Consider the following 115343-nt stretch of genomic DNA (forward strand, 5'->3'; position numbering starts at 1 on the left):
CGTTCCCCCGAGTGCGTTCTTTTCCTCGTAAATCCTGCCGAGCGAGTCATAGACGTACTCCGTGACGTTGCCCTCTTCGTCGGTCACGGACGCAATACGCCCCCCGGAATCGTAGGCGTAGGACTTCTCCTGAGAATTTCCGGCGTCCAGATGGGCGATCTCGCGCACGACGCGCTGCATGGCGTCGTACTCGCGCGATACCGAATAGGTGGGGTAGGTTACTTCCGTATAGTTGTCGCTGGTGGCGGCGACTTCGGGGCGCTCGTCGTAGTAATAACCGGTAACGTTCTCGGCGGGATCGGCGGAGAAAAGAAGCCGCCCCTCGGAGTCGAAAGAAGTCGTGCTGATGCGCCCAAGAGGGTCAATGGTTTTCACCGGACGCCCGGCGGTGTCATACTGGATGGTTGTGACCGCCCCGGCGGGACTGGTTATGGAGAGAAGTTTTCCAAGCGAATTGTAGGTGTAGGAGGTGCGGCGCTCTACAAGGCCGGAGCCCTCAACGTTTTCCGAACGCACCTCCGCCGTCATGTTGCCCTGCGGGTCGTACTCGTAACGGGTGACGTGCAGCGGCACGGGGGTTGCGAACGGGTCGGCGGCCGGATCCGCGTAAGGATCGGCGAAGCTGGTCTTTCTCCCCGCGGCGTCGAAGGTGTAGCGGCGCACGTTTCCCCTCGGGCAAATTGTCGTCCGCGCGTTGCCCATGACGTCAAAATCCTGGTATTGCCAGATTTTGCCATCAGCGTCGGTGCGGCTGGTCATGTTTCCCGTCGCATCGTATTCCTCTCTGGAGATTACCGCCGCAGTCTCGTACCCCTTTCCCTGCAGCCTCTCGGTCTTTGAAAGGATTACGCCGTTGGTCCCGAACTGGTATTCATGGGTGATTATCCGCTCGTCAGCGGTGGCGGGAGCCTCGGTCTTTTTGAGCATGTAGCCGCTGTCGTCGTATTCGTAGACTACCTTGTCGACCCCGTTGATTTTTTCGCGGGTTAAGATATCCATGTCGGGGAGGTACTCCCACTCACGGATTGTTCCGTCAAGGTACGTCTTTTTGATAAGCCTTCCCCACTCGTCGAACTCTTCGGTGCTCTCGTTGCCTTTTTCGTCGGCTATTACCGACGTTCTTCCGCTTCTCGCGATGGTTTTGACTCTTTTGCCGTTGACGTCCTGGCTGAGCATACGGCCGGCTAAATCCAGATAGGATATTTTTTTCGCCCCTGAAGCCGTTTGATGCTCCACCCTCATTTTTCCGTTTTCCGCCTTGTAAAGCGTGGAATCCGTTTGCCCGCCCGCATGAGAAACGGAAACGTAATTGGGGGATTGCTTCACCGTCACCGAATAATCTCCGGGGCCTGTCGTTCTTATTGTGCCGGGCTCATTCTCCGGGTATTCGTAACGGGTGACGTTGCCGAGAACGTCGGTCACGGTCTCAAGGCGATCCGGTTTGCCTAAACCATTGAGGGTATAGGTATACAGAACCTCTCTGCCCGTGTAATCCGCCGCTCTCACGATGTAATTGTTGTCATCGTCGTAGTAGAATATATCTATAAGGACATTATCGTTAGCATCCTTTATACGAACGGGCCTTTTCTTTGAATAGAAGTCTGGATGAATGTATTCGATGTTGCCCAGCACCACATAGTTATAACCGAACGACTTCATCCAACCGTCCGGATAATACATTACCCAATTTCCCTTTTTATCTTCCCAGCGATAACCTCTGGACTCGCTAAGACGATATATAACCCCATTCTCGCCGGTTGCTATTGTATTTGCGCTGTTATATCTATATTTTTCTCCCCGCAAATTAATATCGCAATTCACTTCCATGTTAATGTTGGTCGATGACGAGGAACTACCTACTGCACCAACACTACTGGAGGCCCTTGCTGAAGGGTATAAAAACCCCTGATATCCACCGCCCGTTGAGCCACATGTCCAACTGAAATCCATGATTTTATTTGAGAGGATGTCAAAACCCGAAGCACGACGAGTAAACTCAACGAAACCACCGGGAACTTTAACCTTGAGATCGGTGGTCCTGTCGTAATACTTGCGCGAGCCCATGTCAATGCCCGAGCCTGTCGTTATACAGCGCCCTGCCGTATCATTTCCGTCGGAGCGGGGATTGCAGGGAGAACCTCGGTCTCCAGATCCTGGGCTTCCTGCCCTGTCACAAGAATCGCTCTGAGGTGGTGGCAATTCACACAATTCCTCGCTTATCGCCCCTGCCGAAGGGCTTGACGATGTTGATCCCCCTTTACTGGAATCGTCCCCCCAAAGCATTCCGCCACCGCCGCCGCCACCGCCGCCCCAACCAGGGCTGTCGCCGCAGGAACCTATGTTGCCTGAGCCTACCCCCACCGAGGAGCTGCCGCTTGAGGTGCCGCCGTTGGCGCACTCGTAATCGTAGTCCAGATCGCCGCTCGATCTGGGCGCGCCTGAGCATCCGCCGCCTCCTCCTCCGCCGGTCGATACGAAATCAATCAGAGCGACGACTTTAAACGGAACATGTATCGTGGTTTTGGCGGCGATGACTGACGGGATGCCGGTTAAAAGCTCGAAACTGTAATAAGCCTTTCCGTCCGGCTTCGTGAAAACCGCATTCTTGGCGTTTATCAGCCCCTGATTGGTAATCTCCAGTTCCCCTTGGTACACGTCGCCCTTTTTCATCTCGGGCAAACCGATATAGGTGGGGTTGAAGGTTACAACCGCAGCCGGGACGTTTGTCTGAAAGGTGGTATGGAGGACTATTTCGTACTCGTCTTCAATGAGGGTTGGGACAACCGACCATTCAACCGTGATGAGGTTGTTTTTCAGGAATACCTTTTCGTTGGCGGTAACTCCGGGTTTTACCCAGATGCGACCGACAACCTCTTCGTGGTCGGGTGCGGACGCGCGGTATTTGTACTGACCGGCAGGGATGGCGGTAAACAAAGCTTCGCCCGTGGCATCGGTGTTGACGGTGAACGTTTGCAGATAAGCCAACTCATTCTGGAGGTAAATTTTAGCGCCTCCGACCCCCTGAACGACGTTGTTAGACTCATCGGTCGTGCCCGTGTAGATATCCTCGACCTTGAAGAGCGCATTCCCGTTGCCTGACTGAGTGACGGTGATGAAAAGGTTGATATCCACTTGGGGGGCGTTTGAACTGGAAACCCTGAGCTTGTATGAATAAACCCCCTCGAAAAGGCTCGATGGAGGGGCAAAGGTTATCGGAACTTCGATTTTTTCTCCTACCGCCAGTTCGACCGGATTTTTTTGCGCGTTGAGTAACATCCATCCCGGCGCGACATTGCCCTCGGCATCGACAAGCGACAAAGATACGTTGACGAAACTTGCGTATCCCTTGTTCTCCAGCGTTACCGTTTCGGTTATAACTTCTCCCTGACGGACTCCTGTGTCAACATAGTTAGGCATAAATGACAAAACTGGTGCAGCGGCAGTCAGATGGTAGTTAATGGTTACCTTTCCCCATACCTCTTCATCGCTAACTACTTTCAGGACCGCAACTCCCGAGGCTGCGGCTGTGTTGTCGCCCCAGAATTTAAACTCCAGAACGGATTTCTGGTTCGGGAGAAGCGAGGCCAGGGAATTGACGGGCTCAATGGAAACACCCGCAGGGAGGGTTCCGCCGGTTTGATCGGCAGCATCGTAAACAATGCGAAGGTTGGACGCAGTAGTACCCTCACCGGCAATGACTGTAATTGGTATTTTTTGTTCAAAATTTCTGGGGGTTTTTAACGTTATCGTTGCAGGGTTTATCGAAAGGTTTCCTATGGTGAAGCTGGCCTGTGATGGCCTGTCAAACAAGTCGGGATGCACAGCACAGACGCTGTAGACTCCCGACTCATCCGGCAGCGGCTTAAAAATCTGCGAAAAATCTCCGTTTTCGTCTGAATATACGCCGTACTTCCGCTCAAACCCCTTGACCGTCACGATTACCGTCAGCGGAACATTCGCCAGCGGCTGGTTATCGGAGCGCGCAAAAGCCTTGCCGGTAATTGTTATGTCCTGACCGCCGTTGGAAGACTGAGGCGTCACCTGGGTGACCGTTCCGTAGTAGGAGGTGTCCACAAGGGTTATCTGCCGGGTCGTTGTCACTCCATCTATTTGGACGTGGTCGAAACCGCCTGAATGGTAATGAAGATTTTCAACCCTGAGCCTCAAAGTCAGCGAATCGGGAGCGCCTGTGGGCACCGGGAGATCGAGTGGCGCAGAGATAAATGATCCCCCTCCGGGGATACGGGCCACCGTGCCGGAAGCGATAGATATGACGTTGGCCCCCAGCTTCTGGATATAAGGCTTCGCCGAAAGAACGTTGCCATCGGCGTCAAGAAGTTCAACCCATATTTCGCTCGTTGTCCCTGAAGCAGTAACGATCTCAAACTCTTCCTTGCCCGGATTTTCAATCGTGAAGCTGACGCTGACAGCTCCGCCGCGAACCGGTTCATCATTTGTCAGGGTGATAACGGGTTTGCCGTTGCCTACCGCGATCTGCTCATTACGGACGATTTCTGTCTTCTCGCCTGTCTCGGGGATGATCTCCACCGTTGTGGTCAAATCTGCCAAATCAGGCAAATCCTCATATCCGCCAACTACAACCGGAACAACCGCCGTCTGTCCTGCGCCAATTTCGACAGGTGAGGAGACATGGCTAACCGCGCCCAACAGAATTTTTACCCTCAAACCCGAGAGGTCAGTGACGCCGTTGTTCGTGATTTCATAGTCGAGTCTGTTCATGACCCCGCGCTTAATCGTGGAGTCCATACTTCGGTTTATGACAAGCTCGGGCAGGGTAACGCCGCGTCCAAGGCTTTCTTCAAACCCGTCATCGGCTTTTACTATGTAGATTCGTTCGTTGCCCGCATATCCGGTGTCTTCATAATAGGCTTGTGTCAAAGGAGCGCCGTTGACGGGATTTGAGAGATTCGGCTCAACGTAAACATCGTAGTTAAGCCCATTCGTCGTATGGCTCCACGAGAGCACGGGCAGCGCATTGTCGACTTGGCGAACCGCCAACGCAGCAACGGGGAGGAGTTGGAAATTTATTCGTACGCCTGGCGAAAAGGCCGACTCGTTACCCGCTGTGTCAACCGCAGTGACTGCGTACATATGCTGGGCCGGAGAAGGCGCAGTGTCTATCGCTGAGGGAGTTTTGACGGCTGACAGGATTGGAGTCAAAAACTGCCCCTGGTCCTCGGTTCTGTATACATTGTAGCTTACCGGTTCCTCGGCTACGGCCTCCCAGGAAGCGCTTACGCCTGCGCCCACAAGCACAAGCAAGAGGTTTTGCGGTGCCGCGGGGGGAGTGGCGTCTGAATATACCGAAACGGCCTGACTTTGCCCGCTTATCGATTCCTGCCCGTTGGCGTTTCGGAGACTGGACACTGTATAGAAATACTGACCTTCACTCGACGGATGGTCGTTATGCACTAGCTCGCCTGAAGTTCTTGCGATTTCAATGAATCCACCAGCGCTATCCGGTCCTTTTCTATAAACGACATAATCCGCCGCGCCAGAAACCGAATTCCAGGTAATGTGCGCAACACCGCCCGGCAAGGATTTGCCTGCAAGGCCTGAAGGGGCGTCCAGAGGAGGCAGTTCGCCCTGATAAATCTGAAAGGAGTTTTGGGACCCGATTTTATCTCCGGCATTCCCAAGATCATCTGTCGCCGAGAAGCTGAAGGTCAGGGATTCCGGTCCGGCGATTCCCGCGTTTGCAGGAAGGATGAAGCTGCCTTCCCATTCTCTTTTATTCAGCGCAGCGGTTTCGTCGAGGCCGATCTGCGTTTGTGCTTGCGGATTGCCGGAAAGGGAATACTTCATAACCGGACTTCCGGCTGCGGCGGGTTCGTCTAGAACCATGGTTACATGCACCGAAGCCGGATTGGATTCTTCGTTCTTTATCGGACTTTGAGGCGAAAGGCCAAGGGCCGTGACTGCCGGGCCGGACGTATCAATGGTTATTGTCGCGCCGCCGGTTAAATTGGTTCCACGGTTTCCGGCTGCATCTCTTGCCGAAAACACCGCCGTCGCAACGCCTGAAGGAGTTGTTCCGGATATGTTGAAATAACCCTCGTAAACCAATTCTCCTGTCTTTCTCAGTTCTATTGAAATAGGCAATCCGCCGGAAGGAGTAATGGAGAGAAAAGGTGTTGTTAAAAGTTCCTCGGAAGCCGCAACCTTCACATTTACAGGTCCGACAGTCGTCCTCCCTGATGCAACGTCATGTTTACCCGGCTGAAAAAAATATTCGATAGCGGCGCTCGGCATGATTGAATCGGCCACAGCATATGCTTCGTTTGAGAGTTCGCTTTCGTTCAAGGCATTATCGACGGTTGCAACACGGAAGTACCAACGTCCGTCGTTGCGCAAGGCGTTGTATGTTTTCGACGTTACAAGTGAGGTATTTATAAGCGTTGCTTGCGAAACTGAACTGAAAGCGGCGTTTGAGGCATAAATCCGATAGCCCTTGATGGCTGTTTCCGATGGTTCAGACCACGCAAGCCTTATCGTGCCGCCTTCTTTTGCTTCGGCGGTGAGATTGGAGGGCGGATACGGCAAAGAGGTATCCAGCAAAACGTTAATGCCGTTGCTCATCGAGCTCTCGCCGGCGCGGTTAGACGCACTTGCGCTGATCTGGTTTGCGCCTTCCGTGAGGTCTGCGTTCGCTGAAAAGCCGCCGGAAGAAGCAACCGCAACACCGGTTACCTTTTGCTGCCCTCCGATGTAAATTGAGACCGTTGAATACTTGTCGGCGGTGCCCGTAATTGAAATTGTCTTGTGGTTTGTCGGGGTCGCGGCGGCATTCAACGTCGGCGGCGGCGGGACAGAAAGGGCCACGTTGAGAGCATAAGTCGCGGAAGGAGTCGAATTGCCAAGGGTGTCGTGTACGATGAACTGAACGTTGTGATTGCCGTCGGTTTCGTTGACGACGTTCCAGGGAAAAGAATACGGCGAACCGGTGTCTGTGGCGCGCACCTGTCCGTCAACCACAAACTCCACCCTGCTGACGCCTGACGGATCCGTGGCGGCAACGGTGAAGGTGCCAGGGGCGGATACCGTTTCACCGCCGGTGAGGTTGTTTCCGTTGAGCTTTACCGACGTTATTGAAGGACCCGCGGTGTCCGGAACGGGCGTTACCGAAGTTTTGGGGAAAGTATCGCGGCGCTCGCCGTTGGAATCATTAACAACCGTCACGGCGATATAATATGTTCTGTTGTTTGTAAGCCCCGTTATTTTCGCGTTCGTGGCCGTAGTGCCGAGGCGAGGCGTAAGGCCTGAAAGGGTCGTAATGTCGGCATCGCTTAAATAGACATTATACTTTTTAACCAGACTCGCCGGAGAAACCGCGCTCCACGTCACATTTGCGTAGCCGCTGAAGGGCTCGGCGGAGACCGTCATTGGATTTTGCAGAAGGGTTACGCCTTGAAGGGAACGTCCCGAGCTGTGGTTGCCGTCATTGTCGACGGTGGAGATATTGAAATCATAGGCCTTGGCCTGTTCGAGACCGACGGGGGCAAATTCCGTATCCAATGCTCCGATATCGGTAGTGGTTCCGTTGAAAACCACTCTGTAGCCGGCAAGGTCGCCGTCAGCGTTCGCCGAAGAGGACCACCGGTAAAGCAGGGCTCCGTCAAGGCTGGTGACGGCAAGATTCGTCACGTCTTCCGCCGGTTTTACGTCCGACAATGAGACCTGCACCGGGATAACCGCGGGATTTAAATTGAGAGACTGATCCACGGCGACTACCGCGAAGAAATACGTCCCCCCTCTCGAAAGCCCGCTCACCGTCGCTTGTTTTGTACCGGCGGCAACGGACTTGACCGGCGATTGACCTTCTATCGACGTAAACGATTGAGTTTGCGAATAGATGTCGTACCTTAAAATGTCGCCGTGCAGTTGCTCGTCGTAAGCACTCCAGCTGAGGACCGCCTCGGTTCCCGATCCGGCGCCGTTGGCTGAGAACTCAACCTGCGGAGGCGCCGTGTTGTCGAATAGAATGGTCACGGTCACGCTTTCGCTCACGTTTCCGGCCGCGTCCATGGCTTCGACGATGAAAGCGTTCACTCCCGTGGCAAGCACATAGCTAACATTCCACGTGGCCGAGCTGTTCAAAGCCACCTTTTGTACGCCGTTTATCCAGATCGACGACTGAGGGTCTTTCGATCCTGAGAGTGTAAGATTTATGTTATTGGTAATTGCGGGAGTAGCGGCGAGCGCCGGAACGGAGGGAGGAAGGGTGTCTACGATGAATTGCAGATAAGCCGCCTTTTGGTTCCCGGCGTTGTCGAACGAAGTCAGGGAAACTCCGTAACCGCCGTCCATAAGCGGTGAAGCCGGCGTGAAGGCCACTTGTCCTTCGCCCGTAGAACTCCAGTCCCCCGGCACGGCCGTTCCGGCAGGCGTCGCTACAACGGCAGCCGATGCAATTGTACCACTCTCATCGATTCCCGACCCGGAATCGGAGAAAACCAGAGATACGGCAGAAACTGCATCGCCGAGGAGAGCCCCGCTTGCGGGAGCGGAACTGACTAAGCCAGGCGCCGCCGAATCAAGGACAACCGTCGCACTCAAAGGCGCGGAAGTATTCCCATCGAAATCGGCGGAGGTCAGAACCAGCTGATTCTGGCCCGGTGAAAGAGTTTTCACAAAGGACCAGGTGGTTTCGGCGTCCAGGGGGACGACGACAACGCCGTTGGCTAAAATCGACGAACCGGCGTCTTTGGAGCCTGAAATTGTAATGGACGGCTGATTCGTGTATTGCGGCAAAGCTGCAGCAACAGGCGTCGAAGGCGGCGTCAAATCGGTTCGGGGATGGTCGCTCACTTCATTTGAATAGACGCTCTCCATACCCTGAGAGTTTTGGGCGGTGACTACATAATAATATGTGGTCCCGTTGACTACGTCGGTATCAGCGAAGTTCTGCTCAACTAAAAGATTGCCGACTTTTACGTAATCGCCGCCTGAGGTCAGACTGCGGTAGACGTTGTGGCCCTCCACGCCGGTATCCGGGTTAGCAGACCAGGCAAGGGTCAATATACCGTCCCCGGGAGTCAGCGAAACGCCGGATGGCTTTAGCGGCGCGATTGAAGTTCCGCCCAGCCAGGGGTTGTAAAGAACCTCATTTGTGACTTTGCATCCGGTTCCAGAAATATTTGTCGTCGCATGATAAGGGCCGCTTGAGTCACCCCACCAGTTGTTGGTCGCGTCGATCGGTTTTGCAGGGGTTGTATTGTTGACGCCGTAACCGCTGCAAAAGACGATGTCGCTGTAGTTTATCGAAAGGTCGGAATTAGAGGTTTTTATGCCGTCTACGGCGTATTTAATCTGAGCGTTTCGTATTGTCGAATTCGCCCCCGAAGGGTCCCTGTTGAAAGCGAGTCCGGACCAGGTTCCGGCGGAAGGCGCGGGATTGCTCGACGTGAAGACTATGGGTTTAGTTGCCTCTCCCTCCGCCTTAAGCGCTCCATAATAGGAAGAGGAAGATAAGCCAACCGTAATTCCGGTGTTGACCTCAAAACGCATTTCAAGACCGGGCTCAAGCGTCAGAACCGGAGGAACGGCCCCGGAACTGCCGTAAACCGCCACGGGAACCGTGACTTTGTAGGGAATGCCGGGGTTGGCCCAGTATTCGTTTTGGCTGATATGTTCGCCGGTTACTGCGTAGAGCCGTACGAAGTCTCCCGGAGCGGTAAAGGTATTGTTTGAAAAAGCTGAACCGGTTCCAAGCTTGCCTGCCGCCATGCTTATCGCGCTTGCGCCGTTGCCGGAAAATTCACAACCGGTTACGACGGCTCCCGCCTGCATATCGAGCCCGGCCCCGCCGTTATTTAAAAAGCGGCTACCGGAAACCGTGAGGGTGCTTGGCGTAATAACCTCGATGCCATCCGCGGCGTTTTGGCTGAACGTGCAGTTGGTTACCGTAGCCTTTCCGCCATCGTGGATGCTCATGCCGTCGGCTATGGCGTTTTCGACCGTGACGTTTTCCAGATTCAACAGGGCATTATTTTGAACGTTGATGCTGCCCCAGTAACCGGACTGATTCCCATAGCTGATGCCGGCGTTTTTAATAGATGAGCCGTGCAGCGGATTTGACTGATACAGGTTGTTGAAGGTAATCGGCCCCCACTCCCCCGGCGCCGGATTAATCGAAGCGGAGGTAAAAATTATCGGTTCTTCAGGGGTGCCGTCGGCTATGAGACGGCCGTAGTACGATGCTGAAGTCGATCCGAAGGTCAGCCCCGTCCCCGAGACGAACCTCACCTCTACCCCCGGCTCTATCGTCAGCGTCACAAGACTTCCGGATTTGTACACGGAAACGTTCCCTTTGACTATGTAGGGGCTGTTGGCCTTGGTCCAGGTCGCGTTTGAAGATATAACGCCCGAGACGTCGGTGGCGTTGCACTTGTATGGCGACAACAGGAAAGCAACCGCCAGAGCTAGAGTCAAAATGAAATTCTTGATCGAACTCATGATACCCTGCCTCATTGGAACCCCCGGGATTCACACCCCATAGAAACTATCTTCAGTTGAATTTTATTTTTATGTCTTTCTCGCTGCACCAGAACCGATGCTCACCCTTCAGGGGTGAGTTTTCGTTGCCGAAAGGCGCGAGTGAAAACGCGATAAAATCGGATGAGCGGCCATTGAATATTTTCTTCTGCGGGTCCACCGTCACCCAGCCGCCATCGAGGTAGACTTCCGCCCAGTTATGAAAATTTTCGGGTTCGACTATAGAGTCTTCTGCGTATACGTAACCCGAAACCACACGCGCCGGAATTTTCAGGGCGCGGCATAACGCAACGAAAAGCGTCGCATATTCGGTGCAATCACCCTTCCTGTTCCGAAGCGCGTATAACGCACCCCTGTCCTTTTCGGCATACCCGGAGTAGGCGATGGAGGCTGAAACCCATTTGCTCAAAGCCTTTGCGGTTTCAGGCTCGCTTTTAGCGCTTAGTTCCAAAGCGGCTTTTATGATTTCCGGGTTGCCGCTCTCGATCATCGGCTCCGACGTCAAAAAAAGATCTTTTTTCGGCAGTTCGGCCGCCCAAGGGGTTTCGTTCAAGGCCATTTCCGCGCGAATCTGAATTATTTTTGTGCCGAAAGGCGGAATGGAGGGGAAATTGAAATGCAAAACCTGATCGCCAAATTCATCGGCTATAAGGTCGGCAGGCTCGGAGGAGACGACCGTGAGGCACTTTTGCGAGGGGGTTTTTCGCACCGGGGCATGGACCCAAAAATCAACGCCCGTAGCGGTTTCGGAGCTTAAGTTCTCAAGGGTAAGCGAATAATGAAGATTTCTTCTCATAGGGTAATCGGTGGATATTTTTTCGGGCTCGAAGAGATGATCACGGCACTGCGCCGAAGCGGCCAGCATGCTCACACAAGCAGCGATCAGGCAAAGCATTCTCACTGGCATGAGCCGCATCCGCTTCTAATGAATGGAGAACCGGAATTTTGTGACGAGATAATGCTTATTTGCTGTGATTCACCGCCTCCCACGCTCCTTAAGGCATTGTAACTTTTTATTGCCTTGAGCCCTCCTTCGACAGCAAAGACGGAAGCCCTGACTCCACTTTTTTTTACCGCGTTTACGACAACCGAAAGTTTTTCCGCATTGTAGGCGCCGTCGCTGTCGAAGACCGTGATTACTACAAATCCATTGTCGGCACGGGCCGATATCGCATCCGGCAAAGCATCGGGATTTCCGTGGTCGGCAACTATGGAATCGGGTAATGGACACTTGGCCTCGTTGGCATCCACGCCAACTCCCACGGCAAGCCATCCTTTTTGTGTCTCATTCAAAAAGTAATCTTTTGAGGAAATAAAAAAACCATTGCCTCCACCCTTGGGTTTTCCTTTCTCCTCGACCACTTTGCCATACCAGGCGGCGGCGCCTCCCTCAAGGACTCCGGCACCCGGGTACCCTAGGTCCCTAAGTTCTGAACATAAATCCATAAGTTGCGCAAAATCATAACCTTCTCCGATAAGGGCAAATTTCTTGCCCTTAAGGAAGGTCTTGGTCTTTACCGAGTAAAGGGGGATGTTCAGGGCATCTGCGATATGCCCTTCCGAGAAATCTCCGGAAGAACGTATATCGATAAGTAGCGTGTCGCGCGAAAGCGACTCGGGAAGAATCCGGCAATCAGAGGGAAAAGCGAAAGAAGGTGCGGGCAAATGCACGATAATGCATACGCCAATCAAAAATAAAACTCTGGTGACGGCATTTAAAAAGGTTGCAACAAGGGAAAGCGCACCCTTTCGAGGACCGCTAAAATCGACCTTGAATATCATTTTACCCTGCCGAATAAAAATTATTCCAAATGCAACTATTTATACAGCATATGGCCCTTTATTTTGGCTTAACCCTTGTTGCCGATAAGGGTGCCGAATCTCTTTCCATGGTCTGTCTGGATGCGGGCTGAAAACGTTGGCCCACCACCCAAATTACACAGCCAAAATCCACGTTGGCGAAAATGTGAAATAATTCATCACCACGAAAGAGAGACAATTATTTTTCATGCTATGATACCGCTCAAAATGGCGCAAGTTGCAAATATAAAAAACATGCTTTCAGACTGCCCCTGTAACCCTCCCGCAAAATAGTACCGGTCAAGTCAAGTTGTTCCACTCGGTTCTTGGCGTCCTCAAGGGTTGTATCGAAAAATGGAGGGAAAACGTAAGAGGGCGACCTGGATTGTAGAGTTCATTGCCGCGCCCCTCAGCCTCTTCGGGCTTCATGATGGTGACAACCGGCTCGCCTTTGTCTCAGGGGCCGCAGACTGCTTTTAGCTCGACTCCGGAGCTTTCGCCCCCAGACAAATTGGTCGAAACCGGCGAGGCGAGCGTATCGAGGAACAGGGAGTTACCGCATCCCAGTGGAAAGCAAATCCGGATTGACGGACATGACGTGGTACATGCCGTTCAGGTTCGCTATCATGTCGCGAAAGAATTCGCGCATCGCCTCTTCCGAGTAATTGTCGTTGCGCAAATCCTGCGTTTCGCGGCGGAGGGCCAGATCGAGGGATTCATGGGGGGACTTGTAGACGCAGATGCCGCCGAAGACGTTCCAGTGGCGGCTTTTGTCCGCTCCGTCCTCCTTGTTGCCGGGCAACAGGAAATTGTCGAGGGCGAGCGAGGCAGGCAGCGACTCTTTAGGGATGGATTTTACCCAGGCGAAGGGGATGCGTATCGCCTCGTCGAGAAGCCCTACCGCCTTCTTCTTATCACCTCCCTCGATGCGAAGCGCTTCCCTGAAGAGCAGGACCATCGGCAGGTTGTGGTTTTCGACCTTCGGGTCCATGTGCCTTTTGCTCGTCCTGGAAACGGCTCTCAGGTAGCGGGGATCATGCTGGGCGTAGTTTATGAGCGCCCTGAAATCGTCCTCGCTCGCGGTGCTTTTGTAATACTGCCATTCCGCGCGCTGAAGGTAGTTTTCCAGATTGGCCAGGTCCCTCGGCGGGGGGAGGCCGTTGAAGTCGTAGCCAAGTCCGAGGTCCGAGGCGAGATAGCCGGAGACCGCCTTCAGAACATCTTCCCAACCGTTCTTCCCCTCCTTGAAACCCGCATACGTCCGCGAGCCGAGAATCTCCCGAAGATGGTCTCGAAAAGCCAGGAGTTTCACCGAAAACCCGGGCTGTCCTCGCACGGTGAGGGTCTCGGCGTCTTCCGACAGCTCCATCAACGTCAAAAGAAGCTCGAATTTTTCTCCCGCCTCGAAGAGTGCTTTAGCTTTCGCGATCTTTCCCGCCGCGTATTCCTTCTCGATGGGCAAAAGGCCCGGTCTGCGCTTTAGCCAGCCCTGTTCAAACCTTGCGGCCTCGCTGTAAATCGCGGCGTCGAGCGTCCCGGCGTAAGAGCCTGAGCCGGTCTTGGGCGCGGTCCCCGAAAGCCAAACGAGGGAGGGGTCGCGGTCGAAAGCATAAGGCAGGGCGAAAAGCGGCCTGATCCGGTATTCATCCGTCGAGACATAGCGGTAGAGTTCTCTCGGGCGGGGAAAGGGCTCCCTCCTTGAAAGGGCGCTTTCCTCGGCCGCATAGGGGTCTCCGCCGGAGTTTACCAGCGCGCGTATGATCGTCGAATCTTCGACATCGACGAGACCGTTCTGGTTCATGTCGATGAGACAAGCCGTCTTGTCCGGCGCAAGGGCGAAATTGCTTGAAAATTGATCGAGCAACACCGCGTCTTCGGAGCCCCATCGCCCGTCACCGTTCAAGTCGCCCAGCATGACAAGCTCGGAATTTATCCGGACACGGTGTGTGGGTATTGCGTACTTCCAGTAGCCGTATCCGAGAACGCCCAAAGCGCATAACGCCAACAAGAGCCAGACAACCTTACCCCTTGAAATCATCCCTGCCCCTCCCCTTGAGGATATGCTTTTTGGCGGTCCTCCGGTCTATCCCCGCTCTCCTGGCCACCTCTTCGTATGAGCCGAACCTTTCGTAGAGCATTGCGGTGTAGAGTTCCACCACCTCGTCGGCGGTCAATTTCCCTCCCCTCAACTTCGCTTCAATCGAACCGGGATAACCTCCTTCGTCTTCCGCGGAAGGCTGGGGCTGGTAGCGGCCGGTGAGGATGATGCGTTTTACGGCCTGTTCCAGTTCGCGCACGTTGCCCGGCCACCCGTAACTTTCTCCCGCGTCCCGCAGAATGGCGCTCTTTACAAAATCCCTCACCTCCGGCGCGATCTCCCCGGACAGCCTCTTGAGTATGCTCTCCAGCAGGAGGTCGAGTTCCCCCGGCTCCTCGCGCAGCCTCTCCCGGAGGGGCGGCAGCGCTATTACGTCGGAGGAGATGCGGTAGTAGAGGTCTTCCCGGAATTTGCCTTCACGCCTGAGCTTTTGAAGCGGACGGTTGGTCGCGGCGACGACCCTTCCCCGGAAGCTCTTCGGAGAGTGGCTCCCTACGGGGAAAAAGACCCTGTCCTGCAAAACCTGGAGGAGCTTTATCTGGATTGAAACGCCGATATCGCCGATTTCGTCGATGAAGATCGTGCCGTGGGGGGCGCACCGGGAGAAAAGGCCCTCGTGGTCGCCGATCGCCCCGGTGAAAGAACCCTTCTTGTGGCCGAAAAGCTCCGACTCGATCAGCCCTTCGGAGTACTGCGAGAGGTTTATCGAGACGAAATTGCTCGCGAAACTCTCGGTGAAGGAGTTTTTCGACGGATTGTAGGGGATGAACCCCGATTTCCCTATCGCCGCCGCCGCAGCCCCCTTGCCGGTTCCCGTTTCGCCCACGAGGAGGATAGTGAACTCCTCCATCCTCTCCCAGAAGCGCTCCTCAAACCATCTTATATCGCAGGTGAACACAACGTTCCAAAGATGCATCCTAAGGTCCGCCATGGCGGGAGAGCTTCCCACGAGGCCGTTCCTGATGAAGTAGAACCCCCTTCTCAGTTGATAGAAGAAGGCGAAGACCTTGAGCGCCACGGGAGGCGTGAAACCGAAATTTTCTATCTCTTTCAACGCCCTTTCGGCGAAAGGCGCGGGGACCAAAACACTCCCCTTTTTTTCCTGCTCTCTTATGAGGCTGTCAAACTCGGCTATGTACTTGTGGAATAGGTGGAATAGCACTACGTCGCGCAGAATCTCTCCCCGCCTGCCCTCGTAGCGCCCCGGCTGTGTGCCCCCCTTTGCGCCGAAACCCGCCGCTTTCTCTTCGATTTTCGCCAGGGCCGCCCCAAGGATGGCGCCGGAGGGTATTTCCGGCGAAGCGCCCCCGATGCGGAGGTCGAGGTCGCCCCTCGCCCTCCCGAAGGGGTTGGCGAAGGCCGCCCTGGAGACATCCTCGAAAAACCCCCAGTCCTCCGAAGTGATTTTGACGTTTTTCATGCGTATAATGTATTACGTGTATGCATATTTTGTCAATTTATTGGCGCCATGACACGCGATATTCCGGAGCTTTCATTAAAACCCCTTTAAATCCCACGCTATTTGAAATCCCTTCCCCCGGCACGCTCCCTGCAAACACAGTTAACAGCGACACAGGACAACTATCGGAGGAGACTTCATCGATGCCAGGGAATAAGAAGCTGATCGATATCCACTGCCACACCGGCGGAACCGGCGCGGGCGAAAGCGGATGCTTCATCTCGCACCGGCTGCGAAAGAGCTATAAATTCCGCGCCTATCTCAGAGCTCTTGGTGCAACCGGACCCGACCTGGAGCGCGAGGGCGACGATTTCTCGGTGAAGCGGCTGTCCGAAACGCTCTCCCGCTCCGAGAGGGTGGGAAAAGCGGTGCTCCTCGCTCTTGACGGCGTCATGGACGGAGCGGGCAACCTCGACGGAGCAAGGACCGAAGCCTACGTGCCCAACGAATTCGTCGCCAGATGCGTCCGGGAGAACGAGGGGTTTTTCTTCGGAGCCAGCATAAACCCCCTCCGCCGCGACGCCCTCTGCCGCCTCCACAAGGCGTCGGAGGAAGGAGCGGTGCTGATAAAATGGCTCCCGAACATCCAGAGGATCGACCCCTCCGACGAGCGCCACATTCCCTTTTACCTCGCCATGAAGCGGGTTGGTCTTCCCCTGCTGTCTCACACCGGGACCGAGCGCTCTTTCACCGTCCACGCCGACGAGTTCGGCGACCCGGAGCGCCTGAGGCTCCCTCTCACCATCGGCCTCACCGTCATCGCGGCGCACTGCGGCGGAAACGGAAAATACCGTGCAGAAAAAAGCCTAAACCGCTTCATTTCCCTCTGCCGGGAGTTCCCGAACCTTTACGGAGACATATCGGCTTCTACGCAGATCAACGCCCTCGGCAATTTCGGGCGGATCACAAAGGCTGGCGCGCTAAGGGGCCGGCTCCTCTACGGGACCGACATGCCTCTCGCGAACACCGCCGCCGTAACCCCCTTCGCCTTTCCCTTCCGCCTCTCTCCTCCCCTGATGGTCCGCCTCTCCAGGATTGAAAACCCCTGGGACCGGGATCTCGCCATAAAGGAGGGGCTCGGCCTCGATCTCTCCACCCTGGCCGACCCTTCCCGCATGCTGCGGCTCCCGAAGGAGGGCAAGGGGCAAAGGGAGGGAAAAGGCTCTTCCAAAGCCGTTTAATCCGGCGCAGAATAAATTTCCGCCGATTGGACGAAGACTCATTTCACGGCGGTTTTCGTGAGGAAAGGGAGGCGTGCAATGCGCAACTCTAAAAGGATTTTATCGATAAGCGTATCCGCGGGCGCGGGCCACGTCAGGGCGGCGCAAGCTCTTTGCGCGGCGGGAGAAAAATACTTCGAGGGGGTAGAGACCATACACCTCGACCTCCTCGACCTGGTCCCCTCCCTCTTCAAAAAAAGTTATGGAGAGGGGTACCTGAAGCTGGTAGAGCGCCACCCCGCCCTCTGGGGTTACTTCTATGAAAAGACCAACCACACGCGGAGCGATTCAAAGCTACGCCGCCTCCAGTACGCCGTCGAGAGGCTGAACACTAAAAAGCTCGAAAAGCTCATCGAACAACTGAAGCCCGACGCGATCATAGCCACCCATTTCATGCCTGCGCAGCTCCTTTCAAGGCTCCTCGGGCGCGAAGAACTGAATCTGCCGGTGTGGGTGGCGGTAACCGACTTCGACGTCCACTCCCTCTGGATACAAAAACACATGAGGGGTTACTTCGCCGCCAACGGCGAGGTCGCCTTCAGGATGGCGGCTATGGGGATCGACCCCTCGGCGGTCAGGGTCACCGGCATTCCTTTAATGCCCGTCTTCTCGGAGACCCTTTCAAAGGACGAGTGCCGAAAAGAGCTCGGCCTCTCGCCCGGAAAGACCACCTTTCTGATGATGTCGGGCGGGGCGGGCATAGGGGGGATAGACGGCCTCGCGAAGAGGGTGCTCGACGTCGAGGGAGATTTTCAGGTCGTCGCGATAGCCGGGAGAAACGAGGTGCTGCACTCCGGCCTCCGGGAACTGGCGAAAAGGTATCCCGGCAAGCTCTTTCCTATGGGTTTCACGACCACCATCGAGCGAGTGATGGCGGCCAGCGACATCGCCATAACGAAACCCGGCGGTCTTACCTCCTCGGAGTGCCTGGCCATGGGGCTGGGGATGATCGTCGTATCGCCGATACCGGGCCAGGAGGAGCGGAACGCCGAATACCTGATGGAAAACGGCGCGGCTCTGAAGGCGCATGACGTAGCGGGCCTTGAGTACAGGGTGCGGCTCCTCCTCGGTGATCGTGAGCGGATAACGGCATTGCGGCGAAACGCGCTTGCGCTCGGAAGGCCGGAGGCAGCAAGGAGCGCCCTGGAGGCGGTCCTTTGAAACCCACCAGGAGGAGGGAGGCCGTGCTGCGCGGCCTCCTTCACCTCTTCTGGGTGCTGACCCTCGCCTTTTTCTTCGCCAAGGCGGAGATTCAGATAGAGGGGGCGAACGGCTGGGCGTCGAACCTCCCCACCTGGCGGGTCGAGGGCCACGTGCTTCTGGGGCTCTTCTGGGGCGGGCGGACCCTCACCGGCTACCATGCGTGGATATTCTCCTTCATGGCGCTGGTCTTCCACACGCCGCTCATTCTTTCCGGAAAATTCGCGCGAAAGCTCTGGTCGCGCTCGCTCGGGAGTCTGATGCTCTTCTGGATCGCCGAGGATTTCATCTGGTTCGCCCTGAACCCCGCCTACGGAATCGCGAAGCTGGCCCCGCAGTTCGTGCCCTGGCACAAAAACTGGCTTCTCGGCTGGCCCTCGGACTACCTGACTTTTTCCACGCTCGGCGCGCTCCTCATCCTCTATTCCCTGTGGCCCGCGAAACGGCAGGACGGCGAAAATGCGCGACAACTTGAAGCTGTAAAAAATTACCAAAATAAGTAGAATCCAATGAAATTCAAGCTTGTCCGACAGGATGACCGAAAATGAAAATCCCTATCCGCAAACTTATCTGCGCCCTAGCCCTTTTGCTTTTCGCAAAAGCTTCCTTTGCCTTAAAGCCGGACGAGACCGCCCTCTTTTACCCCACCGACGCGGCGCTGGTGAACGGCGTGTGGGAGGTTCCGGTTCACGGCTGGATCTTCGAGCCGGAGGAGGATTCGGTAAAGCGCGGATTCCTTCTCGACCTCGCCAAAAAGATGTTCGACAAAGAGCTGAGGCCGGAAGAAGAGACTCTCTTCAAACAGAGAGCGATAAGGTTTCTGGCGGACTCCGAGGAGGGCAAGAAGGTCAGCCTCTCGCTTTGTAAGAAGGAGTCAAAGGCCGCCGTCTCCTCCGAGGGCGGGCAGGTGAACCTTATTCTCACAATCCCCGAAGTGGAGCTTTGCGAAACTCAAAAAGGCTGGACCGAGGCGAGGACGGAGCCGGACGGGGGAGACGGCAGAGTCTTCACCGCCCCTGTCCAACTGGTCGAGCCGCGGGGAGTCTCCGTCGTCTCCGACATCGACGATACGATAAAGATTTCAAACGTCTTGAACCGCGAGGCGCTTTTTGAAAATACTTTTTTGCGCCCCTTCGTCCCCGTCGGCGGAATGCCGGCGGCATACCGCAAGTGGGAGAGCGAGGGTGCGAGATTTCACTACCTTTCGGCGAGTCCATGGCAGCTTTACGAGCCGCTTTTTGCCTTCCTCGAAGCGGAGGGTTTTCCCCGGGGAAGCTTATATCTGAAGTCCTTCCGCCTTACCCCTTCCGGGATCATCGAGATTACGAACCACTCCCTGGACTACAAGCTCTCCCGGCTCACCGCCCTCTTTGAACGCTATCCCGAGCGAAAATTCATCCTCGTCGGCGACAGCGGTGAGCAGGACCCCGAAATCTACGGACAGATCGCCAGGAAGGTCACTGAAAAGGTGCTGGCGATTTTCATTCGCGACGTGACCGGCGATGCCCCCGGCTCGGACCGCTACAGAAAAGCCTTCTCCGATATCCCGGAAGATAAAATCAGGATTTTCAAAGACCCCTCCGAACTGAAAGACTTCAGCCTTGCGAGATGAAAAGATGCTAAAGCGCCTCTTCCTTTTTGCGGTTCTCTGCCTCGTCGGTTCGCTCTCCTTCGCCGCCGTTCCCGCAAGAGACAAGATCGCGGACGACCTCGCGACGGTCGAGAATCTCCGAAACGGCCTTATCTCCGTGGTCGAATACGTCAGGAAGACCCCGGAGATTTTTCACCCGAAAAATCCAAAGGCCCTTCCTCCCCGAGACGACAAGGTTGCCGCGCTCCAGGTCTGGAGGCGCTTTTTGGATTACCGGATAGCGCTCGACACGATCGAAGAGGAGTACTCCGAGTACTTCTTTTCCATGGACGGCGCGACCTCCGGGGACGAAAACGCGGCCTTCGAGGTCCATTACGCAGCCTTTCTGGCCCAATACCGGTGGTCGCTGGAGTTTCTGAAGGAATTGGAAAGCTATCCCTACGCCGACACCGCCTTTAACGAGACGCTTCCAGACCTCGGCCTCCCCGCAGGCTCTTACGCCGATTTCAAGCTGCGCTTCCTGAACGTCGGCACCGCCTCCCGCTTCGCGGCGCTTAACGCCATCGACCTTCCCAACCGGAAGGGGCAGGATTTGACGGAGCGAAGTTGGATCAAGGACGACCGGGATAGAATATGGAGTCTGGGCAAGGGCAAGGGGCTTGAGCTTACCGCCAAAAACGCTCTGGAAGTCGTGAAGGGCGTAGGGCAGGTCATCTGGCTCCCCGTCCAGACCGATATCAGCAAGTCCATGGGCCGTATGAAGGTCGCCCGCCGCGGCCAAAACCTGATTACCGCCGAACAGGCGCAGGAGCTTGGCGAGAGGCTTGAGCCGGGCGACATCTTCCTCGAACGGCGCGAATGGTACATGTCGAACGCAGGCATCCCCGGCTTCTGGACCCACGCGGCCCTCTACATCGGCACGGCAGACGATCGAAGAAAATTCTTTGGTTCGGACGAAGTTAAGGAGTGGGTGAAGGAACAAGGCGTTTCCGGCGGCGACTTTGAAGAGCTGATAAAGACCAGATTCCCCTCCGCATACACACTCTCCCTCAAGAAAGACGAGTCCGGCTATCTGATCGGCGTACTCGAAGCGATTGAAAAGGGCGTTACCTTAACTTCCCTCGTCCACTCCGCCACGGCGGACAGCGTGGCTGTCCTGCGTCCCCGTCTCCCGAAAAAAGAGAAGGCCCTTGCCGTCTTGCGCGCCTTCTCCTACGAGGGACGCCCTTACGACTATAATTTCGATTTCCTTACCGATTCCGCCCTCGTCTGCTCCGAGTTGGTCTACAAGTCCTACGAACCCGCGAAGGATTTTCACGGTGTCGTTTTTCCGCAATCTACCGTAATGGGGCGGATCATCACCTCTCCGAACGAGTTCGCGCGGCAGTTCGACGAAGAGAAGGCGGCGGGGAAACCCCAGACCGACCTCGTGGCCTTTCTGGACGGCTACGAGGACGCGAAGAAAGCGGTCGACGCTGACGAAAAGACCTTCCGTGAAAGCTGGAGACGCCCGAAGTGGCACATCCTTGTCCAGGAAAAGCGACCGGAAAAGTAAACCAGACCATCGTGGAGCGCGTTAACGCGCGGTAAGGATGAGGTATGAAGGTTCTTAAGGCTTTTGCGATAGCGGTTTTAATAGCCTTTTTTTCCGCGCAGGCATACTGCGCCTCGCCGAAGGTCTCTATTTACAGTGAGCCCGGCGAGCCGGGGTACTTTTACCTCGAACTGCCGGAGCCGCTCGTCATTCCGCCCGATTTCAGAGTCCTGGAATGTACGTCCAGCACCAAAAACGTCTACCTGCTTACTCCGAAGACCGAGACCGCAAAAGAGCCGGGCGATCTTCCCGCCTATAAAAAAGTCCTTAAGGGCATCTACGGAAGGTTCAGCCGGGAAGGCGAAGCCGGAATAAAGGTCGCGGGCTGCGCCTGGAACGATGAAAACAAGCGGACGAAGATAGGTGACTATTCGTTTGCGATCGGCAAAGGCGCGGAAGGAAGCGAAGACCTGAAAAAGGAATGGGGATCGGCCTGGAAAAGGGAATTCGAGTGGGCGGGGTTCAGCGCCGATTCGAGCTTCGCTTCTTATTTCAAAAAATTCGCGCCTCCCCGTTACGGCCTCGATGTCTTGCCCGCCGAGCTTCAACCCTGGGCCCTCCCTCTGGAAACCCCCGACCTTTACAGCGTCTTTTCCTCGGGGGCCGCCATTCACGAAAGCCTCCAGCTGGGAGGACTGGTCGACAGGGTCGGTCGCAACCGCCGTCCTCTGCCCCAGAACGAAAGATCCGTTCCAATCGAAGAGCTGAAAGGACCCGAGGTAAAATCCCACCCCTTCGCCGAGATGCTGGGAAGTAAGAATCCCGCCGAATCGCCCCTGGCCGGGTTCGTGCCCCAGGACCAGTACTACGTTCTCTTCAGAAATTACGACAAGCAGATTGAGCTTTCAGATCTTTTGCGCGATAGCGGCGGGAACCTCCTCTCCATGACCGGAGGAGGGGGAGGTCGCGAATACGACGTGCGCAAAAAACTTGAAGGAAAGCTCTGCCTCGAGCAGACTTATCTCTCCCGTCTCTTCGGCTCAAGCGTCATCGGCGAGGTGGCTCTCACCGGCAGCGACCCCTTTTTCCGGGAAGGGACCTCGCTGACGGTGATTTTCGGCCTCAAAAACCCCGACGTTTTCAAAAGGCATATGGAGTCGAAATACGAGGAAGCTGCGGCGGCGAAAAAAGCGGTCAGAAGTTCCCGGAGTATAGAAGGCCATGAGGTTTTTTCCATCCTAACGCCGGACGGGGAGGTATCCTCCTTTTACGCCCAGCTTGGAAACGCCGCCATCGTCTCCACCAGCCTTAATTCCCTGACCCGCTCGCTGCTTTGCGCAAAGAAGAAGATTCCCAGCCTCGGAGAAGCCCTCGACCTGAAATACATAAGGACTATTTTCGCCAGGGGAGCGGAAGAGGAGGACATCTTCATCTATCTCTCCGACGCCCACATAAGAAATCTCGTGGGGCCGAGGTGGAAGATAGAGGAGACGAGGCGGCTTCGCTGCGGGGGCAATCTCGAACTTCTCTCGAACGCGGCGCTTTGGAGAAAGATCGAAAAATCCTCCTTCGGGAGGGTGGAGCAGTTGGCCTCGGAAAAGTATCTCGGCGAAACCTCTCCCGTCTGCCCGGACGGAGGGAGCTATTCGATAGACGCACAAACCGGCGCGCCCGTCTGCTCGATACACAACAGGCTCGGTTCGATGACCGCCATAGGGGAGATCGACATTAAGGAGGCCACCGCCGAGGAAACGCTTCTCTACGGCGACTTCGTGACGAGTTACTCCCGCTTCTGGCGGCAGTATTTCGATCCCATCGCGATACGCGCGAAGATCGGCGGCGATCTCAGGATCGAAACGCTGATCCTCCCGCTGATAGAGAACTCCTGGTACGACGGGATCGTCTCTTTCACGGGCAAAAAGGACGGCGACCTCCCGCTGGCGGATTTGACGGAAAATACGGTTGTGAGCCTGCGCTCGCGCATCGCCGTCGAGGAGATAAAGAAATCCCTCGAAAACAGCGAATTGCGCTCCTTGTCTCTTTTCGGCAACTGGCTCGGCGACGAATTTTCGTTAAACGTATGCGACGGTCGGCCCTTCGTCGAACTCGGCGGTTCCATGTCCGCGCAGATGATGCGCGGAGGCGGTTCGGCCATTGAGAGGCTGACTCTCGGCTACCTGGTCACGGCGCTCAACCTCCCGGTCTACCTCTCCGCCGAAGTCACCGACCCCGTAGCCGCCGGAAAAGCCCTGCCCGATCTATTCCTGTACTCCTTTAACCCGAGACATTTTTCTAATCAGCGGGTCGCGGAGACCTACCGGCTCGACGATTACGGCGATACGGCGGTCTATTCCAACGTCTTCGATTTCGGCTTCGTCCGCTTCAGGCTCTTTACGTCAATAATCGGCGACCGCCTCATCGTGGCCACCCGCTACGAAATACTCAAAGACCTGATCGACAAAAAGACCTTCTCCCCGGATCCGGCCGACCGTAACGGAAATATCGGCCTGACCGTCTACAAGGAAAATTTCGACGAGCTGGGAGAGACGACGGCGCGAGGCCACGCTGAGGACAGCCTCAAGGCGTGCCGGGGCAACCTTCTTCTGACCGGCCTTTTGATGGAGCAGGCGGGCGTTGAACCCGAAAAGGCGGCGGAAATCATAAACGCCTCCAAGGGGTACTCCCCCCAGTGCCCCTCCGGAGGGCGCTACCTCCCCGACGGCGAAGGGCTCGGGGCCAGATGCTCGGTGCACGGGACTCTCGGCAGGGCGATTTCATCCAGAACAATGGACGAAACCGCGCCGGTGACGAAGCTGCTGGATTCGATAGAGCGCGCTGGCTTCACCCTGAAATTCTCCGAAGAGGGGCTGAGGGCGGTGATCAACATCGCGAGGGATTGAACGGGGCGGTCAATCCCCTGGTAGCGGCCCCCCTGTGGTTGGTGATCATCACCATGTCGATGGCGAAGACGCTGAGGAGGGAGAGCACCGCCTTTTTGCGTGCTGAAAGCATTGGCGACGGGTTGCTCATCCCGTGCCGGGCCTAATTTTTGCCGGGTTCGGCAAAATCCTGTGGAAGAAGGTAAGCGCGGGTGAACTTACCCGCGCGGATGCCGAAACCATCACTGCCGTCACACAGCCCGACACAACGTAACGGCCCAAAAATTTCAACTGGATTTTCTTTAGCGGAGGAATATATTGGTCAGCCAAAGAGTTTTTTAGTCACTGGCGAAGTTTATACCTTCTACAGGCTTAAAAATAAGCTGAGTCAATTTTTGCCGTAAGGGGCTGCGATGTTCTCATGGCGCTTGTTCAACCGAATTGCCCTTTCCCTCCTTTTCGCAGCCTGCCTCCTTGCTGTTCCGGCGGCGGCACAACCCGGCAGCCAGTTCACCATTACCGGGATCGAGGTCAAGGAGTGCTGCGAAGCCGGAAGAACGGTTTCGATCACTTTCTCCGACAAGATTACTGCCAACGACGCTTATAGCCGGCTACACTTTGTTCCGCCCGTTCCCTCGGCCAACGAAAAATTGTCAAGCGACGACAAGGTCCTTATTGTCCACGGGCAGTTCCGCACAGGCACAACTTACTCGGTCCGCTTTTCAGGGGGTTTCGTCTCCGCCTCGGGGAAACCTTACGTGGCGTCCAGGCAGAGTTTCGAGGTTCCCCACCTGCCTCCCGCTCTGCGCTTTTCCGGACTCGGCTCTGTCGTCGAGCGAAACAGCCGCCAACTCGTCCACTTCGATGTCCTGAACGTCGATTCCACCCTTCTGGAAACCGTTACGGTGCCGCCTCTCACCGCACTGGCGCTTGGATTTTACGGCGGAAAAAAAACGTGGGATATCGAAAGCGCCGCCAGCGTCAGCGATCTTTTTAAAAAAGAGCTGCCGGGCGACAGCCCGCTTCGCGCCGGCGTCTACGAAATCTCTCAGAGAAAGGATGTGTTCGACACCAAGGGGAAAGAGGACTTTGAGCAGTCCTTTTCAATTCCCCTGTCGGAACGTCCGGATAAGGCTAAGGGGCAAATAGTCCTTGCCCGCGTGCTCGACAACGCCAAAGGCAAAAACACCGTCTCCGAGCCGTCGATTTTCAACATTACCGATCTTGGAGCGACCCTTGTCTCCAGCAACAGGGAAACTCTTGTCTGGGTGACTTCGCTTACGACGGGTTTGCCGGTCAAGAACGTGAAGATTTTCGCGGTTTGCCAGGACGGCTGGATATTCGAGGCGGGAAATACGGATGCCGACGGTGTGCTGAATATCCAGGGGGGCGACAAAAACGGCGTGAGGGTAGCCCGGACACAATCCTTCCTCAGGAAAGGGTTGGCCGAGTCCCTGGAATCAGGGACTTTCCCGTGCCTTCCCGATAAAATAGAAGCCATTCTCGCAGTAACGGGCGACGACGTGGCTATCGCCGCCACTCCCGCCAATCCCGCGTGGCGCATCTCCTTTCCCGGCATAAGGCAGACCTCGTCGCCCTCCGAGCAGCCGCGTCCGGCGAACGCGCAGATTTTTACCGAGCGCGGTGTCTACCGCCCGGGCGACAAGGTGTTTTTCAAGGGGACGGTCCGCCGCTACCGCGAAGGCGCCATCGAGCCTCCGGCGGGAGATGCCTGCAATCTTGAGATAACCGATTCCAGGGGACGGAAGATACACGAGTCGGAGACGCCCCTCTCGGCTTTCGGCACCGCCTCGGGTGAATTTATCGTCCCTCCCTCCTCGCCGCTGGGTGAGTACCGCATCGAGATGCGGCTCAAGGAGGGCGGACAGTCCGCCGTGACCACTTTCCGGGTGGAGGAGTTCCAGCCACCCCGCCATTTCGCGCGGGTGGGGTTCGCACAGGAGAAACGCAAAGACGACTCCTACGTGAACCGGACGGTCGAGATGACCTTTCTAAAAGTGACCGTCGAAGGCGGTTACTACGCCGGTGGACCGGTGAAGAACGGCCGAGTGCGCTGGCAGCTTACCTACGGCCCCTCGGCTCATCAGGTAGCTGATTACGAAGACTACATCTTCGGCCACGAGGGGGACCGGGACACGGGTGAAAGGGCAGAGCCCCTGGAGTCGGGCGAAAGTTTTCTCGACGCCTCGGGTAAGCTCTCCCTTGAATTCCCGGTTTCGCGCGAGGTCCTTTCCGGCGAGCGCAACCTGGTTGTTTCCGCCACGGTACTCGATTTCGACGGGAAGGCCGCCAGTACAACGCAGAGCTGGCAGGCGCCCATCCCCTACCAGATCGGCATAATGAGCCACCCCGGTTCTATCTCCGCCGAGCAGGAGCAGCAGCTTAGGGCGATCGTCATCGAAAAGGACGGTGAAAGGATTGCCAAGGGGACGCTATCGGTGGAAGTCCTTCGCCAGAGCTGGAATTATTTCAGGAAGCGCAACCTCTCCGGCAACGAGTACTGGGTAAGCGAACAGGTATGGAAGCGCAGCAGCCTCACCGAAGTGGATATCTCGGATTCCGTTGCTAAGTACTCCGTCGCCTTCGACTGGGGCGGGGAATACCTTGTGCGCTTCTCCTACCGCGCCGAGGACGGCGGCGTCTACTCTTCCGCGACCCGCTACAACGTTAACTGGGGTTCCTGGGAGGACAGCTACTCTTCGAGGGATGAGCAGCGCTACACGAAGGTTTCCCTCGCGCCCGACAGAAACCAGTACAAGCCGGGACAGACGGCGCGGCTGCGCATAGGGGCTCGCCGCAAGGCGACTGCTTACCTCTACACCCTTGAGAGGCAGGGGATACTGGAATACAAGGTGTACACTCCAAAAGACGGGATGCAGGAGCTTGAGGTAAAGATAAAGAAGGACCACCTGCCGAACGTCTTCGCCTCGCTCGTGGGAACGATTCCGCGCGGATCCTTCCCCGTCTACTCGGGAAAGATCGACGATGGCTTCCCTACCTTCATGCACGGCGTCACCAATCTTCAGGTCGTGACGAAATCGACCGGCATCACCGTGGAAATAGCGCCGGAGAAGAAGATTCTGGAGGCGGAGCCGGGGCAGGAGGTAACGCTAACCCTGGCCGCGACCGCCGAAGGCAGCGCAGGGGTTCAGGCGGAACTGGCAGTCGCCGTTGTCGATGAATCCGTCCTCGCGCTTACCGGCTACCGTACTCCCGACCTCAAAGGGTTGACCAGGTTCGACATTCCTCTCGGCGTTTTTCTAACCGACCTTCGCCTCTTCATGCTGCCCCAGACCCCCTACCGCACGGTGCGCAACGAAGCGCTCACCGGAGGCAGCGAAGGCGACGGAGCGCCGCTCGAAACGAGAAAACGCTTCGAGCCGGTCGCCTACTGGAACCCGGCGCTTCTCACCGGCGAGAACGGCAAGGCCACCATCCGCTTCACCCTTCCCGACCAGATGAGTTCTTTTAGGGTGTTCGTGGTCGCCTGCGACAAGGGTAGCGCTTTCGGAAACGCCGAAAGGCAGCTTCGCGTCTCCAAACCCTTTTACCTCGAACCCGGCCTCCCTCGTTTCTTCACTAAAGGAGACACCTTCCGTTTCAAGGTCGCCGCTTTCAACCAGACCTCCGAAAGCGGAGCGCTGGAGTTCTCGCTCTCACAAAAAGGCGGCCTCGCCGTGTCGACGGAGCAGAAAAGCTACCCGGTGAAGGCGATGGACCGCGTGGACGTTGCTGTTTCCGGACGAGCAGAGAAACCCGGCGACTCGGTCCTTCTCTTTTCGGGTGCTTTCGGCAGCCGCCGAGACGCCGTGGAAATGACTCTGCCGGTTAGGACTCCCCACGTCTCCGGGCAGGAGACGTGGTACGGAACCCTGAAGGGCAAGGCCAACCTGGCTCCCGCGCTCTCGGAAACGCAGAAGGGACTGGCGGCGGACCCGGAGCTCCTCGCGGAGACCAGGGCCGTGCTCACGCTTTCCTCCTCTCCCTTCCTGAGGATGACCGAGGGGCTTCGCTACCTTCTCCAGTACCCTTACGGCTGCGTTGAGCAGACTTCTTCGGGAGTCATGCCTCTCGCCGTAATGAAAGGGCTTCTCGCCAAGGGCGCGGTTCCCGGCATAAGGGCCGATGAAGCAGACCCCTTCCTCGAAAAGGGTGTCCAGCGACTCTTGGGCATGCAGACCTCCTCGGGCGGCTTCGGCTACTGGCCGGGAGACAGGGAGGCGAGCCCCTGGGGGACTTTCTACGCGCTTACGGCGCTCGCTGAGGCGAGGGACGCGGGGATGTCAATCCCGACGCCGGTAATTGAGCGCGCCGTCGAATACCTGAGGACGACCCGCATCACAAAGGAACCGGAGGAGGCGGGTGGCCCAGTGGCTCTCTACCTCCTTGCGAGACTCGGCGCGGCCAATTCCTCCGACTTCGCCCTCTTTAAGGACAAAATCGGCTCCATGGATTGGGAGCCGCGCATCCTCACCCTGCTCGCGGCTTCCTACGGGAATTTCATGGCGACCGGGGAACTTGCGGAAAGCGCCAAAAAGGCGGTCTCTTCGCCACGGAAGGATTCCTACTACGCGCATGATTTTCATGCTCAGTACCGCTCTGACGCCCTCTCGCTTCTTCTGCTCGACCGCGCCGCGCCGGAGAGCGGGGAGGCGGCCAAGGCGGCAGTAAAACTGCTGGAATCTCGGAGCAAAGAGGGGAACTGGTACCGCACCAGCGATACCGGCTGGGCTCTTTCCGCCCTTGCCCGCCACTTCATGGCGGAAAGCCCCTCCAGCGGGCAGGTGAGCGTCACCGTGCTTCTGCCGGGCGAAGGGGAAAAAACTGTCTCCCTTCCCTCTCAGGGCTACACGGAGATCTCCGTACCAGTCGCCTCTCTTCTTGCAAACCCGAGCCTCTCCATGTCTTCCGACCCCGCCAGGGAGATACTCTACTCCCTCAGACTCGTTTTCCCGCGCGCGGATTACGCCAAAGGCGGCCACGAGGGCGGGTTTCAGATTTCCAAGCGTTATGAAACGGTCGAAGGTTCGCAGAAGATCAAGGTCGGAGATCTCGTCAAGGTGACGGTCGAGTTTTCCGGCCCGGAAAGGGATTCCCGGTTTGTGGTTCTCGACGACCCTCTGCCCGCGGGTCTTGTCGCGATAAACACCGCCTTCAAGACGGAGGAGGCTCTGCCCTCCGACAACGACGCCCAAAACTCCGGCGGTCAAAACAACGAGGGTTACTGGTACTCCTTCTGGAATCCCGAGGGATTTTACCGCTTCGTCCCCGACCACCTGGAGCTTCGCAACGACAGGGTGACGGCCTTCCGCGCCTCTATATGGACCTGGCGTGAGAACCCCTACCGTTTCACCTACTACGCCCGGGCGGTGTGCGAAGGGGTATTCGTTATCCCTCCGACGAAGGTCGAGCGCATGTACGAGCCTGAGATAAACGGCTACACGCCGGCTTCGGCGCTCACCATCGAAGGCCGTCCGTAGCAACCGAGGCTCAAGATGCTATCAGACGGGGCCGGGACTTCAAAAGAAACTGGTGCGCCGGGAAAGCTTGGCCGGAAACGGTTTTGGCTTTGGTCCCGGGCGCTACTTTTCGCCCTTATGCTTTTCGGTGGTTATGCTGCATGGCTGCGTCTTGAGCCGCTGACTCGTCCCTCTCTGCCCGAGCTTGAGATAGCTCCGACGCTATTTTTAACTGACTGCAACGGAAGGCCCCTTCGCTCGGTAACCGACGAGAAATGGCGCCGCCATCTCCCCCTCGTCCAGAAAGATATCCCCGATATAGTGCGCAAAGCCTTCATCGCGGCCGAAGACTCGCGCTTTTATTACCATCCCGGTTTCGACCCCATCGCCATCGCGCGCGCGTCCTTTTACAATTTCCGCTCCGGGAGAGTCGTCTCCGGCGCTTCGACCATAACCCAGCAGCTCGTCAAATCCACGCATCCGGGGGAAGCCCGCACTTTCGAGCGAAAATTTCTGGAGATTATCGAGAGCGTCAGGGTTGAATGGCTGCTTTCCAAGGAAGAGATACTGACCCGGTATCTAAACCGGGTCGATCTTGCAAATAACCTCATCGGCGTTGAGGCGGCTTCGCGCTCTTATTTCGGCAAAAAAGCCGCAGAACTGAGCCCCGTCGAGGCAGCCACCCTTGCAGCCCTGCCCAAGGCTCCCACGCGCTTCGACCCGTGGGGGCCGCACCCAGAACGACTGATCGCTCGCCGGGACCTGGTTCTTGGCCAAATGGCAGATAACGGAGTAATTACAGAGGAAGAGGCAGAAAAGGCGAAGGAACAACCGCTGGATGTTCTTTCCGCGGGCCCGCCAGAAGGTGCTCCCCACCTTACTGATTATCTCCTTGGGTTCGGCCGCCTTTCGGGACGCACCGGCGAAACGGCGCTGACCATTGACCTTGACATCCAGAAGATCCTGATTGACGCACTCGCCTCCAACCGCCACCGCCTCAAGGCTTCCGGGGCTTCCCAAGCGGCGGGTTTAATAATCGACAACCGCACTATGGGAGTAAGGGCTCTGGTTGGCTCCTTTGAATACTCGCCGCGCGATCAGGGGTTCGTCAACGGGGCTCTGGCCCGGAGGTCTGCTGGCTCCACCCTCAAACCCTTTCTCTACGCCGCCGCGATGGAGCAGGGCTATACTCCCGCCTCGGTGCTCGACGACTTTGAACAGGCCTTCCGGAGCGACGAGGGTGAGTACCTCCCTCTGAACTACGACCGGAAGTCAAACGGCCCGGTCAACCTGCGTATGGCCCTGGGAAAATCCCTTAACCTGCCCGCCGTGCATCTCCTTAACGAACTAGGGCAGGAACGCGTTTACAAGATTTTGGGACTCCTCAACCTTCTTCCCTACGAGGCCCCGCCGCCCGATTACTACGGTCTCGGCCTCGCGGTAGGCAATCCTGAGGTGCGCCTGATCGACCTGGCGGCGGCTTACGCCGTGCTTGCGAACGCAGGAGACTACCGACCGGTATCATTTCTAAAGGAGGGAGCTGAGGCAATTCCGCGAAGAATTTTCTCAACCGAGGCTACTGCTCTGGTAACCAACGTCCTCAGCGATACCCTTGTGCGCTCTTCGGCGTTCGCCAATTTTCCACCTCCCGCGCCGCTTGCCTTGAAGACCGGGACCTCTACCCATTACCGCGACGGCTGGACGGTCGGCTACACCCCCGAATACACCGTGGCGATATGGGTGGGCAATTTCGACGGGAGGGAAACGGCAACGCTTTTCGGAGGGCATGGCGCAGGACCGGTTTTTACCGACGTGATGAGAGGGCTTTACCCCGGCGCTCCTCCGCCTACCTTCCGCCTTCCAGACACAGTAGTGCTCCGTGAGGTTTGCGCCCAGTCGGGTGTTAACCCGACGCCGCTCTGCCTGGAGAGAAAGACTGAACTCTTCATAGTGGGGAACGAGCCGGAAGGGCTATGCGCCTACCACGAACAGGGCGACGGGCACGATCTGCCCATGAAATTCGCGGGGTGGCTCGACAAGCGTCACTCAGAGGGAAGGGAGAGCAGGTACAGGCTAGCCGGCCTTCCCTCGAATCTCGACAAACTTTTCATACCTCCTCTCCCGGATAAGCCGGCGCGCTACTCGGGTCCGGTGAGGATAGGAGCCCCTGACGAAGTTCCCCGCATGACGCCTGAAACTTACCTTAGCATAGTCTATCCCCTGGACGGAGACCGCTACATTCTCACCCCCGGCGAGGAATCTGTGGAGCTTCGGTTTGAGGCATCTCTTCGCGATCCGGCTGAGAAAATCGACTGGTATGTGGACGGGAAGGAAGCTGGCAGCGCCGGTCCGCCCTATACGCTCTACTGGAATGCGGGAAGGGGCCGCCACCGCATCATGGCCGTCGACGGAAACGGCTTCGGCCAGACGATCGAAGTAAGCGTGGAATAAATACCCCGGAGACAGAGTGGATCAGTCCTCCGCCGGTGAGCCCCGAATATGGCAGACAAACCGCGTTAAAACCCGTGTTTTTGCGTGAAGGCGGCGGGCCGGGGTTTGCTCAGGTCAGTGCGGCCAGCTCCCGGAAGCGTAGCGCTTCGCCCGGCCCCTTCGCCTCTTCTTCGTGCTTGAAGAAGACGAAGCATTTCTCCAGATTCCTTGCGCGGATTCGCTTTGCCCATTCCGCGAGGTCCCCTTCTGTGTAATTCGAGCGGCGAAGACGAAGGTAGCCCCAGTTCGCTAAGCCGGATATATCGTTCAACGGCGCTTCGTCGGTGTCGGCGGTACAGAGGCAGTGGCCGCCGCTTTCGAGGAGCCCGGTTACGCCTCCTTCGAGCCAGTCCGGGTTCCGAAACTCGAAGGCGCAGCGGAAATTTCCGGGGATGAGGCGCAGAAAATCCTCAAGCCGGGGAAGATTCGCCCGGAAGTTGGCGGGAAACTGGAAGAGGACCGCCCCTAGCTTGTCCCTGAGGGCCGGGATGGTCCGAAAGAAGTAATCCGTTTCCTGCTCCACCTCCTTCAGCCGCTTTCTGTGCGTTATTACCTGCGGCGTCTTGAGGGCGAAGACGAAATCCGAAGGCACCTGCTTCACCCAGGAGGCGAGAACCTCCCTGGTGGGCATGTGATAGAAGGTGTAGTTAATCTCGACCGCGCCCAGCCGCTCGCCGTAGAAGCGCAGCATCTCCTTCGGGTCGATATCCCCGGGGTAGAAGAGTCCCCGCCATTCCTTGTGCGCGTAGCCGCTGGTGCCGACGTGAATTTTCATCCCTCTACCTCGCGGATTGCTTCGCTTGCGGGTTTGTCGTCGCGCATCCTCAAAAAGACAGGGTGCCTGAGGAGTCCCTCTTCGGTCCATTCCGTGAAGGCCACCTCGCAGACAAGTTCCGGCCGCACCCAGGTGGCCGGGGCGTTGGTCTCCGGCGCGGCCTTGAAGGGGCAATCCTGCTGAATCAGGGGCTCCAAACGCTCGTAGATCCTTTTCAGGTCTTCCTCGCCGAACCCTCCTCCCGAATGGCCGATGGAAACAAGCTCGCCCCCTTCGTAAACCCCGAGAATCAGCGAGCCGAAATAGCGCCTCCCCCCTCGCGGCGAGGTGAACCCTCCGATCACCGCGTCCTGCGTCCGCTGTCTCTTGAGCTTCAGCCAGTGGCGGCTTCGCACCCCCGCCCGGTAAGCGCTCAGGCCGTGCTTGGCGACGATGCCTTCGAGCCCCTTTGCCAGCGCGACCCTGAAGAACAGCAGCCCGTCCTTCCTGACGTGATCGCTAAAGCGGATGCGCTGGGAATGGGGGAGAATCTTTTTCAGAAGCTCCTTCCTTTTGACCAGCGGAACTCCGGTAAGGTCGCGCCCCTCAAGATAGAGGAGGTCGAAGACGTAGTAGAGGAGATACCCCTTTCCGGCTTTGGAGTAGTTTTGCAGCAGCTGAAAATCGGGCTGCCCCTTTTCGTCCACGGCTACGATCTCGCCGTCGAGCACCGCCTCGAACCGAAGATCGCGTAGCGCCTCCGCGACGGGGGCGAATTTCTCGCTTAGCGAAAGGAGGTTGCGGGAGTAGAGAGAGACCTCGCCGCCCCGGACTTCGGCGATGGCCCGGTACCCGTCCCATTTCACCTCGAAGAGCCACTCCGGATTGTCGAAGGGCTCCTTCGCGGTGGTCGCCAGCATTGGCCGGACCAGGTGAGGCATCGGCCCCTGCGGAGCGCCGCCAAGCTCTTCGCTCTCCAGCGTCTCCCGGAGACGGACGGCGTCTGCCTTCCTTTGCGCGGAGGGCTTCCCCGTCTTTTCTTCGAGTAGCTCTTCGAGGCTCCTTCCCGACGCGACCGAGCGGTTCTCCGAAAGAATCTCTTCCCTGCTCGCGTGGCTGTCCTTCTTCTTCAGAAGGAGCCACGATTTTTCGTCTTTCCGCGTCTTCACGAGAGCGAATTCGCCCCGGAGCTTCTCGCCTTCGAGAACGAACTTGAAATCCCCCTTCCGAAGCCCCTCAAGCAGGAGTTTTTCGCCCTCCGCTCCCTCCGGCGCGGCGGGGTGGCGGTAAAAACCCCTGTCCCAGATGATTACGCCCCCCGCGCCGTAATTGCCCTCGGGGATAACGCCCTCGAAATCCCTGTAATCGAGAGGGTGGTCCTCGACTATCACAGCCAGCCTCTTCACCGCCGGGTCCAGCGAAGGCCCCTTCGGGCAGGCCCAGCTCTTGAGAACTCCTTCCAGCTCGAAGCGAAGATCGTAATGGAGAGCGCGGGCCGCGTGCTTGTGGACGACGAAGCGCAGCCGCCCCTCGCCGGGGCTCTCCTTCGGCCCCGGTTCGGGAGTCTCTCCGAATTTCCGTTTGGCTGCGTATTCTTCAAGTCCCTTGTCGGCCATCTCCGGCGGTTTCCTTCGCTTACAGGTGGGGCAGCGTCTGTTTTATCGTGAGCAGTTCCCGGAAGAGGTCGCCCTTCTCCCCTGCACGCCGAAGCGCCTCCTCGTGACTTACCGGCAGCTTTTCCGGGTCTCCCTCCGCCGCCAGGGCTTCCAGCTCTTCCCAGCCGAGGGGGAAGGAGACGAAGGGCGCTTCCCGCGCCCGCAGGGAATAGACGCAGATCGTCGTCTTTTTCGGGTCGTTCTGCTCCCAGTTGATGAAGACCCTCCCGGCGCGCTCCGTTTTCGCCATTTTCGCCGTCACGAGGTCCGGGTATTTTTTCTCCACCGTCAGCGCAACTGCCCGCGAAAAGGTCTTGGTGTCCTCGAAGGCCGCCCCCGGCAGATTAAGCGGCATATAGACGTGAAGACCCTTCTGGCCCGAGGTCTTGACGAAGCTTTCGAGACCGAGCCGGTCAAAGAGGCCGCGCAGGATGAGCGCGACCCTTGCGCAGTCGAGTAGGTCCGCCCCCTCGCCGGGGTCAAGGTCGAAGACGACATAATCGGGCGTCGCGGGAGATTGTGCCCTTGCCAGAGGCACGTGGAGTTCGAGGGTAGCGAGGTTGGCCGCCCAGATGAGGGTCGGGAGGTCGTTGACGAGGCAGACCGTCATCCGCTCGCCCTCCTCACGGAGGATTTCGCCCGTCTCCACCCACGCCGGACGGTGGGAGGGGCAGCGCTTCTCGAAGAAGTACTCCCCCTCCACCCCGTCGGGATAGCGCTTAAGAGTGAGCGCCCGGTCTTTCAGATGGGGCAGGATGAACTCCGAGATGCGGCGGTAATACTCGATTACCTGCGCCTTCGAGAAATTGCAGGAAGGATAGAGGATTTTTTCGAGGTTCGAGAGGGAGAGCTGACGCCCGGAAATCTCGACGGCGCTTTTGCTCACTGGTTCTTGTCCACGGCGCGCATCGCCTCTTCGAGCGCCGCCATCAGGTCGGGCGGGACAGCGCCCTCCTCCTCCACGACCTCGGGAGGCTGAACCGGGGTGGATTCCCTGGCTTTCTTCTCCAGAAGTCCATGGATTTTTTCCCGCCTTGCGTCGGCGTATTTGCCGGGGTCGAACTGGGCCGTCATCTTCCCGATGGTTTCCTTTATCCGGCTCTTCTCCTCGCCAAAGACAACACTTTCCTTAGGCGCAAGCTCGTCGCCGGGGAGCACCTCCGCGCTGTAGTGGAGAGTGACGAGGGCGAGCGCACCCTCCCTGCTGGTTACCGCCACGAGATACTCCCTCTCGGCCAGCACGAACTTCGCGAGCCCCGCCCTGTTCGTCTGGCGCATCGCTTCGGCCAGCAGCCGGTAGGACTTTTCGCCTCCCTTCAGGGGAACGAGATAATACGGGTGATCGAAGTAGACCGGATCCACCTCATTAAGATCGATGAACTCGATAATCTCTATCGTGCGGCTCCGCTCGGGCGAAACGGATTCCAGCTCCTCCTCCGTGACGGGCAGGTAGTTGCCGGGAGAAAGTTCGTAGCCCCGGACAATCTCCTCCGGGGGGACCATCGCTTCCTCGGCGGGACAGAACATTCTTCGCGCAAGCGGCGAATAATCAGCGTCGTGGAGCAGCCGGAAGGAGATTCGCCCAGGCGCGACCGCCCGGACCAGCCGGACAGGTATCGCCACGAGGCTGAAACTGACCGTCCCGCTCCAGATTCCATGCCCCGGCGGTGCGGGGGCCTTCTCCGCGCTCATGCGACCTTCCGGAGGCTGGCTTCGAGCGCCTCAAGCAACTTCTCCGGCGAGGTGGGCTCAAGGAGCCTGGGCCGCGGGAGCCCGGCTTCTTCCCCTCGCGCCTTTTTCTCGATAAGCCGGTGCAGCTTCTTCTGGTGCTCGTCTTCAAATTTCTGCGGCGCGAAAGGAGCGGTCAACTGCCCGATGAGATCCCTCCCTATCCTCACTTCCTTTTCGGAAACGGCAATCTCCTGAAGCTCAAGAGAATTTGCGGCTATAACCTCGTCGCCGTACCGAAGCGCGCAAAGGCGCAGCATCTTCCCGCCGGGGAGAAGAGCGCCGAGATACGAGCGCTTTCTCATGGTCCAGGTGCAGATACCCGCCACGCCCGTCTCCCGCATCGCCTCCAGCAGTTCGCCGTACCCGTCGCCGTCAGCTTCCAGGTTGTAGGCTCGTCCGAAAAAGAGGGGGTCGAGCTGCCCGGCCCTGACGAATTCGTGGACCTCGATTATACGGCTGGACTCCGGATCGGCCGGGGCCAGTTCCTCAGGGTCGACGATTATGTATTTCCCCGTTCCCTCCAGCTCGTATCCCTTTATCTGCTCCTCCGGAGGCACCGGCTTCTTTTCGTAGGCGCAGATCATCTGTTGGTGAAGCCTCACCCCGTCGGGGCGGTGGAGGAGGTGAAACTGTATCCTCTCCTCCCTGACGGCGGCGTGCAGTTTCACCTCCACGCTTATGTCGCCGAAATGTACGGACCCTTTCCAGAGCGTTCCCCTGGTCATCGTGACTCCCCGCAATTCATCGGTGTTTCGCTGCCTTGCCTTAGAAAAAGTTTAACACCGCGCGGCCCCGTGTCCATCGGAGAGGCGCAAATGCCAAAAATCCGGCGCGATCTCCGAAAGGCCCATTTACGGACAAGCCCTGAATGAACCTCTTTTTTGACATTGCCGGAAGGGGGTATAGGCTTTTTGCATAGGCTCTGAAACGGGACTTCAATCTGGCCGCACGAACGGCGGCAAAAGGAGGGAAAGGATGGATTCGCGAAGACACAGGGCACGATCGATTCCGGCGCTCATGGCGGCCGCCGTTTTCCTGACGGCGGGTCAGGGGCTTGCGCAGCCCCCCGACTACACGAAACCGAACTATACCAACAGCCCCATACTGCGGAAGTTCGTGGATTCGCTGCCGGGCCTCGGACCGGCGGGAGCGAACAACCTGGGGCAATACATTCCGATAGCGGTGCCGGACACGACAACCTTCCCCGGCTCCGACTATTATACTATCGGGCTCTACGACTACACCCAGCAGATGCACTCGGACCTCCCCGCCACCAAGCTTCGCGGCTATCGCGACACGAATCCGGCCGCCGACGGGCAAAACCACTACCTCGGGCCGCTGATCATCGCCGAAAAAGACAAGCCGGTAAGGGTGAAATTCACGAACTCCCTTGCGGCGGGCGCGGCAGGCAACCTCTTCCTCCCGGTGGACACCACCATAATGGGAGCAGGACAGGGCCCCGTCGCGGGTGAGAACTACACCCAGAACCGCGCGGGCCTCCACCTTCACGGCGGCCTGACTCCGTGGATAAGCGACGGCACGGCGCACCAGTGGATCACGCCTGCTGCGGAGACCACCTCCTATCCCAAGGGCCTCAGCACCGTCAACGTCCCCGACATGCCGGATCCCGGAGCCGGGGCGATGACGATGTTCTACCCCAACCAGCAGAGCGGCAGGCTGATGTTCTACCACGACCACGCCTACGGCCTCACGGGCCTCAACGTCTACGCGGGCGAAGCGTCGGGCTACCTGCTGACGGACCCTGCGGAACAAGGTCTCGTGACCGACGGAATAATCCCGGCCGACCAGATTCCCCTGATCATTCAGGACAAGACCTTCGTCCCCGACCCCGTCAAGCTGGCGGCCACGGACCCCCTATGGGACACGGCCAACTGGGGCGGAATGGGCAGTCTCTGGTTCCCCCACGTCTACCAGCCGAATCAGGACCCCAATGCGCTCGACGGGCTGAACCCCCTGGGCCGGTGGGATTACGGGCTCTACGTCTGGCCGCCGGTTAACACCACCGGACCTTTGCCGGACATCTCCCACGTGCCCGAGGCCTTCATGGACACGCCCGTGGTCAACGGCACCGCGTACCCGTACCTCAACGTCCTGCCGAAGGCCTATCGTTTCAGGGTTCTCAACGCCTGCAACGACCGGTTCCTCAACCTCCAGCTTTACTACGCCGTGGGCGACACGGCCGATCCGGACGGAATTCACAGGAATTCCGGCGAGGCGGACCTCACCCGCCCCGGCCCTGTCTTCTACCAGATCGGCAACGAGGGCGGACTCATGCCCGCCGTCGCGCTGCTCAACAATCCTCCGCGACAGGTCGGCTACAACCTTGACATGCGCAGCGGAACCTTCATGAACGTCACGCAGTACAATCTCCTCCTCGGCCCGGCCGAGCGCGCCGACATCGTCATCGATTTTTCGGCAGTTCCCCCCGGCTCCAAGCTGATCCTCTACAACGACGCGCCAGCCCCTCTGCCGATGGAGGACATCCGCTACAGCTACTACACCGGAAACCCGGACCTCACCGCCTTCGGCGGCGCTCCCTCCACCCTGCCGGGTTACGGCCCCAACGTCCGCACCCTCATGCAGTTCCGTGTAGACGGAGCCCCGGCGGCCGCCTTCGATTCGGCGGCGCTCTCGGCGGCTCTTCCGGCGGTGTTCGCCCAGACCCAGCCGCCCGCCATCGTGCCCCCCGGCATCTACGGCAACAACGCCATGGCCAGCACGGTGGGCCCGCCCCAGACTCTCAACGGCATACCCATCAAGATCAAGACGCTGACCGAGGGATTCGACGACCTCGGCCGCATGAACGCGGTGCTGGGCGACACCACGGTGAGCGTGAACAACCAGGGCCACACCACCTTCGGCCTCCCGTTCATCGCGCCTCCGACCGAGTACCTCCCCGCCGGAACAACCCAGGTTTGGGCGATAGCCCACAACGGCATCGACTCGCACATCATCCACTTTCACCTGCTCAACGTGCAGGTCGTCAACCGGGTTGACATAACCGGCCAGATATACCCTCCCGATCCGAACGAGACGGGGTGGAAGGAAAGTGTCCGTTTCGACCCATTTCTCGTCACCTTCATCGCGGTCAGGCCCGCTCCTCCCACCCTGCCCTTCGAGGTCCCGGTGAGCATCCGTCCTCTTGACGTGACAACGCCCTCCACCGGCGCGCTGGGGAGCACTTACGACCCCGTTGCGAACCCCAATCCGCTGACCAACTTCGGCTGGGAATACGTCTGGCACTGCCACCTTCTGGGCCACGAAGAAAACGACATGATGCGCCCCACGGTATTCCAGGTAGTCCCCAACACCCCCGCCGCGCCGACGGCCGCTGCGGGTAACGGAAAAGCGACGGTGACAATCACGGCTCCGGCGGACGGCGGCAGCGCGATTACGAACTATACGGTAATCTCCGACCCGCCCGGCGGCGTGGACCAGAACGCCGGAACCGCCGCAACCACCCACACCATCACGGGACTCACCAACGACGTGTCTTATACCTTCACCGTGACGGCCACCAACGCCATAGGAACGGGCAACGTTTCGGCCCCGTCCGCAAGCGTAACGCCGACCGCTACTGCGGGCGGGAACGGCGGAGGAGGCGGGGGAGGGTGCTTCCTCCAGACCCTCGGAGGAGAGGCCGGGCCTTCGGCGGCCGGACTGGCCCTGTTCCTCCTTATCTCCATACCCTTCCGGCGCAAAGAGCGCGAATAGCGCGAACCTGACCATAGCGGTGTAAACCGAAAAGGGGCGGGCCCGATTGGACCCGCCCTTCTTTATTTCTCCGTCGCTACCTGTCTACCGCCCCGCAGCCGCCTTTGACTGGGCTTCCACGAGGGCGTCCACTATCCGGTCGTGCTGGTCTACGGGAACCTTCTCGGGCGCGATATCGGCCATCGCCCTGACGACCGCGTCCCACTCCTGCCGGGTTCTTTGTTTCGCGAAAATCTCGCCGGGCTCATGGCAGGACAGGCAGTGCGTTTCGAGCTCCGTCGGGGCGGCTGCGCTACCGGCCTTCGGGCTCCGGGTCTCGGTCAGATAAAAGAGTATCTGGGTTGCCTCGTCAGGTCTGATGCGCGGCCACGCGATCATCGTCATTTCTTCGACCACCTTTTCCCAGTTATGGGCGGGTCTCGGCCTCAAGACGGTCTCCAGCAGGTGGCAGGTGCTGCACCGTTCGATCAGCAGTTCCTTGCCCATTGCGAGATCCGGTTCCCCCTTGTCGGGCGCGTGAGAGAGGTAGGGTTTTTGCTGCGTCATCCGCACGAAATAGTGGGCAAGACCGCTCCCGGCGGTGAGAAAGGAAAGAAGGAGCACAAAGACTCCCAGGGGGAAAAGGTGTTTTCTAAAGCCGGGGTATTTGCCCGGAATGGCGATTTTGAGCAGAAGAAGCAAGGGGATGGCGAAGGCCGTTGTGTAGTGGAATACGATGCGCGCCGGATGCTCCTCCCAGAAAGAGTAGAAACGGACGAACATCGTTACAAAAAGGACGAGGAACAAGGCAGAAAAAACCCATCCAGAGAGTCGGTGCCAAAAGAGTTGGCGCGAAGTCGACTGGCTTTCGGGCCGCCCGAGGCGGCCCAGCATTATTACAGTCGCCGCGACGCCGCACAGAAGAAAGACGCTGGTAAGAATTGCGGATGGAAGGGGAGTCATCTCTCGCTCCTTGGGGGCTTCGCGCTGGCGGGTTCGGACCAGCCGCCGAACCGGCCGCGTTTTCTGCGACCGGCGCGGCAGGAAACCTTTTGGCTTACGCGCAAGCATAGTGTGACCGGGGCGGCTGTCAAGAAAACGCACCGGCTTTTCGCCTTATACGGGAGCGGTCAAAACTTTCGGGTCACGGAGTTTGGGATTTTGAGGAAATTATGAGGTGAGAATTCGTTATTTTGTTTACGATTGCCGAAAACGAGGTGGCGGTCCGCTTCAGGTTTTGGCCGTCTTTTTTTCCGCCACCTCGAAGAGCACCCGATAGAGTTCTTCCACGTCGATGGGCTTGGTTACGCAGTCGTCCATCCCGGCCTCAATAAAGCGCTCGCGGTAATCCTGCGTGGCGTGGGCGGTCAGGGCGACGACGGTGATGTTTTGCAGGGTCTCCCCGCAGCTTCCCTCGCGGATTTTCCGCGTGGCCTCAAGGCCGTTGAGCCCCGGCATCTTCACGTCCATCAGCACCACGTCAAAGGCCTCGCGGGAGAGGGCCTCCAGCGCCTTGAAGCCGTCTTCGGCGACGACTACGGTATGACCTTCCAGCTCTAACAGGTCTCGGCCTACGATCTGGTTCACCGGCTCGTCCTCGGCGAGAAGTATCCGCATCGGGGCGGGTTTTTGCCTCTTTCGCCTGACGTACAGCTCCCGTAGCGGACTTTTGGTTCTGGCTTCGCCGAATTCAACGGTGAAGGAAAAGACGCTGCCGGCTCCGGGAGCGCTCTGTGCCCTGATGCCGCCCCCCATGAGGGTTACGAGCTGCCGCGAGATGTTGAGCCCGAGGCCGGTGCCGCCGTGGTGGGCGTGGTGCGAGCCGCCGCACTGGTAAAAGGCTTCAAATATTCTGTCCAGCTTTTCGGGGGGGATGCCGATGCCTGTGTCCCTGACCTCGAACAGGAGCCGATAGCGATCCTCCGGGCGTGAGGAGTCCAGCCCTACCTGCACCGTCACCGAGCCGGTTTCAGTGAATTTTACCGCGTTTCCGAGGATGTTGATCAGCACCTGGCTCAGCCTGCCCCAGTCGCCGTGAACCCTCTCCGGGACCTCGGGTGCGACGGTGTTGTTTAGCGCAAGCCCCTTCTGGGAGGCCACGGCTCCGATCGTCGAGAAGACCAGTCCGAGTTTTTCCGTAAGGTCGAAATCCTCGTTGTGAAGCTCGACCATGCCCGCTTCTATCTTTGAAAAATCGAGAATGTCGTTGATTATGTCCAGAAGGGCCTTGGCGGAGCGCTTTACGAGGCCGAGGTACTGGGCGGCCTTCGGAGGGAGCTCTTCCATCAGCGCAAGCTCGGTCATGCCGATGACGCCGTTCATAGGCGTGCGTATCTCGTGGCTCATCTGCGCCAGAAAATCGCTCTTCGCCCGGTTGGCGGCCTCGGCGGCCTCCACCGCCTCCTTGAGCTGGCGGGTGCGTCTTTCCACCAGCTCTTCCAGGTGCTGGTTGACCCTGTGCACCTCTTCGTCGGCGAGGCGGTGGCGAAGCATGACCCGGATCCGGGCGGACAGTTCGAGGTTGTCCACCGGCCTCGCGATGAAGTCGTTCGCTCCCGCCTCCAGCCCCTCGGCGCGCAACGCGGGATTGGACTTGTGGGCGGTTATGAGGATAACGGGGATACGGGAGGTGCGCTCGTGAGTTTTGAGCCTCCGGCACATCTCTATGCCGTCCATCTCCGGCATCTGGACGTCGATAAGCGCCCCATCCACCTCTTCCACGGCGGCCAGCGCCAGCCCCTGCTTCGCACCCCGCGCGGGTATCACCGAGCATGAGGGGAAGAACTGGTTGATGACCTGCTCCAGAGTGAAGAGGTTGTCGGGGTTGTCGTCCACCACCAGAAGCCTGGCTTTAAGTTCCATCGGGGTTTCCTGCGATCGGGCTCCGGGCCGGGCAAACCCCGGGGAGCCGGTAACTGTTAGCGCATCCATTTGCGTATTACCGAAGCGAGCTCGACGGTATCCACCGGTTTAGGTATGTAGTCGTCGAAACCCGCCGCGAGGAGCGCCTCCCTGTCGCCCTTCATCGCCTTAGCGGTCAGGGCCACCACCGGAATGTCGCTGAGGGAGGGGTCTTCCTTCAACCGGCGCGTCGCGTCGATGCCGCTGAGCACCGGAAGCTGCACGTCCATGAGGATGAGGGCGGGGCGAAGCCTGGCTGCCGCCTCCAGAGCCTGTGCGCCGTCCTCGGCTATCTCGTACCTGTGACCGAGTTCCTCCAGAATCGCCGACATCGTAAAGCGGTTGTCGGGGTTGTCCTCGACAAGGAGAATGACCTCGCCGGTACCGGCCCGGGCCGGGCGCGGCAGCGGAGCCGGTCCGGCGGAAACCTCCGCCGGGGCGGGGGCTTGCTTCGCCGTCTCGTATCCCAGCAGCCGGGAAACCTTGGCCACCAGCTCCTCGCGGTCGATCGACCCCTTCTGGATAAGCTCCTGCACGTTGTTGTGAGAAAGTTTCGACCGGTCGGCCGCGGTCAGCTCCTTCGCCGTGAGCACCAGCACCGGCAGGCGGGCCGTCCTTTCGGTCGAACGGAGCTGTTCGAGCACCTCGAAACCGTCCACGTCCGGCATCATCAGGTCGAGGATTATGGCGTCGGGCGTGATGACGGCGATTTTACGGAGCGCTTCGGCCCCTCCGGAGGCGGTCTCAACCCCGAACCCCGCCTCTTCCAGCGCGGAGCGTATCTGGAGGGTGGCGATGGAGTTGTCTTCGACGGCGAAGATAAGGCCTCTGCTCTCTTTCGGCCCCTTCCGCCCTGCGGGGGGTTTCGCGCTCTCCCCGGCAAGCCTGGAAATCTCGGAGACGTAATAAGCCTTGTCCACCGGCTTTAAGGCGTAGCCGGAGACGCCGAGGGCCTCGCCGGTGTCGCGGTCGTCGCTAACCGACACGACCATTACGGGAATAGCGGCTGTTTCGGGCGAGGCCTTGAGCCGCGAGATCACCTCCCACCCGTCCATGTCCGGCATGATTACGTCAAGCGAGATGGCCGAGGGTTTTTCCCTCCGCGCCGCCTCTATCGCCTTTCTTCCCGAGGAGGCGGTTACGACCCGGTACCCGGCCGATTCGAGGTAGCTTTTCAGCGACCGGCGCTCGGACTCCTCGTCGTCGATGACAAGCACTGTCTTTACGTCTGCGGACGGCCCGGAGGACTTCGCCACGGCTTGAACCGGTTTTTCGGCCTCGCCGGAGGGGGGCTCACCGAGAGGGAGGTAGAGGACGAAGGTGCTTCCCTCGCCGGGCTGCGATTCCACCGCTATATGGCCGCCGAGTAGCCTCGCCAGCTTCTGGCAGATCGCCAGGCCGAGGCCGGTCCCCTCGTGCCGCCGGGTGGTGGAGCCGTCCACCTGCCGGAATTCGTCGAAGATGAAGGCCATGTCCCTGGCCTCGATACCGATACCCGTATCCCTGACCGAGAAAAGCACGAAGCCGTCTTTTTGGGAGAGGCGAACCTCCACCTCTCCGCGCTCGGTGAACTTGACGGCGTTCCCCATGAGGTTTGTTAGAATCTGCCTCACCCTTTCCATGTCGGAGATCATGGCGGGGGCGTCGCCGCCGAGGGTCAGCTTGAGCCCTTTGGCCCGGGCGAGGGGTTCGACGGTCTCAACCACCCTCTCAGCCACCGCGCGAGGCTCGAAGCGTTCGGCCACAAGCTCAAGCTTGCCGCTCTCTATCTTGGAGAGGTCGAGGATGTCGTTGAGGAGCGCGAGGAGGTGGCGCCCGTTGCGCTCGATGACCCGGAGATACTCCTGCTCCTGCGCCGGATTCTTGCCCGCCCCGCGCGAAATCATGAGCTGCGAGAGCGCCAGCACGCTGTTAAGCGGCGTGCGAAGCTCGTGGCTCATGTTGGAGAGGAATTCGGACTTGAGCCTGTCCGCCTCCTGCAGCCTCGCCTGCTGCTCTTCCAGTTCGGCGGTCTGCGACCGAAGCTCATGGGATTGAGCCTGAAGTTCGTTGTTCGCCGCGGACATCTCCTGATTCGCCGCGTTCAGTTCGTCGGTCTTCCTTAGGAGGGACTCGTTGCTTGCCTGGGCTTCGGCCAACAGTTCCTGAATGCGCTTGGCCTGCGCCGCCGTGTAGATGGAAGTGGCTATTATCACCCCGGCGGCGTCGAGGAAAGCCCGGCGGATTTCGTCGATCTCCTCGAAGGAGGCCACCTCCAGTACGCCCAGAAGGGAATCCTCGTAAACCAGGGGAATGGCATAGATGGATCTGGGGGGCTCGCTGATGGTCCCGCTTCGGACCACGGCTTCTCCTCTGCGGATGTTGGCAAGAAGAATGGGCTTGCGCTCCAGGGCGACCTGCCCGACGATTCCCTCTCCCGGCTTGAAGGAGATTGCGACGTGCTCCCCTGTCGCCAGCGCGTAGGAAGAGCGAAGAAAGCACCTTCCTTCGTTCCCGGCAAGAATATAGAGCGCCCCGGAGCAGGCGTCTATGTAACGCGAAACGGAGGTGACGCTCTTGTCGAGGAGTTTTTCATAGGATTCGCTCTCCAGCAGCTCCCGGTTCAGGCTGTTTTGCCCGTCGCGGAGCCAGAACTGGTTTTCGAGCGCGTCGATGAGCCCGTTGAAGTGGCGCGCCATCTCGGCGATCTCGTTTTTCCCTTCAACTCCGGACCTTGAGAGCTTTCCGGTCTTCGTAATCTCGGACATCGTCCCCTTTAGCGACGTTACGGAGAAAACGATGCTCCGAAGGATGAGATACAGGAGGAGCGCGGAGAACGCGGCGGCGGTGAGGACGATAACAATGGACGTAGAACGGGCATCCAGCTCCACCCTTTCGGCGTCGGCCTTGAACCCTATCGCCTTGTTGCGGGAGTAGGCGTAGAGTTCCTGCATTTTCTGCTCTGTGCGCCTTATGTGGGGTTTGGCCGTGTTCTCACGCCACAGGGCGGCGGTCTGCCGGTCGCCCGCGGCTATGAGCCGGAGGGTTTCCTCCCGTATGGGTTTCCAGGCCGCGAAGAGCTCGCGGGCCTCTTTCTCGATGGCTCCGCCCTCATCTCCGAGAATTCTTTCCTTCACGATGTCCAGATTCTCGTAGACCTTCTTCTCCTCTTCCCTGAGGATGGCGTAGCTTTCGCTCTCGCGGAATTTTCCGCCGATCGAGAGGAGATCGTCCAGCGTGGTGTTCATCTTCACCACGCCCAGATTGGCCCGAAGGGAAGCGTTGGTGACCTCCAGGGGGTGTTCGTAAATGCTCTCGGTCAGCTCGGCCAGAATATTCATCTGGGAGAGCGAGAAAACCCCGAGGATAATTATCGTCGCCACCGTCAAGAACAGCGTAGCGGCCAGCCGGGTCTTGATGGAATAGTTGTCGAGTATCATTTATCCCTTCGTTTCACGGCGAACGGAAGTATTTCGGTCTTCTCGCCGGAGGGCGAAGCGACCGCCGGTGAGAGAGACTCGCCGGTCTTCCTGAAAATGCGGTTCCTGACGTCGACGGTCCGAAACCCCCCGGCGGCGGCTCCGCCGAGGAATTCGGCGGAGCCGAGCACAAGAATGCCTCCCGCGTCCAGCGAACGGTGGAGCTTGCCCAGAACGGCCTCCTGCAATTCTTTGGAAAAATAGATGAGGACGTTTCTGCAGAGCACCAGGTCGAACCCTCCGAACACGCTCTGGGCGGGTGCGAACCGCTCCCCGGCAGTCAAATCGTCGCCTGAGAATGCTACCATATTTTTTATTTCCGGGTGAACTTCTTGCTCCTCCCCGCTCTGGATGAAATAGCGGTCGAGGACTCCCAGCTTTACATTCTCCATTTTTTCCCGCCGGTATGAGCCGCGCCCGGCCGCCTGAAGGGATTTTTCGTTGATGTCGGTGCCGAAAACGAGGGGGCGCACCGGGCGCTCCTCATTTTTAAGGGCGCCGTGAAGCAGCATGGACACCGAATAGGCCTCTTCCCCCGTGGCGCAACCCGCGCACCAGACGCGGACCTCCCGGCACTTTCTTCTCGCGGCTTTCGAGACGATGTCCGGCAAGATGCTCTGGGCCAGGACCTCGAAGACGACGGGATCGCGGAAAAAGGAGGTGACGTTGACTGCGAGCACGCCGATCAACCGGTCGCACTCCGCGGGATCGCTGTAAAGGCGGGCGAGGTATTCGGAGGGATCCGAAATACCGGCCTGTTCCATCCGGTCTCCAAGCCGCTGGCGCAGGGTGGCGCGGCGGTAGCCCCCGAGGTCCAGGTTCCGCGAGCGTTTCAGATGGTCGAGCGCCTGGGCCAGCATGCGGCCAAGCGGGTCTCTCGCCCGCCCGGCGGCGGCCTTGGAACAGTTATCCCGGCTGTTTCTGAAAACCAAAATTTTTACCCTTCATTACGCATTCAAGCGCCGGCCGATTTCGCGGCGATAATTACCCGGTACCCATGAAAATACCCAAAAAGCGCGCAAGGCTGTTTGAAATAAGTTCAAGCCGGTTCCGGCGCTGTGCTTTTGCGCCGGAGGACACGAACATTTTACGATAACAGGCGCTGCAGCGCAAAAAAACTCCACCGCTTTCGCCGCGCGGGGCGAGTGTAAATTCCCCGCTTCGCTTTTGGGGTTGTTGCGGGTATTTTAACGTTCGTGTGTGCGCCACGGACAAGCTCTCGAACCGGGGTATCGCCTTGAGAACGCTGCTGGAAGGATTTTTGAGCTCTGGAAAAGAAGGGGCCGGGGATGGCCGGTTAAACGCCGCCGCGCTCGCCTTCGTCCTCTTTTGCGCCGCGCTTGCCTTCGGCCCCGTAACGGGCTTTGAGTTCCTCTACTGGGACGACCCTCTCTACGTAACGCAAAATACCTGGATACGGAGCCTTTCGCGGGAGAATTTATACCGCTTTTTCAGCGCGCCCCTCGAAGGAATCTACCAGCCTCTCACCTGGATCTTTTACGCCTTCCAGTACAAACTCGGAGAGCTGAACCCGAGGGTGTTCCACACCTTCAGCCTTTTTTTTCACCTCGCCAACACCGCGCTGGTTTACTTTTTCCTCCGTCTGCTCGACCGGAGGCTGGCGACTCCGCTTCTGGGGGCGCTTGTCTTCGCGCTCCATCCCCAGCGGGTTGAAACGGTCGCTTGGGTTTCGGCCCAGAAAGACCTTGTCTGCACGGCTTTTTTTCTCGGCTCCCTGATCGCCTGGCTTTGCTTCCGCGAAAGGCCTTCTACAGCCGGATATCTCTCCTGCTTCTCGCTCTTCGTGCTCGCCTGTCTGGCAAAATCGATGGCGGTGACGATACCCCTTTTGCTTCTCGCCATCGACTGGTATCAGGGAAGAAAAGACTACAAAAAGGCGCTTGCCGAAAAGCTTCCCTTTTTCGCGGTCTCCCTGTTTATCGGCTTCATGGCCATTGCAGCCAGGGAAGAGTTCGAGCCCCTTCTTCGGGAATTCACCTATAATCCTTCTTACAGGATTTTTTCGGCGTCTTACCGCCTCGTCTATTACCACCTCGCGCGCTTTTTCTACCCCTGGCTCGGGGGCGAGATGCTCTATCCCCGCTGGGAAGACCTCTCGGGCGGCGTCCCCCTCTCTTACGTCCTGCTGGCTCCCGCCCTCCTCGCGATTTTGCTTTTGACGTACGTATTCATCAGGCGCTTTCGAGATCTGGCCCTGATGACGTTTTTTTTCTTCCTGACCATCTTCCCTACTATCGGGATTATCTCCGTCGGCTCCTCCGCCGACAGGTACAACTACCTCCCTTCGGCAGCCCTCTCCTCCCTTTTCGCTCTTCTCGTCACCAAAATCCTTTCCCGCATCAAAATCCGCTCCGCGCTCCGGGCCAGCGTCCTTCTGGGGGGCATCTGCGTTTTTGTCCTCTCTTACGGCTACGGTGCGTATAAAATGACCTTCAACTGGAAGGACGACATAAGTTTTCTTGGCCACGTCATCGACAACTTCCCTGAAACGAGCGGACACGCGAGCAACAAGGCGACCGCATACCTTGACCGGGGGTGGGTTTACCTCGGCAGGGGAGACCCCGCGAGGGCGCTTTCGGACTTCGACGAGAGCCTGAGGCTCAAGCCGGGAAACGCGCCCGCTTACAAGGGAAGGGGTATTGCTCTCGAACAAACAGGCGACGTTCCCGGGGCGATAGATTCACTCAATAAATCGCTGGAGTCGGGATTTGAAACGCCCGATACTTATGCCGGGCTTGCGGCGCTCTACCTGAGCGCGGGAGAGCTCCCGGCAGCCCTGGAAAGCGCCCGCAGAGCGGCAGCCCTCGGATATCCCGTTCCCCCGGAACTCGCGGAAAAAATCAGGACCGCGCTCGAGGAAAAAGAAAGAACTCCTTGAGAACAATTGCCTTGAAAACCGAAGATTTTCCCCGGAGGAAAAGGCCATGAACGTCCCCCTCCTCCGGAAGCTCGATTACTGGCTGGGGATTCCCCTCTGCGGGGTTCTCACCGCCTGTCGGCGCATCTTCGGAAGCTCGAAGGAGATTCCCGGCGGGAAGATACGCAGCATCCTCTTTGTAAAGCTCGCCGAACAGGGCTCTACGGTGCTGGCCAGACCGGCTATCCTCCGGGCGATTGAGGAAGCGGGAAGAGACCACGTTCACTTTCTGGTTTTCGACGAGAACCGCCACATCCTCGACGCAATGAACCTCGTACCGCCGGGTAACATCCACACCGTTCCGTCCAGCGGCGCTTTCGACACCCTCCTCGGCTGCCTCGCGGCAGTCCGCGTCCTTCAAAAACTCGAGTTCGATGCGGCGGTGGATCTAGAGTTCTTTTCAAGGGGGACCGCGGTGCTTTCCTACCTTTCCGGGGCAAAAAGAAGGGCGGGATATCACGTCCCAGAGCTTACCGGCCCCTACCGGGGCGACCTCTTTACCGAACGTCTCAGCTTCAATCCCGTTTTGCACACCGAGGACGGTTTTCTTTCCCTCGTCGAGGCGGCGATTTCCTCCCCTCCGTACGCCCCCGCCCTCGACTGGCGGCCGCCGGAGCGCTTTGAGCGCGGGCCGGTGTTCAGCCCCTCCTGGGAGGACCTCGAATGGCTCAAAAACGTCAGGGAAGAGTTCCACGCTTCCGGCGCGCCGCTGATACTCCTCAATACAAACGCCGGGGAGCTGCTTCCCCTGCGCCGCTGGCCGGGGGAAAATTTCGTGGCGCTCGCGAAAAACCTCCTTGAGAGGTATCCGGAAATAAAAATCGCCTTCACCGGGACCGGCGGCGAAGCCGGGCTCGTCGAGGCGCTCGCGGCAAAAACCGGCAGTTCCCGCTGCTTTTCTCTCGCCGGAAGGACCTCCATCTCCAGGCTGCTCGCGCTCATGGAGAACTCCGAGGCTCTGGTCACGAGCGACAGCGGCCCCTCCCATTTCGCCAGCCTCACAGGAATCGGCACGGTCACTCTTTTCGGCCCGGAGACTCCGCTGCTCTTCGCGGCGAGGACAGCCCGCAACCGCGTAATAACCTCCGGCCTGGCCTGCAGCCCCTGCATGAACGCCTTCAACGGCAGGTCTTCAAACTGCAAAAGAAACATCTGCATGGAAAGGATAACCGTGGAGGAGGTCTTCGAGGCCGTCTGCCGAATATACGAAGAGCGCAAACGCTGAGGAATGGTGCGATGAACGAATGGTCGAAGTGGAAAATCGAAAAGCAGCTTGAAAAGACCTCCGCCGCCCTTGAGAAAAACGGTTTTTCGTCTGTTGTCTGCGAAAACGGGACCGGCGCGGCGAAGCTGGTAATGGGTTTCGCAAAAGGAGCCCAGACCATCGGGTTCGGAGGGTCTATGACCGTCGCCGGGCTGAATCTTCCGGGCAAGCTCGCCGACGCGGGAAAGGAATGCCTGAACCACAGCGCTCCGGGGCTGGCTCCGGAGGAAAGGCTTGCGATAATGCGCCGCCAGCTGACGTCCGACCTCTTCCTCACCGGGGTGGGCGCGGTAACCCTCGACGGCAAGCTGGTGAACATCGACGCCACGGGCAACAGGGTGGGCGCGATGACCTTCGGCCCGAAAAAGGTCATTGTGTTGGCGGGTTTCAACAAGCTCGTGCCGGACGTGGAAGAGGGAATCAAGCGGATAAGGATGTGGGCGGCCCCGCCAAACGCAAAGCGTATAGGAGCCGCCACCCCCTGCGTCGAGACCGGCTTTTGCTCGGATTGCGACAGCCCGCAGAGAATCTGCAGGGTGGTTCACATAATGGAGAAAAAACCCCGCATGACCGATATCACGGTAATTCTGATAGCGGAGTCCATGGGGCTTTAACCTGGTCGGCAGATTTCGTTTCGGAAGGTTTTTTGAACTTCCGGCAAACTATTTCGGCGAAGGGCAAGGAGTCCGCAGGGCGCGCGGTCGCAGGCAGTAGCGTGACTACGCCAAGACCCGCGCCCGAGAAACGACGCAGCCCTTCGCTGAAAGAGGAGCCGGTTAACGATACTTCGAGAGAAACACCTCAATAGTTTCCAGTATATAAGCCATCTCCCTCTCCCCCAGATCCTGATGGACTCCGACGTGAAGGCCGAATTTCCCCATATACTCCGCGACGGGGAACTCTCCCTCCCTGTAGCCGAGGTAGCTAAAGCCCAGGCACTGGGTCGGCATCGAGGCGAAGAGGGTGCGGGTCTCTATGCCGGCGTCTTCGAGGCGCTGCGTAAGCTGTGCCCTCGTGAAGGGTGCGGCTTCGTTTAGTATGATGGGTATGGCGTGGGGGCCGATGCGCTCCCAAGGTTCCTCCCTGATGGTGGAGAGGAAGGGGGCGAAACGGTCGAAGCGGGTCAGGACGTACGTCAGATTGTCGTGGCGTTTTTCCAGTATCTCTTCGTAGACCTCCAGCGCGCCGAGGCCTATCGCCGCCTCCAGTTCGTTCATCTTGCAGGAATAGCCGATACGGTCGAAGGTGAAGCGCACGTCCTCGCCCCCCTCGCCCCTGAAACGCTTCGCGCAGTAACCCGAGGCGGTGTTCAGGGAGCACTGCTTGCAGGCGCAGGTGCGGCCGTGGGAGCGCAGCGACCGTAAGACCTCGGCGTAAGCCTCGTTGTCCGTGGTGACGACGCCGCCCTCGCCCGTGGTGATTATGTGGGCTACGTAAGTGCTGAACGCCCCCAGATCACCCATCGAACCGGCGGGTTTTCCCTTGTAGAGCGCCCCGTGGGCCTCCGCCGCGTCCTCGATGACCTTGAGGCCGCGCTTTTTGGCTATGGCGTTGATCCTGTCCATTTCGGCGGGCTTGCCCATGAGATGGACGGGCATTATGGCGCGGGTGCGCTCCGTTATCGCCCCCTCGATTCTGTCGGGGTCGATGTTCAGGGTGCCCTGCTCCACGTCCACGAAGACCGGGGTGAACCCGGCGTGGAGGACGGCGTTGCCGGTGGCGACGAAGGAGAGCGCAGGGATTATAATCTCGTCGCCGCGCCTCGCGCCGAAATCGTGGAGGACGGCGAGGGCGAGTATGTCGGCGTCGGTTCCGGAACTCACCGCGACGGCTTCCTTCGTCCCCGCGACCTTCGCGAACTTGTCCTCGAACTCGCGCACCAGCTTGCCGCTGGATATCCTCTTCTTGTCGAGGGCCTCGTTGACGAGTCTTTTAGCGGTATCGGTTATCGTTATCGTCCCGAAGGGGACGGTTATCTTGTCAGCAGCCACTCAAACCTCCGGATTAACAGGCTTCTCTTTCCTTTTCCGCCACGAAACAAGCATCTGCTTCTTTTTTGTATCCCCCTCGAAGCCGATCTTCTCGCTGATGATGTAGCGCGGCCTCTCCTTTATCTGGTCGTACATCCTCGCGATGTAAAGGCCGAGGACGCCGTTGGTCAGAAGGGTGTTTCCCCCGAGGAAGAGGATTGCCGCCATTATCGCCGACCAGCCGGGGAGATTTACCCCGATTATCTTGGTCGTGACGACGACGATAAGGTACAGAAACGCCAGGAGCGAGATTATGAAGCCGTATATGAGGCAGGCGTAGAGCGGCGCGGAGGAAAAAGCCGTCACTCCCCTTATGAACTCCTGTATCGGCCCCTTCCCTAGCAGCGGGAAGTGGGTCTTGCCCGAGTAGCGAGCCGCGCGGACGTAGTAGACCGTCTCCTGGTGAAAGCCTATCCAGCGGATAATTCCGCGAAGGTAGGGGTCGAGCTCCTTCATGTTCATCAGCTCGTTGACGACCTTGCGGGAGAGGAGCTTGAAATCCCCCATGTTCTCGGGAAGTTCGATGTCGGAGAGGGCGTTTATGACCTGGTAGGCCTTTTTCGTTATCCACATCTTCAGCGGATTCTCGCCGAGGCGCTTGGTCCGCACGGTGTTCACCACGTCCGCCCCCGCCTTGAATTTCTCTATCATCTCGGGGATGAGTTCGGGCGGGTCCTGCAGGTCGGTCGATATCATCACCATCGCGTCGCCCCTGGCGCATTTGAAACCGGCCAGGGCGCAAGGGTAGTGGCCGAAGCGGCGCGACATGTTCACGATCTTTATGCGGGGGTCTTCGGCGTTGTATTTCTTCAGTATCTCAAGGGATCCGTCGGTGGAATCGTCGTTGACGAAGATAAGCTCGTAGTCGATGCCGAGAGGATCGAGAGTGCTCCTCATCCTCGCGACGAGCTCGTCCATGCCCTCTTCCTCGTTGCGGAACGAGAAAATGGCCGAAAGAAGGTTTAACTCATTTGCCAACTCAATTCCTCCGGGTCAATTGCTTTTGATTCCTTAGTACGTTCGTTTCGGCGATCGGGTACTTTTTTGCCGGATATCAGGATTCCAGCAGCTTTCTTTTCAGCCGCGTCTTCGTCATCTCCTCGACGTGTCTTCTCACGCCGGTCCCGAATTTCCCCTCGATCATCTCAAGATACGCGGGGTTCTCGAAGTACCGGTGAAAAGCGTCGTCCCTAAAGCGAAGAACCTCTTTGGCGGTGAGCGTCTTCGTCGGGAGCGGCAGCATAGCATAGGAGTGCTGCGAGTAATCCTGCCATTTCTCCGGCAGCTCCCACCCCTCCCTTACGGCTTTTTGGTACAGTTCCGAGCCGGGATAGGCCATCGCGCAGTAGAAATTGGCGAACTCGCAGTTCAGCTCCTCGGCGAGCCGGAGGGTCTCGTTCATCGTCTCAAGGGTATCCTCGGGAAGGCCGAAGATATAGTTTCCTATGACGCTTATCCCGGCCCGTTTAATCTCCTCTACGACTTTGGCGATGTCCTTTACCCGCATGTTCTTCTGGGCGCTGTCGCGCACCTCGGGGTTGGCGGTCTCGATGCCGAGGGCGAGCCAGGTTATGCCCGCCTTTCTCATCCTGACGAGGTTCTCCGGTTTTACGGTGTCAACCCTCGCGTAGGCCCAGATGTTGAGATCGTAGCCCTTCTTTATGAGCATGTCGACTATCGTCATGTAGTGGCTCTCGTCGAGCACGAAAAGCTCGTCGATGATCTTGAGGTTTTTCACCCCGTAGCGGTCAACCAGAAGGCCGATCTCTTCCACTACCTTTTCCGGACTCCGGTAGCGTATCCCCCTCTTGCCGAAGAGCGCGTTGATGCAGCAAAAGGCGCAGCCGAAAGGGCAGCCGAGGCTGGTGTAGATGGCGGCGTAGGGCTGGCGCTCCTCCAGATTGCCGAAGCAGTGCCAGTTGTGCGCCCGGTAGCTATCCATCGGCAGAAGGTCCCAGGCTGCAGCGGGCATCACCTCGTCCAGAGACTTGACGAGGGGAGCGGGGGGATTGGACCTGACCTCTCCCCCCTGCCTGTACCAGAGGCCCGGCACCGTGGCAAGATCGGCGCCGCCTTTCCTCAGCTCCTCTATCAGCGCTTTTAGCGTGTAGAAGCCTTCCCCCCCAATCACGTAATCCACCGCCTCCTCGCGTAGCGTCCTCTCGGGGAGCGCAGTCGGGTGGAGGCCGCCGATAGCCACTTTGCAGGAAGCTTTTTCGGTGATGGCGGCGCAGATCTTTCCCGCTATCGTCATTGTCTGGGTAGAGGCGGAGGGCTGGGAGCCGTAGACGATGACGGCGGCGAGGAGAGGTTCGAGCTTCGCCACCTCGGCGGCGGTTTCCTCGCTCGACCAGTTGTTGGCGTTGGCGTCGATTATCGCGACCTCGAAACCCTCGCTCCGCAGGTATCCCGCCAGCGCCGCCGTCCAGTAGGGGGGCTCCACGGCGGCGAGATCGGCCCCGAGGCCCTGATATATCTGCCGCTTGTCTCCGGGAGAGACCAGAACCACGTCCATACGCGACTTTAAAACCCGGTGTACGGTCATTGGCACGCCAGAAGGTCGCGGAGGATGGCTTCGTCGTCCATTCCGTAGGTCTTGTGCAGGTATTCCCTCCCGCCGTTGGGGAAATGGTAGCTGCCGGAAGGCCCGTACCTCCTGAGCCTCGCGGGAAGATTTCTGTCGCAGATGAGGTTGGCGGCGAGGCTGTCCAGCCCGCCCCTTCCGATCAGGGATTCCTCGACGGTGAAGATGCTCTCATAGCCCGAAAGCGCGGACGCCAGCGCCTCCTCGTCGCAGCCCTTCAGCAGGTAAAGGTCGATGAGACCGGCTTCGACCTTCTCCTCCTTGAGGCGGTCGATAATCCGAAGCCCCTTTTGCGTCGCGTACCCGGTGGTGACGAGGCAAACCTTCCCGCCCTGCCTGAGCACGCTGAAACCCCTGTCGAAATCGGGCTTTAAGCCATCGTAGACGGGGGAGAGGAGCTTGCCGTCGAGCCGGAGGTATTTGGGCCGCTTCGCGTTCAGGGTGAAATCGAAAAATTCCCCGGTGATGAAACTGTCGCAGGGCGAGAAAAGCTCGATGTTCGGGAGAAGCCGGATTATGGAGATGTCCTCGATGCAGTGGTGGGTCGGCCCCGAGACGTCGTAGCTGAACCCCGCCCCGAGACTCACGAGGTTGACGTTCAGTTCCCGCGACTGCGCCAGAAGGGCGAGGTTCCGAAGCTGCTCGCAGGCGCGCATCGAAATGAAGGGGGCGATGCCGTAGGCGTAGACGGTAAAGCCTTCCAGCGCGAGGCCGGTGGCGATGTTGACAAGGTTCTGCTCGGCTATCCCGACGTTTATGCACCGCCTGGGGTGACGGTCCTTGAGGGCGTCGAAGGAGGGGGCGCCGAGGTCCGCAGTCAGGAAAAAGAGGGAGTTGTCGGAATCCATGCGGCTGGAGATGCGCTCGATGAGGGTGTCCCGCATGGTCTTCGCCGGGTTCAACACAGTTCCTCCAGAGCTTCGTCAACCTGCTCTGCCGTCAACATCCGCACATGGGAAAGGGGGTCTTTTTCCAGCATGGGGACTCCCTTGCCCTTTACGGTGTTGGCGATTATGGCTTTCGGCGCGGCGGTCGCGCTCCCGGCGCACTTTTCAAAGGCCAGGGCGAGGGCGCCGGTGTCGTGGCCGTCAACGGTCACGGCTTCCCACCCGAAAGTCTGTAATTTCTCCCCGACCGGAGCGAGGTCCAGTATGTTACGGCAAAAATCCAGCATCGAGCCGCCGTTGTTGTCCAGGACGAGGACAAGGTTGTGAAGGTTGTGTTGCACGGCGAACATTATCGCCTCCCAGACCGACCCCTCATTGAGCTCGCCGTCGCCCAGAAGGACGAAAACCTTCCGGGCGCTCCCTTTTTCCAGAAGGCCTCTCGCCATCCCGCAGGCCACGCCGAGCCCGTGGCCGAGAGAGCCGTTTATGGTCTCGTAGCCGGGGATGGTTGTGTCGGGAATGACCTTCAGAATGCCCTCCTCGCTTCCTATGAGCTCCAGCTCGCGGGATGGGAAAAAGCCGAGGTCGGCGAGAATCGGGTAGAGGGAGATCGAGCCATGGCCCTTGCTGACTATGAAGCGGTCTCTCCCTTCCCACTGCGGCTTTTGCGGGTCAAAGCGCAGGAACCCGCCGTAAAAGAGGACCGTCAGCAGCTCGACGCAGGAAAGGGAGGAGGCGAGGCGGGTCTCCGGGCAGCGGCGGTGGAGTTTTATCGTCTCCCGCCTGCACCAACCGGCCTTTCCGGCAAGCTCGCTTCGTTCAAGGGTCAAACGTAATCCCCGCTTTCATCCCGCCGCGAAAGGATGGGGTTTTTCACCGGCCACCAGATTTTGAAGCGGGGATCGTCCCACCTGTAGGTGAACTGGCCTTTGGGGTCGTAGTAGGAGGACTGCTTGTAGTTGAGCGCTATCCTGTCGGTGAGCGCCAGATGGCCGAGCCCGTAAAGCGGCGGCACGAGGAGCTGGTGGCGGTTCTTTTCGGTGAGGGTGAGGGAGATCCACTTGCCGAAGGTGGGCGACTTTTCGTTGCAGTCCGCCACCACCATGTAGATTCTTCCCAGAATACAGGTGAGGAGCTTGGTCGTGACCTTGTCGCCGTGAAGCCCCCGCAGCACCCCTTTCGAGGAGACCGAGAGGTCGTCCTGGATGAAATCGGCGGTTATGCCGCTCTCTTTGTAGAGCTTTTCGTTGTAAAGCTCGAAAAACTCGCCCCTGTGGTCCTCGAAGACCTCGGGCTTTATCAGGAGAACCCCTTCGAGCGCCGTCTTTTCGACTTTCATCTCTACACGTTTCCGTAGCGGGCGTTGCGGATTATCCGGTAGCCCTTGATAAGCTCGGCTATCCCCATCTCAAGCGAGTGCTTCGGCATGAAGCCGGTCTTCTCTATCTTTTCGTTGGAGACTATGTAGTCGCGCTTGTCGGGGTCTTCCCCCACCGGGGCGCTTATGTAGACCAGCTCGGGTAGCTGCGCCTTTATCCTCTCGCAAAGCTCGATCTTGGAGAGGTTTGCGTCGGAGAGGCCGAGATTGTAGGGCTCGTTTTTCATCTTCTCGAAATTTTCGATGCCGTGGATGAAAGCGCGGGCCACGTCGCGGATGTGGATGTAGTTGCGCTTGAAATGGCCCTCGAAGAGGACGATGAAGCGGTCGTTCACGGCCCGGTGTACGAAATCGTTGACCAGAAGGTCGACGCGCATCCGGGGGCTTGTGCCGAAGACGGTGGCGAGCCGGAAGCTTATGGCGTTGCCGCGCTCCAGGACCATCTTTTCCGCCTCTACTTTCGTCCTGCCGTAGAGGGTGATGGGGTTGAGGGGGCTCTCTTCGGTGCAGAACTGCCCCTGCTGGCCTATACCGTAGCCGCTGTTGGTCACCGGAAGGAGAATTCTCTGCTCCTTCGAGGCGTTCTTGACTATAAAGCCGATCGCGTCGCGGTTGACGGTGACCGCCGCCAGGGGGTCGCGGTTGCAAAGCGGGGCTCCGACAAGGGCTGCAAGCGGTATTATTACGTCGGCCCCGGCGAGGAGCTTCGCCATAACCTTTTCGTCCCGCACGTCTCCCCTCGTGACCGAGAAGTTTTCGTCGGCGCAGCAGTCGAGAAGGGAGTTTTGGCCGAACATGAAGCTGTCGATTACCGACACCCTGTGTCCAAGCTTCAAAAGCTCGGGTACCATGACCGAGCCGATGTAGCCCGCTCCGCCGGTGACCAGAATATTCAGACTCATTCCTTTACCTCTTCCTGATCAGTGATTGTAAGAGGGCCTGTAGATAATAATCTCCGCGCCGGAAAAATCGAAATTGAAGGGGATGTGGATGTACTTGTCCAGCGCCTTTCTCACCTTTGGCTGGTTCTCGGGCCGTACGTAAAGGAGCATGAAGCCTCCTCCTCCGGCCCCGAGGAGCTTGCCGCCGAGAGCCCCGTTCTTCATCCCCGTCTCGTAGATGTGGTCGATAACCGGATTGGTCATCTTCGAGGAGAGCCCCTTCTTGAAGCGCCAGGTCTCGTGAAGAAGTCTTCCGAAATCGTCGAGGTCCGCCTCCGGGGAAGCCAGCAGGTTGCCGGCGTCATCCACCAGCCCCTTCATGGCGTGGAGCGACATTATGTTTTTCTTCGTGTTCTCTATCTGTTCCCCCGCGATCTCGGAGGCGTAGCGTGAGATGCCGGAGAAGACCAGCATCAGGTTCGACCTGAACGCATCGAGCCTCTTTTCGGAAACAATCAGCGGCCTGGGAACGATCTGGCCGTTTTGCATGAATTCTATCACGTTCAGCCCCCCGCAGGCGGCGAAGACCTGATCCTGCGAGCCTACGTTTTCCCTGATGAGGTTCTGCTCTATATGTATCGCCTCCTCGAAGAGGTTCTCCCGGGAGATTATCCTGCCCTTGAGGGCGTAAAGGGTTTTGAGCAGACAGACGGTGAAGGCGGAACTCGACCCCATGCCGGAACGGGCGGGTATGTCGCCGTCGTGGTGGAGCTCGAGCCCCGAGTCTATCTTCATGTAACGGATGGTCTCCCGGACGGAGGGGTGCACGATCTCGTCAACCGTCTTGACCGTCTCCACCTTGGAGTAGACTATCCTGTGTTTGTGCTCGAAGAACGGGGGAAGTTCGCGGCAGGTTATGTAGCAGTACTTGTCTATCGCCGCGCCTATCACCTTTCCGCCGTGCTCTAGGTAATAGGAGGGGTAGTCGGTTCCGCCTCCGAAGAAGGATATCCTGTGTGGGGCTCTGGTTACTATCATGGATTCTCCGGCGAGATGACGTTTGCCAGCTCGCTCTGTGCCTTCCGGTAGTCCTCGGGCACTCCGATGTCGATGAAATAACCTTCCGCGACGTAAGGGCAAAGCGAAACGTCACCGGTTTTGCCCGAAAGCAGGTCCCTCTCGAAGGAGAAATTTCCCTCGAAGGGAACCTTTTTCATGAGATCCTTGCGGATTCCGTAGACGCCCGCGTTTATATAACCCGGGGATGACGAAGACTTTTCCACAAACCCCGCTATTTTCGTGCCGGACAGTTCCACTGTGCCATAGCGCCCGCATTTTTTCAATAATTTCAGGGCTATGGTGACGTCGCCCCCGCCCTCCTCGTGACAGCGCATGAAGTCCCGAAAATCTATGCCGAAGAAGGTGTCTCCGTTGAGGACGAGCGCGTTTTCCCCCTCGACGAAGCCCAGCGCCCGGTAAATCGCCCCGCCGGTGCCCAGCGGCTCCTCCTCGACCGAATAGACCACCGGAATTCCCTGAAACGAGGAGCCGAAATAGTCCATTATGATATCGCGCTTGTGGTGGACGGAGAGGATTATCCTTCCGGCCCCGAACTTCGCCGCATAGCCGAGGAGATGGTGGAGGAAGGGTTTTCCATCGATGTCCGCCATAACCTTCGGCACGTCCTTTACGACTTCGCAAAGCCTGGTCCCGAACCCGCCAGCCAGCACTATCACCTCAAGGGGTTTTCCTGTTTTACGAACCATCGACGCCTTTCAGAGAATATGGGAGATAAGGCAAAAATCGTCTCAGTATTTGAAAGCGACTCCGGTCCTAGTACAGTCTTTGCAGATTTTGATAGCGCCCCGGCCGATTTTCGCGTGGGTTTTCCGTATCCTGCGGGCTTCTTTGGAGTTCCAGAGCTTTTCGATCGACTTTTCTCCGGCGTTGAGCCTCTTGTACGGTTCGAGCCCGCCCCAGACGACGTAATCGCAGCAGGGGAATACGTCTCCGTTCCAGTTTACCGTCAGCACCTTCCAGGGCCAGTCGCACACGGGTATCGCGGTCTTCGGCCTCTTTTTCTGGAAGTCAACGGCGACCTCGATATTCCGGGTGTTTCCCGGCCTTACGTTGAACACTATGCCGAGCTTCCTGCAAAACTCCCGGACCTCTTCGACCTCGTGGGTGTTGTACTCGTAGAGCATGAAATCGAGCATGAGGAGCACATCCGCGCCCCGCTCGCGGTTGAGCTCCTGAAAGCGGACGATATTGCTCTTTATCTTCTCGATGTTGCCGTGGCGCGCCTGTCTCCGGTAGGTCTCCTGCGAAAACCCGCTTACGGCGACCTTGACGAAGCAGATTCCCGACTCGATAAGACGCAAAGCGTTCTTCTCGGTCAGAAGTATCCCGTTGGTGGACATCATCGTGGCGACGTTTCTGTCCGACGCATATTTTATGGCCGAATAAATTTCCCTGTAGACGAGCGGCTCTCCGTTCACGTAAAGGACCGCAATCACTATATGATCCTTGATCTCATCTATTATGGTTCGATAAAGGGCGAAGTCCATCTCGCCCTTTTCGACGTAGGGGGTATTATCCGGGTTGCAGTTGTATATCTCCCCCTCTTCGGTCCTGCAAAAAACGCAATCGGCGTTGCATTCGTTACAAAGGTCGATGTTTATCATGAAGGGGAATCTGCCGCTCCGCTCCCGCTTTAAGGCGTAAGAGAAGTAACAGACGAACATATTCCACAGTTTTTTGAAGCTGATCAGCCTTCTTCGGAAGATCAGCCACAGAATCCTTAGCTTCAGAGCAATGTAAAGGTTTCTTTTCATTATCGTTTGCGCATCCCGGTCGAAATCACGTCTTTTGCGTTAACTACTAATTTACCTGTTCATCAGGTCCTTGCGGATATAAAACGACCACCCTCTCAACATCGGCGAGGGTACGGGCTGGTAGAGACCTATGTTCCGGGAGAGATAATCCCGTACCACGCCGTCCCAGCCCGGCGGGTAGTTGTTGTCGAGGAAAAAGGTGTCGATGAGCGCGGGCGGGCTCTTTTGCAACTCGGCCCGAAGGGTCGCGGGGTCGAAAAATCTGTAGTACGGGTCGTTTCTGTCCATAATCCCCGTGAAACTCGGGCGGTCATCACCCGGCATGCCGGTGATGTCCCTGCGGAAGAGAGGATTGTGGACCCAGATCGCGATAACGCGCTCGTCCCTCGGTATCTTGCCTAGTATCCCGTCCAGACTGGCGAGGGCTGCTACACCCGCCGGAACCTTTGAAGCCCTCGTATTTTCGGTATCCCGGAGGTTCAGGTTTGTTTCGCGAAATTCCCTTCCCACGGCTGGAAGCTGGTTCAGGACGACGGTCAGCACCGCCGCCGCCAGGACTCCCCTCGCGACCTTCGCCGCAACCCTTTTTTCACCGAAAAGCGTCAAGCCGAAGGGTGCGAAGAGGGCAAGGGAAACGTAAACCGGGGTCTGGTACTGTTCGAGGGGAAACCGTATCCTGATACAGAAGATTATGATTCCGAGCAGTATCCCCGCCCCTGCGAGGGCCGCCGAATCCTTTTTTCCCCACGACCGTTTCGCCCAGCCCGCCACCCCCAGCAAAAGAAGCGCGCCGAGAAGAGGCCTTCTCCCAAAATTCGCAAAGACTTCCCCGGCCAGATAGTCCCCCTGCTTACCCATCGCCAGCTTCGAGGTCAGTATGTGCGCGGTCTTTATGTTTTCAACAAGAGAAATTCCATAGGCCGCGTAAAGCAGGAATACAAGCATGGCTGCCGACACCCCTCCCGCGACGACGGCCAGGGCGAGCTTTTTCGTCTGCCTTTCGCCCAGCCACCCGGCGGCGGCGTACCCGATGAGGCCGAAGAAGAGCGGCAGGGCGTACTTGGGCGTTATCGCCACCGAAAGGAGGCACAAAAAGGAAGCGAAGGCTATATTCGCCGGTTTCGGGTAGCAAAAAAACAAAACCATCGCGCCGACCGCCGTCAGCGCCGCGTAGTGGTCGATGCTGAACTCCACCAGAAAGGGGCCGACGTTGCCGGAAGCAGCGAGCAAAACTATCGGGAAGAGGGCGAAGGCCCAGTCTCTGGCCACATTCTTGCCGTGGCCGTAAAAGAGCGCTCCCGCTCCGGCGAAAGCGAGGATGCTAAGAAACCTTAGCGCCAGCAGCACAAAGGCGGACTCCGGAAACAATCTGAAAAACGGCATGACGAAGAGATACGCCAGAACAGGGTAGGCCGAAAAGAAGTCGGGGCCGGGCTTCATTCCCGCAGAGATCATCCAGAGCTGGCGGGCGTGAAGGGATTCGTCGAAAAAGGGGAAATGGACGAGGGCGCGAAGCAGCAGCAAAAATACCCCGGCGACGACCGCGATAACGGTAAGGTATAGGGTTGTCTGCTCAAGGCGGCGAAGCGCCGTTTCGCGGCTGATATCCATGTGTCTCATTTTCCTGTTGAATAATGCAAATCGAATCCAATCCTGCGGCTTTGACGGGTACTATTCCAGCGGGCCGCGCCCAAGTCAAGTTCAATGGGATTATCGCACGGCTCCTTATCCGGTTACAATTTTCCTGCTTCCGGAATAAAAAAAGGGGCTGCGCTTTTTTTGCGCAACCCCTTTTGCTTGCTTTAAGGTCGGGTCAGCCTATCGCCGCCCTCCCCGTCTCTCCGGTGCGCACCCTTATGCACTCTTCGAGGTCGAGGATGAATATTTTTCCGTCTCCGACCTCGCCGGTGCGTCCGCCTTCGATTATGGCGGCCACGGTTTTGTCGACGAAATCCTCGTTGACGGCTATTTCCAGCTTAATCTTGCGCAGCAGGTTTCCGGCTTCCTTTACGCTGCGGTAGACGCTGGAAATGCCCTTCTGGCGGCCGCGGCCGAGGACGTTGGACACCGTGACGAGATGTATTTCCTTTTCTTCGAGCATATCCAGAACCGCGTCGATGCGGTCGGGCTGTATTACTGCAATAATGTACTTCATCTTTTAATTGCCTCCCGCTCAGTCAAGCAGTGTGTATGCGGTTTCACGGTGCTGGGTCAGATCGAGCCCTATCCGCTCTTCGTGTTCGCTTACCCTAAGACCCACGATCATATCGACCAGCTTGAAAAGTATTACGCTGGCGACGAAGGCGAAACCGGCGGTGATGGCCGTGGCCTTTATCTGTATCCAGAGCTGGTTGTTCGCGCCGCTAACGGCGAGAAAGCCCGTGGCTATCGAGCCCCAGATGCCGCCCACTCCGTGTACGCCGAAGGCGTCGAGGGTGTCGTCGTAGCCGAACTTCGCTTTGACGAAGGTTACGGATATGAAGCAGATAACCGCCGAGCCAAGCCCGATTATCATCGCCCCGGTGGGCGTTACGAACCCCGCCGCCGGAGTTATCGCGACGAGGCCCGCCACCGCGCCGGTTATCATGCCGAGGGTGGTGGGCTTTTTGTGGTACCACCAGTCGAGCAGCGACCAGACGAGGCCCGCGACCGCCGAAGCTATGTGAGTGGTGACGAAAGCCGTGGCCGCGACGCCGTTGGCGGCAAGCGCGCTGCCCGCGTTGAAGCCGAACCAGCCGAACCAGAGCATCCCCGCTCCGAGTATAGCCAGGGGGAGGTTGTGGGGAGGAGCGCTCTTGCCTACGCGCTTGCCGAGTATGAGGGCCGCGGCGAGAGCCGCCATTCCGGCGTTGATGTGGACGACAGCGCCGCCCGCGAAATCCATCGCTCCCATATCCCGAAGAAAGCCGCCGATTCCCCAGACCCAGTGCGCAACGGGGGAGTAAACCAGAATAGTCCAGAGGGCGGTAAAGACGCAGAATGCGGAGAACTTGATGCGCTCGGCAAACGCGCCGATGATGAGGGCGGGGGTTATTATCGCGAACTTGAGCTGAAAGGCCATGAAGGCCAGATGAGGCACGGTGGCGGCGTAGTCGGCGTTCGGCTCCGGCCCGACTCCGTTCAGGAAGGCCCAGGAAAGGTTCCCTATGAAATGGCCTACGTCGGGGCCGAATGCAAGGCTGTAACCGCAGAAAAACCAGATAACCGTCACCAGGCACATCGCCATGAAGCACTGCATGAGCACTGAAAGAATGTTCTTCTTCCTTACGAGGCCGCCGTAGAAAAACGCCAGCCCCGGCGTCATCAGCAGCACCAGCCCCGCGCTTGAAAGCAGCCAGGCGGTATCGCCCGAGTCGATTGCGCCTCCTTCGGCCGCATAACCGGTCCCGGCCGTCAGCAGCGCGGCCAGCAGGGCCGGGGCAGCCCGCAGCGCCTGATTAATCCTTCGCTTGATCATGTTCATTCTCCTGTAAAAAAAAAGATTCAACCGACGCCTTATTTTCAAGCAATGAGCGTGCCACATGCCGGTAATTTTTTCGCGCGCGTTTTGTCCTTTTATTTCGGTTAGTTAAGAGCCGAGGAGGGCGTCCGCGAGCTAAGGTTTTATTGCAAAATCGTACTACGCTGTTTTATCTGATACATTTATGTAATTGCAATTAACGACAAAATCGTACCATCTGACACTGCCTGAAGTGTAATACGAAAAATCGAAGGTTACGGGGAAGCGCGGAAGAAATTTTGGAGGGGTTTTACGGCGGCGGGCGCAGGCCATCCCCTGACCGCACACGGGATGGCCTGTTTTGAAGGTTGTTTTATGAGGGTGGAAGCGCGAGGGGGAAGGGGTAAAAAAACGGCGCCGGTTACTTTTTGCCGGAGGCCACGTCCAGCACGCTCCTTACGGCAAGCGCGAACTCTTTGAGAATTATGGGCTTTATCACGATGCGGCGGATGCCCAATTCCGCGGCGCAGGAGGGGCTCAGATCCTCGCTGAGGCCGGTGCAGAGCATTACGGGCATTTCGGGTCTTATGGCGGTAACCTTCTGGGCAAGGTCGGTACCGGAAAAATTCGGCATGATCAGGTCAGTGATAACCAGGTCGAAATCGCCGGGGCTGGCGCTGAAGGTATCGAGGGCGTCGAGGCAGTTTGAAAAACCGGTAACCCTGTAGCCGAGGTGGCAGAGCATCTCCTGCTCAAGTTCCATTATCGTCCGGTCGTCGTCTATTACAAGTATGTGCTCGCTGCCGACGGGCATTCTCGCCTCCGGCGATTTCTCGCTTTCACTCAGCATTTTCGCCTCTATCACCGGCAGGTACACGAAAAAGGAGGTGCCCTGGCCCTCTTCGCTGACGGCGGTTATCGTTCCCCCGCATTTTTTTACAATTCCGAGGGCGATGGCGAGACCCAGTCCCGTCCCCTCGCCCTTCTTTTTCGTAGTGAAATAAGGATCGAAAATTTTCTCGATCGTTCCCTGCCCTATGCCGTGGCCCGTATCCGCGACCACAAGTTCAACGTACCTTCCCGGCCTAAGGTCCAGTCTGGCCGCCCTTTTGGCCATAAATTTCTCGTGCAGGGAGACGGTCAGCGTCCCCCCGTTCTCGCGCATGGCATAGAAGGCATTGGTGCAAAGATTCATGACGACCTGATGTATCTGGGAGGAGTCGGCGAGCACCGCTCCGCATTCGCCCGCCAGGTCAAGCTCCATTTCTATGGTTGAGGGTATCGCCGACCGAAGGAGCCGCAGCGCCTCCTTGACTATGGACTGCACCAGGAGGGGCTTTCGCTCCTCTTCGGACTGGCGGCTGAAGGTAAGTATCTGCTGCACCAGCTCCCGCGCCCTCACGCAGGCCTTCAGCACCTCGTCCTGCTGGCGCAGAAGCACAGGGTCGTCCCTGAGGTTGGTCTTCACGAGTTCGGCGTAGCCGATAAGAGGGGTGAGGATGTTGTTGAAGTCATGGGCTATCCCGCCCGCGAGGGTGCCTATCGCCTCCATCTTCTGCGACTGGCGAAGCTGCGATTCGAGCTCTTCGCGCTCGTGTATGTTCTGCTGGCGCACTATCGAAAGGGAGAGCAGGTCGGCGATGCTGCTTATTTTGACGACGTCCTGCCCGTTGTAATCCCTGCCGGGGTTGGCGAGAGCAATCTGACCGACCAGTTCGCCCTGGTACAGGACGGGGACGGCCATAAATTTCTCTATGGGCTCATGGCCCCTCGGGATCCCGAGAGCGGAGCCGTGGCTTTGCGGGTAGTTTTCAAAGTGCGAGGTTCTGGTGTTGAGCGAATAGCCCCAAAGCCCCCTGTAGCTGCCGTCAGGGTTTACCGAAAAGCTGAAACCGCGCCCGCCGTCTCCTTCCTTATGCGGCGTCCGCATCATCTCCGAGTAGGTCACCGGCCTGATGTTCCCGGTCCTGGGCTCGACCACCGCCACGTAGCCGTGGCTGCTTCCCGTGAGCTCCTTTGCCTTGTCGAGGACCATCTGCGCCATCGATTCGAGGTCGTCGGAGACGGAGATCAGCTTTCTGGCAAGCTCGGCGAGGACGGCGTTGAGGCTGAGCTCCTGCCTGAGCGATTCCTGCGCCTCCTCGCGCTCCCTGCGCACCTGCGATTCGGCAAGCTCCCTCTCCAGCGCCGGGAGAAGCCGCATCAGCTTGTCTTTGTTGATGAAATCGTGGGCGCCGCTGCGCATGAGCTCGACGGCGGTTTCCTCCCCGATAGCGCCGGAGACGATAATTACCGGCGTGTCGGGGGAAGCTTCCTGAACGATCCTGATGGCCTGCAGGCCGCCGAAACCCGGCATGTAATAGTCCGACAGGACAACGTCCCAGTTCTTTCGCGCCAGCGCCTCGCGAAGGGCGTTTTCGGAGCTTACGCATTCGTGGCGAATCCCGAAGTTCCCCCGCGAGAGAGCGCGGAGAATCAGCGCGGCGTCGTCGTCGCTGTCTTCCACCAGAAGGATAGAGAGGCTCTTGTCCATTAAAGGTCCGTAATGCTTTCGGGGGCCTGATTCAGAATCAGCCAGTACATTCCGAGCTGTTTCACGGCATCGGTGAACTGCTCGAAATCGACGGGCTTTCTGACGTAGCTGTTGGCCCTGAGGCGATAGCTCTTGACGAGGTCCACCTCCTCGTTCGAGGTGGTGAGAACCACCACGGGAAGGTACATCGTCCTGTCGTCGGAACGTACCCGCTCAAGAACCTCCAGCCCGTTGACCTTGGGGAGCTTGAGGTCGAGAAGTATCACCTGCGGCATGACCGTGGTATCCCGCCCCGCGTGAGCGCCGGTGCCGAAAAGGTAGTCGATCGCCTCCACTCCGTCTCTGGCCACCACGACTTCGTTCAGGATGTTGTTCTTTTTCAGCGCCCTGATGGTTAAGAGTTCGTCGTCCGGGTTGTCCTCTACGAGAAGTATGACCTTGCCCTTCATCTTCGTTCTCCTCATGCGGCGCGCTAAGCCGCCCTGCCGCCCTTGTTAAGGATTTTCAGCATCCCTCAAGGGTGAAATTGAATGTCGCCCCTTCGCCCGGCGCTCCCGTGGCCCAGATGTCGCCGCCGTGGCGGTGTATTATCCTCTTTACCGTGGCGAGCCCTATCCCCGTGCCCTCGAACTCCGTCCCCGTGTGAAGCCTCTGGAAGGCCCCGAAGAGCTTGTCGCTGTACTGCATGTCAAAGCCCGCGCCGTTGTCCCTGACGTAAAAGATTTTGCGTTTTTTTACCGCGGCGGCCCCGAATTCTATCCTCGCGCCTTCCCTGTAGCGGGTGAACTTGAAGGCGTTTCCCAGAAGGTTCGTCATGGCCGCGTGAAGCAGCGAGGCGTCTCCGAAAATCCGAAGCCCCGGCTCTATAACGAACTCCACCTTGCGATCCGGCGCGCCCTCCTGCAGGGCGGCGGCCACGGACACGGCTATCTGGCTCAGATCGACGGGCTCTTTGTTCATCTGGCTGCGGGTTATGCGGGAAAGGGTGAGGAGATCGTCGATAAGCGCCCCCATCTTTACGCAGCCGCTGCGAATCCTCCTGAGATAATCCCTGCCGGTGTCGTCGAGCTTGTCGCCGTAATCCTCCATAACCGCGAGGCTGAACCCGTCTATCCCCCGAAGGGGCGTTCTGAGGTCGTGCGAGACGGAATAAGAAAAGGCCTCCATCTCCCTCGTAGCGATTGCAAGTTCGAGGGTGCGGTCCTTAACCCTTTCCTCCAGCTCGTCGTGAGCTTTCTGCAGCTCCTCCCGGGCCTCCCCTATCTGCCGCATCGTCTGGTCGAGCTCTCGGGACATCCTGTTGAACGCCAGCGCCAGAAGACCTACCTCGTCGTTGGAAACCACGCTGATGCGCTGATCGAATTCCCCCTTGCCGATCCTGTCCGCCGCTTCGGCAAGCTCGACCAGGGGCTTTGTGATGTAGGAGCCGAACAGGTACGAGGTGGCGAGCCCCGTCGCCAGCACCAGCCCGGTGACCAGAAGAAGGCTGTTTCTGGTGTCGGCGATTCGCCCCGCCACGAAAACTTTGGAGAGGCCCAGATGAACTTCGCCTATTTCGCCGCCCATAACCGGCGCGCACATATCGGTCAGAAGCCCTTCCTCCGTCTCCAGCTCTTTTTCTGCAATCTCTCCTTTTTTAGCGTGCCGGACAGCTTTAAGCAGCGGCGACGGGAACCCCCCTTCAAAGGTATGGGCCAGAACGTTCCCCTCTTTGTCCAGAACGAAGGAGTAGACAACCTCCCTGTCGCCCTCCCTGGCGTTTTGAAGCAAAGAGTAAACCCCGGCGACGTTGTTCAGTAAAATGAGGGATTCGCAGTTGACCGCGAGGCCTCCCGCCAGGGTCAGCCCCTTTTGCCTGTGCTCCTCCCAAAGGGCGTTGCTCATGGTGGAAAAAAATACGAGCGTCAGCATGCCCATCAGGGCGACCAGGAAGGCGACTATCAGGGAAAACTTGAACCGGAGCCTTACCCGGAAGCGCCTTTTCGCCGATTTACTTTCCGGCATTGGCCTCGACCCACTTCTTCATCGCCCTGACCGAGTCGTATTTGCCGTCGTCCAGCCGGGTAAAGCGATCAATCATGATTTCGGAGAGTATCTTTTTGCCCTTTTCGTCTTCGTGCATCGACAAGAACGCCGCCTTCAGCTTTTCCTTGAGACCCGGATCGAGAGTTTTGGAAACGACGACCGGAGGTATGCCGTAGGGCTCGGATTTTTTTATAATCCTCGTCTGCGAGGTCAACCGGGGGGTTTTCTTGTCGAGATAGTCCCAGACGAGGCTGTCCACCGCCGCGCCGTCGACTATCTTTCTGGCCACGCTCTCTATTGATTTGTCGTGGCTGTAGGTATAGGTGGTGGCTTTGAAGAAGCTTTCGGGGGTTTCCTTCATGCTCGCGAGCATGCAGACCGGGGCCAGCTTCCCGGTGTTGGACAGCGGATCGGTAAAGGCGAAACTCTTTCCCCTGAGCCCTTCAAGAGAGGAGACGCCGCTGTCTTTCGGAACTATCACATAGGAATAGTAGAGAGGCTGGCCGTAGGCCACGGGAGCGGCAAGCAGTTCCATGCCGAAAGAATCGTGGCCCTCCACGTAGGCCCCCGTGCAGACAAAAGCCAGGTCAAGCTCGTTTTTTTCGAGGAGCTTGTTTACCTCCTCGTAAGTCTCCCTCTGCACAAACGTAACCGGCATGGAGACCTTCTCGCCGATGTAGTTCACGAGGTCTTTGTAGAAGATAAAGGTCTCTTTGGGGGAGATCATCGCCGCGACGGCGACCCTCAGGCTTTTTTCATCCGCAGGGGCGGCGGTTTTCGAGGGTTCGGGAGCGCTTTTCAGGGAGACCTTTTCAGGCTCGCTCCCGGGGGCGCAACCGGAAAGGAAGAAAAGGAGAACGGCCAGGAAAACCGGCAAAACCGGCGGGGGCGCCGCCGGCCTGTAATCCGTGGGCATCGGGGTCTACTCCTTAAAACTACAAAATACTTCATAGCACCTTTGGCTTATCGGCTCCCGGCGTAAAGTTGATTAGCGAAATTAATCGCCTGCACGAAAAAATGGAAGCTTATTTCCATTTACCGCGCCATTACCGGAATGTTTCACTATTCTCCCGTTTCCCTCTTTTCCATCGCCACGACGTGTACGTCGAAGCCCAGCGCCTCGTTGACCAGCCGGTGGGTCGGCGACAAACCGAGGACCTGCATCAACCAGGGTTTCCTGCTTCTGCCCACGACAAGATCGCTGACCTGGTTTTCCCGGGCGAATTTCAGCAGTGTTTTTACCGGGTCCTTCCCCTTCAGCTTCACCACCTCCGCGCCAAGGTCCTCAGCCCTCTGGAAATTATCGATCAGATAGCGCTGCGCCTCGGATTTTATCCTCACCGGCGATTCCGAGGGGGTCTCGACGTTGACGACGAACCAGTGGGTGTTCAGCCTGCCCGCGACCCGCGACCCCTTTCTGAGCAGCATGGCCCCCCTCTTTGTCATCGAGGAGAGGCAGACCATCACCCTTCCCGGACCTGTCGGGCGCGAAGGGCCGGTTTCCCCGAGGCGAAAGTGCCTTCCCGCCGTCTCGATGCTCTCGGCAACCTCCCGAAGGGTGAGCTCGCGGAGCGAAAGGAGGCTTTGCCCCCTGAAGAATCCCTCAAGGGCGAGGGGAACCCTCTCGTGGGGGTATATCTTTCCGGCCTTCAGCCGCTCCAGAAGGTCTTCTACCGGAAGGTCTACGTTGACAATCTGGTCCGCCCTGTCGAGAAAGGTGTCGGGAATGGTTTCGAGAACCTTGACGCCGGTCTCCTGCTCGACCAGATCGTTCAGGCTTTCGAGGTGCTGGACGTTGAAGGCGCAAAGGACGCTTATCCCCGCTTCCAGCAGTTCCAGTATGTCTTTATAGCGTTTCACGTTTTTCGAGCCCGGCGCGTTGGTGTGGGCGACCTCGTCCACTATGGCGATGGCCGGACGGCGGGCAAGAACCCCTTCGAGATCCATCTCCTTGAGGATGAGCCCCCTGTATTCCACGGTGCGCAGGGGAACCACCTCCAGTCCCGGGATCAGGGCTTCGGTGTCCGGACGGTCGTGGGCGTCTACGGCGGCGATTACGATATCCGCCCCTTTGCCGGCGAGGGCGTGCGCCTCCTGCAAAAGCCGGTAGGTCTTGCCCACCCCGGCGGCGAAGCCGATGTAGACGCGCAGCTTCCCCTCTCTGGCTCTCCTGACCAGCTCCAGAAAATCCTGCGGACTGGGGCGGACGTCGTTCATTCCTTGCATCACTCCTTTAACCGCTTTAGAGACCCTCAAGGCTCAAGGGGCGCTGGAATAATGATTCAGTATAGCAGGGCGCGCGCCGCCCTGTCATTCGCCCGCCGCGCCCCGCCCTCCATTTACCTCTTTGGCCGTGGGAATTTTTTGGTTGCCGGGATTGTGGCGATACTGTAATTATGCCTATCCCCCAAGGCGGAAGGGCCATGCCGGAAGCACCCGGAAAACGACCCCCCTTCGCCCTTTCGGGCTTCGAGGGCAGGCGCGGCCATTCGCCAAAAAGAGGAAGCCGCGGCTCGACAAGAACCGCTTACACAGGACTGGAGGAACAGCTTGAGTCTCACCTCACTTGTTTTCATAAAGCAGGTGCCCGACACCAAGAACATTACCGGCGAGGCCATGAAGCCCGACGGTACGGTGAACCGCGGAGCGCTTGCCGCCATCTTCAACCCCGAGGACCTTAACGCCCTCGAAATGGCTCTGGATTTAAAGGAGCGGTTCGGCGGAAAGGTTGTCGTCTGCACGATGGGCCCGCAGGCCGCCGCCACGGTCCTTCGTCATTCGCTTTACATGGGCGCGGACGAGGCCATCCTTCTTACCGACCGTAAATTCGCCGGGGCGGATACCCTCGCGACCAGCTACGCCCTCTCCCTCGCCGCGAAAAAGCTGGGGAACGTCGACCTCGTCCTCTGCGGAAGGCAGGCGATTGACGGCGACACGGCGCAGGTGGGCCCGCAGGTGGCGGAAAAGCTGGGGATTCCCCAGCTCACCTACGTCGAGGCGGTGATTTTTGCGGAAAAAACGAAAATTACCGCCAGAAGCCTCATCGACGGCGGCTACGAGATCGCCGAGTGCCCCCTTCCCGCCCTCTTCACCGTCGTCTCTTCCGCCAACACCCCGAGACCCGCCGGAGCCAGAAGGCTGATGCAGTACAAGAAGGCGGTCACGCGGACCGAGCTTCTCGCCAGCCACGCGGGCGCAACCTACGAGGACGCCGGGGCTCTCGCCGCCGAGGAGAAGCGCCTGCGGTCGAGGGGCCTCTGGATTCACGAGTGGAGCGCCGCCGACGTGGGCGCGGACGAGGGAAGAATCGGCTTCGCCGGTTCGCCGACGAAGGTCAAGAACGTCGCCAGCGTCGTCATCGCCGGGGCCGACTACAAGGACATCCTGCCGACCAGGGAGGGCATCGCCTCCCTCGTGCAGGAGCTCAACGCGGACCACGTCTTCGTGTAAAAAGGCTTAAACAAAGAGCCCTCGCTAGCAAGATTGCGCAGGCTCTTCCTGAACGGAAATTTCTCAATGAGCGACAAGAAGATCGGAAACGTCTGGATATTCATCGAGCAGGACGCGGGCAAGATAGCCGAGGTCAGCCTCGAACTGCTCTCGAAGGGAACCGAGCTGGCGCAGCGTCTCGGCGTAAAGACCGAAGCCGTCCTCCTCGGGAAACATGTCTCGGCGCTCGCCAAAACCCTGCACGAGCACGGCGCGGACAACGTCTTTCTGGCCGAGGACCCCAGGCTTGAGCCCTACTCCGCCCTTCCCTACACGAAGGTGGTCTGTGAGCTCATCCGCGCGCACAACCCCAACATCCTCATGTTCGGCGCAACCAACATGGGAAGGTCTCTGGCTCCCCGCGTAGCCTCCACGGTGCTGGGCGGCCTCACCGCCGACTGCACCGCCCTCGAAATAGACGATTTCGAGGACAGGGCCAATTCGCGGGTGATGAAGGACCGTCTCATGCAGATCCGCCCGGCTTTCGGCGGCAACATCATCGCCACCATCGCCAATTCCTGGGGCGATCCGCAGATGGTCACCGTGCGCGAAGGCGTGATGCAACTAAAAGAGCCCAAACCCGGCAGGACAGGCAAGGTCACTCCCGTAAAGGTGGAGCTTACCGACGCCGAGACGGTGGTTAACATCATCGAGAGGGTCAAGTCCGAGTCGAAGGTCAACCTCAAGAGCGCGAGGATCATCGTAGCGGGGGGTTACGGCGCGGGCAGCAAGGAGAATTTCGGCCTGATCCACAAGCTCGCCGAGGCGATCGGCGGCGAGGTGGGCGCCTCGCGCGCCGCCGTGGACGCGGGGTGGATAGACCACGAGCATCAGGTCGGCCAGACCGGCGTGACCGTCCGTCCGAAGCTCTACATCGCCTGCGGCATCAGCGGCTCGATACAGCACCGCGCCGGAATGAGCTCCAGCGCCAAGATAATAGCGATAAACACCGACGCCTCGGCCCCCATCTTCTCCATCGCCCATTACGGCATCGTCGGAGACCTCAAGGAGGTCATCCCGATGCTGATAAACGCGATCAAGGGCAAGGATCAGTAGGCCGGGAAGCAGCGTTGAAATACAACTCCTCTTGGGAGAAACACCAAAATGGCTGAAAACTTTTTTCTGGACAATAAAGACCTCAGATTTCACCTACGGAACGTAGACCTCGAAGAGGTGGTCCGTTTCCGCGAGAGAGACTTTCGCGACGCGCTCGACTTTCCCGACGCTCCCGAATCCTTCGCCGACGCTCTGGACAGCTACGAGCAGGTGTTAAAGATGCTGGGCGAGCTTTGCGGCGAGTTCATCGCCCCCCGCGCCCGTTCGGTGGACCTCGAAGGCGCGAAGCTGGAAAACGGCAAGGTCAGCTACGCGAAAGCGACCGTCGAAAACCTCGACGTGCTGAAAAAGGCGGAGCTTCTCGGCGTCACCCTTCCCCGCAAGTACGGCGGCCTGAACATGCCGAGCACCCTCTACTCGATGATGATGGAGATGGTCTCCCGCGCCGACGCCAGCCTCCAGAACCTTGTCGGCCTGCAGGACATCGGCGAGACGATCTACCGCTTCGGCACCGAGGAGCAAAGGATGAACTACCTCCCGCGCTTCGCCTCCGGCGAGGTTGACGGCGCGATGGTGCTCACCGAGCCCGAGGCCGGAAGCGACCTCCAGTCGGTACAGCTCAAAGCCACGCAGGACCCCAAGACCGGCCAGTGGTACCTCAACGGGATGAAGCGCTTCATCACCAACGGCTGCGCCAGCGTCCACCTCGTCCTCGCCCGTTCGGAAGAGGGCACGAAGGACGGCCGGGGCCTTTCGATGTTCGTCTGCGAAAAGACTCCGGGGCTCAAGGTCCGCAGAATAGAGGAGAAACTCGGCATCCACGGCTCCCCCACCTGCGAGCTCCAGTACGTGAACGTGCCCGCTGAGCTTGTCGGCTCGCGCAGAAGGGGCCTGACCCGCTACGTCATGTCGCTGATGAACGGCGCGAGAATCGCGATAAGCGCGCAGGCTATCGGCATAGCCGAAGCCGCTTACCGCGAGGCGCTTGAATACGCCGGGGCGAGAGAGCAGTTCGGCAAGACGATCGACAACTTCCCCGCCGTCTACGAGATGCTTGTCCGCTCCAAGGTCAATATCGTCGCCGCGCGCACCCTCCTCTACGAGACCACCAAGTACGTAGATCTTCGCGACAATTACGAGCACTGGGTCGATCACGGCGAGCCGGAGACGGTCACCGCGGAGGTGAAGGAAAGATCGAAGTTCTACTCGAAGGTCGCCGCCGTCCTCACCCCGCTCTCCAAGGCGTGCAGCACCGAGCTGGCCAACAAGGTCGCCTACGACGGCTTGCAGGTTCACGGAGGCACCGGCTACATGAAGGATTTCAACGCCGAGCGCTACGCCAGAGACGCCCGCATCACCAATATCTACGAGGGCACCACCCAGCTCCAGCACATAGCAGCCATCGGCGGCGTCACCCAGAGGGTGCTCGATCCGCTGATGGACGAGATAAGCCACCTGCCCTTCCAGGGCAAGCTCCGCAGGCTGGCGAGCGCGGTGGACATGGGCCGCGAAAGGCTGAAACACGCCGCCGCCTACGTCCTTTCCCGCGACGACTCGGAATACCAGCTCCTGATGGCGACGCGCCTCTGCAACATCGAGACGGCGATCTTCTCCGGCTACCTGCTCCTTCGCGACGCCTTCGCCGACGAGTCCAGAACGCCCCTCGCCGAGCGCTACATCCGCGAGGCGCTCCCCGTCGTCGAACAGGACTGCGCCGTCGTCATGAGCGGCGACTACTCGATAATCGACAACAAAAAAGACATACTCGACATGTAGTTTTTAATTTCCGGCAGAGAAAAGGGCCTCCCGAAACCGGAGGCCCTTTTGCTGTGTTATAGCTGTTAAAACCTTACCTTCGAGTCCAAAAACATTTCATTGACTAGTTTTTGGACGAGCCATCTTTTCGTTCCCCTTCGGGGCCCGTACGCGGCGCAACGAGTGAAGGCGTCGGGCCGGCGCGGGGTCTTAGCGAGCCTTGGCGAGCGGGTGCCCCGTACGGCCCAGCCGGAACGAAGTGGTCGCGCCAAAGGCGCGAGCAACGCGTTTTCGGGCCGATTTCTTGGGCACTTCTTTCTAAAAGAAGCGCCAAGGAGCGCGAGGCGAAGTCTCGCTAGCTGTAAATTGATGGGCTAAAGCCCATCCTACCCCTGCTCAAAAGGTGGCTTGGGGACGCGGGGCGGATAGCCCCACAAATATCATACCGGTTTACACAGACAGGATTTGCTTGGTGGGCCGAGCCCACCCTACCACTAAAGCTCCAGCCTGAGCCCGTCGAACCCCAGGACAACCTCGCCGCCGAAGGCGCTTTTGGCCTCCCTGACCGGGTCGCCGGTTTCGGTCTCGGGCTGGATGTGGGTGAGGACGAGCTTTTTCACCCTCGCGGCTTTCGCCAACTCTCCCGCCTGCACCGGCGTCAGGTGGCCGTCGGCGGGGTTGTCCGAAGCGCGCGAAGCCTCGGCGATGAGGATGTCCGCGCCGCTGGCGAAGACGGCGAGTTCGCCCGAGGGGCCGGTGTCGCCGGTGATAACCGCCGCGCGCCCCCCGAGGGAGACGCGGTAGGAGATCGAGGATTCGATGTGGTCGGCGTGGCCTGTAGCCACCGAAAGCCCCCCGACGAGCAACTCCGCCCCCTCCGAAAGCTCCAGCACCTCGCGGCTGTAGCCGCGGGCCTCCACCCACCTGCCGAAAATCGTCGAAACCCCGGAGATCAGGGCCAGAGTGTCCGGCCCCCCCGCGAGAAGAAACCTCTTCTGCCTCGGCGGCGGCGCGTAATTGCAGGCGAAAAAGAAAGGCAGAAGCTCCGAAAGATGGTCAGGGTGCCTGTGGGTCAGAAAAATCGCGTCCAGGTCCCGGTGCGAAACCCCCGCCCGCAAAAGCCCAACCAGCGCCCCCATCCCCAGATCGATCGCAACCCTCGCCCCGCCCCCCTCCACGAGAACACACGCCCCCCCTCTCGTCAGAGAAGGAGAACAACCACCGGTGCCAATAAGAGTTATTAGCATAAATACTAGTCGCTAAACAGTAGGACTTATCTTTTTTGACTTGCTGTCATATTTATCGACAGCACTTTTAAACCTACCAGCAAAAGCAAACAGGTCTTCCAGTTCGTTAATGACAGATCCCTCCTCTTTTTCTGTATCAAAAAATCCCACGGATTTCCTAGATCCATTAAAATATAAACGGCAAATTGGCTTACGATTATTATCGTCAAGCAAAATGCCGCAATAGCTCTGTACATCCCGCATAGCCACTCGTTTTGGACTAATATGTTCGCGAAGAATGGCGCGAATAATATTGTACGCCTCTATCTCCTCTTCGGTGGTGATAATTGCTGATTCTGTTTCAGTTGCAGCTGGGATTTCTTTATTATTGGTTGTAGAGGCTGCAATTTGAGGGGTTGCGTTTGGCGTTGTCTGGGCTTCTGGCGAAAGAACCGACTTTAGACGATCATTAATTTGGTCATTTAAAAGCAATCTAAATGCTCTTTTTGTAAGCTGTGTAAATTGTTCACGAATTGGCTGAGTCATTCTCCCGCTATAAACTTTACTAGCGAAAAACCTTACAAATTCCTCCGAAGGTTCTTGCATTTGTTCAGACAGAAGGCGAGTTATCTCCCGCGTATATTTCAGTTCCGCCGCAGTTGAAAGAATAGTGCTCAGGTCGAAAGAAGACTTTGAAAATTTCTTTAGTTCCTCAACAGCATTTTCCTTTGCGTCCAAAACATTGAATTCAAAAAAGGGCTTTTTATCCATTTTATTTGGTTCGTCGAGATCAGCATAAAACCAATATAATAAACCATTGGTTAATACACCGAAGCGTGCTTCGGTTACACTGTAATACCGATATAGCTGAGATGCATGCACCTTTCCCAAATCTGTAGAGTAGTGCTTGCATTCGATAAGGATTATCGGCTTGCCGTCTTTCAAGATAGCGTAATCAATCTTTTCGCCTTTTTTAGTACCGAAATCTGCATTCAACTCAGGAGTAACTTCGGATGGGTCAAACACGTTGTATCCGAGGGCGTGCAGAAATGGCATTACAAGAGCGTGCTTTGTTGCCTCTTCTGTTTGAATACTATCAAGTTGCTTCGGTATTCGGGCAGACAGTTCGCGTATCTTGTCAATTAGGTCCATTTTGCTCATCCTCTCTTGCCTAATGTTGTCGGTTTTTCGTTTCACTCAAACCGACCTACTTTTACATACTATAAACAAACTACCTTCGAGCCGATAAGCTAATAATCACCCCGCTTATCGGCGAGCCTTCTTTTCGTCTCCCACAGAGCCCGTACGCGGCGCAACGAGTGGAGGCGTCGGGCCGGCGCGGGGTCTTAGCGTAGCGAAGCGGAGCGGGTGCCCCGTACGGCCCAGCCGGAACGAAGTGGTCGCTCGTAGAGCGAGCGACGCGTCCGGGCTGAGTTTTGGGCCACCTTTTGCTCACTCAAAAGGTGGCTTGGGGCGCGGGGCGGACAGCCCCGCTAGCTGTAAATTGATGGGCTGAAGCCCATCCTACTCCGGCTAGCTGTAAAAGTGCAAAGCACACAAAAGTCACTGGATTCCCGCGCTTCGCGCGAGAATGACGACCGAAGAATGGTGCGTTACGGCTACGCCTAACGCACCCTACGTAACTACCCCTCAAAGAAATTAATGTTTTGTCGCCTTTCGCTACGCTCAAAGCGACCTACACAACTACTAATCAATAAACTTGCTGGCCATCAGCAGCGCAAAATTAACAATCGCCAGCGCCATGCCGGTATACGACAGCATTTTCCGCTTCTCGTAACTGTTTTTCCGAAAAATCACCATAACCGCCAGAACGATAAAAACTTCCGCCCCAACGAGAAAAAACAAAGCATTCTTATCTAACATCTTTATGATCCGCAAAGCTGGTGTTGCCTGTGTAAATAAGCCGGGCTGCCGTAATTTTATACACCTATCCGCAACGTAAAAAAATACCTTCGAGCGAATGAGCCGGGAAATCCCCGCTCGCATGCGAGTTTTCTTTTCGTTCCCATGGAGGCCCCGCGAGGTTTTTTAATTTGGCGGGCCGCGCCCTCCCTACGAATGGTTGACCACGCCCGCCTCTTCTTATAGGCTTACCACTTGGTAAATTAAACGTGACGAGCGCCCGAGGGAATCCGGGACGCGCGATGGTTTATCTGGAGAAATCATGGCAAAGACCACGACCTACAAAGACGCCGGAGTAGACATAGACGCGGGCAACCGGCTTGTTTCAAAGATAAGCGAGATCGTCAAGCCGACGATACGGCCCGAGGTTATAGGCGGCATCGGCGGCTTCGGCTCTCTTTTTTCCCTTGCGAAGCTCCCCTACAAGAACCAGGTGCTGGTGGCCTCCACCGACGGCGTGGGGACGAAGCTGAAGATCGCCTTCATGGCGGACAGGCACGACACGGTGGGCATAGACCTCGTGGCGATGTGCGTGAACGACGTGGTGGTGCAGGGCGCGGAGCCCCTCTTCTTCCTCGATTATTTCGCGACGGGGCAGCTGAAAGAGGGCACGGCGGAGCAGGTAATCTCGGGAATCGCCAAGGGGTGCGTGCAGGCGAACTGTTCGCTGGTGGGCGGCGAGACGGCTGAGATGCCGGGGATGTACCCGGAGGGCGAGTACGACCTCGCGGGTTTCTCGGTGGGCATAGCCGACCGCGAAAAGCTGATCGACGGCACCTCGATAAACTTCGGAGACGCCGTCATCGGCATAGCCTCCTCGGGCGTCCACTCCAACGGCTACTCGCTGGTCCGCAAGGTTCTCTTCACCGACGGAAAATACTCCATCGACCACGTCTTCCCCGAGCTGGGAATCCCGCTGGGCGAAGAGCTGCTGAAACCCACCCGCATCTACGTGAAGACGATAATGAACCTCAACCGCGACTTCACCATCAAGGGTGTGGCGCACATCACCGGCGGCGGGCTGCCGGAGAACCTTCCGCGCGTGCTGCCGAAGGGGTGCGGGGCGCGGATAGATTCCTCGAAGTGGGTGGAGCAGCCGATCTTCGGCCTTATCGCGAAGATGGGCAACGTCCCCCGTCCCGACATGCTACGCACCTTCAACTGCGGCGTGGGAATGGTTATCGTGGTGCCCGACAGGGAGAGCGCGGACGTGCTGGAGAGGCTGCGCGCCCTCGGGGAGAAGGCTTCGGTCATCGGCCACATCATTGAACAGAAGAAGGGCGCTCCCGAAGTGGAGGTTATAGACTGATGGGTTTAAAAATCGGGGTTCTGGCTTCGGGCGGCGGCTCGAATCTCCAGTCTATCCTCGACGCCTGCGGTGAGGGGCGGCTGGACGGAAAAGTGCTGGTTGTGATCAGCGACAACCCTCACGCCTTCGCGCTTGAACGCGCCTGCAAATACGGGGCGGCGACAGTCGTAATCGAACTCGACCGCGGGGAATCCCGCGAGGCCCATGACGAGAAGATAGTGGCGGCCATGCGCGGCTACGGCGTTGATACGATCGCGATGGCGGGCTACATGCTGATGGTGACGCCGGTGCTGCTGCGGGCTTTCCCCGGCAGGGTGCTGAACATCCACCCGGCGCTCCTCCCCTCCTTCCCGGGCCTCCACGTCCAGAAGGCGGCCATCGACCACGGGGCGAAGTTCTCCGGCTGCACCGTCCACTTCGTGGACGAGAATATGGACACCGGGCCGATAATCATTCAGGCGGTCGTTCCCGTGCGCGATGACGACACGGAAAAGACCCTCGGCGCGAGGATACTCCGCGAGGAGCACCGCATCTACCCGCAGGCGCTGCAGTATCTGGCCGAGGGAAGATTGAAAATCGTGGGAAGGCGGGTACTTCTGATGCCGCAGAGCCCCGGTTCCGGGGCGCTGCACAACCCGGCGGTAAGTTCCTGAAAACTTGCTGCGCGCGATGTTTTAAGTTCGAGACAATTTAACCGTTTTCATCGGGCCACAAAACCTCGGCCACCAGATCATACGGCTCCGCCTCGACGATTTTCGCCTTCACGAAGCTTCCCACCTCGATTATCCGGTCGCCGTAGTCCCGAAGGCGGGTTATGCCGTCCACCTCGGGGGCCTGGCCGTAGGTTCTGCCGACCACTTCCCCCTCCTCGTCTATCCCCTCGACAAGAACGGGCAGTTCCCTGCCGACGAAATCGAGGTTGCGCTCGTAGCTGAGCTCGGCCTGCAGTTTCATCAGGGTGTCGTGGCGCTCCCAGGCCGTCTCGGGGTCTATCTGGTCCTTCATTTTCTCGGCGGCTGTGCCCTCCTCGGGGGAGTAGACGAACGCCCCGAGGTGGTGGAAGCGCACCTCCTCGACGAAGCGCAAAAGCTCCTCGAACTCCATCTCAGTCTCGCCGGGAAAGCCTACTATTGCGGTGGTGCGAAGGACTATTCCGGGAACCTGCTTTTTGAGCCGCTTGAAGAACTCGGCCGTCTCGCCCGCCGTGACCTTCCTGCCCATCGCCTTGAGTATCCTCGGGTGGGCGTGCTGGATGGGGGCGTCGATGTAGGGGAGAATCTTGTTCGGCTCGGCGAGGAGTTCCAGAAGTTCGTCCGGCAGCGCCCTCGGGTAGGCGTAGAGGAGGCGTATCCACTCGATTCCGTCGATGGCGGAGAGCTCTTTCAGGAGCTTCACCAGTTCCCCTTGCCTTCCGATCTCCAGCCCGTAGGAGGTGGTGTCCTGCGCTATGAGGTTGACCTCTACCGCGCCCTGCCCGGCGAGCCAGCGCGCCTCCTCCAGGAGCTTCGCCGGGGGGAAGGAGTGAAAATCCCCCCTGATAATCGGAATCGTGCAGAAGGTGCAGCGGTTCGAGCATCCTTCGGCGATCTTCAGGTAGACGCTGTGGGGGGGAGCGGTGAGGAGCCTCGCGGGATGGACCGTGGAAGTTACCGCGCCCTTGCTTCCGCAGAGCGTTTCGGGGATTTTGTCTATCTCCTCGGGGGTGAAAAAGAAATCGACCTCCGAAAGCTCCTCCTTCATCTCCGGGTAGCGCTTGTAGAGGCAGCCGGAGACGGCGAGGATCTTGCAGTTGCCCTCAATCTTCAATTTCGCGGCGAGGAGTATCTCCTCCACCGACTCTTCGACCGCATCGCGGATGAAGCCGCAGGTGTTCACGATGACCACCTCGGCCTCGGCCGGGTCTTCCGCTATCTCAAAGCCGCGAGCGACGAGGCCGCCGAGGATACGCTCGGCGTCTACCCTGTTCTTTGCGCAGCCGAGGCTGATGAGACCGACCTTCTTCAATTCTTTTCTCCGTTTTCGTCCACTACCTCTACCCCTTCGGGCGGGGTGAATGTGAATATCGCGTCCTTGACGCCGGTGTTTTTCTTCGCTTCGGAAAATTCGACCTTGGTGATGTTCCCGAGGGCGTTTTCGGTGGTGACCGAGGTTATAAAGCCTTCAGTTCCGTGGCGCACGACAAGGCGCTTTAGATCCGGGTCGGTCTTTTTGGGCTTGAGCTCAAGGCACCCCTCGCCGCAGGAGGACTGCTCGAAGTATTTTCCGGCGTCGCGAAGACCGCCTAGGAGGTCGAGGGCGACCTTTGCCGAAGGGGGAAGATTCGCGGTGTCGCGTCTGACGGCGGTGCGGTCGCGCACCTGATAGAACCAGAGGACCTTCCCGTCGCTCACTATGAGCTGGGGGTCCGCGCCCTCGTACTCCCACCGCATCTTCCCCCCGCGCTTGAAAAAGACGTTGCCGGAGGTGGTCTTTTCGATCTCGGTGGTCTCTATGGCGGTTATCTGCGAAAAGCGGGCGCTAAGGTCCGAGACGCCCTCGTAAGCTTTCAGGATCAGCGCCGCCGAGTCCTCGCCCGAAGCGGAGACGCGGGAAGGGGCCAGGACAAGCAGCAAAAGCCCGCACAGGGGCAGGAACTTCTTGATCATTTTATCCTCAGACCCTCTGGGCCAGAACTTCGCGTGGTTTCGCGCCTCGGTTGGGGCCGACTACCCCTTCGCGCTCCATCATGTCTATGAGGTTGGCGGCGCGGTTGTAGCCGATCTTGAACTTTCGCTGCACCATCGAGGTGGAGGCCTGCCCCGCCTCGGTGACGAAGCGCACCGCCTCATCATAAAGGGAATCGAACTCTCCCTCGCCGTCATCGTAATACCCGGATTCGTCCGCCGCAAGAATCTGGTCGTTGTAATCGGGAGTCCCCTGCTGGCGGAGGAAGGCGGTAAGCCGCGTTATCTCCTGCTCGCTGACGTAGGAGCCGTGGACGCGGTTTATCTTGGCGGTGCCGGGGGGCAAAAAGAGCATGTCGCCGCCGCCGAGGAGCGATTCGGCCCCCATCGAGTCGAGAATCGTCCTTGAATCTACCCTCGAAGCCACCTGAAAGGCGATGCGGGCGGGGAAGTTGGCCTTTATCATGCCGGTGAGGACGTCCACGGAGGGGCGCTGGGTGGCGACAATAAGGTGTATGCCCGCCGCTCGCGCCATCTGCGCAAGCCTCGCTATCGATTCCTCGACGTCCTTGGCTGCGACCATGAGGAGGTCGGCAAGCTCGTCTATTATGACTACTATGTAGGGAAGGTGTTCGGCGCACTTCTCGTCGGGGGAGGCGTCGCCGGTCTTGAGCAGCTTTTCCACCTTCTTGTTGTGCGAGGTGATGTTCCGCACCCCACCCTCGGCCATCAGCCGGTACCTTCTCTCCATCTCCACCACCGCCCACTTGAGCGCCACGGCGGCCTTCTTCGCCTCGGTGACGACGGGGAGGAGGAGGTGGGGGATGTCGTCGTAGACGGAGAGCTCCAGCATCTTCGGATCGACGATTATGAAGCGCACGTCCTTGGGTGTGGCGCGCGCAAGGAGGCTGGCCAGCATCGAGTGGACGCCGACGGATTTGCCGGAGCCGGTCGCGCCCGCGACGAGGAGGTGCGGCATCCGGGCGAGGTCGGCCACCACGGGGTTTCCCGCGATATCTTTGCCCATCGCTATGGTAAGGAGAGATTCGGACCCCCTGAAAAGCTGGGAGTTGAGTATCTCGCTGATAAGAACAATGTCGCGCTCGGCGTTGGGTATCTCCACGCCGACGGTGTCCTTGCCGGGAATGGGGGCGACTATGCGTATGGACTGGGCGCGAAGGGCCATCGCGAGATCGTCGGAGAGGTTAACTATCTTGTTTATCTTCACTCCCGCGGCGGGCTTTATCTCGTACATGGTGACGACGGGGCCGGGGTGGACAGTCTCGACCATGCACTCGACCCCGAAATCCTGCAGCTTTTTCACCAGCAGCTTGGAGGCCATGAGCAGGGTCTCCTGATCGGGCCCCTTGCCCACTCCCTGCCGCGCCTCGAAGATGTCGAGGGGGGGCAGCTTGTAGCCGTCCACCTCCCGCACGAAGTCGAAGGTCTCCTGAACCTTCTGGTGGTGGACGGGCTCTTTTTCGGAGACGATCTTCGGGGGCTTCTTGACAGCCGCCGCCCGTATCTCGGCCCTGTCCTCCTTTAACTCCCTTTCCCTCGCCTTCTCCTCTTTTCTCGTCGCCCTCCACTCCCTTAAACGGGCCAGAAGCTCGACCGTCTTGTCCCTTAGCCTTCCGCCGAAGGCGAAAAGGGAGAAATTGACGGTGAAGATGAGGGAGCAGACGAGGCCTGTGACAACGACAAGGTACGCGCCGGGGCGGTTCAGGATAAAGATCAGCCCCCGCATCAGAAGCTCGCCTAACGCGCCCCCCGCCGGGAAAGCGTCGCGGTCGAAGTGTATCTCGCCGAAAAAGAGGCTTGAGAAGGTGGCGAAAAGAAGGGTTATAAGGACGTACCCCCCGGCGACCCAGCCTGGGTAGCGTATCGGGCGGAGGATTATGTAGCGCACCGCGAAGACCAGGAGCGCTATGGGTATCAGAAAGGAGGCCTGCCCCAGAATCTGGATAAGGAGGTCCGCGACGTAGGAGCCGAAGAGCCCCATGGCATTCTGCGGTACCGGCCCCGCGGTCCCGGCGTTGTTGAAGGAGGGGTCGGCGGAGTTGTAGGTGATGATGGCGGAGGCGAGAAAGACTGCGGCAAGCAGGAGGGTTATCCCCGCGAGCTCGGCCCTGACCCTCTCGCCAAGCCTGCTGACGCTCTTTTCTTCTCCCTTTGTTTCCGACATCCATTATCCTTCCGTTGGCGAAAGATCTTCCCGTGATACGTCGTCGCGTGCTCGCTTGGGGCTCGCCGTAGCGCTGCTACTGCCTCGCCCCGCGCTGCGCGGCTCCTCGTCTGACGGGAAGCTGTTTCGCCAAATTAAAAGCTTAAGGAACTGCCTTGCCTTACCGTCAAGGAATTCCTTCGACGGGAACTCTCACGGTTTTCCCGAACTTCGACAGTTTATTCAGTTGGTGGGCATCCCGTCAATGGCAGCAGTAAAATGGATTTTCCCCGGCGGGTGAAGTTTTACGGCAATTTCCCCTTGCGCGGCTTTTTTTCTTCGGATATAAAGGCATGCTTCAAAGCTCCTCGAAGCTTGTGACGCGGGAGGGGCGTGCTAAATTACCGTTTAATGAGGTTTTAAGGTCATGAAAAGCTATATGGCTACACCGCAGACCGTCAATCCCGAGTGGTTCGTGGTCGACGTTGAAGGTCTGCCCGTGGGCCGCATTGCCAGCAAGATCGCTTCGGTACTGCGCGGCAAGCACAAGCCCACATATACGCCTCACACCGACGCGGGCGACTTCGTCGTCGTCGTCAACGCCGAGAAGATCCGTCTTACCGGCTCCAAGCTCGATCAGAAGATGTACTACTGGCACACCGGATATCCGGGCGGCATTCGCGGACGTTCCGCCCGCGAGATGCTGGCCCTCAAGCCCGAAGAAGTCATCAGCATAGCGGTGAAGGGAATGCTTCCCAAGAATCCCCTCGGCCGCAAGATGTTCGGCAAGCTGAAGGTCTACTCCGGCGCCGAGCACCCCCATGCGGCCCAACAGCCCAGACCCCTTGACGTGTAGGGCGGAGGAATTCATATGAGCGACATCAGAACCACCGGCAAGAGAAAAACCTCTATCGCCCGCGTCACCCTCTCCGAGGGCGAAGGCAAGATAGTCATAAACAACGGCCGCACCCTGGAGCAGCACTTCCCCCGCGAAGCGCACCAGCGCGCGGTGCTCACTCCTCTCGCCATAACCGAGAGGCTTGCGAAGTACGACGTCAAGGTCAACGTTGTCGGCGGCGGCAACACCGGGCAGGCCGAAGCGGTCCGCCACGGCATCGCCCGCGCCCTCCTCGAAGCCGAGGTCGAGCTTCGCGACACGCTGAAGAAGGCCGGGCTCCTCACCCGCGACGCCCGTATCGTCGAGACGAAAAAGTACGGCCACCACAAGGCCCGCAGGAGCTGCCAGTTCTCCAAGCGTTAAGATCCCGCAGATACGCTTATTCTTTAAAAAAGGGCTCCGTTCGCGGGGCTCTTTTTGTTTACGGAGGCTACAATGACCAGAGTCGGCATCATAGGCGCAAGCGGTTACACCGGGGCGGAGCTTCTCCGCGTCCTTTGCGCCCATCCGGGTGTTCGCATCACCCTCATCACCTCGCGCCAGTACGAGGGCAAGCCTCTCTACGACTGCTACCCCGGTCTCTCCCCCCTGCCTTTCGTCTTCGAGAACCACGAGGACGAAAAGGTGCTCGAAAAGGCCGATTTCTACTTCACCGCCCTGCCCCACGAGGCCAGCGCGGAGGTGGTGGCGAAGCTCCTCGCCCTCGGGAAAAGGGTCGTCGACCTCTCGGCGGACTTTCGCTTCTCCGACCCCGAGGAGTACGAGGCCCACTACGGCCCCCACCCCCACCCCGAGCTCTGCCGCGAAGCCGTCTACGGCCTTTCGGAGATCTACGGGGAAAAGGTGAAGTCCGCCCGGCTGGTGGCGAACCCCGGCTGCTACCCGACCTCCTCCCTTTTGCCGCTCCTTCCCCTGATACAGGAGGGGATGATCGACCCCGATTCCATAATAATCGACGCCAAATCCGGCGTCTCCGGCGCGGGGCGCGGCGCGAACCAGACGACCCACTTCTGCGAGGCCAACGAGAGCCTGAAGGCCTACAAGGTCGCCTCCCACCGCCACACCCCCGAGATCGAGTCCCACCTCTCGGCGGCGGCGAAAAAGCCGGTGAAGGTTGTCTTCACACCCCACCTCATACCGATGACGCGGGGAATGCTGGCGACGATCTACGCGACCCCCCTCAGGGGCGTGAAGCGGGCGGACGTGGAAAACATCTGGAAGAAGTTCTACGAGAAGACCCCCTTCGTCGAGGTCGCCCCGAAGGACATACTGCCCGACACCGCCTTCGTGCGCGGCACCAACCGCTGCATGATGGGGGTGCGCGACTACCCCTCCTGCAACCGGCTCGTCATCCTCTCCGTCATAGACAACCTGGCGAAGGGAGCGAGCACGCAGGCCATCCAGAACATGAACCTGATGCTCGGCTACGGCATGGCCGAGGGGCTGAGCCTTCAGACGCTGGTTCCGTGATGGACGGCGACGTAGAGATCATCTACCGGACCGGGAACCCTGTCGAGCTGGAGACCGCGAAATCCCTTCTGGAAGAGGAGGGTCTGGACGTGGTCGTAAGAGACATGACCATCACCCCCTATCCGGCGGTGGTCGGCATGGGCGTCTACGAACTGGTCGTGCCGGTCGAAGAGGCCGAGGATGCTAGGGAACTGCTGATCCTCGCCGCAGACGACGGACTACTGGAAAAGGGGAATATAATTTAGGAAGGGCGGGCTCGGCCCGCCGTTTTACAGCTTGCGGGGCTATCCGCCCCGCGCCCGGACCCCATCTTCTTTTAGCGCCAAAAGAAGATGGGGGAGAAGAAAGGCGCGCCCCCTTTGCGCCAAGGCGCTCATTCGTCGCTCGGCGAGCGCGCAAATCGCCACGGGCTCATGGCGCGCTCGGAACACCCTCGCTCCCTGGCGCCGGAGGGCGTTGGGTACGAAAAGAAGGCTCGCCGATAAGAGGCGGGCTTTTTCTCTTATCGGCTCGAAGGTAATTTGTTTACAACTATTCAAAGAATACGTGTAGACAATCTACCTTCGAGTCCAAAAACATTTCATTATCCCGTTTTTGGCCGAGCCTTCACTTCGTCCTCCCCGTGGCCCGTAGGTGACGCAGGGAGCTTAAGGCGGAAAGGGCGGCGGGGGGGTCTTAGTGAGCGCAGCGAACGAGTGCCCCCTCACGCCCCCGCCGCAGCGACCGGTCGCTCGAAGAGCGAGCGGAACCTTCCGGGCCGAGTTTTGCCCCACTTTTTCGACAAAAAGTGGGGCGCGGGTGCGGGGCGCGCCAAGCCCCGCTAGCCGTAAACGTGCGGAGCACACAAATCCGGTGCGTTACGCCGCTTCGCGGCTAACAGCACCCTACACAACTAGTAGACCGATGGGCTAAAGCCCATCCTACAAGGGGTTTCCAGCCTTCGTGAAAATGCCGATAGTTATCTGGCGCAATCCGACGGATCTCCCGCTAATTTTTCAAGAGCATGGGGCAAGGCCGGAAGTATGACTTCAAGATTCTCCCTGACTCCCTTGGGGCTTCCCGGCAGATTGACGATCAGGGTCTTTCCCCGTACTCCTGCGACCGCCCGCGAGATCATGGCGTGGGGGGTCTTTAACATACTCGCCGCCCGCATAGCCTCCGCCATCCCCGGAACCTCGAAATTAATCACCGATTTCGTGGCCTCGGGGGTCACGTCCCTCGGCCCGAGCCCGGTGCCGCCCGTGGTGAGTATCAGGTCGGCCTTCTCAACGTCGGCCCACTGCACCAGCCTCTCTACTATCGTTCCCGCATCGTCGGGTATGACCTCGTAAAGGGCGGGGTCGAAGGGGCCGGTGGAAAGAAGCTCCTTTATAAGCGCCCCGGAAAGGTCCTCGCGCTCGCCCCGCGACCCTTTATCGGAGAGGGTAAGAACCCCCACCCTGAATCTGCACTCCATCCTCACTCTCCCTTTACGATGACGATTTCGTCGCCGTTTTTGACCTCGCCCTCGCTGAGCACCTTCGCGAAGATCCCTTCCTTGGGCATGACGCAGTCGCCCGCCTGATGGTAGATCGCGCAGCGCGTGTGGCACTCCTTGCCGTGCTGGGTTATCTCCATGAGCACCGGGCCGACCTTGATCTTCGAGCCGAGCGGCAGGGCGAGGAGATCGAGCCCCCGCGTGGTGAGGTTTTCGGCGAAATCGCCCGCCTTCACGTCAAGCCCCATCGCGCGCATCTTGTCTATCGACTCCTCGGCGAGGAGGCTGACCATCCTGTGCCAGTCGCCGGAGTGGGCGTCGCCCGCAAGGCCGGTAAAGGTTATGAGTACCGCCGGAATCGGGGTTTTTCTCATCCCCTTTTTATCGCTTATGTTAATGGAAACCAGTGTCGCCATGTAACTTACTCCTTCTCAAGGAAACTTTGAAAAACGTAACGAGAAACCCGGTTTCAAGGAGACGCGCAGCGAGAAGCGAGACATAACAAGTAGTTAGGCGAGTTTCGAGCGAGCACGCGACGCAGAAAACGGGTTTCGCAGTAGTTTTTCATGGTTTCCTAGTGCTTTTTCTTTTCCCTGCGCTGGCTGATCCTGCTAGCCGCCTGCGCGATGATCTGGGGTACGTTCTTGGACTTGGATATGTGCTTTATATCCTTGTCGTAAAGGGTTTCGAGGAGCCTGAAAGCCTTTTGCGGCGGGGTCTTAGGATTCTGCGAGAGGGCCAGCCGGAGACTGTATTCCTTTAGCCACTCTTTTTTCGTGAGTATGAAATATATTATCTCATCGGGGGTGATCTTGTCGGACGCTATCGCAAGGACCTCGTCCTCGCGGAGCTTGGGGCTCCTTATCACGGCGTTGACTACCGTTCTGTTCGAGTCCCTGGCGAGGAGCTTTCTCGCTCCTTTCGACCCGAGGGTCGCCAGCTTTATCTTTTCGGCTATCGAAAGACTGCCGATGATCTTGTAGAGGTTGGTCGAGCCCGAGTCGGTCATATCCTTCAGAAGTTCGTCGGGCAGATTCGAGATATCCGCCTTCGCGACCTCCTCTTCGTCGATCTCGCCGCCGGGAAGAAGAACTTCTTCCTCCTCCTGAACTTCCTCCACGGAGGGCTCCGCTTCGACTTCGGCGGCCTCGGCAGGAGACGCGAAGACCTCTTCGGCTGGCGATTCGCACTCCGGCTCCGCCGGGGGCTCTTCCACCGCGAAGCTTTCGAGCTCGATCTCCGACAGGGGCCCTTCGCCCCAGGTCTCCTGCAAAGCTTCGGCTATCTTTGAGCCGAGACAGGGATTTCTCAGCAGTTCCCCGATGACCGAAGGATAGTTTGCGAGCGAAGGATTGTTTTCCGCTATCGTGCGGAGAAGCTGCGGGTCGCGGCTCCCCGCGAAGCGGTGCAGCGTCTCCTCGCTTATGTTGGGGTGGGAGACGATCTTGTAGAGGATGCGGGAGACGTTGGAAAAATGCGTCGCGAGAAGGTCGATTATCGCTGGGTGGAGCGAATCTATCCCCAGAGCCTTCTCGATAAGGGAGGTTTCGAGGGCGCAGATCGCATTGTCAACCGTCTTTCGCACCTCACCGTGGGGGTCGGCGGCGAGGTGGGTGAGAACGCCGAGCCTCTCGGTGGCGCTCATCGGCACGTCGCCCCTGGCGAAAGCGAGCCTGGTTGAGAGGGGAGAGGCCGGATCCACCCCCCTTTTCAGGGTTTCGGGCAGCGGTACTGCGCTAAGGGTCATCTAGCTCGCCGGGTAATCTTCGCGTCGTCTATGTTCTTTTCCTTAAGCCTCGCGAGGACCAGCCCCGCGTCGCCTTCGGAGAAGGGGCCGCAGTAAAGCCTCCAGATAGGCACGTCGCCGGTGAATTTCTCGACGGTCGCGTTTATCCCTTTCGCCGAGAGGGCGGACTTCGCCTTTTCCCACTCCTTGTCGAGAAAAAAGTAGGAATCGACCCTTCCCTGCCCCAGTTCCGCGTCGTAACCGCTGGCCGCGAGGATATCCTTGGCCTTCGATGCGTCTGCGCCGACCACCGAAAGCCGAAAGCCGTCGCCCTTGCGCATCACCTTCTCGCGGAAATAGGGTATTCCCATCGCCTTGAGCCTCTCCTCGAGGGAGATGAGGTAGAACTGGCTGCGGAATATACCCGCGTGGACGACGTAATCCCCGCCCACGGCAAGCGGCTTGGCCGCTTCCTTCGCGGGGGGCGGAGGTTTTACCGCCGGAGCGGCGGGTGCGGGCTTCGGCGCTGGCGCTTCCTTCGGAACCGCAGCCGTGGCGACCTTGGCCGGAGCGGGCTCCGGCGGTTTGACTGGAGCAGGAGGCGTCACGGGCCTCACCGCTTCGGCGGCAGCCTTGGCCGGTTCCACGGAGGGCTTCGCCTCGGGAGCGGGAGCGGCCGGAGGGACCTCCGCCTTGGCCCTGGGCTTTCCCAAAACCGAAAGGGCTTCCTTCGCGCTCGATAGCGGATAGCGCTCGGGGGGCTTCTCCTTGATGAAGAGGTTCATGACGACGATAGCGCCGAGTAAAGCGGCGGCCACCGCCACGACGAGGGTCGGGGAAGCCTTCCCCGACAGCCCGCTCTTTTTCTGAAGACTCCGCGCTTTCAAGGCCAATAGCTACTCCTCATCCTCTTCTACCGAGGATCCGGCAATTATCTTCTCGGCTAGCTGTGCAGGAACTTCCTCATAGTGGTCGAATTTCATTGTAAAGGTTCCGCGCCCCGATGTCATCGACCGAAGTCCTGGGGCGTACTCCTGAATCTCGACGAGGGGCACCTGCGAGTGAACCGCCTGCCAGCCCTTGCCGGGGTCCATCCCGAGAATCCTTCCCCTTCTGGAGTTCAGGTCGCCGATAACGTCGCCCAGACTCTCGTCGGGCACCAGCACGGTAACGTCCTGAATCGGCTCAAGGAGGATCGGCTTGCATTCCAGCGCGCCCTTCTTGAAGCCCACCGAACCGGCGATCTTGAAGGCCATTTCGGAGGAGTCCACGTCGTGGTACTTGCCGTCGAAGAGGGCGACCTCCACGTCAACGACTGGATATCCCGCGAGAACCCCCTTCTTCATGCGCTCTCTAACGCCGTTCTCGACGGCGGGTATGTAATTGCGGGGTATCGCGCCGCCGACGATCTTGTCAACGAACCTGAAACCCTCTCCTCGCGGGAGGGGGCGTATCTCTATCCAGGTGTCGGCGAACTGCCCTCTGCCTCCGGACTGCTTCTTGTGCCTGCCCTGGACCTTCGTCGAGCCCTTGAGGGTCTCGCGGTAGGGAATCTTCGGGGTTTTAAGCTCCATGTCGGCGCCGTACTTGCGCTTCATCCTCTCGGAGAGGATGTCGATGTGGAGGCGCCCCATGCAGGAGACTATCTGCTCGTGGGTCTCGTCGTTTCTCGTGACGTGGAGGGTCAGGTCCTCGTCCTGGAGGCGGCGGAGCCCCTGCCCCAGCTTGTCCTCGTCACCCTTGGACTTGGCGAAAGCCGCGAAGGAGATGAGGGCCTCCGGCGGCTCGGTGAAGGGAATGTGAAGAACCTTTTTCCGGTCGGAAAAGGTGTTTCCCGTCATCGTCTCCTTCAGCTTGGGCAGGGCGAAGATGTCGCCGGGACCCGCGTCGCCGAGGGGGATCAGTTCCTTGCCGAAGAGCGCCGTGACCTGGCCGAAGCGCTCGTCCACGTCCTTGGTGGCGTTGTAGTAGGTGGAATCGGCGCTCATCTTGCCCTGATAGACGCGGACGAGGTTCAGCCTGCCCGCGAAGGGGTCCGAAATTGTCTTGAAGACGAGGGCCGCGAGGGGCGCGTTTTCGTCGACCTTGAGCTTCTCGCCCTCCTTCGTCTCGACGGGGGCGCGGTCCGCCGGAGAGGGGAAGGCGGCATTGATCACGTCAAGGATGGCGGTCGCGCCGATGGCCTTGGGACCGACGGCGACCATCACAGGCACTATCTGGCCGGAAACCATGCCGGTCCGGAGGGCCTTGGACAGCTCTTCGGTGGAGATATCCTGCCCGTCGAAGAACTTCTCCATCAGGGTTTCGTCGGTTTCGACAAGGCCCTCTATCATGGCGTCCCTGGCGGCCGCTGCCTCGTCGGCGAGGTTCGCGGGAATCGGCCCCTCGACCCCCTTGCCGGATTCGTCGGCGAAAGCGACGGCCTTATTCTTGATGAGGTCAATGTAACCCTTGAAACCCGCCGCCTCTCCGATGGGGAGCATTATCTTCACGAAATTGGCCTCGAAGTGCTTGCGCAGGTATTCGAGGGTTCTTTCAAAGGAGGTGTTGTCCTTGTCGAGCTTGGTGATTACTGAGGCGCGGGGAAGGCCGAGGGAGAGCGCCTGCTCCCACATCTTTTCGGCCTCGAACTTTATGTCGCCGTCACCTCCCACCACCAGTATCGCGGCGTCGGCGGCGTGGAGACACCCCATGCCGTCGAAGAGAAACACGTCGTAACCGGGGGTGTCGAGGATCGTTATCTTGTTCTTCTGGTACTCGAAGCTGGCTACTCCGGTCGAGATGGTGAGGCGGTGCGACCTTTCCTCGGGCTCGAAATCGAGCAGGGAATTCATTTCGTCAACCTTGCCCAGACGCTTGGACGCCCCCGACACGAAGAGCATGGCTTCTCCAAGGCTGGTCTTTCCGCTTCCGCCGTGACCAATCAAGGCGACGTTCCGTATCTTGTCGATTTCAAACCTCTTCATCTACGCTCCTTTCACCCGGGCGGCCGGTCACCCTGCGCGCCCCAATTATCTTAATTAAAAGACCTTAAAGGTTTCTTGCGTAAATTATTCTGAGACCCTCCAGGGTCAGGAACTCGTCTACATAATCTATCGCCTTTATCTCGTCCGCTATCTGGCGGGCCGCTCCACCCGTGGCAACGACCAGGGGGTTCGTGCCGACCTCGTCCGTCAGCCTCTTTATCAGCCCCTCCACCATCGCCGCGTAGCCGTAATAGCTTCCCGCCTGCATGGCGTGGACGGTGTTCTTCCCTATGACCTGCGGAGGCTTCGCGAAGGCCACCTTGGGAAGCTTGCTCGCGCGGCTGAAGAGAGCCTCCATACTAACACCAATTCCCGGCGCAATCACCCCCCCCATGTAAGCCCCGTCGGGCGTGACGTAGTCAAAAGTCGTCGCAGTGCCGAAATCCACTATGATTACGGCCTTTTTGAAGCGCTCGTAGGCCGCGACGGCGTTTACTATCCTGTCGGCCCCCACCTCCCTCGGGTCGTCGTAGCGGATGGGCATGCCCGTGCGGATGCCGGGACCGATGCAGACAGGCTCCAGTCCCATGTAGACGCGGGCCACGTCGGCTATGACGCGGTTCAGGGCGGGAACCACCGAGGAGATTATCACGCCGTCGATGGCCTCGACGGGAATCTTCGCGAAATCGAAGAGCCCGCGAAGCAGGACTCCGTACTCGTCGGTGGTACGGTTCGGGTCGGAGCCGAGGCGCCAGTGGCCCTTCTGCTCTTCTCCGGAGAAGACCCCGAGGACGGTGTTGGTGTTGCCGATGTCTATAGCGAGAAGCATTTAAAACCCCATGCCCCCTTACTTTCTGGTTGTCGAAAAGCTTACGTCACCCGCCAGAATCCTCTTGATTCCGCCGCCGGTCTCAAGTTCGAGCGCGCCGTCCTCAGCGAGGCCGAGAACCTTCCCCCGAAGCTCGCCGCCGCGGGAGACCACCGTAACCTCGCGCCCGGCCATACGGAAAAGCCTCCCCCACCTCTCCCTGAAAGGGCCGAAACCCTCGCTTGAGAAGAGGAAGTAATCCCCTTCAAGCCGTTGGAGGTAGGCCGAGAGCACCTCCACGGGGGCCGGACAATCCGCTTTTGAAAACTCTTCGAGCGTCGCGGCGCTTTCGCGGAACTCTTCCGGAAACCTCGCCGGGGTTCCCAATACGTTCACCCCGACGCCGAGGGAAAGGTAGTCGATTCGCACACCCTCAACCCGCGATTCGAGGAGTATCCCCGCGACCTTGCGACCGCCGAGAAGCACGTCGTTGGGCCATTTCACCTCCACCGCCTCCCCTTCGACCCAGCCGAGAAGGGTTTCGGCGAGGGAGATAGCCGCGACGAAGGTCAGGAGCGGGGCCAGCGAAAGCTCCACCTCGGGCCGGAGTATCACCGTCATGGCGAGGCTCTCGCCCGGCTCTCCGAACCACTGCCTTCCCAGCCTTCCCCTGCCCGCGCTCTGGCTGTCTGCGGTGACGAGAGCCCCTTCCGGCGCTCCGCCTTCCGCCCACTCCGCCGCCCGGCGGCTGGTCGAATTCGTGGCGGCGTAGTGGCGGTGGTGCCTGCCGAAGGTCTTGGTCCCAAGGAGGGCCGAAAGCTCGCCCGGCCGTAGCGTCCCCTTCCCCCCGGCGAGCCGGTAGCCGAGGCCGTGGACGCTCTCGACGACGTAGCCTTCCTCGCGAAGGGCGGTGACCGACTTCCACACCGCCGCCCGGGTTACGCCGAGCGACGCTGCCAGCTCCTGCCCTGAAACCGGTTCGCCCCCGGCCTCTATCAGCGCTTTGAGGACCGAGTCAACGAGGGTTGCCATTTAAAAAATCCGCTTTTGTGTCAATCACTTCCACAGCCAAAAAGCAAATATCTACACTAGCAAATCGCCGTTTGCGGTGTCAACGCATAACGGTTTTCCAAAGCGCCTCCCGCCATTTAAACCCGCCCGTCAGCTCTGAAAAAACCAGAGGCACCCCCCGAAGAGGAGGAGGGCAAAAAGAGAGAGGAGCCGGGTGAGCGTCAGGGCGCTTAAAACCTTTTTCGGCGTGAGGGGTTCGATATCGTCGCCGATGAAGGGCGAAGCCCTCTCCACACCCTTGTAGACGTTGGTTCCGCCGAGGCAGACGCCGAGCGCCCCCGCGTAGGCCGCCTCCGGGTAGCCGGAATTGGGGGAGGCGTGGAGGCGGGCGTCGCGAAAGGCGATTTTGAGCGCCCGAAGCCCCTTTCCCGGTCCGAAGAGCGCGGAAAGCGCGACCAGAAACAGGGTCAGCCTTGCCGGTACGTAATTGAAAAGGTCATCGGCGCGGGCGGAGACCTTGCCGAAATCCTTGTATCTCTCGCTCCGGTAGCCGACCATCGAATCGAGGGTGTTGACCGCCTTGTACGCTAGCCCCAGCGCCGGGCCAAAGCCCAGCGCGCCCCCGAGGGCGAGGTAGAAGAGGGGTGCGACGACTCCGTCGGAGCTGTTCTCCGCCGCCGTCTCGAAAGCGCCCCTGAGTATCTCCCTCTCGGAGAGATTTTCGGTGTCGCGCCCGACTATCATCGAGAGGTGTTTCCGTGCCTCTTCCAGCCTCTTTTCCTTTACCGCCACCGCTACGCGCCGCACCTGCCTGTCGAGGTCGCGGGTGGCGACGCAGAAGAAGGCCAGAACCACCCCCACCGCGCGCCCGAGGTTTTCGTCGTACCTCCCTAGCAGCGCGACAGCGCCGAAACCTGCCGCAAAGACTATGCCCACGGTGAGGAGAAACAATATCCCTCCCCTAAGGACCCTTCCGGTTCCGGCGCTCTTCCCGTAGAGAGCCTTTTCCAGAAAAGCTATCAGCTTCCCGGTGAGCACCACGGGGTGCAGGCGCGACAAGACCGGGGGGTCGCCGATGATCAGGTCGAGCCCCCAGGCCGCCGCGAGGTCAAGGTGGGTGAAGGGGATCATCGCCTAAAGCGGCTGGCCCGCGGTCCCCGATATCTTCTGGAGGTGCCTGACGAGGTCGGCGTTCTCCCCCACGGTTCTCACCGCCACGCGGACGTAGCGCGAGCCGAGGCCGAAGCTGCCGCAGTGGCGCACGAGGGTCCCCACGCGGCGCAGCTTCGCATAAAGCTCGTCGGCGTTAGGGGCGGGGGGATCGAGGCGTACGAGGAGGTAGTTCACCTCGGAGGGAAGCGGGGTCATGCCGGGAATCGCTTTCAGTCCGGCGACCAGCTTTTCCCGCGAGCGCAGGAGATAGTCCCTGCTCCTCGCGGCCCAGTTGTCGTCGGAGAGGCAGTGTGCCGCCAGCACCTGCGCCGGGACGCTGACCGACCAGGGAAGCTGGAGGGCGGAGATTCTCTTGACGAGTTCGCACCCCGCGCTGAGGAACCCCGCCCGTATCCCGGGTATCGCGTAAAACTTGGTCAGGGAGCGGATAACCACGAGACCGGGCTCGTCGCAGGGGAGGTCGAGAACCGAGCAGCGGGGGCAATAGTCCGCGAAGGCTTCGTCAACCGCCAGAACCGCTCCCGCGCTGCTTATTCCCCTCGCCAGCGCCAGCACCTCTTCCCTCGCCAGCACCGCGCCGGAGGGGTTTCCGGGGTTGGAGAAGAGGACAAGGTCGCCCGGGCGCACGGCTTTGAGCAGTTTCCCGGGATTTATCCCGAACCCCGTCTCCTCGTCGCGCGGGATTCTCACAATCTCGACGCCCGCAGGCGCGCAACGCTCGTAGAGGCCGAAATCCGGCGGGCAAAGAAGCAGCCTCTTCACCGCCAGCGACCGTATGACGAGGTCCAGAAGCTCGGCCGAGCCGTTCCCGCAGAGCACCTCTCCCCCCGAAAGCTCGTAGCGCCCCCGTATCGCGGCGACAAGCGCCCTCCAGTGGCGGTCGGGATAGTGGAGCACCTCCCCCCAGTGCTCCTCCAGGGCTTTGGTCAGCCCGTCGGGGTAGCCGAGGGGGTTTATGGAGGCGGAAAAATCGCACAGGACCGGCCCCTCCTCCCTGGAGTAGAGGTCGCCTCCGTGATCCTGCGGTATAAAGTTCTCAGCCATTAAGTCCTTCCGTAATCTTCTCTATCTTTTCGACCAGCCGGCCGTGTGAAACGTTCGCGACTCCGAAAGCGCCGAAAGCCGCCGCCCCCGCGCCCACGCCTTCCTTTACAAGCCCCTCCTCATACATGCGAAGGCCCTGGAGCCTCGAACCTCCGAAATCCAGCCAGGCCGCCAGCGCCGGGACCTCGTCGTTTATCTCCAGAAGTATCCCGCGAAGGTCCGCCGACGGGTCGGCGGCGACCCAGCTCGTTGTGGCGAGCCCGATGTTCCGGAGGTTCCCCTCCTCGCCTTCCTTTACCAGCCTGCAGATGAGGGCGTAGACGGCGGCCATCTGGGTTCCCCCGCCGAGCACCACAGGGACGCGCTTGCTGGCTTCGAGGGCCATCAGCGCGACTGCGGGCTGCATCGGGTCGCCCACGGCGGAAGCTATCTCCATTCCCGTTGAACCGGCTTTAAGGGCGGCGTTTTTCAGCGCGGTCCTGACAACCTCCTCCTTCTGGGAGTGGTTTCCCCCCGGCATAGAGGAGGAAACCTTGCCGAGCGCGTCTATGCCCAGCGCCAGCAGAATGGAAAGAGCCGTCGTGGTCCCTCCCGGCACCGATTCGGAGAGGATGAGCCACTCCTTCTGGCAGGCCAGCACCCTTCCGGCGGCGCGGCACCTGTCGGCGAAATCGGCGGGCAAATCGAGCGCCTTCCCGGTCCTGATATCTTTCCCCGGTTTTAGCTTCAAATCCAGTATCGGGGTCGCCGGGGGGACTTCGGTGCCGGAATCGACGATTACCGGGGCGATCTCCATCTCCTTCAGCGAGGCGTGGGTTATCACCACTGGGCTGGGGGGGCCGAGGGGGTTGCGGGGGATGTCGGGAAGGGTTACGGGCCTTCCGTAAACGAGGAACTCCGCGTCGAGGGCGGCGGTATAGCGCCGCTTTTCAGGGGTAGCCCCGGCTGCCGAGATGCCCTCGATCAGCGCCGTTTCGGTCGAGCCGATGACGCAGGCGAAGAGGGGCGCGCCCGAAAGGCCCGATATAAACTCCAGCGACCTCTTTTCGTGGGTTACCGCGCGAATGCGCCCGTCCTCGAAGGCGGGGACGAAAAAGCTCATCTTCCATCCTCATTTATATCGCACGCCTTCGCCAGCGAAAGGGCGAGGGCGAGGCCGGGGGAGGGGTTTTCGGAGTCCGCGAAGTGAATCCTCCCGATGTATTTTTGCAGAAGCGGAGCGGGAGAAAGCGGCGTGCCCCACTCCTTAACGGCGTAAAGGGCCGATTCCAGTTCCCCGGCAATCTCGTGGCCTGCAAAACCCGTCACCAGATGGACGTAGGAGCGCTCCTCCCTCATCAGCGGCAGGAGCCGGTCGAGGAGAGAGGGGAAGAACTCCCCGGTTTTTGAAGGCAGGCCGCGCCAGAGAACACCGCCCGCCTTCTCGAATTCTCCGATTTCCGCTTTCCCGCCGTTTTTTGCCGGAAGTTTTTCAAGCGCCGGTTTTCTTATAATAGCTACCGCCGAACCCTCGCCTTCGAGGGCGAAAAAAGCGACGTGGTTCCAGACCTTGCTCGCCGTAACAGGGAAAGGCAGCCGTTCCTTGTCCCACGGGGTATTTGAAAGCTCAAGAACCGCCCCCGCGCCCCAGAATTCCCTGACCGCCGAGGAAAGCTCCTCTCTCCTTGAAAAAATTTCCGCTCCCGGCCACCCCTCGCCCGGCGCTCGTATCTCCACCCTCCGGCCGGAACTGCCGATGGAGCGCGCGCCGTCGAGGAGGCGGGCGAGTTGCGGCTTCCGGCTCCTGAGCCAGAGGAGAAAGTTCTGCGGGGTTCTATCGAAATCCATTTAGCGGTTCTTCAAGCCTTCAGGCTGTGCGCCTTCTCGTCCTTAGCAGTTTGTGGATCCAGATTGCGTGGGTCCGCCCGTCAATGGTCACCTCTTCTAGGTGGAGTGTTCGCTTGAACCCCTCCCCTTCGAGCCTTTCCACGGAATTTCGCGCGATCTTCCGCCACGGCTCCGCCACCAGCGCCATCCCTCCGGGGGCGGTCGTCCTTTTCAGGGCGCGAAGGAAGGGCTCGATGAAGCGGCTCTCGTAGATGACGTCCGAAGCCAGCACCAGCCGCGCCGAAAGGTTTCGCGGGGGGTCGCGCCAGTCGAAAATCCGCGTCAGCCCCGGTCTGCCGGTGTTTAGAGCGTGGTTCGCCCTCGCGAACCGGAGCGCGTCCCGCTCGTAGTCGGTGAAGGTAACCCTCGCGCCCCGAAGCGCCGCGACGACCCCGCAAAGGCCGGTGCCGCACCCAAGTTCTATCGCGGGAAGGCCAAAGGGAATATCCATCCGCGAAATATACGCCGCCAGCCCCAGCGAGGAGGGCCAGACCTCCGACCAGTAGGGGAAGCGCTCGTCCACGGCGAAGGTGGCAGGATCGACCGAATCCGCCAGGGCGTTGGGATCGGCGACGCGGTAAAGGGAAACCGCCAGCTTCCCGGCCCGCACCTTCGTCAGGGCAACGTCGAGCCCTTTCGGCAAAAATCTTTTAGCTAAAATCGCACTTGTCCTTTTAAAACAGCATATCTTCTGGCGAGCCCCCCAGTCCACGCAAAAACACTGGCTTTTGGCGCTCCCCGCTGGTAGATGTGCTCTGGATAATAACCGGGAAAATCGATTTTGAGCCAAGGATTTTAATGCGCGTATTCGCCATCTCCGACCTCCACCTCTCCTTTTCGGGGCAAAAGCCGATGAGCGTCTTCGGCCCCTGCTGGGACAACCACGCCCAAAGAGTCGAAAAAGAGTGGAGAAGCGAGGTTTCGGAGAGGGACATCGTCTGCCTCGCCGGGGATTTTTCCTGGGCGACGAAGCTCCCTGAGGTCCTGCCCGAACTGGAATGGCTCGGCTCCCTACCCGGAAGGAAGGTGCTAATAAAGGGCAACCACGATTACTGGTGGCCTTCCATATCGAAATTACGGAGCGCACTCCCGGAGGGCGTCTTCGCCCTCCAGCACGACAGCGTGATTATCGACGGTATCGGCTTCGCGGGGGCGCGCGGTTGGGTGGACCCCTCGCTCGACCTCACGCCCCTCTACCCGGCGCGAAAGGACGAGAGCGGGGATATCTTCTACTCGATACTGGGCGAGGAGGAAGACAAAAAGCATTACGACAGGGAGGTGGAGCGCCTGCGTATGAGCCTCGCTTCCCTAAGGGGCGAAACGAGGCTCAGAATCGCGCTGCTCCACTTCCCCCCCGCCTCGCCGGCGATGGAGCCGACGAAGGTGACGGAGCTTCTGGAGGAATTCGGGGTCGATCACGCGGTCTTCGGCCACCTCCACCTCTCGGGGGAGAGCGGCTTTAAAAATCCTTACGGAAAAAGGAATAACGTGACCTATCACCTTACCAGCGCGGATTTTATCGGCTTCACCCCCGCGCTCATAGCCGAAGTGGACTCGTAATGGCGAATCCGGCAAGAAGGCTCGACCATTACGCCGATCTGATCCCCGAGTTCGAGGATTTTCTGCGCGCCGTGAAGACCGCCCCTCCCTCGCACATCCGGGTGAACACCCTTAAGGCGACGCCTGAAGAGGTAGTGAGAAACCTCGAAGGGCTCGGCTTCGCGCTCAAGCCGGAGCCCTTCAGCGACATAATATTCCGCGTCGAGAAGGCCCCGATGCCGCTGGGCTCGACCCTCGCCCATGCTCTCGGTCTCATCTACATGCAGAGCGCCTCCTCCGCCGTTTCCGCCCTCGCCCTCGGCGCGAAGCCGGGCGACAGGGTGCTGGACCTTTGCGCCGCCCCCGGCTCGAAGACCACCCTCATCGCGCAGATGATGGGTAACACCGGCCTCATTGTCGCCAACGAGCCGAGCCACAAGCGGATAACATCGCTGAACGCGAACCTGCGCCGCGTGGGCGTAGCGAACACGATAATCACCTGCTACTCGGGGCAGAACTACCCGCTTCGGACGAAATTCAACAAAATACTCGTCGACGCCCCTTGCTCCGGCGAAGGGACCTGGCGCGGCCTCGACTCGCGCCCCCGCGACAACACCGAAGACACCCGCGACCGGATGACCGAGCGGCAGGAGGGGATACTCCGGCAGGCCCTCGAAATACTGGAGGAGGGCGGGGAGCTTGTCTACTCCACCTGCACCTACGCCCCCTCGGAGAACGAGCTTATAGTCGCCCCCTTCATCGAGAAACACGGTCTTCGCGTCCTCCCGCTGGGCCTCGGTCTGCCCGCGGTGGACGGCCTCACCGAGTGGCAGGGGAAAAAACTGCCCGGCGAACTCAAAAATGCCGCCCGGCTCTACCCGCACTACTTCGATTCGGAGGGATTCTTTGTCATTCGACTGGCTAAATCCTAAAGAGAGCCACAAGGCCCTCTCCTCGCTTAGCGAGCGCTTCGGGATCGACCCCGAGGTCTTCACGGGCTACCGCCTTTTCAAGAAGGGCGACCAGATCTTCATCGTCCGCGAAGAGGCCGTGGAGGCGGAAAAACTTCTCTTTCCGGTGGAAGGGGGTATACCGCTGCTCAAAGAAAGCCACAGCGGGGCCATGAAACCCGCGACCGGGGGCATACTCCTCTTCGGCGTCCACGCAACCCGCGCCGTCGCCGAGATAACCGCGAGCGACCTGAAAGCGCTGACCGAGGGGAGAAGCCTCGAAGCGGGCGAGGGCAAGGGCTTCGTCATACTGAAAGTGGGAGGGAAGGTCGCCGGGATGGGGCTCCTTCGCGACAGGAAGATAGTGAGCCAGCTTCCGAAGTGGATGACGGAGACTTTGAGGATGCGGGGCGACGAGCACTTCTGACCCGGCTTCCTGTTTCGGCTATGCCTGCCCCCGGAAGCCTCTACCGGGGGTCGTTTCTCGGGCGCGGGTCTTGGCGTATAGACGACGATACTGCCTTCGACCGCGCGCCCTGCGGACTCCTTGCCCTTCGCCAAAACAGTTTGCCGGAAGGCGAAGGAAAATCCGGCGCGAAATCGAAAGACGTTTATGGAACCTCGGAAGCGGGGCCGGACGGAATTTCGGGTTTCCGGAAGTCAAAAAAGGTCGCGACGGCCTCTACCTTCTTGTATTACACTTTATGTTGTGTTAGCTTTTGCGTCCTCATCGGGACGTGGCGCAGCCTGGTAGCGCACCTGCCTTGGGCGCAGGGGGTCGAAGGTTCAAATCCTTTCGTCCCGACCACAAGAAGGGAAACGCGCGCCTGTAGCTCAGTCGGACAGAGCAACGGCCTTCTAAGCCGTGGGTCAGGGGTTCGAATCCCTTCAGGCGTGCCAATATATTTACAACCGCTTGGGAGTTGCGTCTAAATCGCTTTAAAAACCGTCGCGGAAGCCACGGAGACGCGGAGCGAGACGCGAGACATAACTTATTGTTAGGCGAGCGTGGAGCGAGCACGCGACGAAGCATACGAGGCTTTAAGCAGGTTTTTAAAGCGATTTATGGTGGGTGTAGCTCAGTTGGTAGAGCATCGGATTGTGGCTCCGGTTGTCGTGGGTTCAAGCCCCATCACTCACCCCATAAATGACAAGGGCTTACGGGTAAAACCGTAAGCCCTTTGTTTTTGGCCGGAACAAAGTCAGAGATAAACTAACACCAATAAAACCTGAATGTAATTATATAGTTGCGGGGCTATTCGACCCTGCGCCCCAACACCGCTTCTTTTGACCGCCCAAAGGTAGATTTTCTACACATATCTCGAATAGCTGTAAACAAACTACTTTCGAGGCCAAAAACATTTCATTATCCCGTTTTTGGACGAGCCATCCTTTCGTCTCCCCCTCGTGGCCCGTAGGTGACGCAGGGAGCGGAGGCGGAAAGGGCGGCGGGGGGGGTCTTAGTGAGCGCAGCGAACGGGTGCCCCCTCACGCCCCCGCCGCAGCGACCGGTCGCTCGAAGAGCGAGCGGCTCCTCCCGGGCCGATTTCTTGGGTACTTCTTTATAAAAGAAGTACCAAGGGCGCGGGGCAAAGCCCCGCTAGCTGTAAAACCTGCGAAACACACAAAAGTCACTGGTTTCCCGCATTCGCGGGAATGACGAAGGAGAAGTGGTGCGTTACGCCGCTTCGCGGCTAACACACCCTACATATCTAAAACCCATCCTACACACCTGTATCTATTTGGCCAGAGTTTTCAGCCTGGCTCTCGTTTCCTCGGCTTTCGCGGGTTCGCCGACCTTTTCGTACAGCTCCACGAGCAGGACGAGCGCTTCGGCGTAGTTGGGGTCTTCTTCCATCGCCTTCCCAATCGCCTCTATCGCCTTGTGGGGCATCCCCCTTTTCTGGAATAGCTGCGCCGATCTCAGGTACCTGACCGCCTTGCCCGCAGCTGCAACGTGTATCTCGGGTTCCTTCGGCTTCGCCCCGAGGCCGAGCATGCCGTCCACCTTTTCACGAAGTTCGTCGCGCATCGAGGTGGGGTAGCCGGAGAGAGCGTAGACGATGGTGGAGGAGGAATCGAGGAGAAGGGTGGAGGGGAGGGCGCTGACGCCGTACTCGTTGTAAAGGGTGAGAGACTTGTCCATAAGCACCGGGTATTTGGCCCCGGCGAGGGAGACGGCGGCCCTGTAAAGGCCCATTTCCCCAGGCACGAACTCCTGATGCTCGGCGTTTATCGCGATTACCTGTAACCCCGCCCCGCTGCGCTTTTCGTAGATTTTCTGATAGTCGGCGAGCGCCTCTACGCTTCGCGGCGACCAGGAGGCCCAGAAGATAACGAGGGTTGCCTTCTCACCAAGGTTTTTGGAGAGGGAAAAGTCCTTGCCGTCGATGGTTTCGAGGGTGAAGTCCTCTATCTTCGAGCCTTCCTGCACTCTCCTAAAGGCGCTGGCGTGGGCCGCCGACACGAGGATGCACGCCAGAAGAAGCAGCGCGCCTATTCCGGCTTTGCCCGTTATGGTTTTTATCGTCATCTTTTAAATCCCGTTCTATCCGTTAACGTTTCATTAAATATACCGGGTACGGCGAAAAAAGCAGGGAAAGGTTTTTCCCTCTAAGGATTCAGAGGTGAACCGGTATATGCTAAAATCATTACTGCTAACGGACGCCCTCCCCGAGGTGGCTAAACTATGATACAAACCCCCTCCCCCGGAGCCGAACTGGTCCGCTTCACCGGCGACCTTCTGACGGTTACCCTCGAGACGCAAAAGGACAAGGGCGTCGAGGCGTACCTGCGGACGACTCTCGGGAGGGCGGGAGTGCGAAGGCGCGAGATAATCGATGAGGTCGAGGCGGGCGTTCCGAGGCTCGACCGCGACTGGCGCGACCTGCGCATGGAGCGCAAAGGGCCGGGAGTTTTTTCCGTCACCTTCCCCCTCCTCGAAACCGGCGTCTTCTGGGCGAAGGCTTTCTGCCTGCCTCGCGGCGGCGAGCCCCAGTGGCCTTCCGGCGGGAACATTCGCATAAAGGTTATTTCCGCCGAGTATTCCTTCGCCAACACCATCTATTCCGCTTTCGTCAGGCAACACTCGCAGACCCTTCCCGGCCCGGCGGAACTCAGCCAGAACGTCGAAAAACTGGAGGAGGAGGGGTATACGGTCATCCCCCCTTCCGGGCGCTTCCGCGATTTTAGCGAGCGCATACCCTTCATCGTGGAGACCCTCGGCTTTCGCATTATCCAGCTTCTTCCGGTGCACCCGGTCCCCACCACCTACGGCAGGATGGGGAGGTTCGGAAGCCCCTTCGCGTCGCTGGACTTCATGGACACCGATCCGGCGATGGCGGAATTCGACAGGAGGACCACCCCGCTGGACCAGCTTCGCGAGCTGGTGGACAAGAGCCACTCCCTTCACGCGAAGGTCTTTCTGGACATCCCGGTAAACCACACCGGCTGGGCCTCCTGGCTTCAGATTCACCACCCGGAATGGTTCGCCCGCTCCAGCGACGAATCCTTTCTCTCCCCCGGCGCGTGGGGGGTGGTCTGGAGCGACCTTTCCAAGCTCGACTACTCCTCGAAACACCTCTGGCGCTACATGGCGGAGGTCTTTCTCTGGTGGTGCAGGCTGGGGGTGGACGGTTTTCGGTGCGACGCGGGGTACATGGTCCCGGTGGAGGCCTGGCGCTACATGGTGGCCAAGGTCAGGGAGGAGTTCCCCGACACCGTCTTTTTCCTCGAAGGGCTCGGGGGACCGCTCTGGACGATGGAATCTTTGCTGGTCGAAGCCGGTCTGGACTGGGCTTACTCGGAACTCTTCCAGAATTACACGCGCGACCAGCTCGACGCCTACATCCCCTGGTCGGACGGAGTATCGCGATTAAAGGGGCCTCTCATCCACTTCGCCGAGACCCACGACAACGACAGGCTGGCCGCCCGCTCGGAGAATTACGCAAGGATGCGGTGCGGCCTTAGCGCCCTGGTATCCCAGTGGGGCGGCTTCGGCCTCACCAACGGCGCGGAGTGGCTGGCCACAAAAAAGATAGAGGTCCACGAGGCGGGCGAACTCAACTGGGGCGCGGCGCACAATCAGGTGGACTGGATCGCGAAACTCAACACCCTCCTTTCGACCCATCAGACCTTCGTCAACGAGGCGGAACTGAAAATCGTCGGCTGCCTTAAGAACCGCTCGGCGCTCGCCGTCAGGAGAAGCTGCGGGGGCTCGGCGGTGCTGGTAATAGCCAACCTCGACACCGAAAAGGAGGGGACAGTCCGCTGGAAACGGCAGGACTTCCCCTTCGACAAGGCCGAGGCGGTCGATCTGCTCTCCCGGAAGGCGGTAAGCGTCGGAACCCAGAAGGAGGAACACCTGCTGACCCTCCGGGCCGGCGAGGTCCTCTGCCTCGGCTACGCCCACGAGCGCCACGGGGAGGACTTTCGGGCGCTGATGAGCCAGCGGATGGCGAGGCGCTCGCTCCTTCGCCTCGCGAAGGTCTGGGGAAAGGCCGGTGAGATTACCCCCGAAAGGCTTATGGAACTGGAGAGTATTCATCAGGGCGACCCCTACCTCCTTTGCGCCGAGCTTTCCGGCTGCCCCCTGCCGCCGGTTTCGCGGTGGCGCTACCCCTCCGACCTGCGCCGCGTCCTCCCCCTTCCCCCCGGAAACGTCCTTCTGGCCGAGTCAAAGGAGGATTTCGAGCTGACTCTGGTGAGCGGGGGAAAGGTGCTTTTAAGGGAAAGGGCCATACGCTCATCGGGAGGAGATTATTTCGTCCTCGTCCCTCCGCTCGGCGAGAAACACGAGACGCAAAGAACCGTCGAGCTGGAGATTCTGGTCTACGGCCGGGTGGCGGCGCGGTACAAGGGAAAGGCGCTGCTCCTCGGCGGCGGGGAGGATACGGCGGTGACGATGTACCGTCCCGCCGCGAAAGGGTTTCCCCCCCGCAGCCACGCGATTCTCTCCAACCGAAGGGGGACGATGGCGATGGCGCGCGCCCGGTGGGGCCACCTCGAAAGCGTTTACGACGCCTTCCTTAGCGCCAACCCCTCCGGAACCGACCCCTCCGACAGGTGGGTCTTCCTGCGAAGGTGCAGGGCGTGGCTGGTGTACCGGGGATATTCGAGAGAGCTTTCCGCCGAGTGCATGACAGGCTTTGCGGTAGACGACAACTGCCACATGGCCTGGTTTTTCGAGATTCCCTGCGGGATGGGCAAGTACGTGAGAATCGAGGCCCGCCTCTCCATCCTCCCCTCCCAAAACGCGGTGGAGCTGAAGTTCCTCCGGCCCACGGGAGTCATCGAGGAGGAACTGCCCCCCGACGAGCCTGTGGCGATTATCGTCCGGCCGGATATCGAGGACCGCCCCTGCCACGGCGTGACGAAGGCGTGGATGGGGGCCGAAGCGAGGTTCCCCGGAGCCGTTTTCCCCTCCAAGGAGGGTTTCGCCTTCAGGCCCGACCCCTTCCGCTCCTTTGAAATGCGCTTTTTCGACTCGCTCTTCACAAGCGAGCCGGAGTGGCTCTACAACGTCGCCCATCCCTTCGAGGAGGGGCGCGGGCTGGAGTCGCGAAGCGACCTTTTCAGCCCCGGCTATTTTCGGATGGAGCTTCGGGGCGACGGCGTCGTCTCGTCGCGGGCATGGGCGCTCTTCGGGGGAGAGGGGGAACCCGAGTGGCCGGCGCCCGTGAGGGAGGGCAAGTTTCACCGCGAGGTCCCTATCGCCGAGGCTCTCGAATCCTCCGCCTCCGCTTTCGAGGTTCAAAGAAGCGGCTCCGTATCCCTTCTGGCCGGTTTCCCGTGGTTCCTTGACTGGGGCAGGGATTCGCTCATAGCCGCTCGCGGGCTCATAGCGATGGGAAAAACCTCCACGGCGGCGAAGGTGATTACCTCTTTCGCCGCGATGGAAAGGGAGGGGACCCTGCCCAACGCGCTTCGGGGAAGCGATTCCTCCAACCGGGATACCTCCGACGCCCCCCTGTGGCTCGCGGTCGCGGCCTTCGAGTACGCCGCGGCCACCGGAAACGAGGATTTCTGGGAAACCGCCCTAGGCAAAAGGACGCTCCGGGAGGTAATCGTCTCCATCGCGAAGAGCTACATCCGGGGCACCCCCAATTCGATAATCATGGACCCGGCCACCGCTCTGGTCTTCAGCCCCGCCCACTACACCTGGATGGACACGAATTTTCCCGCCGGAACTCCCCGGGAAGGTTATCCCGTCGAGATTCAGGCGCTCTGGTACAAGGTTCTCCGGGGGCTCTCCGGAATCGACGGTTCTGAAAACTGGGCTGCGCTGGCCGGTCAGGCGAGATCCTCCATACTTGAACTCTTTTATTCTCAAAAAAGGGGGTTTATGTCGGACTGCCTCCACGCCGCGCCGGGGCAGGGAGCGAGGGAAGGCGTTCCCGACGACCACCTGCGTCCGAACCAGCTTTTCGCCGTCACCCTCGGAGCGGCGGGAACGAGCGAGGCTCACGGGATAATCGAGGCGTGCAGGGAGCTGCTGGTTCCGGGCGGCATGAGGAGCCTCGCGGACAGGGAGGTGGCCTTCCCCCTCCACATCGAGCAGGGCGGCAAGCTCCTCTCCGACCCCAGGCACCCTTACCGGGGCCGCTACGAGGGGCCGGAGGACTTTTCCCGGAAGCCCGCCTACCACAACGGCACCGCCTGGACCTTCCTTCTCCCCTCCTTTTGCGAGGCCCTCTACCTAACCCTGGGAGAGTGCGCCAGGGCGGAAGCGCTTTCGCTGATGAGCTCCTGCGGCGCGGTGATGGAGGCGGGATGTCTGGGCCACGTGGCGGAGATTATGGACGGCGACGCCCCCCATTCGCTTCGCGGCTGCGGGGCGCAGCTCTGGGGAGCGACCGAGGCGTACAGAATTTTTGTGTTATTGAAAAACAGGAGTAGAATTATTAAGGGCTGATATAAACCTCACAGAAAGAGACACAAAATGGCTACTCACAACGCCGGGAAAAAGAAAGTGGTTTTCTCCTGCAAGGCAAATCCGGGGGACGAAGTCTTTATCGCCGGAAGTTTCAACGACTGGGAGCCGGCCGCGATTCCGCTTGTGGACGAGAAGGGCGACGGAAATTTCCAGAAGACGCTCTTTCTCCCCAAGGGCAGGCATGAGTACAAGTTCGTCATCAACGGAGTCTGGTCTCTCGACACTTCGTGCCCCGAGTGGACCTCCAACGGCATGGGTTCCCTGAACAGCGTAATTGATGTCCAGTAGAGGAAAGCCTCATGCCTCCAGCTAAAAACCGGGCCGGGGCAAGGAAGGCGAGACAGCCGCGCATACTTATCGTCACCCCGGAAATTACCTACCTGCCCAACGGCATGGGAAACATGGCCAACCGCCTCAGCGCCAAGGCCGGAGGCATGGCCGACGTTTCGGCTTCACTGGTCTCGGCCCTCTTCGAGATGGGCGTGGACGTGCACGTCGCCATCCCCAACTACCGCCAGCTCTTCTCCATAGACATAAACCAGCTCATAAGCGACGAGCTTCGCCTCTACCAGCGCAAGCTCCCCCACGACAGGATACACCTTGCCGAGGACAGGATCTTTTACTACCGCTCCGCGGTCTACGGAAACTACGAATCTGAAAATCCCCGGCTCTCGCTGGCTTTCCAGCGCGAGGTGATAAACAACATCATACCGAGGGTCCACCCCGACCTTATCCACTGCAACGACTGGATGACCGGCCTCATTCCCGCCCACGCCCGCAGGCTCGGAATTCCCAGCCTCTTCACCGTCCACAACATCCACACCCAGCTCATGGAACTGGCGAAAATAGAGGACTACGGGATAGACGCGGCCGGGTTCTGGTTGAACCTCTACTACGTCTACCCTCCTTCGACCTATGAGGAAACGAGGGACCGTGACCCGGTGGATTTTCTGACCAGCGGCATCTTCGCGGCGCACTTCATCAACACCGTTAGCAAGTCCTTTCTGGAGGAGATAGTCGAGGGGCAGCACGACTTCATCCTTCCGCACATAAGAAACGAGCTTCGGGGCAAGTACTACGCCGGGTGCGCCACCGGGATACTCAACGCCCCCGACGGTTCCTACACCCCTTCGACCGACCCCGCCCTTCAGGTCAACTACACTTCGGCCGACCACAGGGAGGGAAAGCGCAAGAACAAGCTCCACTTCCAGAAGTCGATGGGGCTCTTCGAGGAGCAGGACGCGCCGATCTTCTTCTGGCCCTCCCGCCTAGACCCACAGCAAAAGGGGTGTCAGCTGCTTGCGGAGATACTCGAAGCCATCGTCCGGGATTACGGTTTCGAGGGGCTGCAGGTCGCAATGGTGTCAAGGGGCCCCTTCGCCCACGAGTTTCACGAGATTATAAGGTCCAGAAACCTCCAGGGAAGGGTAAGCCTGCGGGATTTCGACGAAGACCTGAGCAGGCAGGGGTTCGCCGCCGCCGATTTCGTGCTGATGCCCTCCCTTTTCGAGCCCTGCGGGCTTCCCCAGATGATAGGCATACTCTACGGCGCCCTGCCGGTGGTGCGGGAAACCGGGGGTCTCAAGGATACGGTCTTCCCGCTCGACGTGAAAAATTCCACCGGCAACGGCTTTACCTTCCGCGATTTCGACGCCGGGGGGCTCCGGTGGGGGGTAGACAGGGCTATGGATTTCTACAGGCTGCCGGAAAGCATGAGAGAAACGCAGACCAAGAGGATCATGACGGATGGAGAGAAGACCTTCCGCCACGACGTAACCGCGGCCGAGTACATCAAGCTCTACGAAAAGATGCTGGAGAGGCCCCTTGTCACCAAAGACATGGGCGCGGGGTAGGCGGCGATGAAAAACCTCCCCGGCTGGCTGGACGAATACCTTCTTCCCTACGCGGATAAAATCGCGGCGCGCGCCGCCGTCGTCGAACAGCTCGGGCGAAGACTCGGCGACCTCGTCAAATTCGCCGACGCCCACGAAGCCTACGGACTCCAGGGGTGCGCGGGCGGGGGCTGGCGCTTTAGGGAGTGGGCTCCGGGCGCTACGGATATTTACCTCATCGGGGATTTCAACGGATGGCGGGAAAGCGAGGAATACCGCCTCCAGCGGACCGGGGGAGGCGACTTCGAGGGGTGTTTTCCCGAGGAATCCTTCAGCCACGGGCAGCACTACAAGCTCGGGGTACACTGGCGCGGAGGCTACGGAGAGAGGATTCCTGCGTGCGCAAGAAGGGTGGTTCAGGACAACGCCACCAAAATCTTCTCGGCGCAGGTATGGAAGCCCGAAAACCCCTTCCGGTGGGAGTTTCCGCGACCTCCCTCCCCGAAAACGCCGATAATCTACGAGGCCCACGCCGGCATGGCCGAAGAGCGAGAGGGGGTGGGAACCTGGGTCGAATTTCGCGACAACCTCCTCCAGCGCATAGCCGACGCCGGCTATAATACCCTGCAGCTAATGGCCGTCGCCGAGCACCCCTACTACGGCTCCTTCGGCTACCACGTATCGAGCTTTTTCGCCCCCTCTTCCCGCTTCGGCACCCCCGAGGAATTCAAATCGCTCATCGACCGCGCCCACGCGCTCGGCCTTTGCGTTATAATCGACCTCGTCCACTCCCACGCGGTGAAAAACGAAAACGAGGGCCTCTCCCGTCAGGACGGCACCGATCACCTCTATTTTCACTCCGGCCCGAAAGGGCTCCACCCCCTCTGGGACTCGCGCCTCTTCGATTACGCGAAGCCGGGAGTGCTCCGGTTCCTCCTCTCGAACTGCCGCTACTGGCTTACCGAGTTTAACCTCGACGGCTTTCGCTTCGACGGGGTGACGAGCATGCTCTACACCCACCACGGGGCGAACAAGAACTTCACCTCCTACGACGACTACTTCACCGGCGAATTCGACACCGACGCCTTCGCTTATCTCGCCCTCGCCAACCTCCTCATACATGAGATATACCCCGGTGCGATTACGATCGCCGAAGACGTGAGCGGCGCGCCGGGGCTGGCCGCACCGGTGAGCGAGGGGGGCGCGGGGTTTGACTACCGCCTTTCGATGGGGATACCGGACGTCTGGTTCAAGGTCGCCGAAACCCTGCGTGACGAGGAGTGGGACATAGGGGGAATATGGTTCGAGCTTACGCGCAGGAGAAGGGAAGAAAAAACCATCTCCTACGTCGAGAGCCACGATCAGGCCCTCGTCGGCGGCAAGACGATGCTCTTCAAGCTGGCCGACGCGAGGGTCTACACGGCGATGGAGGAGACCAGCGGCGACCTCGCCATCGACAGGGCCATAGCCCTCCACAAGATGATGCGCCTTTTCACCCTCGTCGCCTCCGGCGGGGGGTATCTCACCTTCATGGGCAACGAATTCGGCCACCCCGAGTGGATAGATTTCCCCAGGGAGGGCAACGGCTGGTCCTACAAGTTCGCCAGAAGGCAGTGGAGCCTTCGGGACGACCCGCGCCTCCGCTACCGCTTCCTCGCGGATTTCGACCGGGAGATGCTCCGGCTCTTCACGAATCCCGACAGGCTTTTCGGGAGCTGGCCGAGGGTTCTGGACCTCATAGCGTCCGACAAGGTTGTGGCCGTGGAGCGCGGCGGCCTCTTCGTCATCTTCAATTTTTGCCCTCACTCCTCCTACACCGACTACGGAGTGGCGCTGCCTCCGGGCTCCTACACCCTGCTTATGGACTCGGACGAAAAGAGGTTCGGAGGGTTCGACAGGATTTTACCGGGGCAAAGGTATTTCACTTTCCCAAGAAGGGCGGGAAGCGAGATGATGCACGTTGCGAATTTTTATCTGCCCAGCCGTACGGCTATCATCCTCGAAAGGGATTCCAGTGGGAGCCGTTGAAAAGCGTCGCGAGAAGCCCGGACTACTCCAGCACGCTATTTCGGCGAAGGGCAAGGAGTCCGCAGGGCGCGCAGTCGAAGGCAGTATCGTTTATACGCCGAGACTCGCGCCCGAGAAACGACACAGCCATTCGCCGAAATCGGAGAATAAATAATGAAGGTGCATCCGTTCAGCATAGTACCCAAGGTGCCGGACCTCCTCTCCCCGCTTAAGGAGATAATGTTCAATCTCTGGTGGAGCTGGAATCCCGAGGCGGTCGACCTCTTCCGGCGCATAGACCACGAGATGTGGTCCAAAACCGCCCACAACCCCGTGGCGATGCTCGGCATGGTCTCGCAGCAGAGGCTCCGGGAGCTGGCGCAGGACCCGCCTTTCATAGCCCACATGGAGAGGATAAGCGAAGCCCTGAAGGAGTACCTCGACACCGCCCCAAAATCGGATATGACCGACGGGGAGCCGTGCGATTTCGACGGAAGCTGCCTGGCCTACTTTTCAATGGAATACGCAATCCACGAGTGCCTCCCGATCTACGCGGGCGGCCTCGGGGCGCTCGCGGGCGACCACGTGAAGAGCGCCAGCGACCTCGGCCTCCCCCTCGTGGCCGTCGGCCTTCTCTACCGGCAGGGCCACTATCACCAGTACCTCTCCTACGACGGCTGGCAAAAGGAGGTCTATCTGGAGAACGACTTCCACAATATGCCGCTGACGCTGGTGCGGGGCGAGGACGGCGAGCCCGTGGTCATCGAGGTGAAGATTCAGGAGGAGACGGTCCGCCTGCGCGCCTGGGTGGTGAAGGTCGGGAGGGTTCCGCTTTACCTTCTCGACGCGAACCTGGACGAAAACACCCCAAGCATGAGGGAGATAACCTCCCGCCTCTACGCGCCCGGCGCGGCGATACGCCTCCAGCAGGAGATAGTCCTCGGAATCGGCGGCGTGAGATTCCTCCAGAAGATCGGCAAGTCTCCCAGCGTCTTCCACATGAACGAGGGCCATTCCGCCTTTCTGGCCCTCGAACGGGCGAGAATCACGATGACGGAGTTCGGCCTCTCCTTCGAGGAGGCGATCGAGGCCATACGCGCCGGAAACATCTTCACCACGCACACCCCGGTACAGGCTGGAATAGATCACTTCCCGGCAGACCTCATAAAGGCCCAGCTAGGCCAGGAACTCATACATATGGGGATACCGATGGAAGGGGTGATGCGCCTCGGCCTCAGCGACCCCTCGCAGGGGCAGCAGGACCTTTCGATGGCGGTGCTTGCCATACGGACCAGCATCTACCGCAACGGCGTAAGCCGCCTTCACGGAGTGGTGGCGCGCAAGATGTGGGCGGACGTGTGGCGCGGGACGCCGGTGGACGAAGTCCCCATCGGCCACGTCACCAACGGCATCCACGTGCGGACCTGGCTCTCGGACGAGATGGCGAGACTCTATTTCCGTTATCTCGGCCCCCAGTGGATGAACGAGACCAACAGCGAAAAAACCTGGGAGCGCATCCACGAGATACCGGACAACGAACTCTGGCGCGCCAAAGAGAGGCTCAAGCAGCGCCTCATCGGCTACGTGAGGAAGAACCTTCCCAAACACCTCGCCCGGCGCGGCTGCGCCCAGAGCGAGGTCTGCTCCGGCGAGCAGGTGCTCGACCCCGAGGCGCTCACCATAGGGTTTGCGAGGCGCTTCGCCTCCTACAAGCGGGCGGCTCTCATCTTCCGCGAGCCGGAGAGGCTCTACAAGATACTCGGCGACAAGGACAGACCCGCGCAGATAGTCTTCGCGGGCAAGGCGCACCCCGCCGACGACGAAGGCAAAAAGCTCATCCAGCAGATAATACGCTTCTGTAGGCAGAGGGAATTTCGCGACCGGGTGGTTTTCGTAGAGGACTACGACATAAACATCGCCAGATATCTTGTGCAGGGCGTGGACATCTGGCTGAACACCCCCAGAAGGCCGCTCGAAGCCTGCGGCACCAGCGGAATGAAGGTCATACCCAACGGCGGCCTCCATCTTAGCGTACTCGACGGCTGGTGGGACGAAGCCTACACCAACGAAGTCGGGTGGGCGATAGGCAACGGCGAAGAGCAGGGCGACCTGGAGACCCAGGACCAGCTAGACAGCTACGACATCTACGAGGTCCTCGAACAGGACATAATTCCGCTCTTCTACGACAGGCTCGAAGAAGAGGTGCCGATCGGCTGGGTCAAAAAGATGAAGCGGGCGATGGCAACCCTCATCCCTGTCTTCAACACCGACCGGATGGTGAGCGAATACGCCGAAAAATATTACAAGCCCGCCATAAAATATCGAAGGCGCATCGGGGCGGAGAACTACCGCGCCGCCATGCACCTCGCCAAATGGAAAAAGAAGGTCCAGACCGCCTGGCCGAACGTCGCCGTCACCAAGGTCGAAGAACTCAGCCGCAAGGAGACGCCGATAGGGGAGCCGCTCGAGATAAGCTGCACGGTGGCTCTGGGCGGCCTCGAAAACGACGACGTGCGCGTCGAGGCCTACTACGGCCCGCTCGACAACAGCGGCGAGATATCCTCCCCCAAATCCCACCCCCTCCACTTCGACATGAAAAAAGACACCGGCGAAGTGGTCTTTGGCGGGACGATACTGGGCGAAGAGGTGGGGCGCAACGGTTTCGCCATCAGGGTCAGACCGACCCATCCCAATCTTGTGAACGAGCCGGATTCGGGTCTGGTGATCTGGGGATAGTTGCCCTCGCAAGGATAATAAATAAGTATACTGCCCAAAATGCCGCCCC

The 115343-nt window shown here is 59.2% G+C and carries 79 protein-coding genes and 3 tRNA genes; 32 read left to right on the forward strand and 50 right to left on the reverse strand.

Features of this window, described 5'->3' with window-relative positions; genetic code table 11:
• The 5 genes from EPN96_01085 to EPN96_01105 form a co-directional block, all read right to left on the reverse strand.
• The coding region (locus EPN96_01085) for a hypothetical protein (GenBank protein TAL18393.1) at nucleotides 1-10491 on the reverse strand (10491 nt) is incomplete at its 3' end.
• Between the two features lie 37 nt (nucleotides 10492-10528).
• Nucleotides 10529-11431 carry a hypothetical protein gene (locus EPN96_01090; protein ID TAL18394.1) on the reverse strand — a complete coding sequence of 301 codons (903 nt, stop codon included), beginning with the start codon at nucleotides 11429-11431 and terminating at the stop codon, nucleotides 10529-10531.
• Nucleotides 11413-12297, reverse strand: coding sequence for a rhodanese-like domain-containing protein (locus EPN96_01095; protein ID TAL18395.1), 885 nt, complete (start codon nucleotides 12295-12297; stop codon nucleotides 11413-11415). The genes EPN96_01090 and EPN96_01095 overlap by 19 nt, the downstream gene beginning before the upstream one ends.
• 571 nt (nucleotides 12298-12868) lie before the next feature.
• The gene (locus EPN96_01100) at nucleotides 12869-14323 is read right to left on the reverse strand and encodes a hypothetical protein (GenBank protein TAL18544.1); all 1455 of its coding nucleotides are present in this window, start codon (nucleotides 14321-14323) and stop codon (nucleotides 12869-12871) included.
• A 13-nt stretch (nucleotides 14324-14336) separates the two neighbouring features.
• The gene (locus EPN96_01105) at nucleotides 14337-15833 is read right to left on the reverse strand and encodes a sigma-54-dependent Fis family transcriptional regulator (GenBank protein TAL18396.1); all 1497 of its coding nucleotides are present in this window, start codon (nucleotides 15831-15833) and stop codon (nucleotides 14337-14339) included.
• Between the two features lie 182 nt (nucleotides 15834-16015).
• Here EPN96_01105 and EPN96_01110 point away from each other — a divergent pair, with 182 nt between their 5' ends.
• The 8 genes from EPN96_01110 (at nucleotide 16016) to pbpC (ending at nucleotide 32227) form a co-directional block, all read left to right on the forward strand.
• Entirely contained in the window at nucleotides 16016-17053 is a 1038-nt protein-coding gene (locus EPN96_01110; protein ID TAL18397.1) for a metal-dependent hydrolase, read from the forward strand.
• A 78-nt stretch (nucleotides 17054-17131) separates the two neighbouring features.
• Nucleotides 17132-18253 carry a galactosyldiacylglycerol synthase gene (locus tag EPN96_01115; GenBank protein ID TAL18398.1) on the forward strand — a complete coding sequence of 374 codons (1122 nt, stop codon included), beginning with the start codon at nucleotides 17132-17134 and terminating at the stop codon, nucleotides 18251-18253.
• Complete coding sequence (locus EPN96_01120; GenBank protein ID TAL18399.1) at nucleotides 18250-18795, forward strand: hypothetical protein; 546 nt, start codon at nucleotides 18250-18252, stop codon at nucleotides 18793-18795. Before EPN96_01115 ends, EPN96_01120 begins: the two co-directional genes overlap by 4 nt.
• Before the next feature lie 41 nt (nucleotides 18796-18836).
• Nucleotides 18837-19904, forward strand: a complete 1068-nt coding sequence (locus tag EPN96_01125; GenBank protein TAL18400.1) for a DUF2183 domain-containing protein — start codon at nucleotides 18837-18839, stop codon at nucleotides 19902-19904.
• A gap of 4 nt (nucleotides 19905-19908) precedes the next feature.
• A complete protein-coding gene (locus EPN96_01130) occupies nucleotides 19909-21438 on the forward strand; it encodes a hypothetical protein (GenBank protein ID TAL18401.1) in 1530 nt (509 codons plus the stop codon).
• Between the two features lie 44 nt (nucleotides 21439-21482).
• Nucleotides 21483-24317, forward strand: coding sequence for a hypothetical protein (locus EPN96_01135; protein ID TAL18402.1), 2835 nt, complete (start codon nucleotides 21483-21485; stop codon nucleotides 24315-24317).
• A 392-nt stretch (nucleotides 24318-24709) separates the two neighbouring features.
• Entirely contained in the window at nucleotides 24710-29797 is a 5088-nt protein-coding gene (locus EPN96_01140; GenBank protein TAL18403.1) for a hypothetical protein, read from the forward strand.
• A gap of 15 nt (nucleotides 29798-29812) precedes the next feature.
• Nucleotides 29813-32227: a penicillin-binding protein 1C gene (gene pbpC, locus EPN96_01145; GenBank protein ID TAL18404.1), complete on the forward strand. Its 2415-nt coding sequence runs from the start codon at nucleotides 29813-29815 to the stop codon at nucleotides 32225-32227.
• 109 nt (nucleotides 32228-32336) lie between these two features.
• Here pbpC and EPN96_01150 read toward each other — a convergent pair whose 3' ends face one another.
• Genes EPN96_01150 through EPN96_01170 form a run of 5 tightly spaced genes read right to left on the reverse strand, consistent with a single transcriptional unit; the run spans nucleotide 32337 to nucleotide 37131 of the window.
• Complete coding sequence (locus EPN96_01150) at nucleotides 32337-33131, reverse strand: DUF72 domain-containing protein (GenBank protein ID TAL18405.1); 795 nt, start codon at nucleotides 33129-33131, stop codon at nucleotides 32337-32339.
• A complete protein-coding gene (locus tag EPN96_01155) occupies nucleotides 33038-34636 on the reverse strand; it encodes a hypothetical protein (protein ID TAL18406.1) in 1599 nt (532 codons plus the stop codon). The genes EPN96_01150 and EPN96_01155 overlap by 94 nt, the downstream gene beginning before the upstream one ends.
• 19 nt (nucleotides 34637-34655) lie before the next feature.
• Nucleotides 34656-35561, reverse strand: a complete 906-nt coding sequence (locus EPN96_01160; GenBank protein ID TAL18407.1) for an ATP-dependent DNA ligase — start codon at nucleotides 35559-35561, stop codon at nucleotides 34656-34658.
• Nucleotides 35558-36367, reverse strand: a complete 810-nt coding sequence (locus EPN96_01165) for a Ku protein (protein TAL18408.1) — start codon at nucleotides 36365-36367, stop codon at nucleotides 35558-35560. The genes EPN96_01160 and EPN96_01165 overlap by 4 nt, the downstream gene beginning before the upstream one ends.
• Nucleotides 36364-37131: a hypothetical protein gene (locus EPN96_01170; GenBank protein TAL18409.1), complete on the reverse strand. Its 768-nt coding sequence runs from the start codon at nucleotides 37129-37131 to the stop codon at nucleotides 36364-36366. The genes EPN96_01165 and EPN96_01170 overlap by 4 nt, the downstream gene beginning before the upstream one ends.
• A 250-nt stretch (nucleotides 37132-37381) precedes the next feature.
• On the opposite strand from EPN96_01170, the gene EPN96_01175 reads away from it, so the two are divergent.
• On the forward strand, nucleotides 37382-40141 hold the full coding sequence (locus EPN96_01175) for a hypothetical protein (GenBank protein TAL18410.1): 2760 nt from the start codon (nucleotides 37382-37384) through the stop codon (nucleotides 40139-40141).
• 84 nt (nucleotides 40142-40225) lie between these two features.
• On the opposite strand, the gene EPN96_01180 is transcribed toward EPN96_01175, so the two are convergent.
• From EPN96_01180 to EPN96_01195, 4 genes are all read right to left on the reverse strand, one after another.
• Nucleotides 40226-40927 (reverse strand): hypothetical protein, encoded by a 702-nt coding sequence (locus EPN96_01180; GenBank protein TAL18411.1) that lies wholly within the window; start codon nucleotides 40925-40927, stop codon nucleotides 40226-40228.
• 423 nt (nucleotides 40928-41350) lie between these two features.
• Nucleotides 41351-43051, reverse strand: coding sequence for a response regulator (locus EPN96_01185; protein TAL18412.1), 1701 nt, complete (start codon nucleotides 43049-43051; stop codon nucleotides 41351-41353).
• Nucleotides 43039-46440: a response regulator gene (locus EPN96_01190; GenBank protein ID TAL18413.1), complete on the reverse strand. Its 3402-nt coding sequence runs from the start codon at nucleotides 46438-46440 to the stop codon at nucleotides 43039-43041. The genes EPN96_01185 and EPN96_01190 overlap by 13 nt, the downstream gene beginning before the upstream one ends.
• Nucleotides 46437-47411 carry a protein-glutamate O-methyltransferase CheR gene (locus tag EPN96_01195; GenBank protein ID TAL18414.1) on the reverse strand — a complete coding sequence of 325 codons (975 nt, stop codon included), beginning with the start codon at nucleotides 47409-47411 and terminating at the stop codon, nucleotides 46437-46439. The genes EPN96_01190 and EPN96_01195 overlap by 4 nt, the downstream gene beginning before the upstream one ends.
• Nucleotides 47412-47740: 329 nt before the next feature.
• Here EPN96_01195 and EPN96_01200 point away from each other — a divergent pair, with 329 nt between their 5' ends.
• Genes EPN96_01200 through EPN96_01210 form a run of 3 tightly spaced genes read left to right on the forward strand, consistent with a single transcriptional unit; the run spans nucleotide 47741 to nucleotide 51295 of the window.
• Entirely contained in the window at nucleotides 47741-49378 is a 1638-nt protein-coding gene (locus EPN96_01200) for a tetratricopeptide repeat protein (GenBank protein ID TAL18415.1), read from the forward strand.
• A 46-nt stretch (nucleotides 49379-49424) separates the two neighbouring features.
• The gene (locus tag EPN96_01205) at nucleotides 49425-50642 is read left to right on the forward strand and encodes a glycosyltransferase family 9 protein (protein TAL18416.1); all 1218 of its coding nucleotides are present in this window, start codon (nucleotides 49425-49427) and stop codon (nucleotides 50640-50642) included.
• Nucleotides 50643-50653: 11 nt separating this feature from the next.
• Nucleotides 50654-51295 carry a lactate utilization protein gene (locus EPN96_01210; protein ID TAL18417.1) on the forward strand — a complete coding sequence of 214 codons (642 nt, stop codon included), beginning with the start codon at nucleotides 50654-50656 and terminating at the stop codon, nucleotides 51293-51295.
• Between the two features lie 162 nt (nucleotides 51296-51457).
• Here the strand turns inward: EPN96_01210 and EPN96_01215 are convergent, their stop codons facing one another.
• From EPN96_01215 to EPN96_01300, 18 genes are all read right to left on the reverse strand, one after another.
• The gene (locus EPN96_01215; protein ID TAL18418.1) at nucleotides 51458-52672 is read right to left on the reverse strand and encodes a DegT/DnrJ/EryC1/StrS family aminotransferase; all 1215 of its coding nucleotides are present in this window, start codon (nucleotides 52670-52672) and stop codon (nucleotides 51458-51460) included.
• Nucleotides 52673-53629 carry a glycosyltransferase gene (locus EPN96_01220; protein ID TAL18545.1) on the reverse strand — a complete coding sequence of 319 codons (957 nt, stop codon included), beginning with the start codon at nucleotides 53627-53629 and terminating at the stop codon, nucleotides 52673-52675.
• A 136-nt stretch (nucleotides 53630-53765) separates the two neighbouring features.
• On the reverse strand, nucleotides 53766-55256 hold the full coding sequence (locus tag EPN96_01225) for a radical SAM protein (protein TAL18419.1): 1491 nt from the start codon (nucleotides 55254-55256) through the stop codon (nucleotides 53766-53768).
• The gene (locus tag EPN96_01230; GenBank protein TAL18546.1) at nucleotides 55253-56179 is read right to left on the reverse strand and encodes a transketolase; all 927 of its coding nucleotides are present in this window, start codon (nucleotides 56177-56179) and stop codon (nucleotides 55253-55255) included. The genes EPN96_01225 and EPN96_01230 overlap by 4 nt, the downstream gene beginning before the upstream one ends.
• A 14-nt stretch (nucleotides 56180-56193) precedes the next feature.
• Nucleotides 56194-57012 carry a transketolase gene (locus EPN96_01235; protein ID TAL18420.1) on the reverse strand — a complete coding sequence of 273 codons (819 nt, stop codon included), beginning with the start codon at nucleotides 57010-57012 and terminating at the stop codon, nucleotides 56194-56196.
• On the reverse strand, nucleotides 57009-57521 hold the full coding sequence (gene rfbC / locus EPN96_01240) for a dTDP-4-dehydrorhamnose 3,5-epimerase (protein TAL18421.1): 513 nt from the start codon (nucleotides 57519-57521) through the stop codon (nucleotides 57009-57011). Before rfbC ends, EPN96_01235 begins: the two co-directional genes overlap by 4 nt.
• A 2-nt stretch (nucleotides 57522-57523) precedes the next feature.
• A complete protein-coding gene (locus EPN96_01245) occupies nucleotides 57524-58456 on the reverse strand; it encodes an NAD-dependent epimerase/dehydratase family protein (GenBank protein TAL18547.1) in 933 nt (310 codons plus the stop codon).
• Nucleotides 58457-58480: 24 nt separating this feature from the next.
• A complete protein-coding gene (locus EPN96_01250; GenBank protein TAL18422.1) occupies nucleotides 58481-59479 on the reverse strand; it encodes a kinase in 999 nt (332 codons plus the stop codon).
• On the reverse strand, nucleotides 59476-60207 hold the full coding sequence (locus tag EPN96_01255) for a D-glycero-D-manno-heptose 1-phosphate guanosyltransferase (GenBank protein TAL18423.1): 732 nt from the start codon (nucleotides 60205-60207) through the stop codon (nucleotides 59476-59478). Before EPN96_01255 ends, EPN96_01250 begins: the two co-directional genes overlap by 4 nt.
• A gap of 42 nt (nucleotides 60208-60249) precedes the next feature.
• Nucleotides 60250-61275, reverse strand: coding sequence for a radical SAM protein (locus EPN96_01260; protein TAL18424.1), 1026 nt, complete (start codon nucleotides 61273-61275; stop codon nucleotides 60250-60252).
• Between the two features lie 51 nt (nucleotides 61276-61326).
• Nucleotides 61327-62886 carry a hypothetical protein gene (locus EPN96_01265; protein TAL18425.1) on the reverse strand — a complete coding sequence of 520 codons (1560 nt, stop codon included), beginning with the start codon at nucleotides 62884-62886 and terminating at the stop codon, nucleotides 61327-61329.
• Between the two features lie 202 nt (nucleotides 62887-63088).
• Nucleotides 63089-63430 carry a P-II family nitrogen regulator gene (locus EPN96_01270; protein TAL18426.1) on the reverse strand — a complete coding sequence of 114 codons (342 nt, stop codon included), beginning with the start codon at nucleotides 63428-63430 and terminating at the stop codon, nucleotides 63089-63091.
• Nucleotides 63431-63448: 18 nt separating this feature from the next.
• Nucleotides 63449-64738 (reverse strand): ammonium transporter, encoded by a 1290-nt coding sequence (locus EPN96_01275; GenBank protein TAL18427.1) that lies wholly within the window; start codon nucleotides 64736-64738, stop codon nucleotides 63449-63451.
• 397 nt (nucleotides 64739-65135) lie between these two features.
• Complete coding sequence (locus tag EPN96_01280; GenBank protein TAL18428.1) at nucleotides 65136-67247, reverse strand: hybrid sensor histidine kinase/response regulator; 2112 nt, start codon at nucleotides 67245-67247, stop codon at nucleotides 65136-65138.
• On the reverse strand, nucleotides 67247-67696 hold the full coding sequence (locus EPN96_01285) for a response regulator (protein ID TAL18429.1): 450 nt from the start codon (nucleotides 67694-67696) through the stop codon (nucleotides 67247-67249). The genes EPN96_01280 and EPN96_01285 overlap by 1 nt, the downstream gene beginning before the upstream one ends.
• Nucleotides 67697-67751: 55 nt before the next feature.
• A complete protein-coding gene (locus tag EPN96_01290) occupies nucleotides 67752-69251 on the reverse strand; it encodes a HAMP domain-containing protein (protein ID TAL18430.1) in 1500 nt (499 codons plus the stop codon).
• A complete protein-coding gene (gene phnD / locus EPN96_01295) occupies nucleotides 69238-70188 on the reverse strand; it encodes a phosphate/phosphite/phosphonate ABC transporter substrate-binding protein (GenBank protein TAL18431.1) in 951 nt (316 codons plus the stop codon). The genes EPN96_01290 and phnD overlap by 14 nt, the downstream gene beginning before the upstream one ends.
• Before the next feature lie 146 nt (nucleotides 70189-70334).
• Nucleotides 70335-71489, reverse strand: a complete 1155-nt coding sequence (locus EPN96_01300; GenBank protein TAL18432.1) for a histidine kinase — start codon at nucleotides 71487-71489, stop codon at nucleotides 70335-70337.
• A gap of 333 nt (nucleotides 71490-71822) precedes the next feature.
• Between EPN96_01300 and EPN96_01305 the strand changes: the two genes are divergently transcribed.
• From EPN96_01305 to EPN96_01315, 3 genes are all read left to right on the forward strand, one after another.
• The gene (locus EPN96_01305; protein ID TAL18433.1) at nucleotides 71823-72722 is read left to right on the forward strand and encodes an electron transfer flavoprotein beta subunit/FixA family protein; all 900 of its coding nucleotides are present in this window, start codon (nucleotides 71823-71825) and stop codon (nucleotides 72720-72722) included.
• 81 nt (nucleotides 72723-72803) lie between these two features.
• Nucleotides 72804-73817, forward strand: coding sequence for an electron transfer flavoprotein subunit alpha/FixB family protein (locus tag EPN96_01310; protein ID TAL18548.1), 1014 nt, complete (start codon nucleotides 72804-72806; stop codon nucleotides 73815-73817).
• A 48-nt stretch (nucleotides 73818-73865) separates the two neighbouring features.
• The gene (locus EPN96_01315) at nucleotides 73866-75593 is read left to right on the forward strand and encodes an acyl-CoA dehydrogenase (GenBank protein TAL18434.1); all 1728 of its coding nucleotides are present in this window, start codon (nucleotides 73866-73868) and stop codon (nucleotides 75591-75593) included.
• A gap of 473 nt (nucleotides 75594-76066) precedes the next feature.
• Here the strand turns inward: EPN96_01315 and EPN96_01320 are convergent, their stop codons facing one another.
• Nucleotides 76067-76819 carry an MBL fold metallo-hydrolase gene (locus EPN96_01320; GenBank protein ID TAL18435.1) on the reverse strand — a complete coding sequence of 251 codons (753 nt, stop codon included), beginning with the start codon at nucleotides 76817-76819 and terminating at the stop codon, nucleotides 76067-76069.
• A gap of 12 nt (nucleotides 76820-76831) precedes the next feature.
• Complete coding sequence (locus EPN96_01325; protein ID TAL18436.1) at nucleotides 76832-77950, reverse strand: restriction endonuclease; 1119 nt, start codon at nucleotides 77948-77950, stop codon at nucleotides 76832-76834.
• A 1033-nt stretch (nucleotides 77951-78983) separates the two neighbouring features.
• Here EPN96_01325 and EPN96_01330 point away from each other — a divergent pair.
• Both EPN96_01330 and EPN96_01335 read left to right on the forward strand, forming a co-directional pair.
• A complete protein-coding gene (locus EPN96_01330) occupies nucleotides 78984-80030 on the forward strand; it encodes a phosphoribosylformylglycinamidine cyclo-ligase (GenBank protein TAL18437.1) in 1047 nt (348 codons plus the stop codon).
• Nucleotides 80030-80683 carry a phosphoribosylglycinamide formyltransferase gene (locus EPN96_01335; GenBank protein ID TAL18438.1) on the forward strand — a complete coding sequence of 218 codons (654 nt, stop codon included), beginning with the start codon at nucleotides 80030-80032 and terminating at the stop codon, nucleotides 80681-80683. The genes EPN96_01330 and EPN96_01335 overlap by 1 nt, the downstream gene beginning before the upstream one ends.
• A gap of 37 nt (nucleotides 80684-80720) precedes the next feature.
• Here EPN96_01335 and rimO read toward each other — a convergent pair whose 3' ends face one another.
• Genes rimO through EPN96_01350 form a run of 3 tightly spaced genes read right to left on the reverse strand, consistent with a single transcriptional unit; the run spans nucleotide 80721 to nucleotide 84878 of the window.
• Entirely contained in the window at nucleotides 80721-82133 is a 1413-nt protein-coding gene (gene rimO / locus EPN96_01340; GenBank protein ID TAL18439.1) for a 30S ribosomal protein S12 methylthiotransferase RimO, read from the reverse strand.
• Complete coding sequence (gene lolA / locus EPN96_01345) at nucleotides 82031-82675, reverse strand: outer membrane lipoprotein chaperone LolA (protein TAL18440.1); 645 nt, start codon at nucleotides 82673-82675, stop codon at nucleotides 82031-82033. The genes rimO and lolA overlap by 103 nt, the downstream gene beginning before the upstream one ends.
• Before the next feature lie 7 nt (nucleotides 82676-82682).
• Nucleotides 82683-84878 (reverse strand): DNA translocase FtsK, encoded by a 2196-nt coding sequence (locus EPN96_01350; GenBank protein ID TAL18441.1) that lies wholly within the window; start codon nucleotides 84876-84878, stop codon nucleotides 82683-82685.
• A 406-nt stretch (nucleotides 84879-85284) separates the two neighbouring features.
• Here EPN96_01350 and EPN96_01355 point away from each other — a divergent pair, with 406 nt between their 5' ends.
• The 4 genes from EPN96_01355 to EPN96_01370 all read left to right on the forward strand — a co-directional run bounded on the left by EPN96_01355 (nucleotide 85285) and on the right by EPN96_01370 (nucleotide 87470).
• Entirely contained in the window at nucleotides 85285-85713 is a 429-nt protein-coding gene (locus EPN96_01355; protein ID TAL18442.1) for a 50S ribosomal protein L13, read from the forward strand.
• A gap of 15 nt (nucleotides 85714-85728) precedes the next feature.
• Nucleotides 85729-86118 (forward strand): 30S ribosomal protein S9, encoded by a 390-nt coding sequence (locus tag EPN96_01360; GenBank protein ID TAL18443.1) that lies wholly within the window; start codon nucleotides 85729-85731, stop codon nucleotides 86116-86118.
• Between the two features lie 72 nt (nucleotides 86119-86190).
• Nucleotides 86191-87225 carry an N-acetyl-gamma-glutamyl-phosphate reductase gene (locus EPN96_01365; GenBank protein TAL18444.1) on the forward strand — a complete coding sequence of 345 codons (1035 nt, stop codon included), beginning with the start codon at nucleotides 86191-86193 and terminating at the stop codon, nucleotides 87223-87225.
• Nucleotides 87225-87470, forward strand: a complete 246-nt coding sequence (locus EPN96_01370) for a DUF2007 domain-containing protein (GenBank protein ID TAL18445.1) — start codon at nucleotides 87225-87227, stop codon at nucleotides 87468-87470. Before EPN96_01365 ends, EPN96_01370 begins: the two co-directional genes overlap by 1 nt.
• Nucleotides 87471-88183: 713 nt before the next feature.
• On the opposite strand, the gene EPN96_01375 is transcribed toward EPN96_01370, so the two are convergent.
• From EPN96_01375 to EPN96_01430, 12 genes are all read right to left on the reverse strand, one after another.
• Nucleotides 88184-88681 (reverse strand): MogA/MoaB family molybdenum cofactor biosynthesis protein, encoded by a 498-nt coding sequence (locus tag EPN96_01375; protein ID TAL18446.1) that lies wholly within the window; start codon nucleotides 88679-88681, stop codon nucleotides 88184-88186.
• A 2-nt stretch (nucleotides 88682-88683) separates the two neighbouring features.
• Nucleotides 88684-89118: an MOSC domain-containing protein gene (locus EPN96_01380; protein ID TAL18447.1), complete on the reverse strand. Its 435-nt coding sequence runs from the start codon at nucleotides 89116-89118 to the stop codon at nucleotides 88684-88686.
• 158 nt (nucleotides 89119-89276) lie between these two features.
• Complete coding sequence (locus tag EPN96_01385) at nucleotides 89277-90449, reverse strand: hypothetical protein (GenBank protein ID TAL18448.1); 1173 nt, start codon at nucleotides 90447-90449, stop codon at nucleotides 89277-89279.
• Nucleotides 90446-91321: a hypothetical protein gene (locus EPN96_01390; protein ID TAL18449.1), complete on the reverse strand. Its 876-nt coding sequence runs from the start codon at nucleotides 91319-91321 to the stop codon at nucleotides 90446-90448. The genes EPN96_01385 and EPN96_01390 overlap by 4 nt, the downstream gene beginning before the upstream one ends.
• A 3-nt stretch (nucleotides 91322-91324) precedes the next feature.
• The gene (locus EPN96_01395; GenBank protein ID TAL18450.1) at nucleotides 91325-93394 is read right to left on the reverse strand and encodes an elongation factor G; all 2070 of its coding nucleotides are present in this window, start codon (nucleotides 93392-93394) and stop codon (nucleotides 91325-91327) included.
• A gap of 64 nt (nucleotides 93395-93458) precedes the next feature.
• A complete protein-coding gene (locus tag EPN96_01400) occupies nucleotides 93459-94223 on the reverse strand; it encodes a type III pantothenate kinase (GenBank protein TAL18451.1) in 765 nt (254 codons plus the stop codon).
• An 18-nt stretch (nucleotides 94224-94241) separates the two neighbouring features.
• Nucleotides 94242-95234 (reverse strand): biotin--[acetyl-CoA-carboxylase] ligase, encoded by a 993-nt coding sequence (locus EPN96_01405; protein ID TAL18452.1) that lies wholly within the window; start codon nucleotides 95232-95234, stop codon nucleotides 94242-94244.
• A 129-nt stretch (nucleotides 95235-95363) separates the two neighbouring features.
• Nucleotides 95364-96344 (reverse strand): cobalamin biosynthesis protein CobD, encoded by a 981-nt coding sequence (gene cobD, locus EPN96_01410; protein TAL18453.1) that lies wholly within the window; start codon nucleotides 96342-96344, stop codon nucleotides 95364-95366.
• Nucleotides 96345-96347: 3 nt separating this feature from the next.
• Complete coding sequence (locus EPN96_01415) at nucleotides 96348-97430, reverse strand: pyridoxal phosphate-dependent class II aminotransferase (GenBank protein TAL18454.1); 1083 nt, start codon at nucleotides 97428-97430, stop codon at nucleotides 96348-96350.
• A complete protein-coding gene (locus tag EPN96_01420; protein ID TAL18455.1) occupies nucleotides 97423-98532 on the reverse strand; it encodes a TIGR00303 family protein in 1110 nt (369 codons plus the stop codon). Before EPN96_01420 ends, EPN96_01415 begins: the two co-directional genes overlap by 8 nt.
• Nucleotides 98529-99257 carry a hypothetical protein gene (locus EPN96_01425; protein TAL18456.1) on the reverse strand — a complete coding sequence of 243 codons (729 nt, stop codon included), beginning with the start codon at nucleotides 99255-99257 and terminating at the stop codon, nucleotides 98529-98531. The genes EPN96_01420 and EPN96_01425 overlap by 4 nt, the downstream gene beginning before the upstream one ends.
• Before the next feature lie 19 nt (nucleotides 99258-99276).
• A complete protein-coding gene (locus EPN96_01430; GenBank protein TAL18457.1) occupies nucleotides 99277-99939 on the reverse strand; it encodes a methyltransferase in 663 nt (220 codons plus the stop codon).
• Nucleotides 99940-100094: 155 nt separating this feature from the next.
• On the opposite strand from EPN96_01430, the gene EPN96_01435 reads away from it, so the two are divergent.
• From EPN96_01435 to EPN96_01460, 6 genes are all read left to right on the forward strand, one after another.
• Nucleotides 100095-100856, forward strand: coding sequence for a phosphohydrolase (locus EPN96_01435; GenBank protein TAL18458.1), 762 nt, complete (start codon nucleotides 100095-100097; stop codon nucleotides 100854-100856).
• Nucleotides 100856-101767: an RsmB/NOP family class I SAM-dependent RNA methyltransferase gene (locus tag EPN96_01440; GenBank protein ID TAL18459.1), complete on the forward strand. Its 912-nt coding sequence runs from the start codon at nucleotides 100856-100858 to the stop codon at nucleotides 101765-101767. Before EPN96_01435 ends, EPN96_01440 begins: the two co-directional genes overlap by 1 nt.
• On the forward strand, nucleotides 101742-102212 hold the full coding sequence (locus tag EPN96_01445) for a hypothetical protein (GenBank protein ID TAL18460.1): 471 nt from the start codon (nucleotides 101742-101744) through the stop codon (nucleotides 102210-102212). The genes EPN96_01440 and EPN96_01445 overlap by 26 nt, the downstream gene beginning before the upstream one ends.
• A gap of 304 nt (nucleotides 102213-102516) precedes the next feature.
• Nucleotides 102517-102593, forward strand: a tRNA-Pro gene (locus EPN96_01450).
• Between the two features lie 15 nt (nucleotides 102594-102608).
• Nucleotides 102609-102685: transfer RNA gene (locus EPN96_01455), tRNA-Arg, on the forward strand.
• Nucleotides 102686-102853: 168 nt separating this feature from the next.
• Nucleotides 102854-102929 (forward strand) — tRNA-His (locus tag EPN96_01460).
• 594 nt (nucleotides 102930-103523) lie between these two features.
• Here the strand turns inward: EPN96_01460 and EPN96_01465 are convergent.
• On the reverse strand, nucleotides 103524-104318 hold the full coding sequence (locus EPN96_01465) for a redoxin domain-containing protein (protein TAL18461.1): 795 nt from the start codon (nucleotides 104316-104318) through the stop codon (nucleotides 103524-103526).
• Nucleotides 104319-104474: 156 nt separating this feature from the next.
• Between EPN96_01465 and EPN96_01470 the strand changes: the two genes are divergently transcribed.
• From EPN96_01470 to EPN96_01490, 5 genes are all read left to right on the forward strand, one after another.
• A complete protein-coding gene (locus tag EPN96_01470) occupies nucleotides 104475-108698 on the forward strand; it encodes a glycogen debranching protein (GenBank protein ID TAL18462.1) in 4224 nt (1407 codons plus the stop codon).
• A gap of 27 nt (nucleotides 108699-108725) precedes the next feature.
• A complete protein-coding gene (locus EPN96_01475; GenBank protein TAL18463.1) occupies nucleotides 108726-109007 on the forward strand; it encodes a hypothetical protein in 282 nt (93 codons plus the stop codon).
• Nucleotides 109008-109018: 11 nt separating this feature from the next.
• Nucleotides 109019-110572: a glycogen synthase gene (locus tag EPN96_01480; GenBank protein TAL18464.1), complete on the forward strand. Its 1554-nt coding sequence runs from the start codon at nucleotides 109019-109021 to the stop codon at nucleotides 110570-110572.
• A gap of 6 nt (nucleotides 110573-110578) precedes the next feature.
• Nucleotides 110579-112579, forward strand: coding sequence for a 1,4-alpha-glucan-branching enzyme (locus EPN96_01485; protein TAL18465.1), 2001 nt, complete (start codon nucleotides 110579-110581; stop codon nucleotides 112577-112579).
• A gap of 153 nt (nucleotides 112580-112732) precedes the next feature.
• Complete coding sequence (locus tag EPN96_01490; protein ID TAL18466.1) at nucleotides 112733-115294, forward strand: glycosyltransferase family 1 protein; 2562 nt, start codon at nucleotides 112733-112735, stop codon at nucleotides 115292-115294.
• The last annotated feature ends 49 nt before the right edge of the window (nucleotides 115295-115343 follow it).

It is taken from the genome of bacterium, assembly GCA_004322275.1.
Taxonomy (GTDB): Bacteria; Desulfobacterota; Deferrisomatia; order Deferrisomatales; family BM512; genus SCTA01.

What these genes read in the sequence shown, in the direction of transcription:
- EPN96_01400 (TAL18451.1), bottom strand. Translation starts at nt 94,223, where the DNA reads ATGCTTCTCGCTATAGACATCGGCAACACCAACACCGTCCTCGGGGTC.
- EPN96_01190 (TAL18413.1), bottom strand. Translation starts at nt 46,440, where the DNA reads ATGATACTCGACAACTATTCCATCAAGACCCGGCTGGCCGCTACGCTG.
- EPN96_01105 (TAL18396.1), bottom strand. Translation starts at nt 15,833, where the DNA reads ATGAAAAACGTCAAAATCACTTCGGAGGACTGGGGGTTTTTCGAGGAT.
- EPN96_01280 (TAL18428.1), bottom strand. Translation starts at nt 67,247, where the DNA reads ATGGACAAGAGCCTCTCTATCCTTCTGGTGGAAGACAGCGACGACGAC.
- EPN96_01285 (TAL18429.1), bottom strand. Translation starts at nt 67,696, where the DNA reads ATGAAGGGCAAGGTCATACTTCTCGTAGAGGACAACCCGGACGACGAA.
- rfbC (TAL18421.1), bottom strand. Translation starts at nt 57,521, where the DNA reads ATGAAAGTCGAAAAGACGGCGCTCGAAGGGGTTCTCCTGATAAAGCCC.
- EPN96_01350 (TAL18441.1), bottom strand. Translation starts at nt 84,878, where the DNA reads ATGTCGGAAACAAAGGGAGAAGAAAAGAGCGTCAGCAGGCTTGGCGAG.
- EPN96_01330 (TAL18437.1), top strand. Translation starts at nt 78,984, where the DNA reads ATGGCAAAGACCACGACCTACAAAGACGCCGGAGTAGACATAGACGCG.
- EPN96_01440 (TAL18459.1), top strand. Translation starts at nt 100,856, where the DNA reads ATGGCGAATCCGGCAAGAAGGCTCGACCATTACGCCGATCTGATCCCC.
- EPN96_01275 (TAL18427.1), bottom strand. Translation starts at nt 64,738, where the DNA reads ATGAACATGATCAAGCGAAGGATTAATCAGGCGCTGCGGGCTGCCCCG.
- EPN96_01315 (TAL18434.1), top strand. Translation starts at nt 73,866, where the DNA reads ATGGCTGAAAACTTTTTTCTGGACAATAAAGACCTCAGATTTCACCTA.
- EPN96_01320 (TAL18435.1), bottom strand. Translation starts at nt 76,819, where the DNA reads ATGCTAATAACTCTTATTGGCACCGGTGGTTGTTCTCCTTCTCTGACG.
- EPN96_01365 (TAL18444.1), top strand. Translation starts at nt 86,191, where the DNA reads ATGACCAGAGTCGGCATCATAGGCGCAAGCGGTTACACCGGGGCGGAG.
- EPN96_01150 (TAL18405.1), bottom strand. Translation starts at nt 33,131, where the DNA reads ATGGACCGAAGAGGGACTCCTCAGGCACCCTGTCTTTTTGAGGATGCG.
- EPN96_01270 (TAL18426.1), bottom strand. Translation starts at nt 63,430, where the DNA reads ATGAAGTACATTATTGCAGTAATACAGCCCGACCGCATCGACGCGGTT.
- EPN96_01210 (TAL18417.1), top strand. Translation starts at nt 50,654, where the DNA reads ATGAACGAATGGTCGAAGTGGAAAATCGAAAAGCAGCTTGAAAAGACC.
- EPN96_01375 (TAL18446.1), bottom strand. Translation starts at nt 88,681, where the DNA reads ATGGAGTGCAGATTCAGGGTGGGGGTTCTTACCCTCTCCGATAAAGGG.
- EPN96_01125 (TAL18400.1), top strand. Translation starts at nt 18,837, where the DNA reads ATGAAAATCCCTATCCGCAAACTTATCTGCGCCCTAGCCCTTTTGCTT.
- EPN96_01140 (TAL18403.1), top strand. Translation starts at nt 24,710, where the DNA reads ATGTTCTCATGGCGCTTGTTCAACCGAATTGCCCTTTCCCTCCTTTTC.
- EPN96_01255 (TAL18423.1), bottom strand. Translation starts at nt 60,207, where the DNA reads ATGGTTCGTAAAACAGGAAAACCCCTTGAGGTGATAGTGCTGGCTGGC.
- cobD (TAL18453.1), bottom strand. Translation starts at nt 96,344, where the DNA reads ATGATCCCCTTCACCCACCTTGACCTCGCGGCGGCCTGGGGGCTCGAC.
- EPN96_01205 (TAL18416.1), top strand. Translation starts at nt 49,425, where the DNA reads ATGAACGTCCCCCTCCTCCGGAAGCTCGATTACTGGCTGGGGATTCCC.
- EPN96_01335 (TAL18438.1), top strand. Translation starts at nt 80,030, where the DNA reads ATGGGTTTAAAAATCGGGGTTCTGGCTTCGGGCGGCGGCTCGAATCTC.
- EPN96_01135 (TAL18402.1), top strand. Translation starts at nt 21,483, where the DNA reads ATGAAGGTTCTTAAGGCTTTTGCGATAGCGGTTTTAATAGCCTTTTTT.
- EPN96_01395 (TAL18450.1), bottom strand. Translation starts at nt 93,394, where the DNA reads ATGAAGAGGTTTGAAATCGACAAGATACGGAACGTCGCCTTGATTGGT.
- EPN96_01435 (TAL18458.1), top strand. Translation starts at nt 100,095, where the DNA reads ATGCGCGTATTCGCCATCTCCGACCTCCACCTCTCCTTTTCGGGGCAA.
- EPN96_01110 (TAL18397.1), top strand. Translation starts at nt 16,016, where the DNA reads ATGCCAGGGAATAAGAAGCTGATCGATATCCACTGCCACACCGGCGGA.
- EPN96_01250 (TAL18422.1), bottom strand. Translation starts at nt 59,479, where the DNA reads ATGATAGTAACCAGAGCCCCACACAGGATATCCTTCTTCGGAGGCGGA.
- EPN96_01325 (TAL18436.1), bottom strand. Translation starts at nt 77,950, where the DNA reads ATGGACCTAATTGACAAGATACGCGAACTGTCTGCCCGAATACCGAAG.
- EPN96_01170 (TAL18409.1), bottom strand. Translation starts at nt 37,131, where the DNA reads ATGACCAGGGGAACGCTCTGGAAAGGGTCCGTACATTTCGGCGACATA.
- EPN96_01155 (TAL18406.1), bottom strand. Translation starts at nt 34,636, where the DNA reads ATGGCCGACAAGGGACTTGAAGAATACGCAGCCAAACGGAAATTCGGA.
- EPN96_01165 (TAL18408.1), bottom strand. Translation starts at nt 36,367, where the DNA reads ATGAGCGCGGAGAAGGCCCCCGCACCGCCGGGGCATGGAATCTGGAGC.
- EPN96_01490 (TAL18466.1), top strand. Translation starts at nt 112,733, where the DNA reads ATGAAGGTGCATCCGTTCAGCATAGTACCCAAGGTGCCGGACCTCCTC.
- EPN96_01385 (TAL18448.1), bottom strand. Translation starts at nt 90,449, where the DNA reads ATGACCCTTAGCGCAGTACCGCTGCCCGAAACCCTGAAAAGGGGGGTG.
- EPN96_01420 (TAL18455.1), bottom strand. Translation starts at nt 98,532, where the DNA reads ATGAGCTTTTTCGTCCCCGCCTTCGAGGACGGGCGCATTCGCGCGGTA.
- EPN96_01355 (TAL18442.1), top strand. Translation starts at nt 85,285, where the DNA reads ATGAAAAGCTATATGGCTACACCGCAGACCGTCAATCCCGAGTGGTTC.
- EPN96_01485 (TAL18465.1), top strand. Translation starts at nt 110,579, where the DNA reads ATGAAAAACCTCCCCGGCTGGCTGGACGAATACCTTCTTCCCTACGCG.
- EPN96_01115 (TAL18398.1), top strand. Translation starts at nt 17,132, where the DNA reads ATGCGCAACTCTAAAAGGATTTTATCGATAAGCGTATCCGCGGGCGCG.
- EPN96_01290 (TAL18430.1), bottom strand. Translation starts at nt 69,251, where the DNA reads ATGCCGGAAAGTAAATCGGCGAAAAGGCGCTTCCGGGTAAGGCTCCGG.
- EPN96_01175 (TAL18410.1), top strand. Translation starts at nt 37,382, where the DNA reads ATGGATTCGCGAAGACACAGGGCACGATCGATTCCGGCGCTCATGGCG.
- EPN96_01370 (TAL18445.1), top strand. Translation starts at nt 87,225, where the DNA reads ATGGACGGCGACGTAGAGATCATCTACCGGACCGGGAACCCTGTCGAG.
- pbpC (TAL18404.1), top strand. Translation starts at nt 29,813, where the DNA reads ATGCTATCAGACGGGGCCGGGACTTCAAAAGAAACTGGTGCGCCGGGA.
- EPN96_01465 (TAL18461.1), bottom strand. Translation starts at nt 104,318, where the DNA reads ATGACGATAAAAACCATAACGGGCAAAGCCGGAATAGGCGCGCTGCTT.
- EPN96_01265 (TAL18425.1), bottom strand. Translation starts at nt 62,886, where the DNA reads ATGGATATCAGCCGCGAAACGGCGCTTCGCCGCCTTGAGCAGACAACC.
- EPN96_01095 (TAL18395.1), bottom strand. Translation starts at nt 12,297, where the DNA reads ATGATATTCAAGGTCGATTTTAGCGGTCCTCGAAAGGGTGCGCTTTCC.
- EPN96_01415 (TAL18454.1), bottom strand. Translation starts at nt 97,430, where the DNA reads ATGGCTGAGAACTTTATACCGCAGGATCACGGAGGCGACCTCTACTCC.
- EPN96_01130 (TAL18401.1), top strand. Translation starts at nt 19,909, where the DNA reads ATGCTAAAGCGCCTCTTCCTTTTTGCGGTTCTCTGCCTCGTCGGTTCG.
- EPN96_01090 (TAL18394.1), bottom strand. Translation starts at nt 11,431, where the DNA reads ATGCGGCTCATGCCAGTGAGAATGCTTTGCCTGATCGCTGCTTGTGTG.
- EPN96_01480 (TAL18464.1), top strand. Translation starts at nt 109,019, where the DNA reads ATGCCTCCAGCTAAAAACCGGGCCGGGGCAAGGAAGGCGAGACAGCCG.
- EPN96_01380 (TAL18447.1), bottom strand. Translation starts at nt 89,118, where the DNA reads ATGGCGACACTGGTTTCCATTAACATAAGCGATAAAAAGGGGATGAGA.
- EPN96_01360 (TAL18443.1), top strand. Translation starts at nt 85,729, where the DNA reads ATGAGCGACATCAGAACCACCGGCAAGAGAAAAACCTCTATCGCCCGC.
- EPN96_01260 (TAL18424.1), bottom strand. Translation starts at nt 61,275, where the DNA reads ATGAAAAGAAACCTTTACATTGCTCTGAAGCTAAGGATTCTGTGGCTG.
- EPN96_01475 (TAL18463.1), top strand. Translation starts at nt 108,726, where the DNA reads ATGGCTACTCACAACGCCGGGAAAAAGAAAGTGGTTTTCTCCTGCAAG.
- EPN96_01185 (TAL18412.1), bottom strand. Translation starts at nt 43,051, where the DNA reads ATGGATGCGCTAACAGTTACCGGCTCCCCGGGGTTTGCCCGGCCCGGA.
- EPN96_01220 (TAL18545.1), bottom strand. Translation starts at nt 53,629, where the DNA reads ATGGACGAGCTCGTCGCGAGGATGAGGAGCACTCTCGATCCTCTCGGC.
- EPN96_01225 (TAL18419.1), bottom strand. Translation starts at nt 55,256, where the DNA reads ATGACCGTACACCGGGTTTTAAAGTCGCGTATGGACGTGGTTCTGGTC.
- lolA (TAL18440.1), bottom strand. Translation starts at nt 82,675, where the DNA reads ATGATCAAGAAGTTCCTGCCCCTGTGCGGGCTTTTGCTGCTTGTCCTG.
- EPN96_01425 (TAL18456.1), bottom strand. Translation starts at nt 99,257, where the DNA reads ATGGATTTCGATAGAACCCCGCAGAACTTTCTCCTCTGGCTCAGGAGC.
- EPN96_01405 (TAL18452.1), bottom strand. Translation starts at nt 95,234, where the DNA reads ATGGCAACCCTCGTTGACTCGGTCCTCAAAGCGCTGATAGAGGCCGGG.
- EPN96_01300 (TAL18432.1), bottom strand. Translation starts at nt 71,489, where the DNA reads ATGAACGACGTCCGCCCCAGTCCGCAGGATTTTCTGGAGCTGGTCAGG.
- EPN96_01230 (TAL18546.1), bottom strand. Translation starts at nt 56,179, where the DNA reads ATGCGGGACACCCTCATCGAGCGCATCTCCAGCCGCATGGATTCCGAC.
- EPN96_01470 (TAL18462.1), top strand. Translation starts at nt 104,475, where the DNA reads ATGATACAAACCCCCTCCCCCGGAGCCGAACTGGTCCGCTTCACCGGC.
- phnD (TAL18431.1), bottom strand. Translation starts at nt 70,188, where the DNA reads ATGCCCACGGATTACAGGCCGGCGGCGCCCCCGCCGGTTTTGCCGGTT.